General features: G+C 61.7%; 110 protein-coding genes, 2 rRNA genes, 2 other RNA genes and 1 riboswitch (1 of these 115 cut by a window edge). Of the genes, 82 read left to right on the forward strand and 32 right to left on the reverse strand.

The genetic code is table 11. The annotated features are described in order from the left end of the window. From DFP86_RS05385 to DFP86_RS05415, 7 genes are all read left to right on the forward strand, one after another. Positions 1 to 86 (forward strand): 23S ribosomal RNA (locus DFP86_RS05385); the annotation flags it as partial. A gap of 75 nt (positions 87 to 161) precedes the next feature. Then, positions 162 to 276: ribosomal RNA gene (gene rrf, locus DFP86_RS05390) — 5S ribosomal RNA — on the forward strand. A gap of 192 nt (positions 277 to 468) precedes the next feature. After that, positions 469 to 1,332, forward strand: a complete 864-nt coding sequence (locus DFP86_RS05395) for a ferritin family protein (protein WP_133678996.1) — start codon at positions 469 to 471, stop codon at positions 1,330 to 1,332. Next, a complete protein-coding gene (locus tag DFP86_RS05400) occupies positions 1,307 to 1,810 on the forward strand; it encodes an adenylyltransferase/cytidyltransferase family protein (RefSeq protein WP_133678997.1) in 504 nt (167 codons plus the stop codon). The genes DFP86_RS05395 and DFP86_RS05400 overlap by 26 nt, the downstream gene beginning before the upstream one ends. Continuing rightward, positions 1,803 to 2,768 carry a biotin--[acetyl-CoA-carboxylase] ligase gene (locus tag DFP86_RS05405; RefSeq protein ID WP_133678998.1) on the forward strand — a complete coding sequence of 322 codons (966 nt, stop codon included), beginning with the start codon at positions 1,803 to 1,805 and terminating at the stop codon, positions 2,766 to 2,768. The genes DFP86_RS05400 and DFP86_RS05405 overlap by 8 nt, the downstream gene beginning before the upstream one ends. Next, entirely contained in the window at positions 2,765 to 3,481 is a 717-nt protein-coding gene (locus DFP86_RS05410) for a type III pantothenate kinase (protein ID WP_133678999.1), read from the forward strand. The genes DFP86_RS05405 and DFP86_RS05410 overlap by 4 nt, the downstream gene beginning before the upstream one ends. Further along, positions 3,478 to 4,386, forward strand: coding sequence for a ribosomal eL19 family protein (locus DFP86_RS05415; RefSeq protein ID WP_133679000.1), 909 nt, complete (start codon positions 3,478 to 3,480; stop codon positions 4,384 to 4,386). Before DFP86_RS05410 ends, DFP86_RS05415 begins: the two co-directional genes overlap by 4 nt. Before the next feature lie 47 nt (positions 4,387 to 4,433). On the opposite strand, the gene DFP86_RS05420 is transcribed toward DFP86_RS05415, so the two are convergent. Next, on the reverse strand, positions 4,434 to 5,036 hold the full coding sequence (locus DFP86_RS05420; RefSeq protein WP_133679001.1) for a histidine phosphatase family protein: 603 nt from the start codon (positions 5,034 to 5,036) through the stop codon (positions 4,434 to 4,436). A gap of 72 nt (positions 5,037 to 5,108) precedes the next feature. Beyond that, positions 5,109 to 5,309: riboswitch (cobalamin riboswitch) on the forward strand. Positions 5,310 to 5,440: 131 nt separating this feature from the next. On the opposite strand from DFP86_RS05420, the gene DFP86_RS05425 reads away from it, so the two are divergent. From DFP86_RS05425 to DFP86_RS05475, 11 genes are all read left to right on the forward strand, one after another. After that, entirely contained in the window at positions 5,441 to 7,393 is a 1,953-nt protein-coding gene (locus DFP86_RS05425) for a TonB-dependent receptor (protein ID WP_166642163.1), read from the forward strand. Continuing rightward, complete coding sequence (locus DFP86_RS05430) at positions 7,393 to 8,292, forward strand: cobalamin-binding protein (protein WP_243729311.1); 900 nt, start codon at positions 7,393 to 7,395, stop codon at positions 8,290 to 8,292. Before DFP86_RS05425 ends, DFP86_RS05430 begins: the two co-directional genes overlap by 1 nt. A gap of 21 nt (positions 8,293 to 8,313) precedes the next feature. Then, positions 8,314 to 8,520: a hypothetical protein gene (locus DFP86_RS05435; protein WP_133679003.1), complete on the forward strand. Its 207-nt coding sequence runs from the start codon at positions 8,314 to 8,316 to the stop codon at positions 8,518 to 8,520. Next, on the forward strand, positions 8,517 to 8,831 hold the full coding sequence (locus DFP86_RS05440) for a cell division protein ZapA (RefSeq protein ID WP_133679004.1): 315 nt from the start codon (positions 8,517 to 8,519) through the stop codon (positions 8,829 to 8,831). Before DFP86_RS05435 ends, DFP86_RS05440 begins: the two co-directional genes overlap by 4 nt. A gap of 26 nt (positions 8,832 to 8,857) precedes the next feature. Then, a non-coding RNA gene (ssrS, locus tag DFP86_RS05445) (6S RNA) lies at positions 8,858 to 9,040 on the forward strand. A 46-nt stretch (positions 9,041 to 9,086) separates the two neighbouring features. Then, the gene (locus DFP86_RS05450) at positions 9,087 to 9,737 is read left to right on the forward strand and encodes a 5-formyltetrahydrofolate cyclo-ligase (protein WP_133679005.1); all 651 of its coding nucleotides are present in this window, start codon (positions 9,087 to 9,089) and stop codon (positions 9,735 to 9,737) included. A 29-nt stretch (positions 9,738 to 9,766) separates the two neighbouring features. Next, the gene (pip, locus tag DFP86_RS05455) at positions 9,767 to 10,720 is read left to right on the forward strand and encodes a prolyl aminopeptidase (protein WP_133679006.1); all 954 of its coding nucleotides are present in this window, start codon (positions 9,767 to 9,769) and stop codon (positions 10,718 to 10,720) included. Positions 10,721 to 10,851: 131 nt separating this feature from the next. Beyond that, the gene (leuS, locus tag DFP86_RS05460; protein WP_133679007.1) at positions 10,852 to 13,446 is read left to right on the forward strand and encodes a leucine--tRNA ligase; all 2,595 of its coding nucleotides are present in this window, start codon (positions 10,852 to 10,854) and stop codon (positions 13,444 to 13,446) included. A gap of 52 nt (positions 13,447 to 13,498) precedes the next feature. Continuing rightward, positions 13,499 to 14,071 carry an LPS-assembly lipoprotein LptE gene (locus DFP86_RS05465; RefSeq protein WP_133679008.1) on the forward strand — a complete coding sequence of 191 codons (573 nt, stop codon included), beginning with the start codon at positions 13,499 to 13,501 and terminating at the stop codon, positions 14,069 to 14,071. Further along, positions 14,052 to 15,056 (forward strand): DNA polymerase III subunit delta, encoded by a 1,005-nt coding sequence (gene holA / locus DFP86_RS05470; RefSeq protein ID WP_133679009.1) that lies wholly within the window; start codon positions 14,052 to 14,054, stop codon positions 15,054 to 15,056. The genes DFP86_RS05465 and holA overlap by 20 nt, the downstream gene beginning before the upstream one ends. 222 nt (positions 15,057 to 15,278) lie before the next feature. Further along, on the forward strand, positions 15,279 to 15,557 hold the full coding sequence (locus DFP86_RS05475; protein WP_243729312.1) for a hypothetical protein: 279 nt from the start codon (positions 15,279 to 15,281) through the stop codon (positions 15,555 to 15,557). A gap of 6 nt (positions 15,558 to 15,563) precedes the next feature. Here the strand turns inward: DFP86_RS05475 and DFP86_RS05480 are convergent, their stop codons facing one another. The 5 genes from DFP86_RS05480 to DFP86_RS05500 form a co-directional block, all read right to left on the reverse strand. Next, on the reverse strand, positions 15,564 to 16,199 hold the full coding sequence (locus DFP86_RS05480) for a lytic transglycosylase domain-containing protein (protein ID WP_133679010.1): 636 nt from the start codon (positions 16,197 to 16,199) through the stop codon (positions 15,564 to 15,566). 80 nt (positions 16,200 to 16,279) lie between these two features. After that, positions 16,280 to 16,750 carry a 23S rRNA (pseudouridine(1915)-N(3))-methyltransferase RlmH gene (gene rlmH, locus DFP86_RS05485; RefSeq protein ID WP_133679011.1) on the reverse strand — a complete coding sequence of 157 codons (471 nt, stop codon included), beginning with the start codon at positions 16,748 to 16,750 and terminating at the stop codon, positions 16,280 to 16,282. 27 nt (positions 16,751 to 16,777) lie between these two features. Continuing rightward, positions 16,778 to 17,146 (reverse strand): ribosome silencing factor, encoded by a 369-nt coding sequence (rsfS, locus tag DFP86_RS05490; protein ID WP_133679012.1) that lies wholly within the window; start codon positions 17,144 to 17,146, stop codon positions 16,778 to 16,780. A gap of 49 nt (positions 17,147 to 17,195) precedes the next feature. Continuing rightward, positions 17,196 to 17,870 carry a nicotinate-nucleotide adenylyltransferase gene (nadD, locus tag DFP86_RS05495; RefSeq protein ID WP_133679013.1) on the reverse strand — a complete coding sequence of 225 codons (675 nt, stop codon included), beginning with the start codon at positions 17,868 to 17,870 and terminating at the stop codon, positions 17,196 to 17,198. A 2-nt stretch (positions 17,871 to 17,872) separates the two neighbouring features. Further along, positions 17,873 to 18,445, reverse strand: coding sequence for a beta-class carbonic anhydrase (locus DFP86_RS05500; protein ID WP_133679471.1), 573 nt, complete (start codon positions 18,443 to 18,445; stop codon positions 17,873 to 17,875). Between the two features lie 315 nt (positions 18,446 to 18,760). On the opposite strand from DFP86_RS05500, the gene DFP86_RS05505 reads away from it, so the two are divergent. From DFP86_RS05505 to DFP86_RS05535, 7 genes are all read left to right on the forward strand, one after another. Beyond that, entirely contained in the window at positions 18,761 to 19,108 is a 348-nt protein-coding gene (locus DFP86_RS05505; RefSeq protein WP_133679014.1) for an ArsR/SmtB family transcription factor, read from the forward strand. A 75-nt stretch (positions 19,109 to 19,183) separates the two neighbouring features. After that, positions 19,184 to 20,641, forward strand: coding sequence for a M48 family metalloprotease (locus DFP86_RS05510; RefSeq protein ID WP_133679015.1), 1,458 nt, complete (start codon positions 19,184 to 19,186; stop codon positions 20,639 to 20,641). A gap of 263 nt (positions 20,642 to 20,904) precedes the next feature. After that, positions 20,905 to 23,568, forward strand: coding sequence for a pyruvate dehydrogenase (acetyl-transferring), homodimeric type (gene aceE / locus DFP86_RS05515; RefSeq protein ID WP_133679016.1), 2,664 nt, complete (start codon positions 20,905 to 20,907; stop codon positions 23,566 to 23,568). 61 nt (positions 23,569 to 23,629) lie between these two features. Next, on the forward strand, positions 23,630 to 24,937 hold the full coding sequence (gene aceF, locus DFP86_RS05520) for a dihydrolipoyllysine-residue acetyltransferase (RefSeq protein WP_133679017.1): 1,308 nt from the start codon (positions 23,630 to 23,632) through the stop codon (positions 24,935 to 24,937). A 14-nt stretch (positions 24,938 to 24,951) separates the two neighbouring features. Further along, a complete protein-coding gene (lpdA, locus tag DFP86_RS05525; protein ID WP_133679018.1) occupies positions 24,952 to 26,712 on the forward strand; it encodes a dihydrolipoyl dehydrogenase in 1,761 nt (586 codons plus the stop codon). A 97-nt stretch (positions 26,713 to 26,809) separates the two neighbouring features. Then, entirely contained in the window at positions 26,810 to 28,564 is a 1,755-nt protein-coding gene (locus tag DFP86_RS05530) for an autotransporter assembly complex protein TamA (RefSeq protein ID WP_133679019.1), read from the forward strand. Next, the gene (locus DFP86_RS05535; protein WP_133679020.1) at positions 28,564 to 32,358 is read left to right on the forward strand and encodes a translocation/assembly module TamB domain-containing protein; all 3,795 of its coding nucleotides are present in this window, start codon (positions 28,564 to 28,566) and stop codon (positions 32,356 to 32,358) included. The genes DFP86_RS05530 and DFP86_RS05535 overlap by 1 nt, the downstream gene beginning before the upstream one ends. A 45-nt stretch (positions 32,359 to 32,403) precedes the next feature. On the opposite strand, the gene DFP86_RS05540 is transcribed toward DFP86_RS05535, so the two are convergent. After that, positions 32,404 to 32,661, reverse strand: a complete 258-nt coding sequence (locus DFP86_RS05540) for a hypothetical protein (protein WP_133679021.1) — start codon at positions 32,659 to 32,661, stop codon at positions 32,404 to 32,406. Positions 32,662 to 32,817: 156 nt separating this feature from the next. Beyond that, positions 32,818 to 35,967, reverse strand: coding sequence for a bifunctional diguanylate cyclase/phosphodiesterase (locus DFP86_RS05545; RefSeq protein ID WP_133679022.1), 3,150 nt, complete (start codon positions 35,965 to 35,967; stop codon positions 32,818 to 32,820). A gap of 143 nt (positions 35,968 to 36,110) precedes the next feature. On the opposite strand from DFP86_RS05545, the gene rnpB reads away from it, so the two are divergent. The 14 genes from rnpB to nagE all read left to right on the forward strand — a co-directional run bounded on the left by rnpB (position 36,111) and on the right by nagE (position 51,770). Then, positions 36,111 to 36,477, forward strand: an RNA gene (rnpB, locus tag DFP86_RS05550) — RNase P RNA component class A. A 138-nt stretch (positions 36,478 to 36,615) separates the two neighbouring features. After that, positions 36,616 to 37,632: a tRNA dihydrouridine synthase DusB gene (gene dusB / locus DFP86_RS05555; RefSeq protein WP_133679023.1), complete on the forward strand. Its 1,017-nt coding sequence runs from the start codon at positions 36,616 to 36,618 to the stop codon at positions 37,630 to 37,632. Between the two features lie 22 nt (positions 37,633 to 37,654). Next, the gene (gene fis / locus DFP86_RS05560; RefSeq protein ID WP_279526890.1) at positions 37,655 to 37,906 is read left to right on the forward strand and encodes a DNA-binding transcriptional regulator Fis; all 252 of its coding nucleotides are present in this window, start codon (positions 37,655 to 37,657) and stop codon (positions 37,904 to 37,906) included. 69 nt (positions 37,907 to 37,975) lie between these two features. After that, complete coding sequence (purH, locus tag DFP86_RS05565) at positions 37,976 to 39,553, forward strand: bifunctional phosphoribosylaminoimidazolecarboxamide formyltransferase/IMP cyclohydrolase (RefSeq protein WP_133679024.1); 1,578 nt, start codon at positions 37,976 to 37,978, stop codon at positions 39,551 to 39,553. Between the two features lie 128 nt (positions 39,554 to 39,681). Next, on the forward strand, positions 39,682 to 40,959 hold the full coding sequence (purD, locus tag DFP86_RS05570) for a phosphoribosylamine--glycine ligase (RefSeq protein ID WP_133679025.1): 1,278 nt from the start codon (positions 39,682 to 39,684) through the stop codon (positions 40,957 to 40,959). A gap of 92 nt (positions 40,960 to 41,051) precedes the next feature. Continuing rightward, entirely contained in the window at positions 41,052 to 41,780 is a 729-nt protein-coding gene (locus DFP86_RS05575) for a substrate-binding periplasmic protein (RefSeq protein WP_133679026.1), read from the forward strand. Positions 41,781 to 41,849: 69 nt separating this feature from the next. Then, complete coding sequence (locus tag DFP86_RS05580) at positions 41,850 to 42,590, forward strand: substrate-binding periplasmic protein (RefSeq protein WP_133679027.1); 741 nt, start codon at positions 41,850 to 41,852, stop codon at positions 42,588 to 42,590. A 193-nt stretch (positions 42,591 to 42,783) separates the two neighbouring features. Then, positions 42,784 to 43,452 carry a protein TolQ gene (gene tolQ / locus DFP86_RS05585; RefSeq protein WP_243729313.1) on the forward strand — a complete coding sequence of 223 codons (669 nt, stop codon included), beginning with the start codon at positions 42,784 to 42,786 and terminating at the stop codon, positions 43,450 to 43,452. A gap of 120 nt (positions 43,453 to 43,572) precedes the next feature. Then, on the forward strand, positions 43,573 to 44,430 hold the full coding sequence (gene yedA / locus DFP86_RS05590; protein ID WP_133679028.1) for a drug/metabolite exporter YedA: 858 nt from the start codon (positions 43,573 to 43,575) through the stop codon (positions 44,428 to 44,430). 275 nt (positions 44,431 to 44,705) lie between these two features. After that, on the forward strand, positions 44,706 to 45,440 hold the full coding sequence (locus DFP86_RS05595) for a GntR family transcriptional regulator (RefSeq protein WP_133679029.1): 735 nt from the start codon (positions 44,706 to 44,708) through the stop codon (positions 45,438 to 45,440). Beyond that, the gene (gene nagA, locus DFP86_RS05600) at positions 45,437 to 46,546 is read left to right on the forward strand and encodes an N-acetylglucosamine-6-phosphate deacetylase (protein ID WP_133679030.1); all 1,110 of its coding nucleotides are present in this window, start codon (positions 45,437 to 45,439) and stop codon (positions 46,544 to 46,546) included. The genes DFP86_RS05595 and nagA overlap by 4 nt, the downstream gene beginning before the upstream one ends. Then, positions 46,527 to 47,549: an SIS domain-containing protein gene (locus tag DFP86_RS05605; RefSeq protein ID WP_243729314.1), complete on the forward strand. Its 1,023-nt coding sequence runs from the start codon at positions 46,527 to 46,529 to the stop codon at positions 47,547 to 47,549. Before nagA ends, DFP86_RS05605 begins: the two co-directional genes overlap by 20 nt. Positions 47,550 to 47,579: 30 nt before the next feature. Further along, positions 47,580 to 50,087, forward strand: a complete 2,508-nt coding sequence (gene ptsP, locus DFP86_RS05610) for a phosphoenolpyruvate--protein phosphotransferase (protein WP_133679031.1) — start codon at positions 47,580 to 47,582, stop codon at positions 50,085 to 50,087. 30 nt (positions 50,088 to 50,117) lie between these two features. Then, complete coding sequence (nagE, locus tag DFP86_RS05615) at positions 50,118 to 51,770, forward strand: N-acetylglucosamine-specific PTS transporter subunit IIBC (protein ID WP_133679032.1); 1,653 nt, start codon at positions 50,118 to 50,120, stop codon at positions 51,768 to 51,770. Positions 51,771 to 51,841: 71 nt separating this feature from the next. Here the strand turns inward: nagE and DFP86_RS05620 are convergent, their stop codons facing one another. The 4 genes from DFP86_RS05620 to DFP86_RS05635 form a co-directional block, all read right to left on the reverse strand. After that, positions 51,842 to 52,285, reverse strand: a complete 444-nt coding sequence (locus tag DFP86_RS05620; protein WP_133679033.1) for an Lrp/AsnC family transcriptional regulator — start codon at positions 52,283 to 52,285, stop codon at positions 51,842 to 51,844. 313 nt (positions 52,286 to 52,598) lie between these two features. Continuing rightward, positions 52,599 to 53,957 (reverse strand): hypothetical protein, encoded by a 1,359-nt coding sequence (locus tag DFP86_RS05625; RefSeq protein ID WP_133679034.1) that lies wholly within the window; start codon positions 53,955 to 53,957, stop codon positions 52,599 to 52,601. Beyond that, positions 53,944 to 55,818, reverse strand: coding sequence for an FAD/NAD(P)-binding protein (locus tag DFP86_RS05630; protein ID WP_133679035.1), 1,875 nt, complete (start codon positions 55,816 to 55,818; stop codon positions 53,944 to 53,946). Before DFP86_RS05630 ends, DFP86_RS05625 begins: the two co-directional genes overlap by 14 nt. Before the next feature lie 19 nt (positions 55,819 to 55,837). Then, positions 55,838 to 57,028 (reverse strand): YbfB/YjiJ family MFS transporter, encoded by a 1,191-nt coding sequence (locus DFP86_RS05635; RefSeq protein ID WP_133679036.1) that lies wholly within the window; start codon positions 57,026 to 57,028, stop codon positions 55,838 to 55,840. Between the two features lie 121 nt (positions 57,029 to 57,149). Between DFP86_RS05635 and DFP86_RS05640 the strand changes: the two genes are divergently transcribed. From DFP86_RS05640 to tal, 5 genes are all read left to right on the forward strand, one after another. Further along, entirely contained in the window at positions 57,150 to 58,067 is a 918-nt protein-coding gene (locus DFP86_RS05640) for a LysR family transcriptional regulator (RefSeq protein ID WP_133679037.1), read from the forward strand. Next, complete coding sequence (locus tag DFP86_RS05645; protein WP_133679038.1) at positions 58,064 to 59,128, forward strand: NAD(P)H-dependent flavin oxidoreductase; 1,065 nt, start codon at positions 58,064 to 58,066, stop codon at positions 59,126 to 59,128. Before DFP86_RS05640 ends, DFP86_RS05645 begins: the two co-directional genes overlap by 4 nt. A gap of 133 nt (positions 59,129 to 59,261) precedes the next feature. Next, positions 59,262 to 59,951 carry a phosphate regulon transcriptional regulator PhoB gene (gene phoB, locus DFP86_RS05650; protein WP_133679039.1) on the forward strand — a complete coding sequence of 230 codons (690 nt, stop codon included), beginning with the start codon at positions 59,262 to 59,264 and terminating at the stop codon, positions 59,949 to 59,951. A gap of 70 nt (positions 59,952 to 60,021) precedes the next feature. After that, positions 60,022 to 61,344 carry a phosphate regulon sensor histidine kinase PhoR gene (gene phoR, locus DFP86_RS05655; protein WP_133679040.1) on the forward strand — a complete coding sequence of 441 codons (1,323 nt, stop codon included), beginning with the start codon at positions 60,022 to 60,024 and terminating at the stop codon, positions 61,342 to 61,344. A gap of 93 nt (positions 61,345 to 61,437) precedes the next feature. Further along, positions 61,438 to 62,496, forward strand: a complete 1,059-nt coding sequence (tal, locus tag DFP86_RS05660) for a transaldolase (RefSeq protein ID WP_133679041.1) — start codon at positions 61,438 to 61,440, stop codon at positions 62,494 to 62,496. 135 nt (positions 62,497 to 62,631) lie between these two features. Here the strand turns inward: tal and DFP86_RS05665 are convergent, their stop codons facing one another. Next, positions 62,632 to 63,639 carry a sodium:calcium antiporter gene (locus DFP86_RS05665; RefSeq protein WP_133679042.1) on the reverse strand — a complete coding sequence of 336 codons (1,008 nt, stop codon included), beginning with the start codon at positions 63,637 to 63,639 and terminating at the stop codon, positions 62,632 to 62,634. Between the two features lie 62 nt (positions 63,640 to 63,701). Then, entirely contained in the window at positions 63,702 to 64,229 is a 528-nt protein-coding gene (locus DFP86_RS05670) for a hemerythrin domain-containing protein (protein WP_133679043.1), read from the reverse strand. 195 nt (positions 64,230 to 64,424) lie between these two features. Between DFP86_RS05670 and ampD the strand changes: the two genes are divergently transcribed. Next, positions 64,425 to 65,000, forward strand: a complete 576-nt coding sequence (ampD, locus tag DFP86_RS05675) for a 1,6-anhydro-N-acetylmuramyl-L-alanine amidase AmpD (protein ID WP_166642165.1) — start codon at positions 64,425 to 64,427, stop codon at positions 64,998 to 65,000. Positions 65,001 to 65,023: 23 nt separating this feature from the next. Here the strand turns inward: ampD and kup are convergent, their stop codons facing one another. Then, positions 65,024 to 66,883: a low affinity potassium transporter Kup gene (gene kup / locus DFP86_RS05680; RefSeq protein WP_133679044.1), complete on the reverse strand. Its 1,860-nt coding sequence runs from the start codon at positions 66,881 to 66,883 to the stop codon at positions 65,024 to 65,026. Positions 66,884 to 67,158: 275 nt separating this feature from the next. Here kup and DFP86_RS05685 point away from each other — a divergent pair, with 275 nt between their 5' ends. Continuing rightward, positions 67,159 to 68,868: a proline--tRNA ligase gene (locus tag DFP86_RS05685; protein WP_133679046.1), complete on the forward strand. Its 1,710-nt coding sequence runs from the start codon at positions 67,159 to 67,161 to the stop codon at positions 68,866 to 68,868. 95 nt (positions 68,869 to 68,963) lie between these two features. On the opposite strand, the gene DFP86_RS05690 is transcribed toward DFP86_RS05685, so the two are convergent. Beyond that, the gene (locus tag DFP86_RS05690) at positions 68,964 to 69,461 is read right to left on the reverse strand and encodes a MarR family winged helix-turn-helix transcriptional regulator (protein WP_133679048.1); all 498 of its coding nucleotides are present in this window, start codon (positions 69,459 to 69,461) and stop codon (positions 68,964 to 68,966) included. Positions 69,462 to 69,580: 119 nt separating this feature from the next. Here DFP86_RS05690 and guaD point away from each other — a divergent pair, with 119 nt between their 5' ends. Continuing rightward, the gene (gene guaD, locus DFP86_RS05695; RefSeq protein ID WP_133679050.1) at positions 69,581 to 70,888 is read left to right on the forward strand and encodes a guanine deaminase; all 1,308 of its coding nucleotides are present in this window, start codon (positions 69,581 to 69,583) and stop codon (positions 70,886 to 70,888) included. Here guaD and DFP86_RS05700 read toward each other — a convergent pair. From DFP86_RS05700 to DFP86_RS05710, 3 genes are read right to left on the reverse strand one after another with little or no spacing between them, the layout of a single operon-like run. Beyond that, positions 70,885 to 71,397, reverse strand: coding sequence for an RDD family protein (locus tag DFP86_RS05700; RefSeq protein WP_166642166.1), 513 nt, complete (start codon positions 71,395 to 71,397; stop codon positions 70,885 to 70,887). The genes guaD and DFP86_RS05700 overlap by 4 nt on opposite strands. A 14-nt stretch (positions 71,398 to 71,411) precedes the next feature. Further along, positions 71,412 to 71,780, reverse strand: coding sequence for a DUF3106 domain-containing protein (locus tag DFP86_RS05705; protein ID WP_166642167.1), 369 nt, complete (start codon positions 71,778 to 71,780; stop codon positions 71,412 to 71,414). After that, positions 71,770 to 72,681 carry a hypothetical protein gene (locus DFP86_RS05710; protein ID WP_133679056.1) on the reverse strand — a complete coding sequence of 304 codons (912 nt, stop codon included), beginning with the start codon at positions 72,679 to 72,681 and terminating at the stop codon, positions 71,770 to 71,772. The genes DFP86_RS05705 and DFP86_RS05710 overlap by 11 nt, the downstream gene beginning before the upstream one ends. A gap of 232 nt (positions 72,682 to 72,913) precedes the next feature. Here DFP86_RS05710 and ilvB point away from each other — a divergent pair, with 232 nt between their 5' ends. The 5 genes from ilvB (at position 72,914) to pssA (ending at position 77,845) form a co-directional block, all read left to right on the forward strand. Beyond that, complete coding sequence (gene ilvB / locus DFP86_RS05715; RefSeq protein ID WP_133679058.1) at positions 72,914 to 74,674, forward strand: biosynthetic-type acetolactate synthase large subunit; 1,761 nt, start codon at positions 72,914 to 72,916, stop codon at positions 74,672 to 74,674. A gap of 9 nt (positions 74,675 to 74,683) precedes the next feature. Further along, entirely contained in the window at positions 74,684 to 75,175 is a 492-nt protein-coding gene (gene ilvN / locus DFP86_RS05720; protein ID WP_133679060.1) for an acetolactate synthase small subunit, read from the forward strand. A gap of 46 nt (positions 75,176 to 75,221) precedes the next feature. Then, the gene (ilvC, locus tag DFP86_RS05725) at positions 75,222 to 76,238 is read left to right on the forward strand and encodes a ketol-acid reductoisomerase (RefSeq protein ID WP_133679062.1); all 1,017 of its coding nucleotides are present in this window, start codon (positions 75,222 to 75,224) and stop codon (positions 76,236 to 76,238) included. Between the two features lie 181 nt (positions 76,239 to 76,419). Further along, positions 76,420 to 77,064 carry a phosphatidylserine decarboxylase gene (locus tag DFP86_RS05730; RefSeq protein ID WP_133679064.1) on the forward strand — a complete coding sequence of 215 codons (645 nt, stop codon included), beginning with the start codon at positions 76,420 to 76,422 and terminating at the stop codon, positions 77,062 to 77,064. Between the two features lie 13 nt (positions 77,065 to 77,077). After that, positions 77,078 to 77,845, forward strand: coding sequence for a CDP-diacylglycerol--serine O-phosphatidyltransferase (gene pssA / locus DFP86_RS05735; RefSeq protein ID WP_208108242.1), 768 nt, complete (start codon positions 77,078 to 77,080; stop codon positions 77,843 to 77,845). A 77-nt stretch (positions 77,846 to 77,922) separates the two neighbouring features. On the opposite strand, the gene DFP86_RS05740 is transcribed toward pssA, so the two are convergent. Beyond that, a complete protein-coding gene (locus DFP86_RS05740; protein WP_133679066.1) occupies positions 77,923 to 78,354 on the reverse strand; it encodes a hypothetical protein in 432 nt (143 codons plus the stop codon). 183 nt (positions 78,355 to 78,537) lie between these two features. Then, a complete protein-coding gene (locus DFP86_RS05745; RefSeq protein WP_166642168.1) occupies positions 78,538 to 80,052 on the reverse strand; it encodes an MFS transporter in 1,515 nt (504 codons plus the stop codon). 78 nt (positions 80,053 to 80,130) lie between these two features. Between DFP86_RS05745 and DFP86_RS05750 the strand changes: the two genes are divergently transcribed. The 3 genes from DFP86_RS05750 (at position 80,131) to DFP86_RS05760 (ending at position 84,325) form a co-directional block, all read left to right on the forward strand. Further along, positions 80,131 to 81,078: a LysR family transcriptional regulator gene (locus DFP86_RS05750; protein ID WP_133679070.1), complete on the forward strand. Its 948-nt coding sequence runs from the start codon at positions 80,131 to 80,133 to the stop codon at positions 81,076 to 81,078. Between the two features lie 130 nt (positions 81,079 to 81,208). Continuing rightward, positions 81,209 to 82,996 carry a 2-isopropylmalate synthase gene (locus DFP86_RS05755; RefSeq protein ID WP_133679072.1) on the forward strand — a complete coding sequence of 596 codons (1,788 nt, stop codon included), beginning with the start codon at positions 81,209 to 81,211 and terminating at the stop codon, positions 82,994 to 82,996. 240 nt (positions 82,997 to 83,236) lie between these two features. Next, positions 83,237 to 84,325 carry an FUSC family protein gene (locus tag DFP86_RS05760; protein ID WP_133679074.1) on the forward strand — a complete coding sequence of 363 codons (1,089 nt, stop codon included), beginning with the start codon at positions 83,237 to 83,239 and terminating at the stop codon, positions 84,323 to 84,325. 50 nt (positions 84,326 to 84,375) lie between these two features. On the opposite strand, the gene DFP86_RS05765 is transcribed toward DFP86_RS05760, so the two are convergent. Further along, a complete protein-coding gene (locus DFP86_RS05765) occupies positions 84,376 to 85,584 on the reverse strand; it encodes an MFS transporter (protein ID WP_133679076.1) in 1,209 nt (402 codons plus the stop codon). Continuing rightward, positions 85,581 to 86,780 (reverse strand): ATP-grasp domain-containing protein, encoded by a 1,200-nt coding sequence (locus DFP86_RS05770; RefSeq protein WP_133679078.1) that lies wholly within the window; start codon positions 86,778 to 86,780, stop codon positions 85,581 to 85,583. Before DFP86_RS05770 ends, DFP86_RS05765 begins: the two co-directional genes overlap by 4 nt. Positions 86,781 to 86,890: 110 nt before the next feature. Here DFP86_RS05770 and DFP86_RS05775 point away from each other — a divergent pair, with 110 nt between their 5' ends. After that, positions 86,891 to 87,883: a LysR family transcriptional regulator gene (locus DFP86_RS05775; RefSeq protein WP_166642169.1), complete on the forward strand. Its 993-nt coding sequence runs from the start codon at positions 86,891 to 86,893 to the stop codon at positions 87,881 to 87,883. Positions 87,884 to 87,887: 4 nt separating this feature from the next. Here DFP86_RS05775 and DFP86_RS05780 read toward each other — a convergent pair whose 3' ends face one another. Further along, complete coding sequence (locus DFP86_RS05780; RefSeq protein WP_133679082.1) at positions 87,888 to 88,340, reverse strand: hypothetical protein; 453 nt, start codon at positions 88,338 to 88,340, stop codon at positions 87,888 to 87,890. Positions 88,341 to 88,431: 91 nt separating this feature from the next. Between DFP86_RS05780 and bioD the strand changes: the two genes are divergently transcribed. Then, the gene (gene bioD, locus DFP86_RS05785; RefSeq protein WP_133679084.1) at positions 88,432 to 89,058 is read left to right on the forward strand and encodes a dethiobiotin synthase; all 627 of its coding nucleotides are present in this window, start codon (positions 88,432 to 88,434) and stop codon (positions 89,056 to 89,058) included. 8 nt (positions 89,059 to 89,066) lie between these two features. Here the strand turns inward: bioD and DFP86_RS19715 are convergent, their stop codons facing one another. The 5 genes from DFP86_RS19715 to DFP86_RS19735 all read right to left on the reverse strand — a co-directional run bounded on the left by DFP86_RS19715 (position 89,067) and on the right by DFP86_RS19735 (position 93,774). Further along, positions 89,067 to 90,101 (reverse strand): calcium-binding protein, encoded by a 1,035-nt coding sequence (locus DFP86_RS19715; protein WP_133679086.1) that lies wholly within the window; start codon positions 90,099 to 90,101, stop codon positions 89,067 to 89,069. Positions 90,102 to 90,281: 180 nt separating this feature from the next. Then, positions 90,282 to 91,283 carry a calcium-binding protein gene (locus DFP86_RS19720; RefSeq protein WP_133679088.1) on the reverse strand — a complete coding sequence of 334 codons (1,002 nt, stop codon included), beginning with the start codon at positions 91,281 to 91,283 and terminating at the stop codon, positions 90,282 to 90,284. 76 nt (positions 91,284 to 91,359) lie between these two features. Next, on the reverse strand, positions 91,360 to 92,169 hold the full coding sequence (locus tag DFP86_RS19725) for a calcium-binding protein (protein WP_133679090.1): 810 nt from the start codon (positions 92,167 to 92,169) through the stop codon (positions 91,360 to 91,362). 195 nt (positions 92,170 to 92,364) lie between these two features. Then, positions 92,365 to 92,964 (reverse strand): calcium-binding protein, encoded by a 600-nt coding sequence (locus DFP86_RS19730; RefSeq protein ID WP_133679092.1) that lies wholly within the window; start codon positions 92,962 to 92,964, stop codon positions 92,365 to 92,367. 174 nt (positions 92,965 to 93,138) lie between these two features. Next, the gene (locus tag DFP86_RS19735) at positions 93,139 to 93,774 is read right to left on the reverse strand and encodes a calcium-binding protein (protein WP_424991622.1); all 636 of its coding nucleotides are present in this window, start codon (positions 93,772 to 93,774) and stop codon (positions 93,139 to 93,141) included. A gap of 254 nt (positions 93,775 to 94,028) precedes the next feature. Here DFP86_RS19735 and coxB point away from each other — a divergent pair, with 254 nt between their 5' ends. The 5 genes from coxB to DFP86_RS05835 are packed head-to-tail and all read left to right on the forward strand — an operon-like array spanning position 94,029 to position 98,378. Then, positions 94,029 to 95,147, forward strand: a complete 1,119-nt coding sequence (gene coxB, locus DFP86_RS05815; RefSeq protein WP_133679096.1) for a cytochrome c oxidase subunit II — start codon at positions 94,029 to 94,031, stop codon at positions 95,145 to 95,147. Positions 95,148 to 95,171: 24 nt separating this feature from the next. After that, positions 95,172 to 96,800, forward strand: a complete 1,629-nt coding sequence (gene ctaD / locus DFP86_RS05820) for a cytochrome c oxidase subunit I (protein ID WP_133679098.1) — start codon at positions 95,172 to 95,174, stop codon at positions 96,798 to 96,800. A 4-nt stretch (positions 96,801 to 96,804) separates the two neighbouring features. Then, positions 96,805 to 97,323: a cytochrome c oxidase assembly protein gene (locus tag DFP86_RS05825; protein WP_133679100.1), complete on the forward strand. Its 519-nt coding sequence runs from the start codon at positions 96,805 to 96,807 to the stop codon at positions 97,321 to 97,323. A gap of 2 nt (positions 97,324 to 97,325) precedes the next feature. Further along, positions 97,326 to 97,502, forward strand: coding sequence for a DUF2970 domain-containing protein (locus tag DFP86_RS05830; RefSeq protein WP_133679102.1), 177 nt, complete (start codon positions 97,326 to 97,328; stop codon positions 97,500 to 97,502). Between the two features lie 15 nt (positions 97,503 to 97,517). Further along, entirely contained in the window at positions 97,518 to 98,378 is an 861-nt protein-coding gene (locus DFP86_RS05835; protein ID WP_133679104.1) for a cytochrome c oxidase subunit 3, read from the forward strand. Here the strand turns inward: DFP86_RS05835 and DFP86_RS05840 are convergent. Then, positions 98,375 to 98,572, reverse strand: coding sequence for a DUF2909 domain-containing protein (locus tag DFP86_RS05840; RefSeq protein WP_133679107.1), 198 nt, complete (start codon positions 98,570 to 98,572; stop codon positions 98,375 to 98,377). The genes DFP86_RS05835 and DFP86_RS05840 overlap by 4 nt on opposite strands. A 16-nt stretch (positions 98,573 to 98,588) precedes the next feature. Here DFP86_RS05840 and DFP86_RS05845 point away from each other — a divergent pair, with 16 nt between their 5' ends. The 20 genes from DFP86_RS05845 to DFP86_RS05940 all read left to right on the forward strand — a co-directional run bounded on the left by DFP86_RS05845 (position 98,589) and on the right by DFP86_RS05940 (position 111,995). After that, positions 98,589 to 99,254, forward strand: coding sequence for an SURF1 family protein (locus tag DFP86_RS05845; RefSeq protein WP_243729316.1), 666 nt, complete (start codon positions 98,589 to 98,591; stop codon positions 99,252 to 99,254). Positions 99,255 to 99,277: 23 nt separating this feature from the next. Next, on the forward strand, positions 99,278 to 99,754 hold the full coding sequence (locus tag DFP86_RS05850; protein WP_133679111.1) for a hypothetical protein: 477 nt from the start codon (positions 99,278 to 99,280) through the stop codon (positions 99,752 to 99,754). Between the two features lie 14 nt (positions 99,755 to 99,768). Then, on the forward strand, positions 99,769 to 100,725 hold the full coding sequence (locus DFP86_RS05855) for a COX15/CtaA family protein (protein WP_133679113.1): 957 nt from the start codon (positions 99,769 to 99,771) through the stop codon (positions 100,723 to 100,725). Continuing rightward, entirely contained in the window at positions 100,722 to 101,618 is an 897-nt protein-coding gene (locus DFP86_RS05860) for a heme o synthase (RefSeq protein ID WP_133679115.1), read from the forward strand. The genes DFP86_RS05855 and DFP86_RS05860 overlap by 4 nt, the downstream gene beginning before the upstream one ends. A gap of 13 nt (positions 101,619 to 101,631) precedes the next feature. Continuing rightward, positions 101,632 to 102,219 (forward strand): SCO family protein, encoded by a 588-nt coding sequence (locus tag DFP86_RS05865; protein WP_133679117.1) that lies wholly within the window; start codon positions 101,632 to 101,634, stop codon positions 102,217 to 102,219. Positions 102,220 to 102,263: 44 nt separating this feature from the next. Continuing rightward, a complete protein-coding gene (locus DFP86_RS05870; protein WP_243729317.1) occupies positions 102,264 to 103,025 on the forward strand; it encodes a flagellar brake protein in 762 nt (253 codons plus the stop codon). A 146-nt stretch (positions 103,026 to 103,171) separates the two neighbouring features. Next, positions 103,172 to 103,822, forward strand: coding sequence for an ATP phosphoribosyltransferase (hisG, locus tag DFP86_RS05875; protein WP_133679121.1), 651 nt, complete (start codon positions 103,172 to 103,174; stop codon positions 103,820 to 103,822). A gap of 5 nt (positions 103,823 to 103,827) precedes the next feature. After that, a complete protein-coding gene (hisD, locus tag DFP86_RS05880) occupies positions 103,828 to 105,147 on the forward strand; it encodes a histidinol dehydrogenase (protein WP_133679123.1) in 1,320 nt (439 codons plus the stop codon). Positions 105,148 to 105,189: 42 nt separating this feature from the next. Next, positions 105,190 to 106,260, forward strand: coding sequence for a histidinol-phosphate transaminase (hisC, locus tag DFP86_RS05885; protein WP_133679125.1), 1,071 nt, complete (start codon positions 105,190 to 105,192; stop codon positions 106,258 to 106,260). A gap of 3 nt (positions 106,261 to 106,263) precedes the next feature. Then, positions 106,264 to 106,857 (forward strand): imidazoleglycerol-phosphate dehydratase HisB, encoded by a 594-nt coding sequence (gene hisB / locus DFP86_RS05890; protein WP_133679127.1) that lies wholly within the window; start codon positions 106,264 to 106,266, stop codon positions 106,855 to 106,857. Beyond that, positions 106,857 to 107,501 carry an imidazole glycerol phosphate synthase subunit HisH gene (gene hisH, locus DFP86_RS05895; protein ID WP_133679481.1) on the forward strand — a complete coding sequence of 215 codons (645 nt, stop codon included), beginning with the start codon at positions 106,857 to 106,859 and terminating at the stop codon, positions 107,499 to 107,501. The genes hisB and hisH overlap by 1 nt, the downstream gene beginning before the upstream one ends. A gap of 17 nt (positions 107,502 to 107,518) precedes the next feature. Continuing rightward, the gene (gene hisA / locus DFP86_RS05900) at positions 107,519 to 108,268 is read left to right on the forward strand and encodes a 1-(5-phosphoribosyl)-5-[(5-phosphoribosylamino)methylideneamino]imidazole-4-carboxamide isomerase (protein WP_133679129.1); all 750 of its coding nucleotides are present in this window, start codon (positions 107,519 to 107,521) and stop codon (positions 108,266 to 108,268) included. A gap of 1 nt (position 108,269) precedes the next feature. Further along, entirely contained in the window at positions 108,270 to 109,037 is a 768-nt protein-coding gene (hisF, locus tag DFP86_RS05905) for an imidazole glycerol phosphate synthase subunit HisF (RefSeq protein WP_133679131.1), read from the forward strand. A gap of 12 nt (positions 109,038 to 109,049) precedes the next feature. After that, positions 109,050 to 109,436, forward strand: coding sequence for a phosphoribosyl-AMP cyclohydrolase (gene hisI / locus DFP86_RS05910; RefSeq protein ID WP_133679483.1), 387 nt, complete (start codon positions 109,050 to 109,052; stop codon positions 109,434 to 109,436). Positions 109,437 to 109,516: 80 nt separating this feature from the next. Beyond that, the gene (locus DFP86_RS05915) at positions 109,517 to 109,846 is read left to right on the forward strand and encodes a phosphoribosyl-ATP diphosphatase (protein WP_133679133.1); all 330 of its coding nucleotides are present in this window, start codon (positions 109,517 to 109,519) and stop codon (positions 109,844 to 109,846) included. Between the two features lie 32 nt (positions 109,847 to 109,878). Then, entirely contained in the window at positions 109,879 to 110,211 is a 333-nt protein-coding gene (locus DFP86_RS05920; RefSeq protein ID WP_133679135.1) for a histidine triad nucleotide-binding protein, read from the forward strand. Between the two features lies 1 nt (position 110,212). After that, the gene (tatA, locus tag DFP86_RS05925) at positions 110,213 to 110,422 is read left to right on the forward strand and encodes a Sec-independent protein translocase subunit TatA (RefSeq protein WP_133679137.1); all 210 of its coding nucleotides are present in this window, start codon (positions 110,213 to 110,215) and stop codon (positions 110,420 to 110,422) included. A 15-nt stretch (positions 110,423 to 110,437) separates the two neighbouring features. Then, on the forward strand, positions 110,438 to 110,932 hold the full coding sequence (gene tatB, locus DFP86_RS05930) for a Sec-independent protein translocase protein TatB (protein WP_133679139.1): 495 nt from the start codon (positions 110,438 to 110,440) through the stop codon (positions 110,930 to 110,932). Then, positions 110,929 to 111,657, forward strand: coding sequence for a twin-arginine translocase subunit TatC (gene tatC / locus DFP86_RS05935; protein WP_133679141.1), 729 nt, complete (start codon positions 110,929 to 110,931; stop codon positions 111,655 to 111,657). Before tatB ends, tatC begins: the two co-directional genes overlap by 4 nt. Continuing rightward, positions 111,657 to 111,995: a DUF2069 domain-containing protein gene (locus DFP86_RS05940; RefSeq protein ID WP_133679143.1), complete on the forward strand. Its 339-nt coding sequence runs from the start codon at positions 111,657 to 111,659 to the stop codon at positions 111,993 to 111,995. The genes tatC and DFP86_RS05940 overlap by 1 nt, the downstream gene beginning before the upstream one ends. Here the strand turns inward: DFP86_RS05940 and DFP86_RS05945 are convergent. Both DFP86_RS05945 and DFP86_RS05950 read right to left on the reverse strand, forming a co-directional pair. Further along, positions 111,992 to 112,492, reverse strand: a complete 501-nt coding sequence (locus DFP86_RS05945; RefSeq protein ID WP_133679145.1) for a hypothetical protein — start codon at positions 112,490 to 112,492, stop codon at positions 111,992 to 111,994. The genes DFP86_RS05940 and DFP86_RS05945 overlap by 4 nt on opposite strands. Before the next feature lie 64 nt (positions 112,493 to 112,556). Then, a protein-coding gene (locus tag DFP86_RS05950; protein ID WP_133679147.1) for a TatD family hydrolase crosses the window boundary here: on the reverse strand, positions 112,557 to 112,753 show its 3' end. Its footprint extends 616 nt past the window's final position; 197 of the gene's 813 nt are visible here — the last part of the coding sequence; the start codon falls outside the window, past its right edge; it ends in the stop codon at positions 112,557 to 112,559.

Here is a 112,753-nt window from a genome sequence, read left to right on the forward strand (position 1 = left end):
CGAGACCAGGACGTTGATAGGTCGGGTGTGGAAGCGCTGTGAGGCGTGAAGCTAACCGATACTAATGGCTCGTGAGGCTTGATCCTATCATTTGAGAGACTTTGCGCTCGATACAAGAAATACTACCGAATTCGGCTTCTACAGTTTGTAAACAGTTTATGTCTGGCGGCCATAGCGAGGTGGTCCCACGCCTTCCCATCCCGAACAGGACCGTGAAACGCCTTAGCGCCGATGATAGTGCGGCATTCGCCGTGTGAAAGTAGGACACTGCCAGACGCCTCTTGAGAAAAGCCCAGACCATTAGGTCTGGGCTTTTTGCTTTTACGGGCTCAGCACGCTTGGCTTTCCTCTAGGCTGGTCTTGATGGCAATTTCAGCAAAAAAACTTTGATTAAAGTCAAAAGAACGCTTTCACTCCTTGACGTCCTGTCCTACAATCGACCCCTCAGAGATCCTCAGAGGAGAGGCCATGTTGTACCCCGAACTGTTTGCGCAGCTGGAAAAAGCGCGCTGGAATATGGCGCAGGACATCCCTTGGAGTCAATTCGACGCTGACAAACTGTCCGAAGAGCAGGCCAAGACCATCAAGATGAACGCCATTACCGAGTGGGCGGCGTTACCTGCGACCGAGATGTTTTTGCGCGATAACCGCGACGACTCCGATTTTTCGGCCTTCATGTCGATCTGGTTCTACGAGGAGCAGAAGCACGCGTTGGTTTTGATGGAGTATCTGCGTCGATTCCGCCCCGAATTGTTGCCCAGCGAGGAAGAGCTACACGCCGTGCGCTTCGAGTTCGATCCCGCGCCTCAGCTGGAAACGTTGATGTTGCATTTTTGCGGTGAAGTTCGCCTGACCCAATGGTACCGTTGTGCCGCCGATTGGCACCAAGAACCGGTCATCAAGCATATCTACAAGACCTTGTCGCAGGACGAAGCCCGCCATGGCGGTGCTTACCTCAAGTACATGAAAAGGGCGATCGAACGCTGTGGCAACGAGGCCCGCGCTGCTTTTGCCAAGATCGGTTTGCTGATGGCGTCGTCCGCGCGTGCCAACAAACCGCTGCATCCGACCAATCTGCACGTCAATGAAAGCCTGTTCCCCAACGATACGGTGCAGTCGCGTTTACCCGACCCTGCCTGGCTGGAAGAATGGCTTTCGCGCCAAATCCACTTTGATGATACTTGGGAGGCGCGTGTGGTGGGTGGTATCCTTCGCAACTTGTCCAATCTATTTGAGCGGCCGATTGAAACGATTCAGGTGCTGAATCGTTACCGCAAAGAATTGACGGCGAGTCTGAAGGAGCCCAATGTCGTACCCAACCCCGCTGTTTGAGCAAAAACTGTGTCCCCCGGACGAACTGATCGCACGTTTGTCCGGCCTTTCCCGCCCTCTGGTATTTACCAACGGCGCCTTCGATATTATTCACCGCGGGCATGTCACCTATCTGGCTCAGGCACGTAGTCTGGGTCAGAGTCTGGTGGTGGCGCTTAACACGGACAATTCCGTTCGCCGCCTCGGCAAGGGGACGGATCGCCCGATCAACCCGTTGCAGAACCGTGCCGCTGTCATTGCCGCTCTGGAGTGTGTCTCGCTGGTGACTTGGTTCGATGCCGATACGCCCGCTGAGCTGATCGAGTTGGTTAAACCGGAAGTATTGGTAAAGGGTGGCGACTGGCAGATCGAACAGATTGTCGGCTCGAACGAAACCCTGGCGCGCGGCGGTGCGGTGCACTCGATTCCCTTCCTGTTCGATACCTCAACGACCGCTACGCTGAAGAAAATTCGTGCATCGGAGCCGGGGCATGGCTGATTGGCCCTTTGCAGTCCTGCGTGCATTGTCCGACGGTAAATTTCACTCCGGCGAGGCAATCGCCCACGAGCTGGGGTGCTCGCGCACACTGATTTGGCAGGCGGTGCATGCGATTCAAACCGAGTTCGCCCTGCCTGTCTTTAGCGTGCGCGGCCAAGGGTATCGGCTTTCGCAGCCATTCGACTGGCTGGATGTGACATCGATTCGAAGTGGATTGACGGCGGCTTGCAGCGATGTGTGGACAATTGCCGTCGCCGATCAGGTCGACTCGACCAATACCCAATTGCTGAGCCGCGCCAACAGCGATGGTCTACATGGCCTCGTGCTGGCGGCCGAACTGCAAAGCGCCGGCCGTGGCCGGCTTGGCCGCCGTTGGCAAGCCCGTTTGGGCGATTGCCTGATGTTTTCCCTGCTATGGCGCTTCGACCGCGGCCTGGCGGAACTCGCCGGCTTGTCGCTGGCTGTGGGCTTGGCGCTGGCACGCGTTTTGCGCCAATTAGGCGCCCCGGTAGAGCTCAAGTGGCCCAACGATGTGTTGCTCGATGGCCGGAAGATGGCCGGCATTTTGATCGAGCTGTCCGGCGATGCGCTCGGGCCTGCCGCGGTGGTCATCGGTATCGGTATCAATTTGCATGAGCCGCAAGGTGTGGATCAGGCGGTTGCCGCGCTGCAATCTTGCGGCGTAGCGGTCAGCCGTAACCGATTGTTGGCACTGTTGCTCAATGAGCTGCACGTTGTGCTGACGACGTTCGAAGCCCAAGGTTTTGCACCGTTTGCCGATGAATGGATGGCGATGTCGGCGCACCAGGATCAACCGGTGCGACTGAGTTTCTCGCATGGCGGGCCGATCGAGGGAGTCGCTCGCGGAGTGGCGGAGAACGGTGCCTTGTTGGTGGATACCGCAGGCGGTCGGAAAATCTTTCATGTCGGAGAAGTCAGCCTGCGGAGCATGGCATGATCCTAGTGATTGATGCAGGCAATTCCCGCATCAAGTGGGCCGTTTTTCACGGCACCGCCAAGTGTGGCGAAGGCGCTGTCGACCATGCCGATATAGCCGCACTGGCCGCCGCCTGGTCGGGCTTTACATTGAGCCGGGCCGTCGGTGCATCGGTCGTGCAGCCGGCCTTGCGCAGGCGCATCGATGAGCAGGCGCCGTGTCCGATCGTTTGGATTCAGACCACGGATTCGGCCGCTGGCGTGCGCAATCATTACGTCGAACCGGCGCAGATGGGGGTGGATCGTTGGTTGGCCGTGCTGGCGGCGCGTCGCTTGGTAGCGGGCGACGTGATTGTGGCCAGTGCCGGCACTGCACTGACCATCGAATCGTTGACTGCCGAGGGCGACTATCTGGGCGGACTGATCATGCCGGGTTATCGGGTGATGCTTGCCGGCTTGGCCGGTAATACCGCGCGTCTCGATCAGCCTGTCGGCGAGTGGTCTGCATTTCCGACTTGTACAGGGGATGCGCTGGAAACGGGCGTGTTGGAAGCCATGGCCGGCGCCATCGAGCGCGCCCGCCAACGTCTGGCTGCGCGCACGGGCCGTCCGTTGCCGCCGGTACTTCTGAGTGGCGGCGATGCATCCAGAGTTGTCGACCTGCTCGCAAGCCCCTGTCAGATCGTGGATAATCTGGTGCTTACCGGTTTATTAGAAGTGGCGGACAAGACATGAAGTGGTTTCTGGGCCTGGTCGTGGCATTGAACCTTTTTGTCGGCGCGGTGCTAATGCTGCGTCAGCACGATCCCGTGGATATTCATAGCCATGAAGTTTCGCCGGAGCAGCTCAAGGTGTTGCCGGCTGACTGGCGGCCGGATGCAGCCTCCTCGGCGCCGTTGGCCGCCTCCGAGCCTGTCTCGGCTTCTGCGCCGATGGCGCTGGCGCAAACCACGTCCTCACCGTTAGGCAAGGCCGCCTCGGCGCCGGCCGGTGTCGGTAAGACGGTCAAACCCCAGCCCGCCAAGGCGAGCGAGAAGCCCAATAAGGCCGACTCGGCGCCAGTCAAGGCTATCGACAAGCCCAAGAAGGCGGCCTCCGCACCGGCCAAGGTTGTCGATAAGCCGCAAAAAACCGCCTCCGCGCCGGCCCATCGCGCCGACAAGGACGAGGCCGTGCAATGCGCCCAATGGGGCGGACTGAACGACGCGCTGCTTGCGCGCGTCAAGGGCGGTCTGTACAGCGTGCACTTGGCGTCCGATCAGATCAGCAGCCAGTCGCTCGAAGGCAAGGCGGCCGGGAACCTGCGTTATTGGGTCTACATTCCGACCAAGGCTGTCACCGCGTCGCTGTCCGCCGAACTTGCGGACAAGGGGTTCGACAACTATGCCGTGCAGAACGAGGGCGAATATAAGGGCGCATTGTCGTTGGGACTGTTTGGTAAGCAGGATGGGGCCCAGGCGTTGATCGATCGTTTGAAGAAGGCCGGCTACGACAAGGGTGCGATATTGGCTCGTGGCAAGGCCTCGGCGACACGGCTCGATTTCAAGCGGCTGAACGATACCCAGCTGCATGCGCTCTCTGCGTTGCAAAAGCGCCTGACGCCGGGGATCGCCCTGCAGACGGTCGCTTGTTCCCGTTGAGGCATGCATCACTCGTAAAGGGGCGGCGTATCCGCCCCTGTTCGTTTTTAGCCGGGTAGCGGCGCATCCAGGCGCATCAGATAGGCCGGGTGAGCCTGTAGAATCGACAACTGCACGAAGCCACCTGGCTGTACGGTAATCAGCCGTGCCACGGCCAACTCCATATCGAGCAGTTCCGCCAAAAGTGTGGTGATCACCGCGCCGTGCGTCACCAGCACGCGATGACAACCGCGAGATGCGGCAATCCATTCTGAAAATCCGCTCAGTACCCGAGTGTGGAAGCGCTCGGGCGACTCTCCGCCCGGCAACGCCAGTTTCCCCGTTTGCCAAGCTTGTTCCCAGTGCGGTTCGGCCGTTGCCAACTCGGACTGCGCGCGGCCGTCCCAGTCGCCGAAATCGAATTCGGCGAAACGCTCGTCGACCTTGAGCGGCACCGAGGCCGCCAGTGCGCGGCGCACAGCGAACTCCCGGCAGCGTGCCAAGGGCGAGGTGGCCATGCTGGACACCGGCGCCAGTGCAGCGATCTGTTGCCAACTACGATCCATCGCGGCGCCACCCTCGGTGGTTAGCGGCACGTCGCGTTGCCCCGTCAGCAGGCCTTGGTGATCGATTTCGCCGTGACGCAATAGCGTCAGGGTATACGGGTTCATGATGAGTTCTGTCATTTGCGACAAAGGCTTATGACCTTATTCCAAGTCAAGTAGTCTGGCAACTACCGCGAGGTATAATGCCACGCGTTAGGTGCTTGCCCTGCCATCCGGCCGGGCGAGTGAAACGGGAAGCCGGTGCGAGACCGGCGCTGCCCCCGCAACGGTAAGGTCCGGCGCGATGCGCCAGGGCTTCGCAACCAGCCACTGCCCTCGGGTGGGAAGGCGCGAAGCCAGAGACCGAGCCCGGAGACCGGCCTGACACGGACGCGAGTGGATGCGCGTACCGACCCAATACCTGGAGTGTCGCGGGGAAGCGATGACACGGTCTGCATGTCTGTCGGCATGAAGTTTGTGGTTTTGCCCGTCCTTTGCGCTCCGTCATTACAAAGCTACGGATGCAGATAATGTTTCAACTCAAACACGGCGCGGCCCTGATCGCGCTTTGCTTCGCCGGCGCGGCGCTGGCGGAAGACCTTCCCGAATTCGACGGCGGCGATGTGGTGGTGACCGCCAGCGGCGTGCCGCAAGCGCGCGGCGTGGCGCCGGTCAGCGTCAGCGTCATTACGGCCCAGGATATTGCGAATAGTAGTGCGCGCACGGTGCAGGAGGTGATGTCGCAAAGCAGCGGTGTCAATGTGTTCAATATGGGTGGGGCCAATCCTTCATTCGACTTACACGGCTTCGGCATCACTGGCATCAGCAATACCTTGGTGCTGGTGGATGGTGTTCGTCAGAGTAGCAATGACCTGTCTGCTCCCGATTTGAGCTTTATTCCTTTGGCCAGCATCGATCGGATCGAAATCGTGCGCGGTAGCGGGGCTGTTCAGTATGGTAGTGGCGCCACCGGTGGTGTGATCAACATCATTACCAAGGCCGGTTATCGTGCGCAGAACAGTGCACAAATTACCCAGACAGTGGGTAGTTTCAATCTGCGTCAGACCGATGCCAGTTTCAACCTGGCGGGGGATCGTGTGAGCTTGGATGGCTATGTCCAGTCGATGGATACCCACCACTATCGCCAGAACAATGCCGAGAGGCGGGATGGCGGCGGCCTTGGTCTGAATTTGAAGCTGGACGATGGCCAAGTACGGATTTATGCGCGCTCCAGCAGTGACAGTCTGCGGTTGGCGGGTGACCGTCTGGTAGATCCGGCCAGTGCGACTAACGAGTTTGACTCCAACCCTACCGGCACATCAACGCCTAATGATTACTCCTTCGTCAAGACAGACCAGGTTGGTCTCCAGGGGGATCAAGGCTTTGGTGTCGGCCGGCTGTATTTTCAGGCCTCGACACTGAGTAAGCGTCTGGATGGCTGGGGCGGTACTGCTGCAAATCATCAGGTGAGCAGTTCGGATGAAGGCAGTCTGCGTTATGTTCTGCCATTACCGGCTGAGAACAAGCTGACCGTCGGCACGGATTGGCTGTATGGCAATGCCACCAATGCCTGGAGCGGAGGGGTGCCAACATCGGTCAAGGTGCGCCGCCAATCGCTATTTGCCGAGGCCGAGCTGGGCCTGTGGCAGGGCGCTCGTGTTACGGTCGGAGGACGGTCCCAGCGTGTGGATGACCTTTCAAAAGTAGCTGGTGTCAGCTATGCCACGCAGGGAGAATTGCATGCCTGGCAACTGGGCTTGCGCCAACGGCTGGGTAGCAATTGGAGCCTGTTTGCCAACCAAGCTCAAAGTTTCCGCCTGGGCAAGGCGGATGAAATGAGTTGGTCGTATGGACCCTTGCTGCCGCAGCTTTCGCATGACCAGCAGATGGGTATTGAATGGCAGCTCGGACTATCCTCAGCCCGGGCCAATGTGTTCCGTTCGGATCTGACCAACGAGATTGTGTATCTGCCAACGCCATATCTGGGCTACAACGTCAACCTGCCTAAGACCCGTCATGAGGGGATTGAGCTGGAGGGGCGTACCCGCTTGGCGCAGACCGTGGGTCTGCATGGCAGCTTGACTTGGCAGAAGTCGAAGTTCATGGAGGGTGTTTACAACGGAACCAGTCTGGTCGGTAAGCAGATCCCCATGGTGCCGCAGTGGATGGCGAATGCTGGCGTGTCTTGGGATGTGCGTGAAAGTACAAGCCTGAGTCTGGATGCCCAATATGTTGGCACACAATATATGGACAACGACTGGGGTAATCAGTACACCTCCAAGTTGTCGGCTTATACCGTGGTCAACACCAAGCTGACACAGCAGTTTACCCGCCAGTTGTCCGGCTCGTTTAGCGTCAATAACCTGTTGAATCGCCATTATGCAAACTACGGTGTCACATCTTGGAAAGGGTCAGGAACCGGATATGCAGTCTATCCGGCCGACCCACGCAACTTCCAGGCATCACTCACTCTGAAGTTCTGATGAGCATAACCACCATGCAAATTGTGCTGCAGCGGCTGGCCGTGTTGTTGTTCCTGTGCGTGGGGCTGGCTGCCCACGCCCAAGTCACCGCCCGCGACGGCACCGGTGCGCCGGTGACGTTGGCGCAGCCGGCGCAGCGCATCATCACCCTGGCTCCCTCCGCCACCGAGTTGGCGTATGCCGCCGGCGCGGGGGCGCGCATGGTGGGTACGGTCGCGTTCAGCGACTACCCGCCTGCGGCCAAGCGCTTGCCTCGGGTGGGCGATCTGATGGGGGTAAGCCTGGAGGCGATTCTGCGTCTGCGGCCGGATCTGGTGGTGGTGTGGAAGGACGGCACGGCGCCGCAGTTGTTGCAGCGCCTGCGCGATGCCCAGGTGGCGGTGTTCGTCAGCCATCCGCTGGCGTTGGACGATGTGGCCGGCGAGTTGCTGGCGTTGGGTAAACTCAGCGGGACGGAGCCGGTAGCCAGTCGTGCGGCGGCGGCGTATCGGCAGAAGATCGCCGATTTGCGCACCCGCTACCACGGCCGGCCACAGGTGTCGGTGTTTTATCAGATGAGTCAGGCGCCGCTGTTTACCGTCAGCGACGCCAGTTACATCGGTGCGGTATTGCAACTGTGCGGCGGCCGTAATCTGTTCGGTGCGCTGGCGGCGCCTGCGCCACAGGTCGGTCGCGAGGCGGTTGTCGCCGGCAAGCCTCAGGTGATGTTGGCGGCTTCGACACAGGAGCTGGCGATTTGGGACAGCTGGAAGGCTATTCCCGCCGTGGCGCATGGCACGCGCTACGCGATCGATGTCGACCTGGCCAGCCGCCCCGGGCCGAGGTTGGCAGAGGGGGCTGAGGCCATTTGCGCCACGCTGGACCGTGCGCGCCGGGTGCTTGGTTTGACGCCTCGCTGAGCGTTGGCTATGCTCGCCGCCATGGACAAAGAACTTGAATCGTTAGAAACCCGGGTGTCGGGACTGATCACGCGCATCGGCGAGATGGGTGGGCAAAACACCCGTCTGGCGGAAGCGTTGGCGCAGGCCCTGAAGGAAAATGCGGATCTGCATTTCCGCCTGGAGGAAACCCGCCAGCGCGTGGCCTCGCTGATAGAGCGCCTGCCCGGCGCCGAGGAGGACGCATGAGCGAAATCGTGCAAGTAGATGTGTCGCTCCTGGGGCGGCATTTCACCATCGGTACTTCGAGCGACGAGCGCGACACGTTGCTTGAGGCGGTGCATTTGTTGGAAGAGAAGATCGAAGCCATTCGCGGCCAGGGCAAGATTGTCGATGCCGACAAGATCGCCATCATGGCGGCGTTGAATATCGCCCACGACTTGCTAAAAACAAAAGTGGGAGAAGGCTTGGAGATGGCGGCCTTTCAACGTAGAATACGCAATATGAGCGAGGCGGCCGAAGCGGCCTTGCAAGAAAGCCAGCAGTCGCTGTTCGAGTGATTGCCGCTTTCGACAGATTTACCGGTTACCCCCTGCGGTGTTCGTGACGGCTCAAAAATTCCTTTGAACCAATGCGTTCGCTTGGTTGCTGGCATTGAGTAGCACTGGCGCGCCGCGTCCTTTTAGGATGCGCCCGATGTGTGAGGCAGGCGACCCCCTGGAGACAGGGTTCAAGCGAATTTAGCCCGAACGGCACTCGCGGGGGCCTCCTTTCCGATCGTCCCACCCCTCTGGCGGATGATGGTTTCCCCTGATATGACAATTCCGATCCCGTCCCCGGCGCCCGATGACAAGCTTGCGCTACGCCGTGCTGTGCGCCGTGCGCGTTTGTCGCTCTCGCCCCGTGACCGGCGCTGCGCAGAAGAGAAAATCGCGCGCATGGCCGCGCGTTTCGTGCGGCGCGGCAAGCGTATCGGCGGTTATCTGGCCGCCGGCTCCGAACTGGACATCGAATCGCTGATGAGCAGCGCGTTGCGTCGCGGTGCCGAGATCTACCTGCCGGTGATTCCCGAGCGTGGGCGTCGGTTATGGTTTTCCCGTCTGGGGCCGGAGGATCGCTGGTATCGCCACCCACGCTACTCGATGATCGAATATGCCGGCCCGGTACTGCGCGTCGAGCGGCTGGATGTATTGTTCGTGCCGCTCTTGGCGGTGGATGCCGAAGGTTTTCGGCTTGGGCAGGGCGGCGGATTTTACGATACGTCGCTGCATGCCGCCGGTCGGCGGCGGCCACTGCTGGTTGGGGTCGCTTTCGATTGCCAGCGTGTGGCCCGGGTGCCGCGCGAGGCTTGGGATATTCGGCTCGACTGGCTGGTGACCGAGTCCGGGCTGTTCCGCTTCCCGACGCGCGTGCCGACAAACGTTTGCGTTGGCGACGATGCGTCGCGCACAATGCGATCAGATTAATTTTCCGACGATCCGGGAGCGTTGTCGCCATGCTCTATCCTGCCATTTCCCCTTACGCCAGCGGCATGTTGTGCCTCGACGAGGCGCATCAGATGTACTGGGAAACGTGCGGTCGCCCAGATGGCTTTCCGGTGCTGTATTTACATGGCGGGCCGGGCGATGGTTGCGCGCCGATGTGCCGCCAGTTGTTCGACCCGGGGTTTTACCGCGCGGTGCTGTTCGATCAACGGGGCAGTGGCCGTTCGGTGCCGCGCGGTGCGCTCGACGCGAATCGCACCGATCTGCTGATACAGGATATCGAGCGCCTGCGCGAAATGCTGGGTATCGAGCGTTGGCTGGTGTTCGGCGGTTCATGGGGCAGTACGCTGGCGCTGGCTTATGCCCAAGCCTATCCGGCCAGGGTCTGCGGTTTGATTTTGCGCGGCATTTTTCTTGGCCGGCCAAGTGATGTCGATTGGTTTTTGCACGGCATGGGGCGTTTCTTTCCCGATGCCTGGGCACGGTTTGTCGCACCGATTCCCCAGGACGAGCGCCACGATCTGCTGGCTGCGTATTACCGGCGTCTAACGTCGTCCGACCCGGCGGTTTATTTGCCGGCGTGCCAGGCCTGGGCCGCATGGGAAACCCATTGCGTGTCGCTGCAGCCGCGCGCCGAGGCCATCGAGCGCGCCGCCAGCGCCTACCTCGCATTACCGCTTGCTCGTATCGAGGCGCACTATTTCGTCAATCGGCTATTCCTGCAACCTGACCAATTATTGCGAGACATCGGGCGTATCGCCCATCTGCCGGCCTGCATCGTTCAGGGGCGGTACGATGTGATTTGCCCGCCGGATGGCGCCTTTGCGCTGGCCGGTGCCTGGCCGAAGGCTGAGTTGTGTCTGGTGGAGGCTGCCGGGCATTCGATGTGGGAGCCCGCCATCTTGGCTGCGTTGATGGATCGGCTTGAGCGCTTCAAGCTGTTTCTGGCACACGGTTCGATCTGAATCGGATGGGTTTTTTCGCGAATTGACGTCGTTCGCGCGACAAATCCTCGCGGCCCGCTTCTGCGCTTCGCGCTTGCCCGGCTATAATCGTCGGATTGACTTTCAGGCAAAGATTATTTCCCGGGACCAGCATGCAAGAACATTACACTTCGCACGAGGTTGAAACCTCGGCACAGCAGTATTGGGCAAAGAACAAGGTTTTCCAGGCAGTCGAAGACAGCACGCGCGAGAAATACTACTGCCTGTCGATGTTCCCCTACCCGTCGGGCAAGTTGCACATGGGCCATGTGCGCAACTACACCATTGGCGACGTCTTGTCGCGTTTCAAGCGCATGAATGGTTTCAACGTCCTGCAGCCGATGGGCTGGGATGCCTTCGGCTTGCCGGCGGAAAACGCCGCAATGAAGAATAACGTGGCGCCGGCCGGTTGGACCTATTCCAATATCGATTACATGAAGAACCAGCTCAAGAGCCTGGGGCTGGCCATCGACTGGGACCGCGAACTGGCGACCTGCAAGCCGGACTACTACCGCTGGGAGCAGTGGCTGTTCACGCGGCTGTTCGAGAAGGGCGTGATCTACAAGAAGGCCGGGGTGGTCAACTGGGATCCGGTCGATCAGACGGTGTTGGCCAACGAGCAGGTCATCGACGGTCGCGGCTGGCGCTCCGGTGCTTTGGTGGAAAAGCGCGAAATCCCGATGTATTACTTCAAGATTACCCAGTACGCCGATGAGCTGCTGAATGATCTCGATAAGCTGGACGGTTGGCCGGAACAAGTTAAAACCATGCAGCGCAACTGGATCGGCAAGAGCCGTGGCATGGAAGTCGCCTTCCCCTACGGCGACGGTTCCGCCGAGGTGCTCAAGGTCTACACGACGCGCCCCGATACCCTGTTGGGCGTGACCTATGTGGCGGTTGCCGCCGAGCATCCGCTGGCTACCCGTGCAGCCGAAGGCAATGCCGAACTGGCTGCCTTCATTGCCGAGTGTAAGAAAGGTGGCGTGTCCGAGGCCGATCTGGCCACCCAGGAGAAGAAGGGGATGCCGACCGGGCTGACGGTCAAGAATCCACTGTCCGGCGCCGATGTGCCGGTCTGGGTCGGCAACTACGTGCTGTGGGGTTATGGCGAAGGTGCTGTGATGGCTGTGCCTGCCCACGATGAGCGCGATTTCGAATTCGCCCACAAATACAACCTGCCGATGAAGACGGTGATCCGTCCGGCCGATGGCGCCGATTTGGCCGAGCCGTTGGCGAGTGCCTTTACCGAGTACGGTATCTTGTGCAACTCCGGCGAGTTCGACGGTCTGGATTACCAGGGGGCGTTCGATCGCATGGCCCAGGTGCTCAAGGCCAAGGGGCTGGGCGAACCGCGTACCCAGTACCGTCTGCGCGATTGGGGCATCAGCCGTCAGCGTTACTGGGGCTGCCCGATTCCGATCGTTCACTGCGCGCATTGCGGCGATGTGCCGGTACCGGAGGCGCAACTCCCGGTTGTGTTGCCGGAGAACGTGGTGCCGGACGGCGCCGGTTCGCCGTTGGCCAAGATGCCCGAATTCTATGACACGACCTGCCCGAGCTGCGGCGGCGCGGCCCGACGCGAAACCGATACCATGGATACTTTCGTCGAGTCTAGTTGGTATTACGCGCGCTATGCCTCGCCCAACTGCACCGATGCCATGGTGGACAAAAAGGCCGCCGACTACTGGCTGTCGGTCGACCAATATATCGGCGGCATCGAACATGCCATCTTGCATCTGCTGTACGCCCGCTTCTTCCATAAGCTGATGCGCGACGAGGGACTAGTGTCGAGCGACGAGCCGTTCGCCAGCTTGTTGACCCAGGGCATGGTGGTGTGCGAAACCTTCTATCGCGATGTCGAGGGCGGACACAAGGATTGGATCGCACCGGTCGATGTGGTGATCGAACGCGACGCCAAGGGCAAGATCGTCAAGGCGACCCATCGTGTCGATGGCTTGCCGGTACAGATCGGCGGCATCGAAAAGATGTCCAAGTCGAAGAACAACGGCGTCGATCCGCAGGACCTGATCGAGAAGTTCGGCGCCGATACCGCTCGTCTGTTCATGATGTTCGCCGCGCCGCCGGATCAGTCGCTGGAGTGGTCCGATGCCGGCGTGGAGGGTGCATACCGCTTCTTGCGCCGTCTGTGGAAAACCGTGTACGAGCACGTAAACCTTGGTGCCGCGTCGCGTTACCGCGATGGCGAGTTGTCCGATAGCCTGAAGGCCTTGCGCTTCAAGTTGCACACCACGATTCAGAAAGTGTCCGACGACTATGGCCGCCGCCAGCAGTTCAACACGGCGATCGCCGCCGTCATGGAATTGCTCAACGCCTACGACAAGACCGATACCACGGGCGACGTCGGCCGTACCGTGGCACAGGAGGTGTTGGAGTCTGCCGTGATCCTGCTGTCGCCGATCGTGCCGCACATCGCCGAGTCGCTGTGGATCGAATTGGTGCCGGGTACCCGTCTGCTGGAGCAGACCTGGGTCAAGGCGGATGAGGCCGCGTTGATCAAGAGCCAGGTCGAGCTGATGGTGCAGGTCAATGGCAAGCTGCGCGGCAGCGTGGTGGTGGCTGCCGATGCCGGTCAGGCCGTCATCGAACAGTCCGCACTGGCGAATGCCAATGTGCAGAAGTTCATGGAAGGCAAAGCACCGAAGAAAGTGATTGTGGTGCCCGGCCGTTTGGTGAATATCGTCGTGTAAATCCATCTGAAGGTGGGCGCTTTGCCCACCTTCGCTTTGCAAAGGTTTACCCATGACCCGATTGTTTACGTTGCTGTCCGCCTTGGCGTTCGCCGTGGTGCTGGCCGCTTGTGGTTTCCACCTGCGTGGCCTGGGCGATTCGACTCAGCGCACGTTCCCCTTTACGCGGCTGTATATCGATTCGACATTGCCGGTTGCGCAGCAGGTGACGACGGCCCTGAAGTCCTACCCGAACGTGACCGTGGTCGATTCGGTCAAAGGAGCGGATGGCGTGCTGCGCATTATCGATGAGAAGCGCGACAAGGACCTGTCGGCTATCGATCGGAGCGGCAAGGCCAATGAATACCGGCTGAATTACCGTGTCACTGCGCAGTTGTGGATCAACGGCATGCAGGCGGGGCGCGATATCGTGCTGAACCAGTCCCGTACCATGACTTACAACGATGCAGCGGTGCTGGGCAAGGATCAGGAAGAGGCGCTGCTGTGGAGCGATATGGCGCGCAATGTGGCACAGTTGATGATCTATCGGCTATCGAATAACCAGATGCTGCGCGACGCCGCTTCGGCCGCTGCCGGTGTGGCACCGCCTGACGCCAAGACCAACAATGCCGTCTCTCAGCCCTGAGGCGCTGTCGGCCGCTCTGACGCGCGGCTTGGCGCCGCTGTACCTGATCCACGGCGAAGAAGCTCTGGTGGCGTTGGAGGCTGCCGATCAGATTCGCGATGCTGCTCGACGGCAGGGTTACCTGGAGCGCGAGGTGCTGGCGGTCGAGGCGGGTTTCGATTGGTCGTCGCTTCGGGACGCCATGAGCAGCGTTTCGCTGTTCGCTTCTCTCAAGGTTTTGGAGATCCGCATTCCGAGCGGCAAGCCGGGCACCGAGGGTGCGGAGGCGCTGATCAACCTGGCGGATCGGCCACCCGAGGACACGATCACGCTGGTGCTGTTGCCCAAGATGGATCGTCAGCAGCAGCAAAGCAAATGGTTCCAGGCGCTGGAAAAGTCGGCAGTGGTTCTGCAGGCGGGGTTGGTAGACCGGCAGAGCTTGCCTGGTTGGATTGGCCGCCGCCTGCAGGCGCAGGGGCAGACGTTGTCTGCGGAGGCGCTGGCTTTCTTCGTCGATCGTGTGGAAGGCAACCTGCTGGCGGCTCGTCAAGAAGTCGACAAGCTGGGGCTGCTTTATCCGCGGGGAGAACTGACGCTCGATATGTTGCGCGAAGCGGTCGCCAATGTTGCCCGCTTCGATGTGTTCCATCTGTCCGAGTCCTGGCTCGAAGGCGATGCGGCGCGGGCGCTGCGTATGCTGGAGGGGTTGGAAGCCGAGGGAGAGGCGCCGGTGCTGGTGTTGTGGTCGTTCAGCGAGGATGTGCGCATGTTGCTGCGGCTGCGTCAGGGGCTCAAGGATGGCCGCAATGCGCGCGATCTGTCGCGCGAGCTGCGGCTATGGGGCAATAAGCAGAAACTGGCTGAGCCGGCCCTGAGGCGTATCGGTGCGCGTCGGTTGATGCAGGCGCTTGAAACCTGTGCACAGGTCGACCGGCAGATCAAAGGGGTGGAGCAAGGAGAGCCCTGGCGTACACTCCGGGTGTTGGCTCACCAGCTCGCGCACTGATCCGTACCCGTCGATCATTCCTACCTAGAAGTAGGGGAAAGTACCATCCAAACCCGATGACATCGGGTTTTTTTTATTTTTATTTACTTTAATGACGTTGTCCTAATTAAGCTTGCGATAAATTCAGACTCTCCCTAGACTGTGTAGCGTTTAATTTAAAAACATATAAGTAATATTTATATATTGTTGGACGCAGCATCTACCCAGATCAGGAGACTGACGATGTCGACATTCGTTTGTGGCGAAAACCGGGTACGCAGCAAGGTGGTATTGATGGAGAGCATCCATCAAGTGCTGGATGTATTGCTGGATGCGGAGGAACCGCGCGTGGTGCATTGGGATGGTCGCATACTGCGCATGCATAAACTGACTTCGCGCAAGGCGCGGCAGATCTTCCATTCACCCCAGTCGTTTCCAGGGCTATTGGGCGTATACGATCATAAGGCGCATTACCGCGACCTGGCCGATCCGCTAGGCGAGATGCTGGGCATTCATCTCTAGCGCATGTCACCAGCGCTCGGTGACCGAAAGTGCGTCATCGTTGAGAATCGTCACTTCGCGCACGGCGGCCGAGGCGAGGGCCGCTTGGCCCGATCGGGCTCGATACTGCCGAAGTACCTTGGCGACGTAACCGGCGGTCTCCGGATATGGGGGGATCCGGTTGCCGAAACGGGCCACCGCGCCTTCACCGGCGTTGTATGCGGCCAAGGTCAAAGGAAGATCGCCATCAAAGCGTCGATACAGCCACGAGAGGTAACGGCTGCCCGCCTGCAGATTGTCCGCGGGATCGTAGAGCGCGGTAGCGCCGAAACGTCGCCCGGTCTCGGGCATGAGTTGCATCAGCCCGACGGCGCCTTTCGCGGAACGTGCGTGCGCATCATAGCCAGACTCAACCTGGATCAGCGCATGCAGTAGATGAGGATCTATGCCGAAGCGGTACGCCGTCTTACCGATCAGCTCATCCAGTGTCGGCGGCGGATCGGCTGCGTGGACTGGCACGAGCGGCCGATAGGCCGGGCTCTGCGGCTGATTCGACAAGTGCAACACGCCATTGGCATCGGTATAACCCAGCAATGTGTCGCCAAGCGCAGCGGAAGGCGCAATCGGCAGGAGCACAACGACGAGTAACAGCGGTAGACGCATGGACGGATTCCAGTCGAAGAATACGGCATGCTAATCATCGCCTGGATGGAAGGCCAGCGCAGCCGGCCATATGGGCAGGACTACTCGCGGTGGTAAGGGTGGTTGTTGAGAATGCTGACGGCTCGGTATAGCTGTTCGACCAGCAAGACCCGCACCATGCCGTGCGGCATGGTCATGGCCGACAATTGCAACAGGGTGTCGGCCTTTTGCTTGAGTTCGGCCGCTAACCCATCTGCCCCACCAATGACGAAGCAGAGGTCGCAGCCATCTTGCAACCAGTGTTGCATCTGCTGGGCGAGCTGTACCGTGGTCCAGTTCTTGCCGCGCTCATCCAGCACGATCAGCGTCGCCCGCGGTGGAATGGCTGCCAGCAGGCGGGCGTGCTCCGCGGCAATACCTTTTTCCGCCGTGACGCCGCCACCGCGTTTTTCCGGTTTGATTTCTTTCAGTTCCAGGCTGATGTCGCGTCCGAAACGCTTGGCGTAGTCGGAGAAGGCGTCATCGACCCACCGCGGCATTTTAGTGCCGACGGCCAGAATGGTGATCCGCATGCAGTTCCCGTTAGCGGGCAAGTGCCGTTAGAGCACTTTCCAGGGCTTTGCGCCGGCCGGAACGAACGAAGGCTTCTCTCCACCCCACAGGGCTTCGATATCGTAATAATCGCGCACGGCGGGCAGCATGACGTGGACGACGACATCACCGGCATCTACCAATACCCATTCGCCGAACTCCTCGCCTTCGCTGCCGATGATCTCGACGCCGGCTTCCTTGAGCTTGACACTGACATTGTTGGCCAAAGCCTTGACTTGTCGGTTCGAGTCGCCGGTACAAACGATCAGGTGCTGGAACAGCGAGGTCAGATCGCGTGTGTCCAATTCGATGATGTCTTTGCCCTTGACGTCTTCGAGGGCATCGACCGCCACTTTCACGATTTCCGAGATTTCCATGAGTCCCTTCCAGAGAAACTGGATGCATCGTCCTGCGATGCATCTATCGTTATGAGTTACATCCCGTGCCCTGACTGGGTGTGTGCAGGTAGAGCCCGTGATTTTGAATATAGGAGGCGATGGGCGGTGGTACCAGATGCGAGATCGGCTGGCGACTTCCCACCGCGTCGCGTACGGCGCTGGCCGACAAGTCCAGCGGCGGCAGCGTAAGGCGCAGAATTGTACCAGAGGCGACATCGTTTTGGGCCCGTGGTTTTAATCTGGTGCGCCATTCGGTCTCGACGGCGGGCGGCAATGGCAACGTATCGCTGCCGGGGCGCACCGCCACGGCCAGGTGCGCAAGCGAAAACAACTGCCGCCAATGGTGCCAATGATCGAGCTGCAGCAGCGAATCGCCACCGATAAGAAACCAGAGCGGTACCGTCGGGCCGATTTCAGCGCGAATTTCGGCCAGGGTATCGACAGTGAAGGTGGCGCCTCGACGGTGTAACTCACGATCGTCCACTGTCATGCCGGGCACATCGGCGACACCGAGCCGAACCATGGCAAGCCGATCTTCGGGACTGGCCACCGCGCCGCCGCGATGATACGGAGCGCCCGCAGGTACCAGTCGAAGCTCGGTTAGACAGGCTTCGGACTGATAAGCCTGCGCCATGCGCAAGTGTGCCATGTGAAATGGGTCGAACGTGCCGCCAAAAATACCGACAACACGGTGGAACGGCATGGTCAGGACTCCGCTCCGGCTCTGCCGTCCACGACCAGCTTGAGTTCGCCGGTACCGGGATGAATGACCAACCCATGTACCGGGATATCGCGCGGTACCAGCGGATGTTGGCGGATGACGCCTACGGTGTGGCGAACGCTGTCCTCGACGTTGTTGAAGCCGAGCAGCCAGTTATCCAGATCGATACCCGCGGCACGCAAGGTGTCGATGGTTTGGGGGCTGACGCCGCGAGCCTGCGCCGATTCGATAACCTGGGCAGGGTTGATGGCGTTCATGCCGCAATCCATATGCGCAACGACGCAGACTTCGTCGACGCGCAATTGGTAGATGGCGACCACGATGCTGCGCATCACCGATCCCCAAGGGTGGGTGACCAGCGCTCCGGCATTCTTGATCAGCTTGGCATCGCCGTTTTTCAGCCCCATGGCTTTAGGCAGGAGCTCGACCAGCCTGGCATCCATGCAGGCGAGAACCAGCAGGTTCTTGTCGGGGAATTTATCCGTTTTGAACTGTTCGTATTCGTGATTGTCTACGAATGTCCGATTGTGTTCGAGCATGGCGCCCAGCACGCTCATCATCTGTCTCCTTACAGGCCGCTGCATCGGTAGCTGTCCATTAGGACAGGTGTCGAAGTGGCGGGTTTCGATTACGCAGATAGTAACGCGAGAATTGGCACAAGGCCACGCATCAATTTTCAAGGCATGTGGCGAGGGAAGCCACTAGGCCGTTTGGCCAGTGGCGAACCACAGGGGTGAACTCATTCACTAGGATGGTGTCATTGTATTGAACCGGTAAATGATTGCACAAGCGTTTTTCTCCGGTTTGCTCACCCTGGCAGTTAAACCAATAACACACCCTCATACCACGCACTGGCGCGAAGGAAATATGTCATGGATTTGTCTGAACTAAAGAAAAATGCTGCCAAGGCGGCGTCTCTACTGAAGAGCCTGGCGAATGAAGATCGCTTGTTGCTGTTGTGCCAACTGGTTTCGGGTGAAAAGGCCGTTTCTGAGTTGGAACGGCTGACCGGTATCAGGCAGCCGACCCTTTCGCAGCAGTTGGGCGTACTGCGAAACGAGGGGCTGGTGGCTACGCGCCGTGATGGCAAATGGATTTTCTACAGTGTGGCGAGTCGGGAAGCGATGTCCATGCTGTCGACACTGCAATCGCTGTATGGCAACGAAAGTCTTCGTCGCCACGAGACGGCGGAGCGGAAGGAATTGGCCAGGACGATGTAAACGATGTGTGAAGATGCAAGATTTTCTTAATCGTTTTGCGTGCAAGGTGTCGAATATGCGGAATATCATGTCCGCATGAAAAAAACCTTCCTGCTCACGACGATCTCCATCGGTTTGCTGTTGATCGCTGGCGGTGTTCGCGCCGAGTTGCCTGATTTGGGCGATGTCTCCCAGGCGTCCATGTCTTTGGCTGACGAAGCGCGCATCGGGCGCAACGCTATGCGCGAACTCCGGCAGCAGGACGCCATCAGCGACGACCCCGAATTGGCCATGTACATCAACAGCCTGGGCGCCCGTTTGGCTGCGGGCGCGGTCGGGTCGGGCATCCGTTTTACCTTCTTTGTCGTGAACGATGGTTCGATCAACGCCTTTGCCATGCCGGGCGGGTACATTGGCGTCAACAAGGGGCTGATCATGGCCTCCCAGAGCGAAGGCGAGCTCGCTTCGGTGCTCGGTCATGAAATGGCGCACGTCACCCAGCACCATATGGCGCGCATGCAAGCCAATACCTTGCCCAACCAGCTGACCCTGCTTGCTACCCTGGTGGCCGCCGCGCTGGCCTCGCGCGCCCATAATTCGGACGCCGTCATGGGGACGATCAACGCTGGCATCGGGCTGACGCTGGCCAACCAGCTCTCTTTCTCACGGGATTTCGAGCGCGAGGCGGATCGTGTCGGCATGCAATACCTAGCCGCTGCTGGTTTCGATGTGCGCGACATGCCTGGATTCTTCTCGCGTATGCAGCAGTCGGAGCATCTCAACGGCGGCGACGCCTACGCCTTCCTGCGCACGCACCCCGTGACCGTCGAGCGAATCAGCGAAGCCCAGAACCGTTCTCTGAATGCCCCGGTACGCATGCGGGTCAGCGGTACCGATTACCTGCTGGTACGGGAAAAAATCCGCAACCAGCTACTAGCGCCGACCGAGGCCTCCAAGTATTACCAGACCGCGCTCGCCAACCGGCAATATTTGAACGAAGGCGCGCAATGGTATGGCCTGGCGATGGCACGCGAGCGCCTGCACGATCAGGCTGGGGCCGCGAAGGCGCTGGGCAAGGCACGACAAATATTGCCTGCCAGTCCAATGCTCTACACTCTTGAGGCCGCCATCGACCGCTCCGGCAAGAACTGGGACGGCGCGCTGGCGGCGTATAAGACCGGATTGGCGCGCTACCCAGGATTCCGCCCGCTGTCCGACGACGAAGTCGATCTACTGATCCAACTGGGGCAGCGCGAACAGGCCCTGCAGAAGATTCGCCATCTGCAGCAGACGTGGCCTGCGGATCCCGCCTTGTATCGGCTGCAGTCGCGGCTATACGCCGATAGCGACATGCTGCGCTACCACGCGGCGCTGGGCAATGCACTGTACTTCGAGTTGCAATATGAGCCGGCACTGGAACAATTCCGGCTGGCGAGCCAGGCGCCAGGCGATGATTTCTACCTGCGCTCTTCGATCGAGGCTCGCTCACGGGAATTGGAAAAACTGGTGGCCGACAGCAAGCGCGATGGCACCGATCAGGGCGACGGGCAATAGCAAAAATGCAACATGTTGCGGCGCGGCAATTGCAAAAATGCTATTGGGTTGGAGCGAAAACCCTAAAAAGCTATTCCAAAACGAACATCATTCGTTTTAAACTCATCTGCGCATACCCACTTTTTTTCTAAAACGAAAAATACAAACAAAAACGAACAATTATTTACTGCAAACTGCGCAAAATGTTCATAAGTGAATATTTATGGTGCAAAGAACCAGGTCGGCAGCCGGCCGGCCGCACATGATGATGAGGATGTATGAAAATGGCTGAGAGCATGCCGCAAGACATTGATCCGTTGGAAACCCAGGAGTGGTTGCAGGCGTTGGAGTCCGTTCTGAATGCCGAAGGCGCCGACCGAGCGCATTTCCTTCTGGAGAGCATGGTCGAGCGGACCCGCGAACGAGGCGGCCACTTGCCGTTCCATCTGACCACCGGTTATCAGAACAGCATCCCGGTCGGACGCGAGGCCAAGTCGCCGGGCAATCATGAGCTGGAGAATCGCATCTGCTCGATCAACCGCTGGAACGCCATGGCGATGATCCTGCGCGCCGGCAAGAAAGAGCTCGAATTGGGCGGGCATATTGCCAGCTTCCAGTCCTCCGCCACCCTGTACGATGTCGGTTTGAACCATTTCTGGCATGCTCCCAACGACGATCAAGACGGCGACCTGGTGTACTTCCAGGGCCATATCGCCCCCGGCATCTATGCGCGCGCCTTCATGGAAGGCCGTCTTAGCGAAGCCGACCTGGACAACTTCCGCCAAGAGGTGGATGGCAATGGTCTGTCCTCCTATCCCCATCCCTGGCTGCAGCCGGACTTCTGGCAATTCCCGACCGTTTCCATGGGCCTCGGGCCGTTGACGGCCATTTACCAGGCCCGCTTCCTCAAATATCTGGAAAGCCGTGGCCTCGCCCGCACGCCGGGGCGCAAGGTCTGGTGCTTCTGCGGCGATGGCGAAATGGACGAGCCGGAGTCGCTCGGCGCCATCAGCCTGGCCTCGCGCGAAGGCCTGGACAATCTGATTTTCGTGGTCAACTGCAACCTGCAGCGCTTGGATGGCCCTGTGCGCGGCAACGGCAAGATCATCCAGGAACTCGAGGGCGAATTCCGTGGTGCGGGTTGGAACGTACTCAAGGTCATCTGGGGCAGCCGCTGGGATCCTCTGTTGGCCATGGACTCCAAGGGTCTGCTCAAGAAGCGCATGGACGAATGTGTCGATGGCGACTACCAGACCTTCAAATCCCGCGACGGGGCCTATGTACGCGAACACTTCTTCGGCCAGTACCCGGAGCTACGCGCCATGGTCGCCAACATGTCCGACGATGAAATCTGGGGGCTGAACCGCGGCGGCCACGATCCGCACAAGGTCTACGCGGCTTACCACGAGGCCACCACCAACGCCGGCGGACGGCCGACGGTCATTTTGGCCAAGACCATCAAGGGCTACGGCATGGGGGCCGCCGGCGAAGCGCAGAATATCGCGCATCAGGCGAAGAAGATGGACACCGACTCCATCCGCCGCCTGCGCGACCGTTTGGGTATCCCGATCTCCGACGAACAATTGGCGGAAGTGCCGTATTACAAGCCGGCCGACGACAGCCCTGAAATGCGTTATCTGCAAGAGCGCCGCACGGCGCTTGGCGGCTATCTGCCGAGTCGCAAGCCGGTGACTGCGCCGCTGACCGTTCCGGGCCTGCACCTGTTCGATGCTCAACTCAAGGACTCCGGCGAGCGCGAATTCTCCACCACCATGGCTTTCGTGCGCATGTTGGGTTCGCTGCTCAAGGACAAGAACATCGGCAAGCAGATCGTACCGATCGTGCCGGACGAATCGCGCACCTTCGGTATGGAGGGCATGTTCCGCCAATACGGCATCTGGTCATCCGTCGGTCAAAACTACGTGCCGCAAGACCACGATCAACTGATGTTCTACAAGGAATCCAAGGACGGCCAGATCCTGCAGGAAGGCATTAACGAACCGGGAGCCATGTCGTCCTGGATCGCCGCGGCGACTAGCTACGCCAACAACGGCATCCCGATGATTCCGTTCTACATCTACTATTCGATGTTCGGTTTCCAACGCATTGGCGACCTGGCCTGGGCCGCCGGCGATATGCGTGCGCGCGGCTTCCTGCTCGGCGGGACTGCCGGCCGCACCACGCTCAACGGCGAAGGCCTGCAACACGAAGACGGCCATAGCCACATCCAGGCTGGCCTGATTCCCAACTGCATCAGCTATGACCCGACCTTCGCCTTCGAGCTGGCGGTGATTCTGCAAGACGGCTTGCGCCGCATGTACATCGATCAGGAAGACGTTTTCTACTACATCACCCTGATGAACGAGAACTATGCGCACCCGGAAATGCCGGCCGGCGCGGAAGCGGGCATCCTCAAGGGCATGTATCTGCTGCGCGACGGCGGCGATGCCGGCGTCAAGGTGCAACTGATGGGTTCCGGCACGATCCTGCGCGAGGTCATTGCCGCGGCCGATCTGCTGAAAAACGACTTCGGCGTCAATGCCGATATCTGGAGCGCCACCTCGTTCAACCTGTTGCGTCGCGACGGCATGGCCGCCGAACGCTGGAACCTGCTGCACCCGACCGCGGAGGCGCGCGTGCCCTATGTGACCGCCCAGTTGGCCGGCCACGACGGCCCGGTCATCGCTGCCACCGACTACATTCGCAACTATGCAGAGCAGATTCGCGGCTACGTGCCGGGGCGCTACACCGTCCTGGGCACCGATGGCTTCGGTCGGTCGGATTCGCGCAAGCAATTACGTAAATTCTTCGAAGTGGATCGCTACCACGTGGCTGTGGCCGCGCTGAATGCCCTGGCGCAAGAGGGCAAGATCGAGCGCGCCCGCGTGGCCGAGGCCCTGGCCCGCTACGGCATCGACGCCGACAAGCCGGCGCCGTGGACCGTATAAGCCTCCCTTGAAGACATTTGGTGCCGGGTGCGACCCGGCACCCTAGGTGGAACCAGACAATATGAGCAATCTGATCGATCTGAAAGTACCGGATATCGGCGGCCATAACGGCGTCGACGTCATCGAAGTATTCATCCAGCCAGGCCAGCGCATCGAAATCGACGATTCCCTGCTGACGCTGGAAACCGATAAGGCGACGATGGAAGTGCCGGCGAGCCATGCCGGCGTGGTCAAGGAGGTGCTGATCCAAGTTGGTGGCAAGGTGTCCGAAGGCGACGTGATCGCCCGCATCGAAGCGGTCGCCACGAGTGCCGCATCCGTCGAACCGCCTGCGCCCGCCTCGACGCCTGCCGCGCCGGCGCCCAGTGCGCCCGTGCCCAGTGCGCCGGCCGCGGCGATTGCCGCGGTACCCGCAGCCGCCGTTGCCGTCGCCTTGCCCGACGACAGCGGTCTGACCCAGGCGCATGCCGGTCCGTCGGCGCGTCGTTTGGCGCGCCAGCTCGGGGTCGACCTGTCCAAGGTGAAAGGCTCGGGTCGCAAGGGCCGCATCGTCGAAGAAGACATCAAAGCCTACGTCAAGAGCATCATGGCAGGCGGTAGTGTCGCCGCCGCCCCGGCATCGGGCAGCGGCGTCGGCCTGGATCTGCTGCCGTGGCCCAAGGTCGATTTCGCCAAATTCGGCCCGATCGATCCCCAGCCGTTGGCGCGTATCAAAAAGCTCTCCGGCGCCAACCTGGCGCGCAACTGGGTGATGATTCCGCACGTCACGCAGTTCGACGAAGCCGACATCACCGAAATGGAAGCCTTCCGCAAGGGCATGGGCGAAGAGCTCAAGACCGATGGCGTCAAGCTGACGCCGCTGGCTTTCCTGATCAAGGCTTGCGTCGCCGCATTGAAGAAATTCCCCGAGTTCAACGCCTCGCTGGACGGCGACAACCTGGTGCTCAAGCAGTATTACCATATCGGCTTTGCCGCCGACACGCCGAACGGTCTGGTCGTGCCGGTGATCCGCGACGCCGATAAGAAGAGCTTGATCGAATTGGCGCAGGAATCGGCCCTGCTTGCCAAGAAGGCCCGCGACGGCAAGCTTCTGCCTACCGACATGCAAGGCGGTTGCTTCAGCATTTCCAGCCTGGGCGGTATCGGCGGCACGGCCTTCACCCCGATCATCAATGCGCCGGAGGTGGCGATCCTCGGCGTCTCCAAATCGGCGATCAAGCCTGTCTACGACGGTAAGGAATTCCAGCCGCGGCTGATGCTGCCGTTGTCGCTGTCCTACGATCACCGTGTGATCGACGGTGCCTCCGCCGCGCGTTTTACCAGCTTCTTGGCGCAGGCGCTGGCGGACATTCGCCGCTTGATGCTGTAAGTGGAAAAAGAAAAATGAGCAAAATCGTCGAACTCAAAATCCCCGACATCGGCGGCCACAGCGGCGTCGACGTCATCGAAATCTTTATCAAGCCCGGCGACGCGATTGCCGTCGAAGACGCGTTGCTGACGCTGGAAACCGATAAGGCCACCATGGATGTACCGGCGGCCGAAGCCGGTGTGATCAAGGAAGTACTGGTGCAGGTCGGCGGCAAGGTCTCCGAGGGCGACGTCATTGCCCGACTGGAAGTGACCGAAACCGGCGGCGTCGCCTCGGCGCATACCCAGACCGGCGACACGCCCGCCGCGGCGCCTGCCGCGCAGACCCATAGCGGCGGCGCAGACGTCGAATGCGATGTGCTGGTGTTGGGCGGTGGCCCGGGCGGCTATTCCGCCGCCTTCCGCGCGGCGGATCTGGGACTGAAGACCGTGGTTGTCGAACGGTTCTCGACCCTTGGCGGCGTCTGCCTCAATGTCGGCTGCATTCCGTCCAAGGCGTTGTTGCACAATGCCGAGCTGATGGATGAAGTCATGGAGTTGGCAGCCAACGGCATCAAGTTCGCCAAGCCGGAAATCGATATCGACGCGTTGCGCGGCTTCAAGCAAAAAGTGGTCGGCAAGCTGACCGGCGGCCTGGCCGGCATGGCCAAGGCTCGCAAGGTCGAGGTCGTGCGCGGCGTCGGCACCTTCGTCGATCCGCACCACCTTGCGGTCGAGCTGACCGATGGTCCCGGCAAGGCGACGACCGGCGAGAAGAAGATCGTTCGCTTCAAGCAGGCCATTATCGCCGCCGGTTCGCGCGTGGCGAAATTGCCGTTCATCCCCAGCGACCCGCGCATCATCGACTCCACCGGCGCGCTCGAATTGACCGACGTACCGCAAAAGATGCTGATCATCGGCGGCGGTATCATCGGCCTGGAAATGGGCACCGTCTATTCGTCGCTCGGCACTCGACTCGACGTGGTCGAAATGATGGATGGTCTGATGCAAGGCGCCGACCGAGACCTGGTGCGCGTCTGGCAGAAGATGAACACCCACCGCTTCGACAACATCATGCTCAAGACCAAGACCGTGGCGGTGGAAGCGCGCGAGGACGGTATCTGGGTGACCTTCGAGGGTGAAAGCGCGCCAAGTGGTCCGCAGCGCTACGACAAAGTGCTGGTGGCCGCGGGCCGCGCCCCCAACGGCAAGCTGATTGGTGCCGAAAACGCCGGTGTGATCGTTACCGATCGCGGCTTTATCCCGGTCGATAAGCAGATGCGCACCAACGTACCGCACATCTTCGCCATCGGCGATTTGGTCGGCCAGCCCATGCTGGCGCACAAAGCGGTGCACGAGGCGCACGTGGCGGCCGAAGTGATCGCCGGCCACAAAGCCTTTTTCGATGCTCGCGTGATTCCGGGCGTGGCCTACACCAACCCCGAGGTCGCCTGGGTCGGCATGACCGAGGAAGAGGCTGGCAAGGAAGGGATCAAACTCGGCAAGTCGGTCTTCCCGTGGGCCGCTTCCGGCCGCGCCATCGCCAACGGCCAGGAGGAAGGCTTCACCAAGCTGCTGTTCGACGCCGACACGCACCGGATCATCGGCGGCGGTATCGTCGGGGCTCATGCCGGCGACATGATCGGCGAGATCTGTCTGGCCATTGAGATGGGATGCGACCCGGAAGACATCGGCAAGACCATCCACCCGCACCCGACGTTGGGCGAATCGATCGGCATGTCGGCCGAAGTATTCGGCGGGGTGTGTACCGATCTACCGCCGCAGCGCAAGAAATAGCGACAGCGCCCGGCGAGGCTTACGCCGACGCCGGGCCGGCCTTTTTCCTGAAAGGCCGGACTCGCCACCAACGCCTGCTTTGGCTACCATGTGGCCCATGACTTGCCCCTCCCCCTTCGCGCGCCATGTGCTACTCGCGCTGCTGTGCCTGCCATTGTGCAGTCAAGCGGCGGGGTATGTTGTCCGTATCGACGCGCCGTCGGCGTTGGTCACGTTGCTGAACGACAACTTGCCGTTGGCGACCGAACGCCAGGAGGCGCCAGTCGCCGACGGCGACCTGGATGTGCTGGTGCGTACCACACCGGAAAGTGCGCGTAAGTTACTGGAAACCGAAGGCTACTTCGATGCCCGCGTTCAAGTACGGGACGAAGGGGGCTCGCCGCGTACTTTCCGTGTTCTGGTCGAACCGGGTAAGCCGGTGCAAATCGGTACTGTGGATGTGCAATTGAAGGGGGCATTGGCCAAGGAACCCGACGTCGAAACACGGCGTCAGGCCATTTTGACCCAGTGGCCGCTGCAGGTTGGCGCGGTGTTCCGCGAAGCCGATTGGGATGCCGCCAAGCGCTTGGCGCTACAGTCGGTGACGGCGGATCGCTTCCCGCTGGCTCAGATCGAAAGCAGCCAGGCCGAGATCGACCCGGTTGCGCATCGTGCGCGTATGACCGTGATTATCGACAGCGGCCCGCTCATCCGCTTCGGCGAATTGCAGATCCACGGGCTGAACCGTTATCCCGCCACGCTGGTGAAGAAGCTGGCCGATTTTCGGGTGGGAGACCCCTATCAGCTACAAGTGTTGCAAGACTATCAAGCGGCGCTGGAACACAGCAGCCAGTTCTCCGGCGCCGTGGTCAGCGCCGATTTGCAGCATGTTTCCGCCGATGGCGTGGCGCCGGTGCTTATCGAAGTTAGCGAATTCCCGCTGAAGAAATTGGAGCTTGGTCTGACCTACAGCTCCGACGTCGGCCCCGGGGGACGGATCGGCTTCGATCACAACAATCTGTTCGGCAGCGGATTGACGGGCTCGTCGGTGTTGCGCTGGGATCGTATGCAGCAGACGCTCAACCTCGGTATCGCCATGCCGCGCACCGCCGATGGCTATGTGCACACCATCAACGCCGCCGTTAAACAGACCAATATCCAGAGCCTGATCACCCAGTCGGAAGAGCTGGGCGTTTGGCGTATCCACAGAAATGCCGGCGATGAATGGCGGGTCGGATTGAATTTCCTACGCGACGCGCAACACGCCATCAACGAAGACACCCAAGTCAACACCGCGTTATTGCCGACCATCGGCATGACCCGGCGCGCAGTCGACAACCCGCTGCGCCCCCGGGCGGGCTATCTGCTCGATGGCACGCTATCCGGCACGATCGGCAACTGGCTGTCCTCGACCAACTACGTGCGGCTGTATGCGCGGGGCGTCCAGTATTGGACGCCGTTTTCCTCGGCGCTCGGATCGCTGATGGCCAGATTGGAGGGCGGCCGGGTTTGGGCCAGCAACGTCAACGACGTCCCGAGCACGGAGTTGTTCCGTGCCGGCGGCAGCAATAGCGTGCGCGGTTACGACTACCAGAGCCTTGGCTTGCCGGGTCAGAACAATTCGGTGATCGGCGGCGCTGTGATGGTAACCGGCACCCTCGAGTACCAGATCCCGGTCTACAAAGACTGGGCGCTGGCGCTGTTCAGCGATGCCGGTAACGTATCGGAAGACTGGAAAAGCTTCAGTTTCAAGCGTAGCTACGGTATCGGGGCGCGCTGGTTCAGTCCGGTGGCCCCGTTGTCGTTTGACGTGGCCAAACCGCAGGGGGGAAAGAGCCTCGCCTGGACCATGAGCCTTGGATTGGCCTTCTGATGACAGCGCCGAGTCCCTCGCCATCGCCACCACCGATTCGCCGTACCGGCCGCCGCCGGTTGCTCTGGCTGCTGCCGGCGTTGCCTGTGCTGCTGTTTGCCGCCCTGGCGTGGCTGACGGCCACCGACCGTGGTTTTGTCTACCTGTGGCAAGGTATCGACTGGCTATCCGGCGGGCAACTGCGAGTCGCCCAAGTCAGCGGCACGCTGTGGCGGGGCTTCCATCTGGGCGACATCGAACTGCGCAATGCCGATCTGCAGTTGACGATCGACCGTCTCGATGTCGATTGGCAGCCATCGCGGCTTTGGCATCGGCAACTCGCGATCCGCCGCCTGGACATCGGGCTGGTGAATTACACGCCCAACCCGTCCGCACCGCCATCGCCTTGGCCGACCCTGCCGTCGAGCCTGTCGCTGCCGACCGATGTCTATATCGCCTCGCTGCAGCTGGCCGGCTTGACTATCGGACAGAGCGACATGCATCTCTACGACCTGCAGGGGGATTACCGTTATGCACAGGGTCGGCATCGTTTGGTTTTGCGGCAACTGAGGCTGCCGCAGGCCAGCCTGGCCGGACAGCTCACGCTGGCCGACCAAGCACCGTTTGCGCTGACCGGCCAACTGCACGGCACGGCGGATGCCGGCAGCAGCGATCTGGCGCTCGACGGTAATCTGCGCGAGTTCTCCGTGCACGGCAAAGTGCGCGCCAATCCCGTTGAAGTCGACTTATCCGGCCGATTCTCGCCGTTTGCCGCCGAGCCCTTTGCGCGCGTTCGGCAACTCGACCTACGAACCCAGCGCGTCGATCCGCAAGCCGTGAGCACCCATTGGCCTCGCGCCGCGCTCGATTTGGCGGCGCACATCGAACCCGATGCCGCCGGCATCGTTCGTGGCCGGCTCGACCTGACCAACCACCTTCCCGGTCCGATCAGCGGCGGCCGTCTGCCGCTGTCCAGCTTGCAGTCGACCTTCCTGCTCGACCAGGACACGTTGCGTATCGACCGGCTCGACGCCGAATTGGCCGGCGGCCACTTGCTGATCGATGGCCATGTGCGCAAGGCCGCGTTGATGCTCAATCTACGCCTGCAGAATATCGATCCGCGGCAATTGTATGCGGCGGCACCGCAAGACGCCGTCAACGGCGCCGCCAGCCTCGGCGGCAGCCTCGAGCGCCTGCAGTTGCGCGCCGGCCTAAAAGGGCGGCTCTTGGCGTTGCAGGCCGATGGCATCTGGCGCCGGCCGGCCGGTAAGCCGTGGTCGCTCAGTTTGAACAAAGGGCTCATCAGCGCTGCCGACGGCGAACTGCAGCTGCAGGGCGAGATGGCCGCCAACCGCCGTTTTGTGCTCGACGGCACCTTGCGGCATGGCAACCCGCGCGCGCTGGCCGCCCAGTGGCCCCAGGGCGACCTCAATGCCAACTTGCATATCGGCGGGCAGGCAAGCCAGCCGTTAGCGGCCGAACTGCAGCTCGATCTGGCGCCCAGCCGCCTCAACGGCGCCGCCGTGGGCGGACAGGCCCGTGTTTCGTTGGCGGGGGCTCGTCTACGGCATGTCGCGGTCGATCTGAATCTCGCCGGCAATAGCATCAAGGCCCAAGGAGCCTGGGGCAGCGCGGGGGATCGTTTGCTGGCACACCTCGACGCGCCGGCATTGGCGCGCATCGGCTTCGGCCTGACGGGCAGCGCACAAGGCCAGATCGCCCTGTCCGGCACGCCTGCCGTGCCACAGGTCGCACTCAAGTTGGAGGCACGGCAACTGCGCCTGCCCGGCCTGCTGCAAGCGCAGTCGTTGACGCTTAACGGCAATCTGCAGGCGGGCGGTGCCGGCGTATTCAACTTGACGGGCGATGCGCAACGGATCAGCGGCGCCGATTGGCGCATCGACAGCCTGCATTTGGCGACCGAGGGCAATCGGACCCGGCATCGGCTGAGTGCCGACGCCCATCTCGCCGTATCGGGACACCCCTTTCAAGCCGTACTGCAAGCGGAAGGCGGTTGGCCGGCCGGTCTGTTGGATTGGCGCGGCAGCGTGCAGACACTGCGGGTGACCGGTACGCCGGACATGACATTGCTGGCGCCTCTGGCCGTCCAGTTCGGTTCCAATGGCGTCACGCTCGGGAGCGGGCGCCTACAGTTGGCCGGCGCCACCGTGGTTTTCGATGGGCTGACACGACGCCCGGATGGGCGCCTGGTCAGCCGCGGTCGGCTTGACGGGTTAGCGTTGGCCGCATTGCGGCCTTGGCTGGATCTGCCGGCCATACACTCTCTGGTGGTCGGTGGCAGTTGGGCGCTCAGCGCCGATGGCACGGGGCAACTGACGGTGGAGCGCCAGGGGGGCGATCTTGCGCTCGACGGCGGCGCTCGGGGGCTGCCGCTCGCGTTGAGTCAGGCACGCCTCCAGATGGGCTGGAATGGCGCGCGCACCACATTCGAAGCGCTGCTCGCCGCCGCCGTCGGTCATTTGCAGGCGCAAGGGACGCTGGCATTGCCGCCGTGGCGGCTGTCCGCCAATGCCCCGCTATCCGCCAGGGTACAGCTCGATCTACCGAAATTGTCTGCTTTGGCCGCCCTGTCCGATCTGGCGGAAACGGGCGGTGCGCTCAATGCCGATCTGACGCTGAGCGGTCCGCTGGCTAATCTGCAGGCGAGCGGGCGCATTCAGGGGCACGACCTGCTGTTGCGCGACCGCCGAACCGGCTTGCGCTTGGCCGGCGGTACGCTGGCGGCCAGACTGGACGGCAAGACGCTGTGGCTCGATCAATTGCATTTCGTCTCCGGCAAGGGCGAAGCATCGGCCAGCGGCCAACTGCGCCTTGCCGGCGGTGCTGGCGATGCCTTGCGGCCGGAAGCGGCGGTCCGGGTGGATATCCGTCAATTCAGCGTGTTCGACCGTCCGGATCGGCTCTTGGTGGTCAGCGGGCAGGCGGCGCTCAACGTCAGCGACAAGCTGATCGCCCTGACCGGGCGCGTGCGCGCCGACCAAGGGCGGCTGGCGCTGCCCAAGTCGGGTACGCCGAGCTTGTCGGACGATGTCGTGGTGCTGGGACGGCCGGTGCCGCAGTCGGCATTGGCGCAGTTGCCTGTGTCCGTCGACCTGATGCTGGATCTCGGCGACCGCTTCGCCTTCACCGGACCGGGGCTCAACGTCGAGCTGTCCGGTCAGGTCCAGGTTAGCGCGCACCAGGGCATGGCGCCCTCGGCACGCGGGCGGGTCAACGTGGTCAAGGGCAGTTACAAGGCCTATGGCCAGGAATTGGAAATCGATACCGGCACCATCACCTTCGTTGGCCCATTGGATAACCCCAATCTGAACGTGCGCGCCCGCCGCCACCTGTCCCCGGTCGGCGCCGGTGTCGAAGTGCTCGGCTCGGTGTCCCAGCCGCGACTGCGCCTGATCGCCGACGAGGACCTGGGCCTGAGCGAACGCGACAAACTGTCCTGGTTGCTGTTGGGACATGCGGCCGACGACAGCGCCCAGGACAGCAACTTCCTGGCGCTGGCGGCCAGCCAATTCGCTGCCGGCAGCTTGAACGACAAGGTGGGGCTGTTCGACGATCTGGGACTGACGCGCAAGGAAAGCAAGACGCTACTCAACGGCACCGTGAGCCCGGCCGAGCAGGTGCTGACTGTCGGCAAGCAACTGACCCGCACCTTCTACCTCGGCTACGAATACGGGCTGACGAGCTCGCAGCAGGCGGTCAAGCTGATGTATCAGCTCAGCGGGAAATGGTCGTTGCTGCTACGCGTCGGCAACAATGCCTCGGCAGAGTCGCGCTATACCTTACGCTTCGATTGACCGCTCCAGCCGGGGGGCTTTGCCCCCCGCCTCCGGCTGAAGGCCTTAGTCGGCCGTTAGAACCAAGCAACCTGCCAGTGTCCGCACATGTGCGGCCTTGGGCAGATACATCCAGGAAGTGCTGGCATCGATCGGCTCGAAAGCCCACGGCAGGCGGCTATCGACGATCAGGCGGCATTCGTCGGAATTTGGACGACTGCCGCGCGGCAGGCACAACACGGAAATCAGGGAAAGTAACTGCTGTTGGCGGGAATCCGGGTTTGGAAAAGAAACGAGGGTTGCATTACCATCTTGAGTAGCCATACTGAACTCCGCTAAGTTTGGTCTGGTTAGCGGGTCCGGCGGTGTGTCACCACCCCGGGCCCGCGCCTCTTGCGGCAAACGCCGCACCGCTACCTTACCCAGCTGGACATACACTGACAACCAAGCGCGGCCGTCAGAAAATGCTGAAAATTCCCCCTACGAGCCTGATGTGAGCCACAGCCGGCCCATGCTGTCGGCCGATTGCGGCGCGCCGGCGAGGAAACCCTGGAAGCCGTCACAGCCCATGCGTAGCAAGAAGAGTCGCTGTGCTTCGGTTTCGACGCCCTGGGCCAGGGTGGGAATCTCCAGCGCGCGCGCCAAATGGACGATGGCCGATACGATGGACACCTGCTCCAGATCGTCCGGCAGGCCGGCGACGAAAGTGCGGTCGATCTTGATCATCGCCGGCGCGAAGCGTTTCAAATGCGCCGGGCTGGAATAGCCGACACCGAAATTGTCGATCGCCAGCCCCACGCCCAGTGCGCGAATCCGGTCGAGTACGCTCATGGCGCGGGCTGGGTTGCTCATCAGCGCGTCTTCGTTCATATCGAGCAGTAGCCGGTCGCCCGACAGCCGGTATTTCGCCAGCGTGGCACGCAGCGTTTCCACCAGGTTCGGTCGCGACAGTTCGCCGGCGGAGATATTGACCGTGACGGGCAGTACCGCGGCGCCTTGCTGCTGCCACTGTGCGATGCGGGCACAGACGCGGTCGAGCACCATCGCGCCGAGCGGCTCGATCAGGCCGGTTTCTTCCGCCACCGGGATGAAACGCTCCGGCGCGATAAAGCCGATTTCAGGGTGATGCCAACGCAGCAGCGCCTCGCAGCCGATCAGCGTGTGGCCGTCCATCGCGAACAGCGGCTGATACACCAGGTCGAGCTGGTTCTGCGCCAGCGCCTCGCGTAAGCGCGACTCCAGCATCAGCCGCTCGTTGAACTGGTTGTTCATCTGGCTCGAATAGAAACGGAACAGATCGCGGCCGCTGGCCTTGGCGTGGTAGAGCGCCAGATCCGCACTCATCATCAGTCCCTGGATGTCGCGGCCGTCCTTGGGATACAGGCTGATGCCGATACTGGCCGAGATGTGTACCGTATTGCCGGCTAACTCGAAAGGTTCTCTCAGCGTGGCGAGAATGCGTTCCGCCACTTGTGCCGCCTCTTCGTGGCGGCGCAGATCGGGCAGAATCAGCACGAATTCGTCGCCGCCGCTGCGGCCGAGGTCGTCGATGTCGCGCAGCGTCTGCGAGAGTCGTCGAGCCGTCTCCTTGAGTAGCGCATCGCCGATTTCATGGCCCAGCGAGTCGTTGACGTGCTTGAAATGATCCAGGTCGATGAACAGCACCGCCAGCTCGCCGCCGGTGGTCTCGGCGATGCCGATGGCCGCCTGCATACGGTCGTTGATGCGCGCGCGGTTGGGCAGGTCGGTCAGCGGGTCGTACTCCGCCATGTAGCGCATTTGCGCTTCCTGGCGTTTGCTTTCCGACATGTCGGTGAACAGCGCCACATAGTGGCTGATCTTGCCGCGCTCGTCGGTCAGCACGCTGATGGTCAGCCACTCTGGGAAGACTTCGCCGTTTTTGCGCCGATTCCAGATTTCGCCGGACCACTTGCCGTGCTCGCGTAGGATTTGCCACATTTCGTCGTAGAACTGCCGCGAATGGCGGCCCGAGGCCAGGATCGACGGTGTCTGGCCGATGACCTCCGCCTCGCTGTAGCCGGTGCTCTCCAGAAAGGTGTTGTTGACCTTGAGAATGCGATTCTGGCTATTGGCGATCAGGATCGCCTCGGCGCTGGTTTCGAACACCCGGGCGGCCAGGCGCAGGGCGTCTTCGGCCTGCATGCGCTCGGTGATGTCGTGGGCGGTGACGGAACGGTAGCGTTCGCCTTCGTAGAGGATCTCGTTGAGCGTGACTTCGAAGATACGCGCCGATTTGTCTTCCGGCAGCGCCACCGCGTAGGTTCGCGGCAACGGGCCTTCCGGTGGGCGGAACAACGCCGCTAGCCGCTGATCGCGAATGTGCGGGTCGCTGCCGAGTATTAGGCGCGCCATCTCGTTTTGATAGGCAAGACGGGCATGTTGATCCATCAGGCAGACGATCTGGGACGCGTTATCCATCATGAACCGCGATAGCAGCAACTCGCGCGAACGCTCTTTCAATTCGTGGTGGCTGGCCCACAAGTCGCGCCGATAGCGTGCGAACAACGCGTTCATCCAACGGGCGAACATCCAGGAAAACAGTCCTGCCAGCCCCATCGCCAGCAGCGTCATCAGCAAGGTGGCGTTGACGCGCCGATGCAGTGCCTCGCGCAAATCTTGGTCTGCCGCCTGGTCGCGGTCGATCAGCATCTGCGTCGGCAACACCGACACCAGCGTCCAGCCCCAACCCGGCAGCTTGCGCGCATAAGCCAGCGCGTGCTCGCCCTTGAAGACGCAAGAAAGGAAACCGCCGCTCGGACTCAAGCCCATCAACGACACCAGCAGCGCTCGGTCCGATGGCGGCAGCGCCAGGAAGTGCCGGCCGACCTGGGCGGGATCGGGCGGGAACATGCGCAGGATGCCGTTGCTATCGAACACGATGAAGCTATCGCGCCGGGCCGACTGTAACTGCTGGAGTAGATCCAGTCCCTGCTGTTGCAGCTTGGTGTCGGCGCTCGCGACGAACTCCCCGGTGCCGATGATCCAGTTGAGTGGCGCAAAACGCCGCACATAGGCAATTTTGTCGCGCATGAGCGTCTGACCCGGTTCCGGCCAGCGGTAATAGCGGAAACCCGCGCCATCCGGGCTCTGTGTCGTGGCGATCAAGTCGCGCAACACGTAATGTCCGGTATCGTCCGTCAGCGATAACGGCGCGGGCGCATTCTGCACCCTGCGATCCGGATGGAGCAGAACCCGGCCGTCCTGGCCGAGCACAAAGAAATAGTCGTCGCCATCGTGGAAACGCAACGGACGCAAAGTATCGAGAATCTGGCGCCCGATCTCGGCGTCGGTTTTCTTGCCGTGCTCGCGCTGCCAGGTGGATTGAGCGATGAGCCAGGCTTGGTTGGCTTGTTCGCGGATGCGGCTCTTCAGCGTCTGGCTGGCTTGTTCGCGCAACGCGCCCAGCATCAAGACGGTCTGCTCGCTAGTGGCTTTCAGGTGCTCGCGGGCGCGTTCGGAGGATTGTGCGGAAATCGCGGCTTGGCGGTTGGAAAAATCGTGCCAGTGGGAAAATAGGAAATAGGCGGACATGCTGACCGCCAGCAGGAACACGATCAGCAAGGAGCCGATGAGCTGCAAATGCGATAATCTGGACTGAGTGTGCTCCATGCCCTCCCTCCGAGGCGAGCGCACAGTATAGCCGTAGGCGTAGCAAATCGCGAAATTCGCCGCCGTCTTTATGAGCCCTTTTCGCGGGGCCTTACCCGAATCCACCCCCCCGGCCCGCGGTTTTCGGGTAGAATCCGCCCCGGGAAGTCAGACAGACAGTCGTCGCGTCCGGTGTTCGCACCAGACGGGGAGGAAAGTCCGGGCTCCATAGAGCAGGATGCCGGCTAACGGCCGGACGCCGTGAGGCGATGGAAAGTGGAACAGAGAGCTGAACCGCCGATGGCCACGCGCAAGCGTGGATCAGGCAAGGGTGAAAAGGTGCGGTAAGAGCGCACCGCGGACGTGGCAACACGGACGGCAGGCTAAACCCCATCCGGAGCAAGACCAAATAGGGGCGCGCCAACGTGGCTCGCGTTGCGCCCGGGTAGGTTGCTTGAGCCTGTTGGCAACGGCAGGCCTAGATGAATGACTGTCCAACGACAGAACCCGGCTTATCGGCTGACTTCCCACCCCCCATCCCCCTAAGTTTTTCCACGTGCGATTTCTTTCCGCTATCGCGGTTGCCCAAAAAATAAGCAAAATGTTTTTTACCGGAATGTGAAAAAGCATTACAATGGCCGCCCTCCGCTCGTAATACCTTTGTAAAACATGCGTATAGGATCCTACCGGCTCAAGAACCGCCTGATTGTCGCGCCCATGGCTGGCGTGACCGATCGTCCTTTCCGCATGTTGTGCAAGAAGATGGGCGCGGCCCTGGCGGTGTCGGAGATGATCACCGCCAACAAGGCGCTGTGGACGCGGGAAAAAACGCTGCGACGCGCCGACCATGTCGGCGAGACGGCGCCGATCTCGGTGCAGATCGCCGGCGCCGATCCTGTGCAGATGGCCGAGGCGGCCCGCTTGAATGTCGAGCGCGGAGCGCAGATCATCGACATCAACATGGGTTGCCCGGCGAAGAAGGTGTGTAATGTGGCGGCGGGTTCGGCGCTGCTGCGCGACGAGGCGTTGATCGGACGCATCCTGGATAGCGTGGTGCGGGCCGTCGACGTGCCGGTGACGCTGAAGACCCGGACCGGCTGGTGCCGCGAAACGCGTAACGCGCTCAGGATCGCGCGCTTGGCAGAGGACTGCGGCATTGCCGCCCTGGCGTTGCACGGCCGCACTCGGGAGGACATGTACAACGGCGAGGCCGAGTACGAGACCATCCGACAGGTCAAGGCCGCGGTGTCGATTCCGGTGATCGCCAATGGCGACATCGATTCGCCGCAAAAAGCCGGCCTGGTGCTGGCGCAAACCGGCGCCGACGCCATCATGATCGGCCGAGCCGCGCAGGGGCGCCCGTGGATATTCCGCGAAATCCTGCATTACCTGGAGCATGGCGAGTTGCTGCCAGCGCCCAGGGTCGAGGAAATTCGCGATATCCTGCTGACGCATCTGGACGATCTGTATGCGTTCTACGGCGAGTACTCGGGGTGTCGCATCGCGCGTAAGCACATCGCCTGGACCACGCGCGGCCTGAAGGGCGCCAACGCATTTCGCGAGGCGATGTATCAACTGGAAAGCACGGCAGAGCAGCATGCCCTTGTCGCGGCGTTTTTCGCCGGACTGGCGGCCGACTCGGACCGGCTGGTGTACGAAATGCAAAGCCTGCCCGCGCAGGCTTGACCTCACAAGAGCAAAAAATGCGATGAAGACGCAAGCCATGCAGGACAACGACCATATCTCGCAATCGGTCAGACAGGCGATGGAACGCTACTTCCAGGACCTGGATGGCGAGACACCCTCCGCCATCTACGACATGGTGCTGGCCTGTGTGGAAAAACCCTTGTTGGAAGTCGTACTGATACATACGCAGGGGAATCAGACAAAGGCAGCGGAGTTGCTGGGATTAAACCGCAACACGCTGCGCAAGAAGATGAAATCCTATGATTTGATTTGAAGATAAAAAGGCCGCCCAGAGGGCGGCCTTTTGTTTGTCCTGTCATTCTTAAATCTGGCGCAAAACATCATGACCAAAATCGAACGTGCATTGATCAGTGTTTCCGATAAGAGCGGCGTGCTCGAGTTTGCCCGCGCACTCGGCGCAATGGGGGTCAAAATCCTCTCGACCGGCGGCACCGCCAAACTGCTGGCCGAGGCCGGCATCGAGGTGACCGAAGTCTCCGACTACACCGGCTTCCCCGAAATGCTCGACGGCCGGGTCAAGACGCTGCATCCCAAGGTGCACGGCGGCATTCTCGGCCGTCGCGACCTGCCGGAGCATGTCGCCAAGATGAGCGAGCACGGCATCGAGAATATCGACCTGGTGTGCGTGAACCTGTATCCGTTCGAGGCCACCATCGCCAATGGCGAGTGCAGTCTCGAGGACGCCATCGAGAATATCGACATCGGCGGGCCGACCATGGTGCGTTCCGCCGCCAAGAACTGGGCCCATGTCGCCGTGGTCACCGACGTGGCCGATTATTCGGCGCTGATCGACGAAATGCAGGCAGAACAGGGCCAATTGTCGCGCCATACCCGTTTCGCGTTGGCCAAGAAAGCCTTCACTCACACGGCGGCCTACGATGGCGCCATCTCCAACTATCTGACCGCCCTGGTGGACGCCGAGCCCAGCGGCGTGTTGGAGCGCTCGCTGTTCCCCAACCGCTTGAATATGCAGTTCGTCAAGGTGCAGGACATGCGCTATGGCGAAAACCCGCATCAATCGGCGGCCTTCTATCGCGACCTCGATCCGGCGGCGGGTTCGATCGCCCATTATCGGCAGTTGCAAGGCAAGGAGCTGTCGTACAACAACATCGGCGACGCCGATGCCGCCTGGGAGGCGGTCAAGACCTTCGATCAGCCTGCCTGCGTCATCGTCAAGCACGCCAACCCTTGCGGCGTCGCCGTCGCCGGCCGTGCACTCGATGCTTATCGGCTGGCTTTTGCCACCGACACCACCTCGGCCTTTGGCGGCATCATCGCCTTCAACTGCCCGGTGGATGCCGAGACCATCGAAGCCGTGACCGGCCAGTTCCTCGAAGTGCTGATCGCACCGTCGTTCACCGAAGAGGCAAAGGCGCTGATCGCCGCCAAGAAGAACGTGCGCGTGCTGGAAGTGCCGCTCGACGCCGGTGCCAACCGCTTCGAACTCAAGCGCGTCGGCGGCGGACTGTTGGTGCAGACGCCGGACACCCGCAACATCCAGCTCGACGAGCTGCGCGTCGTCACGCAGCGCGCGCCCGAAGCACAGGAAATGGCCGATTTGCTGTTCGCCTGGCGCGTGGCGAAGTTCGTCAAATCCAATGCCATCGTCTTTGCCCGACAGCAACAGACCGCCGGCATCGGTGCCGGCCAGATGAGCCGGGTCGATTCCACCCGCATCGCGGCACGCAAGGCACATGACGCCGGTTTGTCGTTGTTAGGCGCCGCCGCAGCCTCCGATGCCTTCTTCCCGTTCCGCGACGGGGTGGACGTCATCGCCGCTCAGGGCATCAAGGCCATCATTCAGCCGGGCGGTTCGATGCGCGACGAAGAAGTCATCGCCGCCGCCGACGAGCAGGGCATTGCCATGGTGTTCACCGGATGTCGTCACTTCCGGCATTAAGACCGACGAAAAGCACAGGCGTCGCCCTGCCCATCGGGTCGGGTGGCGCGCTATCATATGACAACCGGGCTGACGGAAGTGGTCTGTCGGTTTACGGGAACACACTTCATTCGAAGCAAGGAAACAGCATGAAAGTGATGGTTATCGGCAACGGCGGTCGTGAACATGCCCTGGCTTGGTGTATCGCCAAGTCCCGTCGCATTTCGAAGGTCTTTGTCGCGCCGGGCAACGCCGGCACCGCACTCGACCCCAACCTTACCAATGTGCCGATTACCGCTACGGCCGAGCTGATCGACTTCGCCAAGCGCGAAAAGATCGAACTGACGGTGGTCGGTCCCGAGGCGCCGTTGGCCGCTGGCGTGGTCGATGCCTTCCGCGACGCCGGCCTCAAGATCTTCGGACCGACGCGCTACGCCGCTCAGTTGGAAAGCTCCAAGGATTTCGCCAAGGCCTTCATGCAGCGGCACGGCATTCCCACGGCCGGCTATCAAACGTTCTCCGACGCCGCCGCGGCGCACGGCTATATCGATTCGCGCGGCGCGCCCATCGTCATCAAGGCCGACGGCCTGGCGGCCGGCAAAGGCGTGGTGGTCGCCATGTCGCTGGAGGAGGCTCATCGGGCCATCGACATGATGCTGCTCGACAACCGCATGGGCGACGCCGGTGCTCGGGTGGTGATCGAAGATTTTCTGCAGGGCGAAGAGGCCAGCTTTATCGTCATGGTCGATGGCGAGCACGTACTGCCGTTGGCCACCAGCCAAGACCACAAACGCTTGCTCGACAACGATCAAGGCCCCAACACCGGGGGCATGGGCGCTTACAGCCCGGCGCCGGTGGTCACGCCGGAAGTGCACGCGCGCGTCATGCGCGAAATCATCATGCCGACCGTGCGCGGCATGAAAGCCGACGGTCATCCCTATACCGGCTTTCTCTATGCTGGTTTGATGATCGACGCCAAGGGCAATCCGTTCACGATTGAATTCAATTGCCGCTTGGGCGACCCGGAAACCCAGCCGATCATGGCCCGTCTCAAGAGCGATTTGACTGTGCTGCTGGAGCATGGCGTGCGCGGTACGCTGGACAAGGTGGAGGCCGAGTGGGACCGGCGCGTGGCACTGGGGGTGGTGTTGGCGGCCGAGGGCTATCCCGACGCGCCGAAGAAGGGCGATCCGATCAGCGGTATCCCTCCCGAAGCCGAGGACGGTGTGGTGTTCCATGCCGGCAGCACGCAGGACGAGGCGGGGCAGGTGAGAACCAACGGCGGACGGGTGTTGTGCGCCGTCGGTCTGGGCGACAGCGTGCGCATGGCGCAATCGCGTGCCTACGCCTTGGCCGACCAGATCCACTTCGCCGGCATGCAGTTGCGGCGCGACATCGGCGCGCGCGCCTTGCATCGTCGGCATTGAGGGACAGTGCGTTGCCGTAGGGTGTTCGCCGAAGGCAACGCACGATCCTGTTGCTATATTGAATACAAGATCCCTGGAGAAGGCGGGCCCCCATGGGTGCTTTTTTGTGCAGAACGGTGCTTTGCGCCGGATTGATGGCGGTATCGGCGGCATGGGGGCAACCCACCATGCACCTGCTGACCGAACAATATCCGCCGTTCAACATGACCATGCCGAACGGGCAAGTGGGCGGGATGGCCACCGAGATGGTGCGAGAACTGTTCCGGCGCACCAAGCTGCCCTATCAAATCGAATTGCAGCCCTGGATTCGCGCATTCAATACCGCAGTGCTGGAAAATAACACCTGCGTCTACTCGACCACCCGCACTGACAATCGCGAACGCCAATTCAAGTGGGTGGGCCCCTTGGTGGAGAACACCTGGGCGTTATACGGTGTGCAGGCCGACCCTAAAAGCATTCTTGCGCTGGACGACGCGCGCCCGTTTACCATCGGCGGTTATATCGGCGATGCCGAGTCGCAATATCTGATCGGCCTGGGCTTTAACGTTCAGTTGACGCCGACCGACGACCTCAATCTGCGTAAGCTGGAGGCGGGGCGCATCGATTTCTGGGCAACCAGCAAGCTGCGCGGCGCCTATCTGATCAAGCAGCAGAAAGCCGAACAGGTCAAGCTGCTGCTGACCTTCAACAATGTGTTCATGTACTTGGCCTGCAATACCAAGGTTCCGGACGCCACCATCCGGCGCTTGAACGACACGCTGTCGATCATGCAGCACGACGGGTTCTACGATCAGCTGCACAAACGTTATCTCAATGAATGATGGAACCCTCTGAACAAGTTATTTGCCGGGGAAAATAACTTGTTCAGAGGGTCCCTTAGGAGATGCGGTATGAAGATCGCCGTGCTGCGCAATCGCCTGCTCGTCCTGTTGCTGGCCTTGTTCGCCGGAACGGTCGAAGCAGCCGGACTACGCCTGCTGACCGAGTCGTACCCGCCGTTCAACATGATGCTGGATAATGGCCAAGTCGGCGGCATGTCCACCGATATCGTGCACGAGCTGTTCCGACGCGCCCAGATGGAGCACACCATCGAGCTCATGCCCTGGATCCGCGCATTCAATACCGCCGTGCTGGAAAATAACACCTGCGTCTACTCGACCACCCGGACCGACAATCGCGAACATCAGTTCAAGTGGGTCGGTCCGTTATTGGAAAATCCCTGGGTACTGTATGCCCGCCCGTCCAATCGTCCCGGCCCCAAGGTCGGTCTGGATCTGGAGTCGGTGCGTCGCTATCGAATCGGCGGCTACAATGGCGATGCCGTGGCGCAGTATCTGATTGCGCGCGGTTTCAATGTCGAGCTGACGCCCGCGGACGAGCTCAATCCGCACAAGTTGCTGGCCGGCCGGATCGACTTCTGGGCCACCGGCAAATACCTGGGCGATTATCTGCTCCGAAAAGAAAAGCTGCCGCCGCTCAAACCGGTGCTGGTGTTCAATACGGCCTTCATGTACTTGGCCTGTAATCCGCGTATCGACAACCGGATCATTTACCAGCTCAACGACGTGATGCAGGGCATGCAGCGAGACGGCACCATCGCGCGCATCACCAAGCAGTACCTGGCGCAATGAGTGTCGATGCGGTTTTTCCGATACTTCGAGTTACAATATCGACATTGCCATAGACGATGATTGGCCAATGTCATGTCGGCCGCCGATGAGCGGCGATTATGGAACTCGGGTGGCATTGAGCGAGTCATTATAGATTTTTCATGGAATGATGCCGGGCCGCCATGTCGGCCCACCCTTCGTTCAAGGAACCCCCGTGCAACCGATTTCGTTTGTTTCCCTGATTCTCAACGCCAGCCTGGTCGTACAGCTGGTGATGGCCGGCCTGGTGCTGACCTCCATCCTGTCTTGGGCGCTGATCTTCAATAAAACTTTTGTACTGAAAAGCGCGCGTCGCGACAGCGATGAATTCGAGCGTCAGTTCTGGAGCGGTACCGACCTGAACCGTCTGTACGAAGATGCTTCGCGCCGGCAACAGCGCAGCGGCATGGAGCGCATCTTCCAATCCGGCTTCGCCGAGTTTCTGAAATTGCGCGGCCGTAACGGCACAGAGTTGTCCGACATCATGGACGGCGCTCGCCGCGCCATGCGTGCCGCCGCACAACGCGAGCTGGATACGCTGGATCGTCATAACGCTTTTCTGGCCACCGTCGGCTCGGTCAGCCCTTATGTCGGCCTGTTCGGCACCGTCTGGGGCATCATGCATGCCTTCATCGGCTTGGGTAATGCCGGGCAGGCCACACTGGCCACCGTCGCACCGGGCATTGCCGAAGCGTTGGTCGCGACCGCCATCGGCCTGTTCGCCGCCATTCCCGCCGTGGTGGCCTACAACCGATTCGCGACCGACGTCGACCGTCTGGCCACGCGTTTCGATGCCTACATGGAAGAGTTTTCCAACATTCTGCAGCGCTTGGCGACACGCTGAAATGCGCCGGGGTGCGAACGCCGTGCCCCGGGAATGGTTCTGTCGCTGCTTTGGATAATGGTTCTGTGCGGTTTGAATACAAACAAATAGAATGAACGGCCAATCTTATCGACCGATCCCATGACCCAGAACCGCGCGCCTATTCTGTTCTCCCTGTTTGCCCTCTATATCATCTGGGGCTCGACCTATTTCGCGATTCGTATCGGCGTCGAGTATTGGCCGCCCTTCATGATGGCCGGTGTGCGTTTTCTGCTGGCCGGCGCGCTGATGTTCGGTTGGTTGAAATGGCGCAAAGAGCCTAATCCGGATCGCCGACAGATTGCCGGCGCGGCGTTGCTGGGGTTTCTGATGCCCGCGGTGGGCAATGGCTTGGTCACCATGGCCGAAACCCGCGTTTCCTCCGGCGTCGCCGCCTTGGTGGTCGCCACGGTACCGCTGTTCACGACATTGTTCTCGCGTATGCTCGGTTTCCCGACCCGGTTGAGAGAGTGGTCGGCGCTGGCGCTCGGCTTTTGCGGCATCGTGCTGCTCAACTTCGGCGCGAACCTGGGGGCGAGCCCGCTTGGCGCCCTGTTGTTGATCCTCGCTTGCGCCGGTTGGGCGCTCGGCTCGGCGCTCAGCAAGAGAGTGCCGCAGCCCAAGGGCATGATGTCCAGCGCGGTGATGATGATGTGCGCCGGCGTCGAATTGCTGTGCGGCAGCGCGCTGATGGGCGAGCGTCTAGTCGCCATCCCGCCGCTGGCGGGTTGGTTGGCCATGCTCTATCTGGCGATGTTCGGTTCGATCATTGCTTATACCGCCTACCTGTACCTGCTGGCTCATGTCCGTCCGTCGCTGGCCACCAGCTATGCCTACGTCAATCCGGTGATCGCCGTGCTGCTCGGGATGTCCTTGTTGGGCGAACATGTCGGTACGGTCGAATGGGCCGGCATGGGCGTCATCGTCTCGGCCGTGGTATTGCTCGCCTGGCGGCGCTAAGCGTTCGTTTCCGTGGCGGCTTTGCCGCCACTTCCTCTCCCGCTGTTTTCTCCGTTCAGTTTGTCGCGCTGTCTTCCCGTTTTTTCGTCTATTTGTCACCTGGTAATACCACTTTGCAGTAATAAATCCTACCCTTTCGGCATAAATGTGTGCTAAGCCACTATAAATACTGCCGTGCAGCATATTGAGCTGGCGCAAACTTACAAAAAATTGGTATTGACGTGGTATTGAAGTGGTATTAATTTTCGGTTTATGCAAACTGACGGAAGCTGGAAATGGATAGTCGCTGGACTGCCTTGCAGTTGGATGAGTCGGTCAATACACCGTTGTACCTGCAGTTGGCGCGGAAGCTGGCCGAGGCGATCAATGCCGGCTGGTGGCAAGCCGACGAGGCGCTGCCGTCCGAGCGCTCGCTGTGCGACGCCCTGGCGATTTCCCGTGTCACCGCGCGCAAAGCACTCGACATCCTGCTGGAGCAAGGGCTGATCAGCCGCCGTCATGGTTCCGGCACCTTCATTACCCCAAAACTCGAACAACCGCTGTCCCGCCTCAACGGCTTCAGCGAAGTGCTCAAGGCCAAGGGGTTCAAACCCGAATCGCAGTGGCTGAGCCGCGTGCGCACCACCCCGACCACCGAAGAGATCATCAAGCTCGGCTTGTCTCCCAATGCCGAAGTCTGCCGCCTCAAGCGCAAACGCTTGGCCGACGGCGTGGTGATGGCGATCGAAATCAGCACGTTGCCGGCATCTTGCCTGCCCGATCCGTTGCGGGTGGATAGCTCGCTGTATGCCCACCTGGACAGCACCGGTCATTCCGTGGTCCGCGCCTTGCAACATGTGCGGGCGATCAACGCCACCCCTGAGCTTGCCGAACTTGCCGGTATCCCGGTTGGCGAAGCCATGTTGATGATGTCGCGTATCGGTTTCGATGCCGCCAACAATGCGATCGAACTGACCGATACCTACTGTCGAAACGATTACTACGACTTTGTCGCGGAGCTGAAACGATGAGTCATTTGCAACAGATCAGTGGCCGCATTCTAACGCCCGAGGGTTGGGTCGAAGGCACGCTGTCCTTCGACGCCAAAATCCGCCGCATCGAGGCGCACACCCTGAGCGGTCCGCTGCCGACGATTTTGCCCGGCTTCATCGATACGCATGTGCATGGCGGCGGCGGCGCCGACACCATGCAAGGCGGCGACGCCGTGGTGACGCTGTCTCGCTTGCATGCCCGGCATGGCACCACCTCGCTGTTGGCGACCACCATGACGGCGCCCGAGGCCGATATCGTCGCCGCGTTGACAGCGCTCGCCGGCGTGTGCGAGACCCGTCCGTCCGGTGCGGCGCGCGTACTGGGCGTTCACCTGGAAGGGCCGTACATCAATCGCGGGAAGCTTGGTGCGCAACCGGACAATACCTGTCACGCCGCGCTGTCCCAGTTCGATACCTTCAACCGCATTGCGCCGATAAAACTGGTGACCATCGCGCCGGAAATCCCGGGGCATCTGGACATCATCGCCGCCCTCAAGGCGCGCGGTGTGCGCGTACAACTGGGCCATACGCTCGGCAGCTACGAAGACGGCGTGGCGGCGCTCAAACACGGTGCCAGCGGGTTCACCCACCTATTCAACGCCATGACCGGGCTGCACCACCGCGAACCCGGCATGGTCGGCGCGGCGCTGGCGCATGCCGAGTTCGCCGAACTGATCCCCGATTTGCTGCACATCCATCCCGGTGCCATGCATGCCGCCATCCGGGCGATTCCGCACCTGTTCTGCGTCACCGACTCGACCGCCGCCGCCGGTATGCCGGACGGCCAATACAGGCTGGGTTCGCACACGGTGACCAAATGCCTGGGCGGCGTGCGCCTGGCCGACGGCACCCTGGCCGGCAGTACGCTGACCATGGATCAAGCCCTGCGCAATCTGGTGTCCATCGGCCTGGATCTGGCCGACGCTTCGCACCGCCTGTCGCGCAATCCGGCCGACTATCTCGGCGTGCATGACCGAGGCCGTCTGGCCGAGGCGTGCTGGGCCGACCTGACTGTTTTCGATGCCGATCTCAATCTGACCCAGGTTTACGTTGAAGGAGAGTCCCTTGTCCTCGCTGATGCTTGAAGAAGCGCAAAGTGCCGCCGAAGTGGTCGCTGCGCAGCATATGTATGCCGATGAACGCCTGGCGATGCTGGGCCGCTTGCTGGTTCAGCATCCGCCCCGCTTGGCGCTGACGGTGGCGCGCGGCAGTTCGGATCATGCCGCCAACTATTTCGCCTACCTGGCCATGCAGCGCCAGGGGGTGCCGGTGGTGTCGCTGCCGATGTCGCTGGTGACCTTGCACCACGCGCCGCTGAATGTCAGCGGCCAACTGGCCGTAGCCTTGTCCCAGTCCGGCCAGAGCCCGGACCTGGTGGAGACGATGAGCATGCTCGGCCGCGCCGGCGCGGTGACGGTCGCCATGGTCAATCAGCACGAATCGCCGCTGGCCGATTGTTGCGAATGGGTCGTGCCGTTGTGCGCCGGCCCGGAAAAGAGCGTGGCCGCGACCAAGAGTTATATCGCCTCGCTGTCCGCCGTCGCACGGCTGGTGGCGCATTGGCAGGGTGACGAAGCGCTGCTGTCGGCGCTGGAAACTTTGCCGGAGCGCTTGGGCGACGCAGTCAAACAAGACTGGTCGCGCGCCATTGACGTGCTGGCGCCGGCCGACCGGATCATGGTGGTCGGGCGTGGCCTCGGTTTCGCCGTGGCGCTGGAATCGGCGCTCAAGTTCAAGGAAACCTGTGCCCTGCAGGCCGAGGCCTTCAGCAGCGCCGAAATCAAACATGGCCCGATGGCGTTGATCGACGAAGGCTACCCGCTGTTGATCTACGCACCGCGTAGCCCGGAGCAGGCCGGCCTGATCGCGCTGGCGCGCGAAATGCGCGAGCGCGGTGCCCGTGTCCTGTTGGCCGCACCGGCCGACGTGGCCGAACGCGAGCTGACGCTCTCGATCGCCGATGACGAAGTGCTCGATCCGCTGTTGGCGATCCAAAGCTTCTATTTGATGGCGGCCCACCTGTCGGAAGCCCGTGGCATGAACCCCGACCAGCCGCGCCATCTTTCGAAAGTGACGCGCACCGTCTGACGACCGGTGTCTTAGGAACAGGAAAACATCATGACCCAAGCGCTCGAACTCAAAGCCCCGCTCTCAGGCAAGGCGCTGCCATTGTCCCAGGTGCCCGATCCGGTTTTCGCCGGACTGATGATGGGTGACGGCCTGGCCATCGACCCAACCAGCGGCACGCTGCTCGCGCCGTGCGATGGGGTGATCGCGCAGGTCGCGCGCACCGGTCATGCCCTGACCCTGACCGCAGCCAATGGCGCCGAGATCCTGATGCATGTCGGCATCGATACCGTCAGCCTGAAAGGCGAGGGATTTCGGCCGCTGGTAGCGCAAGGGGCCTCGGTGACGTGCGGTCAGCCGCTGATCGAAGCCGATTTGGGTTTTATCGCCGGCAAAGTGCCGTCGCTGATCACCGTGGTGGTGATCGCCAATAGCGATGCCTATGTGCCGCAGTCCCGCGCCGAAGGCGCGCTGACGGCCGGCCAGTCGGCATTCATGAGTGTGCATGCCAAGGGTGAGGCTAAGCCTGTCGAGACGGTCGCGGCGGATGCCGGTACGTCGGCCTGGGCGGTGGTCGGCCATGGCGACGGCGTGCATGCGCGGCCGGCTGCGATGATCCAGGCGGCCGCCAAGGGTTTCAACGCGCGCGTGGTGTTGCGATTCGCCGGCCAGGAGGCGAGTGCGCGCAGCGTGGTGGCCTTGATGGGGCTGGGCATCGGTCATGGCGACCGGGTGGAAGTGCTGGCCAGCGGCGCCGAGGCCGAGCAGGCATTGGCGGCCGTCGTCGAAGCATTGCAAGCGCAAAGCCCGAGTGCCCACACCGAACTCGGAGCGGAATCTGCCGGTGCGCCGATAGCATTGGGCGCCGGTAAGATCGGCGGCGTGTTGGCGGCGCCGGGGCTGGCGATTGGGCCGGTGGCGCAATTTACCGCCGCCGATCCGCGCGTGATGGAGACGGCTGGCGAGCTGGGCGCGGAGTACAACGCGTTGGCGCAGGCGCTGGCCACGGTGCGTAGCGAGATCATGACGCAGGTGCATGCCGCGCTCAAGCGGGGCGACAAGGCGCTGCAGGCCATTTTCGATGCCCATCTGGCTCTGTTGGACGATCCGGAATTGATCGGCGGCGCCGAACGAGCGATCGGGCAGGGCTCTAGCGCCGGATGCGCTTTCCGCGACGCTTCGCAAGCTCAGCGCCGCATTCTGCTGGCCATGAACAATCCCTTATTGGCGGAGCGCGCAGGCGATCTGAAGGATCTGGAGCGCCGAGTGCTGTTGGCGATCAGTGGCGATGTGGATGAAAAGCCGGTGGTGCCGCCGCGCTCGATTCTGATCGCCGACGATCTGACGCCGTCCGATCTGGCGGCGCTGCCGGCGGATGCGCTGGCCGGTGTCGTGTTGGCGCGCGGCGGTGCGACTTCGCATGTGGCGATCCTGGTGCGCGCACGCGGTATTCCGGCCATCGTGGCCGCGGGCCCGGCCGCGCTACAGATCGAAAACGGTCGTCAAGTGTTGCTCGACGCCACGACCGGCGTGCTGGACACCTGCCCGGCGGCCGAGGCGCTGCAGGACGCAGAGCGACAGATCGACCAACGCCACGCCATGCTGGAGCAGGTGAAGCGCAAAGCCGCAGAGCCGGCGCAGACCCTCGATGGCCATGCGATCGAAGTGGCGGCCAATATCGCCAACGAGCGCGATGCGCGCGAAGCCGTGCGTTGCGGCGCCGATAGCGTCGGCCTGCTGCGCAGCGAATTCTTGTTTATCGATCGCGAATCGGCGCCGACCCGCGCCGAGCAGCAGGTTGCCTACCAAGCAGTGTTGGATGCCATGGCCGGCCGTAGCGCCATCATGCGCACGCTGGACGTCGGCGGCGACAAGGATGTGCCCTACCTGACGCTGCCGCCGGAAGACAATCCGGCACTGGGCCTGCGCGGCGTGCGCAGCGGTTTTGCCCGGCCGGCGCTGTTGGACGATCAACTGGCGGCCCTCTTGGCCACCCGTCCGGCCAGCAAGCTGCGCATCCTGCTGCCGATGGTGGCCGACGTGGCGGATCTGCTGCGGGTCAAGACCCGGCTCACCGAACTGGCCGCCGAAATGGGGGTCGACGAACTACCGCAACTGGGGGTGATGATCGAGGTGCCCTCGGCCGCCATGCTGGCCGATCAGTTGGCCGAGCACGCCGATTTCCTGTCTATCGGCACCAACGACCTGACGCAATACACCCTGGCGCGCGATCGCTGCAATCCCGAACTGGCGGCCGGTCTCGACCATATGCACCCCGCACTGCTGCGCCTGATCGCCCAAACCACCGCCGGTGCGGCCAAGCACGGCCGCTGGGTCGGCGTCTGCGGTGCCATGGCCTCGGATCTGGAGGCCGCGCCGGTACTGATCGGCTTGGGTGTGACCGAATTGTCGGTCAGCCCTGGGCTGGTGCCCGAACTCAAGGCCAGGGTACGTGCCCTGGATCTGGCCATGTGTCGACGAGAAGTGCAGCCGTTGCTGCAGTTGGCGTCGGCCGCGGAAGTCCGCGCGCGTGCGCGCGAAATTTGGCCGCAAGCGTAGGCGGCTTTTTTCAACACAGGGAGATGTGTGATGTCGATGAATAAATTCGCCGGCATTCAGCAGTTGGGGCGTGCCCTCATGCTGCCGATTGCCGTGCTGCCGGTCGCGGGTTTACTCCTGCGTCTCGGTCAGCCGGACTTGTTGAACATCGCTTGGTTGGCACAAGCCGGCGGGGCGATCTTCGATAATCTGGCGCTGATCTTCGCCATAGGCGTCGCGGTGGGCTTTGCCAAGGAAAACAACGGCACCGCCGGCCTGGCTGGCGTGGTCGGTTATTTGATCCTGACCTCCGTGCTCAAGGCGCTCGACGACAAAATCAACATGGGGGTGCTCTCGGGCATCATCATGGGTCTGGTCGCCGGCGGCTTGTACAACCGTTACAAGGACATCAAGCTGCCGCCGTATCTGGCCTTCTTCGGCGGCAAGCGTTTCGTGCCCATTGCGACCGGTTTGAGTAGCGTGGTATTGGGCTTGGTGTTCAGCGTGGTTTGGCCACCGATCCAAAACGGCATCGACGCCATCGGTCACTGGCTGATCAACGCCGGCAGCATCGGCCTGTTCGTCTATGGCGTGCTCAACCGCCTGCTGATCGTGACCGGTCTGCACCACATCCTCAATTCGCTGGTGTGGTTCGTGTTCGGCAGCTTCCCGGGCGCGGCCGGCAAGATCGCCACCGGCGACCTGAATCGCTTCTTTGCCGGCGACCCGACAGCCGGCGCCTTCATGGCCGGTTTCTTCCCGATCATGATGTTCGGCCTGCCGGCAGCTTGCCTGGCCATGTATCGTTGCGCCAAGACCGAAAACAAGAAGGCCGTGGCCGGCCTGCTGTTGTCGATGGCGTTGACCGCCTTCCTGACCGGCGTCACTGAGCCGGTCGAGTTCGGCTTCATGTTCCTGGCGCCGGTGTTGTATGCCATCCACGCCGTGCTGACTGGTTTGTCGATGGTCATTGCCCACCTGCTGCATATCCGGCTGGGCTTTACCTTCTCGGCCGGTTTGTTCGACTACCTGCTCTCCAGCGGCAAGGGTGAAAACCCGCTGCTGATGCTGCCGGTCGGCTTGGTGTACTTCGTGGTGTACTACGTGGTGTTCAGCTTCGCGATCCGCAAGTTCAACCTGATGACGCCGGGTCGCGAAGACAACGCGCCTGTGGTGGTCGATCAGTCGATCACCGCCAGCGACCGCGCCCGTGGTTTCATCACTGCCCTGGGCGGTGCCGCCAATCTGAAGTCGGTCGATGCCTGCACCACCCGTCTGCGTCTCGAAGTGGTCGATGGTCAAGCGTTGGACGAAGCGGCGCTCAAGGCGCTGGGTTCGCGCGGCATGATTCGCCCGGCAGCGGGTAGCGTGCAAGTGGTGATCGGCCCGGAAGCCGACTTGGTGGCCGATGAAATCCGTCAGGCGTTGCATCAAATGCAAGGTGCGCAGGCCGCACCGTCGAGCACGCCAAATTTTGACCGCGCCCGCTGGACGGCAGCATTGGGCGGCGAAAGCAATATTTTCAATGTCGAGCAGGTGGCCGGTACCCGCCTGCGCGTCGAAGTGGCGGACAGCGGCCGCGTCGACGAAACGGCGCTGAAGTCGCTGGGCGCGGTGGAAGTTGTGCCGTTCTCCAGCACGCTGTTGCATGTGGTTCTAGCGGGCGACGCCGATCAGGCAGTGTCTGCGCTGAGCCAAAAATGATCGACTGACGTCGATCGACTCCCCCGCAACCGGACGCCTTGTGCGTCCGGTTTTTTTCGTGGACCGGGGATTTATTCGGTCTCGACGACTTCCGGCATGCGCAATGGCACCGGCACATCGATGACGATGGATGTCTTGGTGTCGCCGTATTGCATCAGCCGGGCGATCAACGCCTGCAGGTCGGGCATGGAGTGTACCGCCACCTTCAGCAGCAGGCCGCTGGTGCCGGTCACCGAGAAGCACTCCAGAATTTCCGGCATCGTGCCCAACTGTTCCATCACGATGTAATAGTCCTGGTGCTTGACGGTCAGCTCGATCAGACCTTGAATCGGATAGCCGATCTTGGCGGGATTGATGCGCGCGTGATAGCCGGTGATCACCCCGGCGTGCTCCAGTTTTTCCACCCGATCCGCCACCGCGGGCGCCGACAGATTGACCCGCCGCGCCAGTTCGGCATAGCTGATTCGTGCGTTTTCGTGCAGCGCAGTGAGTATTTTCTTATCGAACTTATCCATGACTTCGAATCGAAGGTAAAACCTCATTATAAACGAGCATTCGTAGCTATCGAGCGATTATTATCAGGGGAACTCCATTAATCAATGTATGGGTCGTCCGTACAATACGAGCCTTCAGCGGTGCTTTGCTCCGCTACCGGATCTGTTGCGGAAAACTGTCCTGTCCCGTTGTGACATTTCCCTCCGCGACTGTCCTGGTGATCTCTTTGTCCCTGGTCATAAGTCATTGTCTTGCAATGTTGACGGCGACCCTTTATCCGAGCCTGTTTTTTGACAGGCTCGTTTTTTTTGCCTATTGCGCGCGCCGCGCCGACTAGCCGATCCCCATATAACGCAGGCCGTTCAGATAACCGAACACCAGGATCCCCATCGCCAGCGAAAAGCGCAGATGCAGTCCGAAGCTCACGCGGTTTGGCGAGGTGGATAAGCTGGCGGCTGCCAGGAGCGCGCTGATCGACACCGGAGACAGTAGCTGAGCGGCCAGGAACATGGTGCTCCAGGCCAAGTACTGCAGCGTCAGGCTGCCCAGCACCGCATTGTTGACCAGCGGGAACAGCAGGTTGAACAAGATCAGCGGGTGGACGCCTAGCGCGGCGATGAGCGGCAAGGCGAATACCAAGAGCGCCGAGGCGATCCACGGCGACTGCCAGGCCGCGGCCAGCCACGGTCCGATACCCGGCAGCATCGGTGCGTGCGCCAGTGTTTGCGCCAAGAGGCCGCAGGTCAACAGCAGAACCACTTCGGCACTGCCTGTCTGTAGCGCGCCGCCGACTTCCGCCATGGCCGACTCGATGCTGCGTCGAGTGAACAGCGTGTCGGCAAGATAGAGCACCGCGCCGGCCAAGGCGATGCAAGAGGGGATGGCCAGCCCGAGAGCCAAACCCGCGAGGAAACACCCCCAGAAGCCCAATACGTACCAGACCAGGCCAGGTGCCGGCGTGGTCGGCGTCTCCGATGGCATCAGCGTCAACGAGGTGGTCAACAGCGAAGCCAGCCCCAGCACAAAGAGCGGTGCGCCCAGGAGGGCGACTTTCAGTGCGTCGAGTCCGGGCAGCGATGCGCTGACCGCTGCCGATGCGACCGTTGTCGGCACGATCAGCATCGTCAGGCTGACCGCCCGCATCGGAATCTTGGCCGCCGCCATGCGCGGCCGGGCGATCGGGCCCAGTACGGTGGCGAATAGCGGAATCGTTGCCATGCTCAAGGGCAGCGCCAATAGCGAGGCCAGCGCGCCAAACGACACGGCGCGCCAACGCGTGGCCAGCCGGTCGCCCTGGCGCATGATCAGCGCTTGCAGCCCAAGCCGGCCCACCAGCCGTTGCAGCATGGCGATCCCGAACATCAGTTCGACCACCGTCCGATAACGCATGAGGCCCGCGGCCAGATCGAGGTGGCGTCCGGCGCCGAGCGTCAGCGCGAGCGTGACGGCCAGCATCAACAGCGCCAGCTGGCCGGAGAGTTTTTTGAGCCAGAATGGGGCCGTCGGTAGCGCAAAGGCCAAGCAGGCCGCGATAAGCAGCGGGCTTTGCCAAGGCGATGCCGAAGGAATCAGAAACGCCAGCACGATGGCCAGCGCTGCCAGCATCGGACCGGCCGGCGCCATATACAGGCCGCCCGGCAGGTCAATGCCGGCGCGCCGGGTACGACGCGCCGCCAGATCAAACCGACTCATCGGCCACCTGGGATTGCTGGGTCTGCAGCCGGATACCGGTCAGGATCTGTGTGGCGCAGCGACCGGCATCCTGGATGGAACGCGAGTTCACCATCGGCCGGGGCAGGATGAAGGTGTAGAAGTTGGGACCTTCCGCCGGATTGCCCAACGCCCACAAGCGGCTGTGCACCGTGCCGCCGGTGTCGATCAGGCGGTTGAAGGGGTCGATATCCAGGCCGCCTGGATGAAAGTCGCCATGCAGGTAGGGCCGGATAGTCCCGCTGGCCAGCATATTGCGCATCAGCAAGGAACGATCCTGGCGCGGATAGAACATATCGATGCGCGCATTGATCAGCACGTCGAACGTCGTTTGTTGCGGTTGCTCAAGCTGAGTCGAGCTCAACACGAAACGCGCTTGCTGCTCGTCGAGCCGCAGCGTGGGCATGGGGCCCGGGCCGAACGACACGATGCCTGCTTCGATCAGGCACAGCAGTTCGCGGTTACGCGATAGCGGCGGTCCGACGGCGATGCGGTTCATGACCGGGCAAAATTGCTCCAGAAAGTCGCGATGGCTGGCCGGCGACAAGCCGCCGAAGTCGACCGCGTAGCGCAGATTGTCGCGGACGTCGCGCAAGATGTCGGTCGCGGCCTTGATCGGGTCGTCGACATTCCCTTGCTCGGCATGGGCCAGATCAGTGCGCAAATAATCCATGACCGCCGCGTGATAGTCGGCCTGGCCATCGAAGCGGGTGTCGTCCAATGGCTCCATGAGCCGATCGACGGCGGCAAAATCCTCCTCCGCCACCTCGACAGTCGGCGCATCGGCCAGCGGCGGGTGTCCCAATCGAGTCAGCGCGTGCATATGCGCCATCTCCAACCGAATCCGCGGCCAGAGCACGCTGGCGAAATCCAGCTGACGGCAGCCGGTGGTTGCCAGTTGCCGATCGCGCTGTTGGTCGATCCACATACGGGTGAAGAAGCGGGCCTGCCATTGACCGCTGACGCCCTTTTGGTTGCTGCCCCGGGCGCAATAAGGCAGCCCCTGACGGGAAAACAGCACGATCTTCGGCTCGCGGCCGCTGGGCTGATAGTGCAATTGCCCGTCGGTCTCGATGAAACGGCCGCCACGGCCTTCCGTCAGCTCCGAGATGACGTCATGGGCGGTCAAGCCCATGCCGCGCACGCCGACAACGGCATCGGCGTCGATGGAAGGCAGGCCGGCCAGAGGGTAGGGCGTGGCGATATGTTGCAGCTTATGGTTGCGCGCACGCAGCGCATTCAGTTGATGTTCGAGTTGTTGCTGCGTTTCGTCGGGGAGGTTGGTCCCGTGACCGGTGGCTAGGATGACATAGTCCGCCAGCAGGGTGTAGCCGCCCTCCATGCTGATGGCGTAGCGATCGTTTTCCAGCCGCCGGATGTTTTCGACTTTGCGGCGCGGGTGCAGCAGTTTCATGTTTTCCGGCAGGCGCTGGCTCAACAAGTCGTAGACGTGACTGAGATACAAGCCCAGCAGATTGCGCGGGAGATAGTCGTTTTCGTCGATGATTTCGCCTTCGTTGCCGCTTTGGACAAAGCGGCGACCAATGCGGCGATAGCCACTGTCGCGTGCCCAATCCAACAACGACGGGCCCGGTACGACCGGGCCGGCATCCTGCACGCTGCTGTCGCTGAACAATGTGATTTGGCCTGCGACGGTATTGGTCAGCAGCGTATCGGATTGTTGTACCGGATGGGCGCCCCGGCCGGCTTCGGACGGGTCGATCATGTGGATCTCGACCGGATGGTCGATCCCTGCCTCGGGATAAATGGCGATGAAGCGCTCCAACAAACCGAGTGCGCGCGGCCCGCCGCCGACGATAACGATACGGAATGGATCGTTCATGAATTTGGTACTCCTGACATCAATAGGGAGGATCGGGCTGAAGCCGCGACGGAGAGCCGCGACGCCAGACCAGCGAGCCGGCGGCCAAAAATAGGATGGCAGCCGAGGTTCCCAGTGCCGCCGCCAGTGTGCCGAAGCGGGCGATGGTCAACTGAGCGAAGAAAGGACCGGCGACTTGGCCAAGTCCGTAACCGAAAGTCATGATGCCCAGCAAGTTGGCGCGCATGCCGGCTTGGAGTTGGCGCGCCGCCGGCATGACGATCACCACGGTGCCCATGAAGGTGCCGCCCAGGCAGGCTGCGGCGCACAGATTGGCCCACAGCTGCGGCACTATAGCCGGCAGGCCGACGCCCACCGCCTGTATGCACAGGTTGAACAACAAGGCGCGGCGGACATTGACGCGGGTCAGAATCCAATGCCAGAGATGGCAGGAGAGCATCGCCGCGACCCCGACCATGCCCCATACCAGCGCGACGCCAGACTGCAGTCGGGACGATTGGCTCAGCATGAGAGGCAGATACGTGGCGCTGATGATGTAGCCGAAACCGGCCAGTGTGTAGACCAATGCCAAGTGTCGGCGCGATAGTCCGGCCAGATCGAGATGCGAGGGCGCCGCTTGTGGCGCGGGTGTGGGGTGAGGTCTGGGCAACAGGGCCAGCGGTAACAGCGACAACAATAATGCCGCGACGGCGCAGTACTCCCAGATCGCCCCGACCTGGATCGCATGGGCGACGGCGCTGTCGATCAGCCACGTGGACAATACGATGCCCAGCCCGACGCCGGCATACAGCATCGGCGCCATGGCCGGCGGATAATCGGCGCGCAAGCAGCGGGTGGAGACGGTCACCATGGCCCCGGCACTGAGAAAACCCGCCAACAGGCGCAAGGCCAGTATGGCGGGGTACCAGCGCGTGAGCGCCATCAGCAGTAAGCAGATCGCGGTGGCCAACAGGCAGAGCGCCGCGTATCGCCCCGCCCTTTCCCGCGGCCAGCGCGCGGCGGCCAGGCTCCCGGTCAAATAACCGGCATAATTCATCGCCGCCAACCAGGAGCCCTGCTGCAGGGTGATCACGCCGTCTTTCAGCATCAGCGGATACAACGGGGTATAGGCGAAGCGGCCGAAGCCCATGGCGACCGCCATGGCCAACATGCCGGCCCATGCCACCAGCCAGTGGTGGCGAGCCATATACATCCGGGCGTTGTGTTGCATATATATCTCTCATGCTGAACGATATGACAGCTTGATTTACTGGAAGTGATGCTTAAGATATGCTGAAGGCGAGGATTGTGAAAATAAAAAATACAGATTACATATTCACTATGGGTGATACATGAATCTTGCCGAGTTGCGTGTTTTTAGGGCCGTGCATGAGTGCGGAGGCGTGTCCCAGGCCGCTCAGCGCTTGCACTGTGTTCAATCCAACGTTACGGCGCGTCTGAAGCAGTTGGAGATGCGTCTTGGCGTGCAGTTGTTCATCCGCAAAAATCGTCGCATGGAAATCACTGCGCGCGGCCGGGTACTGCTGGCCTATGCCGAGCGGTTGATCGGTTTGGCCGACGAAGCCGAGCAGGTGATGACGGGCGGCGCCGGACAACAAGGACTGTTGCGGCTGGGGTCGATGGAGACCACCGCGGCGGTACGCTTGCCGGCGATATTGAGCGGCTTTCACCAACAGTACCCGAAGATTGCCATGCAGCTCACGACTGGACCGACGCGGGAGACTGTCGAGCGGGTGCGCGAATATGACCTGGACATTGGCTTCGTCTCCGGACCGGTCGGCGCGCTCGACTTGCAGGAGCACCTGTTGTGGCAGGAGAAGCTGGTGCTGATCACCGAGCGTAACCATCCACCGGTCAAACGCGCCAGCCAGTTGGTCAACCGGTCGATTCTGGCTTTCCGCAACGGTTGCGCCTATCGCCAACGTGTGGAGAATTGGTTCTCCGCCGAGGGCGTGACACCGGATGCGCTGCTGGAGTTCGGTTCGACCCAGGCTATCCTCGGTTGCGTCAGCGCCGGCATGGGGGTGGCGGTGCTACCGCAATCCATCCTCGACCAGCAGTCCAATCAGTTCTCGGTCGCCACCCACGCATTGCCGTCCTGGTGCGCAACCGCGGTCACCGCCATGATTTGGCGGCCCAGCAACATCGATATCCAGGCCGTGCGCCTGTTCATCGAGCATGTGACCACCCAGTTTCTATCGGAACCGGCACTGGCCATCGATTTTCAATCGTTGCGGAGGCCCGCATGAAACATCTCGATTTCTGCCGGCAATGGCAGCTATCCACGCCGTTGATCCAGGCGCCGATGGCCGGCGGCGCCACCACCCCCGAATTGGTCGCCGCCGTTTGCGAAGCGGGGGCGCTTGGCGCCTTCGCCGCCGCCATGCTGTCCCCGGCCCAGATCACCGCGGGCATCGCGGCGATCCGAGCGCTGACCGACCGGCCTTTCCTGGTTAATCTGTTCGTGCTGGAGACGCCCACGCCGACAGAGGATACGCTGGCGCACGCGCAATCGATGCTGGCCGACTCGTATCGGGCAATCGGCATCGACCAAACCACGCCAAGCAAGTGGTGCGAGGATTTTTCCGCGCAGCTGGATGCGGTGTTGGCCGCCAAGCCGGCGGCGATCAGCTTCGCCTTCGGTCTGGCCGGGGCGGCGGTGATCGAGCGCTGCCACTTGGCGGGTATCCAGGTGATCGGTACGGCCACGACGGTGTCGGAAGGGCTTGCCTGGCAGGCGGATGGCGCCGATGCGGTCTGCGCCCAGGGCGTGGAAGCCGGCGGACATCGCGGCGGGCTGCAGACGGAGGAGGGCGGCGGCATGATCGGTACCTTGGCATTGGTGCCGCAAATGGTGGATGCCCTGTCGATTCCGGTGATTGCGGCAGGGGGCGTGATGGATGGGCGCGGCATCGCCGCCTGCCTGGTCTTGGGCGCTGCCGGGGTACAAATGGGCACGGCGTTCCTCTGCTGTCCGGAGTCGGGAATCTCCACGACCTGGAAACAGGCCTTGCTGGCGGCGGGGGACGATGCCACGCGCATCACGCGCGTATTCTCCGGGCGGCCGGCGCGCGGCCTTTACAACGATTTCATGGCCAGCATGGCGCGCTACGAGCGCCATGTGCCGCCGTATCCGGTACAAAATGCCCTGACTGGCCCCATGCGTCAGGCGGCTCAGCGCGCCGGTCGTGCCGATTACCTGTCCTTATGGGCAGGTCAGGGGGTTCGGCTTGCCCGCGGCGTGCCGGCCAGCGAATTGGTCGAGGTGCTGGACCGCGAGTGGCGGGCGTTGCTGCCGTCGTGGGGCTGATCAGACGATCCGTCGCGTTTTCGGTCTTCTTTTCGGTTTAGTTCTGCATATATGACAGTAGACACAATAAATGTCATATTTCTGCAATTTTTGGTTTTTATCCTTGCCACAATTGGTTAACAAGGGTGAACTTATGGCGGCAAATATTCTCCTGGTCGAAGACGAACCGGCAATCCAGGAGCTGATCGCATTCAATCTCACGCAGGCCGGCCATCATGTGTTGCGCGCCAGCACGGCGGAAGCGGCGATTACTTTGGTGAAGAACGCACTGCCGGATCTGGTGTTGCTCGACTGGATGCTGCCTGGCGCGTCGGGGATCGAGGTGGCCAAGAAGCTGCGCAGCGACGAGCGCACCCGCAGTGTGCCGATCATCATGTTGACCGCCCGCTCGGACGAGCAGGATAAGATTTCCGGGCTGGATGCCGGCGCCGACGATTACATCACCAAACCGTTCTCGCCGCGCGAATTGCTGGCCCGCATCAAGGCCGTGCTGCGTCGCCGCGCGCCGCAGATGACCGACGACGCCGTCGAAGTGCAAGGGTTGCGACTCGATCCGATCACGCACCGCGTGACCGGTAACGGCCAGGCCATCGATTTGGGCCCGACCGAGTTCCGTCTGCTGCACTTTTTCATGACCCATGCCGAGCGTGTGCATTCGCGCGCGCAACTATTGGATCACGTTTGGGGCGACCATGTGTTTGTCGAAGAGCGCACGGTCGATGTGCATATCCGCCGGTTGCGCAGTGCGCTCGAACAGTCGGCACACGATAATCTGATTCAAACCGTGCGCGGTACGGGCTATCGTTTTTCCACCCAGCGGTAAGTGCCTGTCGATGTTCTTCATGTAGTGGAAAGAGATCATCGACAGGATTTAAGGTATCAGTGAGGCGGTTTTGCGCGAATTTCTGCAGCGGGTGTTGGGTTGGTTGGCTTCGACCGTGTTGGTCAGTGCCGGATTCTGGTTGTTTTCCAGTGCGCAGGACGGCTTGATCGCCTTGGCCATCTGCTTGGGGGGCATGCTGGCGTTCCACCTGTTCCATGTCGCGCTACTGTTGCGCTGGTTGAAGAACCCCACCGCCGAGCGCGTGCCGGATGGGTTCGGCGCATGGCATACGGTGTTCATGACGCTGTATCGGCAGGTTCGCAGCCAGAACCAGAGCAAACGCAAGCTCACCCATGTGCTGGAACGCTTCATCAACGCCGGCGAGGCCATGCCGGACGGCGTGATCGTGCTGGACGAACACGATCGTATCGAATGGCTCAATCCGATGGCGGTCGAACACTTCGGTCTGGACCGTCAACGCGACATCGGCAATCTGCTGCTCAACCTGATCCGTCAACCCTCCTTCCATGCCTACATGAAGGCCGACAACTTCAGCCAGCCGCTGGTGTTGAAATACTCGCAGCCACGCGAAATCGTGCTGGCGATCCAGTTGGTGCCGTTCGATTCCACGCGCAAGTTGATGCTGTCGCGCGACATTACCCAGCTGGAAATGGTGCAGACCGTGCACCGCGACTTTGTCGCCAACGTCTCGCACGAACTGCGCACGCCGTTGACGGTGATCGGCGGTTTCCTGGAAACCCTGAACGACATGGAGAATGACGACCCGGCCCTGTTGCGCCAGTTCCTGCCGATGATGATGGAACAGTCGCGTCGTATGCAGACGCTGGTCGAAGATCTGCTGACGCTGTCGCGGCTGGAAAATAGCCCCGCGCCGCTGACTTCGGAAAAGGTCAACATGCATGAAATGCTGGAGACGCTGATGGTGGAGGCCGAGGGGCTGTCGCAGGGCCGCCATCGGGTGACGCTTACGCAGCAAACCGGGCAATGGCTGTGGGGTAGCGCGCGCGAGTTGCACTCCGCATTCAGCAATCTGGTGTCGAACGCTATCCGTTATACGCCGGAAGGCGGCCGTATTTCGCTTTCCTGGCGCGAGGAGCCCGAGCGCGTGGTATTCAGTGTGTCCGATACCGGCATCGGCATTCCGCGCGAGCACATTCCACGCCTGACGGAACGGTTCTATCGCGTAGACCGCGGCCGCTCGCGCGGCAACGGCGGTACCGGCTTGGGTCTGGCCATCGTCAAGCATGTGGTGGCGCGTCATCACGCGCGGCTGGAGATCCATAGCGAACCGGATCAGGGCAGCACGTTCTGCGTGGTGTTCGGCCGCGAGCGCATGGCCGATCCGGTGATGGTCGAGAGCCCCGGGAAATAAGCCTCTCGCCCGCATCGCTCTACATATAAATACTTGGCTTAAGTGTCGTCTGGCGCTACGATGCAGTTTTCCCTTCGCCTTACGGACCTCACCATGAATCGTTTGCAAGCCATCCGCCCTTTTGGCCAGCGCATCTGGCTGGACAATCTTTCCCGCGAACTGCTTTTTTCCGGTGAGCTGGCGCGTTTGATCAAACAGGACGGCATTGCGGGGGTGACGTCCAATCCGACGATTTTCCATAAGGCCATCAGCACCGATCCGCGCTATCGCGACGATCTGGCGGCGCTCAGGGCGCGAGGCATGGGCGCGGAAAAGACCTACGAGGAACTGGTGATTCCCGATGTACGCACCGCCTGCGATATGATGCTGCCGGTGTATCAGCAAAGCGAACGCGACGACGGCTACGTCAGCCTGGAAGTGTCGCCGCTGTTGGCCAACGATGCCGAGGGCACGCTGCAGTCGGCGCGCGACCTGTGGCAATCGGTCGGCAGACCCAACCTGATGATCAAGATTCCGGCCACACAGGCGGGGATCCAGGCTTTCGGCGTACTGACGCGCGAAGGCATCAACGTCAACATCACCCTGCTGTTTAGCCTGAAGCAGGTCGAAGCCGTGTGGGATGCCTACATCGGCGCGCTGTCCGCTCGCCTGGCCGACGGCAATACGCTTGGCCACGTCAAGGCCGTCGCCAGCTTCTTCCTGTCGCGCGTCGATTCCTTGCTCGATCCGCAATTGCCGGAAGCGCTGCGCGGTCAAGGGGCGATTTCGCTGTCCAAGGCGGCTTACGCACGCTACATGGCGCGCTTCCACGGCGACGAATTCGCCGAACTCGCCCGTGCCGGCGCACATCCGCAATACCTGCTGTGGGCCTCGACCGGCACCAAGAACCCGGCTTATTCCGATGTGCTGTATGTCGAGAGCCTGATCGGCGCGGAAACCATCAATACGGTGCCGGATGCGACACTGGCCAAGTTCCGCGACCATGGCGAGTCCGCAGCGACACTACGTCAGGATCTGGATGGCGCGCAGGACATCTTGGCTCGGATCGCCGCCGCCGGCGTCGATCTGGACGCTACCGGGGAGAAGCTGCAGCAAGACGGTCTGAAGCTGTTTGTCGACTCGTTCAACGCGCTGATGGAACTGACGGCCTAAGCGGTTTGCCAACGCAGCAAAAAAGCGCCACATGGCGCTTTTTTGCGTTGTAGGGCGGGTTCGCCGAAGGCAACCCGCCATCACCCGTTGCCGGCGGGATGGTGCGTTGCTTCGCGAACGCACCCTACGACGTTTCTATAGACTGACGGTCAGGTAGAGCAGGTAGGCGGCCCCGTTGAGCGCCAAGTGGCCGACGCGCAGCCCGCGTTGCGCCGCCAGGCGCAACCAAGTGCTGGCGGCTAGCGTAAATAACAGGGGGATGAAGACGTCCGTGCGCGGCGTCCACGGCGTGAGCGCGATCCCCATGGCGGGCAATAGGGTGCCTTGGAACACCATGGCACCGGTGATGTTGCCCAAGGCCAACGTATCCTTGCCCTTGCGGATCCAGAGGATGGAGTTGATCTTTTCCGGCAACTCGGTCGCGATAGGAATCACCATCAACGACAGCAGCAACGGGCTGATACCCAGCAGATGCGATGCCGCTTCGACGCCCGCGATGAAGCCCTCGGCGCCCCCCACCAGCAAAGCCAAACCCAAGGCCAGTTGCAGCGCGATGGTGGCGGCATTCACCGGCAAGCCGATCCGGCTGAGAAACAGCGGCGTCTCCGCTTCGGTTCCGTGGCCTTGCTCGACCAGCGCGCTGGAGGCGCGCAGGGTGATCAGCACATACAGCAGATACAGCATGATCAGCACCAGGCAGATCACCGAGCGCGACCAGGCCCAGGCGCCCTGTTGCGGCAGGAACATCGCCAGCGCCGATAGCGTATAGGCACCGAGGAAGAAGTGCAGATCGCGCATCAGGCCGCTGCGTTCGGCCGCGATGGCGCCGGCCGGCCCGCGCGCGCGCCAGACCGACAGTCCCATCAGCGAGATCGACAGGGTAGACAGCATCAACGGTGCGCCCAGAATGGCGCCGACACCGATCTCCTGGTTGACCTCGCGGCCGCCGCCGCCCCCCAGGATCGCCAACAGCGGCACCATCGTCTCCGGCATGGCGGTGCCGACCGCGGCGAATAACGAACCGGTCACTCCTTCGGAAATACCCAGGCGGTGGCCTAGGTGCTCCAAGGCGTTGGTAAAGACCTCGGCTGCGATCAAGATGACCAGCAGCATCAGCAACAGCGTAGAAAAAGTGATCAACATTTGGCTATGCAAAACAAAACCGGCGACATAGGGGCCGCCGGCGTGGTCTGGAAAGTGGGGGATTATAGCTCGGGCATGCGCTTGGCCGCCATGTGCTGCCCGGCCACGCGTTTCTCGGCTTCGGTCATGATCTTGTCGGCGGTCGGAATCAACCAGGCCTCTTCAATCGCGGCATGCATGCGGTACTGGCGGACGAACTCCTCGATTTCGATCCGGCTGATGACCGAGATGTCGCCATTTTTCAGCGCCAGCAGATCGTCGCGAATGGCATTCCAACAGGAGTGCAAGTAACCGTGTTCGGCGCTCAGTTGCTCGAGTTTCGGCGCGGCCGACGGCACGCGGGCTTCGAGGATCGGAAACAGTTCGTCTTCTTCGTCCGAGTGGTGCGAGGGGCCGGCGATATCGAAGTAGCGCACGATGGATTCGATGGAGGACTTCGCTTGCGCATCGACGCCATGCTCGGTGATGTACGGTGCCAATTTGTCCAGCTGATCGCAGAAGCGTCGGATCTGGTCGTGACAAGCCATCAGCATGTCGAGCGGTTGGTCGAAAGAAGGAGCGGGGTTGGTCAGGCTTTCAAACGTCGGCATGATGACTTTCTCCGGCATGGCGCTGGTTGAGAACCTGGATGCGCCAAGCGTAATGACGGGTATGCGATCTCGTTTAATACAGGCCCTAATGCGGCATGAATATATCTATATGGTATGGCCAGCATACCACGGACTCATGCAGCGCAACATGGGTGATCTGGCCTAAAATGGGCGCATTACCCGCGAGAGCGTGCCATGACCGAATCGAATACTCCGCTGTGCCTCAATGCCGAGGGCTGGGTCGAGCCTGCCCGCCACATTGTCTCGCCCAATTGCAACGATCGCCCGGAAGGCGTGGCGATCGAGCTATTGGTGATCCACAACATCAGCCTGCCGCCCCGGCAGTATGGCGGCCCGGGCGTCGAGCAACTGTTTACCAACGTGCTCGATGCGAACGCGCATCCCTACTATGCCGGCATTGCTCACTTGAAGGTGTCGGCGCATTTCTTCATTCGTCGCGATGGCCAATTGATTCAGTTCGTGCCGGTAGCGCGGCGCGCCTGGCACGCCGGGGTATCCAGCTGGCAGGAGCGGGAGGGATGCAACGATTTTTCGGTGGGTATCGAGCTGGAAGGTTGCGACGACGAGCCGTTCACCGACGCGCAATATACGCGACTGATCGCGCTGACCCGGTTGCTGTTCGATCGGTTGCCGCTGCGGGCCATTGCCGGTCATTCGGATATTGCGCCCGGGCGTAAAACCGACCCGGGGCCGTATTTCGACTGGACTCGCTATCGGGCGGCGCTCGGTGCCGACATGACTCGGCAATAAGCGCCGCCAGCTGCGCGCCTGCGTTACAGCTCGATCTGTGCGCCCAGTTCCACCACGCGGTTGGTGGGAATCTGGAAGAAATCGGTGGCGCGTAGCGCGTTCTTGCTCATCCACAGGAACAGCTTTTCACGCCAACGCGCCATGCCCGGCCGATCGGTCGAAATCAGCGTCTCGCGCGACAGGAAGAACGACGTGTCCATCAGGTCGAATTCCAACCCGCAAGTCTTGCCGGCCTCGACGATGTCGTCGATATCCGGCGTTTCCATGAAGCCGTAGTGTGCCACCACGCGCCAGAAGCTGTTGGACAGTTGTTTGATCTCCACCCGCTCGCTAACGTAGGGCACGTCCCCGGTGCTGATGGTCATCAGCACCACGCGCTCGTGCAACACCTTGTTGTGCTTGAGGTTGTGCAGCATGGCGTGCGGCACGCCGTGGGTGGTGCCGGTCAGGAACACGGCCGTGCCCTGGACGCGGGTCGGCGGGTAGTGCTCGATGTTCTCGATGAAACTATCCAGCGGCAGCGCGTGCTCGTGGATACGCTCGAACAGCAGTTCGCGGCCGAGTTTCCAGGTGTTCATCACCAAGAACACGATCAGGCCGATGGTGAGCGGCAGCCAGCCGCCGTGTAGTAACTTGAGCAGGTTGGCGCAGAAGAAGGTGCTGTCGATCACCAGGAACACCGCGGTGATGGCGGCGGCCAGCGGTAGCGGCCAGCGCCAGTTGATGCGCGCCACCACGAAGAACAGCAGCGTGGTGATCACCATGGTGCCGGTCACGGCGATCCCATAGGCGGCGGCCAGGCTGTCGCTCGACCCGAACGACACGGTGACCACCAAGACCGCCACCAGCAGCGCCCAGTTGACGAACGGCAGGTAGATCTGGCCGATTTCGCGTGCCGAGGTGTGCAGGATGCTCATGCGTGGGCAATAGCCGAGTTGGATCGCTTGGCGGGTCAGCGAGAATGCGCCGGAAATCACCGCCTGAGAGGCGATCACCGTGGCCATGGTGGCCAGCACGATCAACGGCAGTAGCGCCCACTTGGGCGCCAGCATGAAGAATGGGTTGGAAATGGCCGACGGCTGGCGGAACAGCAGGGCGCCTTGGCCGAAATAGTTCAGCAGCAACGCCGGCAGCACCAGGCAGAACCAAGCGCGTTGAATCGGCTTACGGCCGAAATGGCCCATGTCGGCGTACAACGCCTCGCCGCCAGTCAGCGCCAATACGACCGCGCCCAGGGTCAGGAAGGCGCCGTAGCCGTGTGCGGCGATGAACCGCAAGCCATACCAGGGGTTGAGGGCGGCCAGCACCTGCGGCGCCTGCATGATGCTGTGCAGGCCCAAGAGGCCGATCACGATGAACCAGACCACCATCACCGGGCCGAACAGGCGGCCGACGCTGGCGGTGCCGAAGCGCTGCAGCAGGAACAGCCCGACCAGCACCGCCACCGCCATCGGCAGCACGAACTCGGCCATGGCCGGGCTCAGTACCTTCAGGCCCTCGGCGGCGGACAGCACCGACACGGCGGGCGTGATGATGGCGTCGCCGTAGAACAACGCCGAGCCGAACAGGCCGAGAATCACAATGCGTTTCTTGGCGCTGCCGTTAAGGTAACGCCGCGCCAGCGCCATCAGCACCATGATGCCGCCTTCGCCGTTATTGTCGGCGCGCAGGATGAAAGCCACGTATTTGATGGTGACCACCAACAGGATGGCCCAGAAGATGAGCGAGAGGATGCCCAGGATGTTGGCGGCCGTCGTCGCCAGATTGGTAATGGAGAAGCAGACGCTCAACGTATAAAGCGGGCTGGTACCGATATCGCCGTATACCACCCCGATGGCGCCCAATGTAATGGCCGCCATACTATGTTTTTGATGTTCCTGCATGTTTTATGGTGAGTTTGTTTTATCGGTTATTGACTGGTTTTGAGCGCGCCGGAGGCGGCGCCTGTCAGGACTGCGGAAGCATTTGGCATGCGCGCAGCTTACCTGAGCAACGGATAATGGGCAAAGCGAAACAGCCATTTCTGCCAAAGGTATAGCTCATTCTGTCAACCAATGGCGACAGACGATACACCGCCTCACCTGGCGGCTAGGTTCCAACCGGCGCGGCAAAACGCTACAATCACTGATATTTCGCCGAAATTTCAAGGAAGTTGTCCATGCGTGCTGCGCAGTTTTTCATTTCCACCCTCAAGGAAGCTCCCGCCGAAGCCGAGCTTCCCAGTCACAAACTCATGCTGCGCGCCGGTTTGATCAAGCGCCTGGCTTCCGGTCTGTATTCGTGGATGCCGATGGGGCTTCGGGTGCTGCGCAAGGTCGAGGCGGTGGTGCGTGAGGAAATGAACCGCGCAGGCTCGGTCGAGCTTTTGATGCCGTCGGTACAGCCGGCCGAATTGTGGCAGGAGTCGGGCCGTTGGGAGTTCTACGGCAAGGAGCTGCTGCGTATGAAGGATCGCCACGATCGCGATTTCTGCTATGGGCCGACCCACGAAGAAGTCGTGACCGACATCGTGCGCAAGGAAATCAACAGCTACAAGCAGCTGCCGAAGAACTTCTTCCAGGTTCAGACCAAGTTCCGCGACGAAGTGCGTCCGCGCTTCGGCGTGATGCGCGCGCGCGAATTCGTCATGAAGGACGCTTACTCCTTCCATACCGACTTCGACAGCTTGGTGGAAACCTATAACGGCATGTACCAGGCCTATTGCAACGTCTTCAACCGCCTGGGGCTGAAGTTCCGCGCCGTCGCCGCCGACACCGGCTCGATCGGCGGTACCGGTTCGCATGAATTCCAGGTGTTGGCCGATTCCGGCGAAGACCTGATCGCCTATTGCCCGGATTCCGACTACGCCGCCAACATCGAGTTGGCCGAAGCGCTGGCGCCGGCCGCGCCGCGCGCCGCCGCCACGGCCGCCATGCAGACGGTGGTGACGCCGAACGTGAAAACCATCGCCCAATTGGTCGATTTCCTCAAGGTCGACATCCGCCAGACCGTCAAGGCGGTCGTGGTCGAGAGCGATACCGACGAGCCGGTGCTGATGATGGTGCGCGGCGATCATGAACTCAACGAGGTCAAGGCCGAGAAGATCGCCGGTATCAAGAAGCCGCTGACCATGGCCACGCCCGCCGCCATCCGCGACGCCTTCGGCGCCCAGCCGGGTTCGCTCGGCCCGGTCGGCTTCAAGGGTCGGGTGATCGCCGACCGTACCGTGGCCGCCATGGCCGATATGGTGGTCGGCGCCAACCGCGACGACGAGCACCTGACCGGCGTCAATTTCGGCCGCGATTGCGCCGAAGCGGAAGTGGCCGACATCCGTAACGTGGTGGCCGGCGATCCGTCGCCGTGCGGCAAGGGCACGCTCGCTCTGTGCCGGGGTATCGAAGTCGGTCATGTCTTCCAGCTGCGTACCAAGTATGCCGAACCGCTTAGCTGCAACTATCTCGACCGCGACGGCAAGCTCAAGCCGATGGAAATGGGCTGCTACGGCATTGGCGTGTCGCGCATCGTCGGCGCCGCCATCGAGCAGGGCCACGACGAACGCGGCATCGTCTTCACCGACGCCATGGCGCCGTTCACCGTGGTGATCGTGCCGATGGGCTATGGTCGTAGCGAGCTGGTGCGCGCCGCCGCCGACAAACTGCACGACGAACTGGCGGCGCTGGGCATCGATGTGCTGCTGGACGACCGCGACGAACGTCCTGGCGTGCTGCTGGCCGATTCCGAGTTGCTGGGCATTCCGCACCGCGTGGTGATCGGCGAGCGCGGCTTGGCGGATGGCAAGGTCGAATACCAAGGCCGCCGCGATGCGAGTGCCACGGCGATCGATGTGGCACAGATCGCCGCGCATCTGCGTGCCAGCATTGCTTGCTGATCAGGATCAAATGACAGTGTTGTGAAAATAATACGATATGAAGAAAAAACCCCCAACGGCGACGTTGGGGGTTTTTGTTGTGCGCCTGTCGCGGCTTAATCTTCCTGGGTCGACAGCAGCTTCTTGAGCAAATCCGCCAGCGTCTTGCGTTCTTCCGGCGTCAGGATTTCGACCAGCTCGGCCTCGGCGGCCAAATGGTGGCCGGCGGCCTCTTCGATGATCCTGAATCCCTTTTCCGTCAGCGACACGTTCACGCCGCGGCGGTCGTCCTGATCCGGCGTGCGCTTGACCAGACCGGCGCTCTCCAGTCGGTTGATGCGGTTGGTCAGGGCGCCGGAGGAAATCAGCACCATCTCCTGCATCTGGTTTGGCGATAGTTGATACGGTTCGCCTTGGCGCCGCAACGCGGCGAGCACATCAAACTCGCCGACGTTGATCGAATAGCGGGCTAGATCCTGCAAGACCCGGCGCGTAATGAAGTATTCCATCCGCACGATGCGGCCGATAACCTCGGTCGAGGCGGGGTCGAGATCCGGGCGGACGCTGCGCCACAGGGCTACGATACGGTCGATTTGATCTGCGTGGTCGAGCATGGCAGTGAATTTCACAAGTTGTTTGGAAGCGGTGTGATAAGGGTATCACGCAAGGTTAATGAAATATCTTCACATAAAGATATATAATGGGCGTATCGCAGTCAGCTTTGGGGAGTTAGATGAAGACGGCAATCCGTGGCGCCACCTTGACCTTTGTCGCCGACCCGTTCCTGCATGATGCCGAACAGGCCATGCGTTATTGCCAGGACGGCATGGTGGTGATGGAGGACGGGCTGATCGTGGCCCATGACCAGGCCGACCGGTTGTTACCGACACTCGGGCCGGATACCGTGGTGACGCATTATCCGGATGCTTTGATCCTGCCTGGGTTTGTGGATACGCACGTCCACTATGCCCAGATCGAGATGGTGGCCGCCTTCGGCGAGCAATTGATCGACTGGCTGCATCGCTATACCTACACCACCGAGCAGCGTTTCAGCGATCCGGCGTACGCCAGCGCGGTGGCCGAACTGTTCCTGGACGAGCAACTGAGAAACGGTGTAACCAGTGCCAGCGTGTTCTGCACGGTCTATCCGCAATCGGTAGATGCCTTGTTTGAAGCGGCGGCACGCCGCAACATGCGCATCTTGGCCGGCAAGGTGTGCATGGATCGCAATGCGCCGCCGGAATTGCTCGACACGCCGACGCGTGCCTACGACCAGTCGCAAGCGCTGATCGAACGCTGGCATGGCCGCGGCCGAGCGGAATACGTCATTACCCCGCGATTCGCGCCGACCTCCACGCCGGCACAGTTGGAAGCATTGGGTGCGCTGGCGGCCGCCTATCCGCAAGTCGCCATCCAATCGCATCTATCGGAAAACCGCGACGAGGTCGCCTGGATACGCGAGCTGTTCCCCGACTGCGCCAGTTACACCGATGTTTATCATCGCTATGGTCTGCTGCGGCCGCGCGCAATCTACGGCCATGGCATTCACCTGACGGAAGACGAGTATGCCCTGCTCGCCGAAAGCGGCAGCGCGCTGGCGCATTGTCCAACGTCCAATTTCTTCCTCGGTTCGGGCTGCTTCAATGTGCGCCTGGCGAAGCGAGCCGATCGGCCTGTACGCGTCGGTCTGGCCAGCGACCTGGGCGCCGGCACCAGCTTCTCGATGCTGCGCACGATGGGTGCGGCCTATCAGGCGGCCCAACTGAGCGGTTATCCGCTGACGGCACCGCAAGCCTGGTACCTGGCGACGCGCGGCGGCGCCGAGGCGCTGGGTCTGGCGCACCGCATCGGCTCGTTGGAGGTGGGTATGGAAGCCGACCTGGTGGTGCTCAACCAGCATCCGACGCCCTTTGTCGCTTATCGCATGAGCCATGCGCGCGACTTGCAGGAAGCGCTGTTTATTCTGATGACGCTGGGCGACGACCGGGCGGTCAGTGCGACCTGGGTGGCCGGCCGCCCGGTTTGGCAAGCGGGCGTTTAGCGCGGTGGACGCGGAGCGCGCGGCCGCAGGAAGAGCCGCGTGCCGCACAGTCGATCATGCAAGGTTTGGTGGCGCGGATCGAAGTAGCGCCAGGCAAAGGGCACCGCACACCACAGCAATGCCAGGCGCGCCGCGTGCGGGTTGCCGGCGCCCATGCCCAAGTAGGCGGCGATCGGGACGCCGATGATCAGCACCAGTGCGACCGTGAAACGGAATGCCGCCAGCCCCCAGCCGATCGGCGCGCCGTCCGCGCGCGCAAGCTGCAGTCGCCAGGCTTTCATCGCCACCGTTTGGCCGCCGCGCACCCAGGACAGACCAAAATAGGCGAATAGTGCGGCCAACAGCGCCAACTGCTCCAGGTAGCGCAACCAAGATGGGTTGCCCAGTTTGACCATGGGGACGGTGAACAGCGCCGAGGTCGTCAGCAGCAAAGCCAACATCAGCAGGCATTCGTACAGCAGACAAGCCAACAGGCGTTTGATGCCGGGCGGATTCGGTTGGTCGGTCATAGGTCGTTCCTGTGTCATGGGGCGGTCGCCGCCGGCCCCTGCAATTTAGCCAGTACTTCCGCGCGTTGCGCCGGATTCATCGCTTGCAGTGCTTGCCAATGTAGGCGCGCCAGCGCCTGTTGTTCTTCGGATAGATCGGCCCAGGCCTTGAGCCGAGCATCGACCCGCCTTTGCTGAAGGGGCGATAAGCAATCGTAAGCCGTTGCCAGTGCCAGCAGCTTTTGCTTGTGCTCCGGCGCGAATCGGTTCCACTCTGCGCTGACCGGCGCCAGGATGGCTTGCTGATGCGCGTTCAGCTCCCCCCAGTTCGGTCCCGCCGGTTGTGCCGTCGCAGTGACGGCGATCGATAGCATGACCGCCGCCAACAAGCCGCTAGTCTTCATCGGCGGCCTCCACGAAGCGTGAATCCAGTAGCACGTCGAGGGGAACATCGCTCGATAGCAGTTGGATCTCCGTCCGCGCTTGATCCTCGTTGCGGCCGGGTTGGGTCAGCCATAGGCCGGCCGCAACGGCGGCAATCAGCGCGCCTAGTATGGCCAGTCGCGTACCGAGCGGGTGCCGCAACATCAGTAGGCGACCGCGGTCGGTCAGGCGGCTGCGGCGCAGCGGCCGATCGACGGCCTGGAATAGCTGCCGCAGCGCGTCACCGTGCGCGATGGCCAACGTTGCCCGAGGCAATGCCAAGGCCTTGGCTGCGCAGAGTGCAATATCCGATTTGGTCGCCATCTCCACCGCGCAGCCCTTGAGCGCCAGAATGGCCTTCAACATGGCGGTGGCGCGGCTTGCGTCGCGGCGGACGCAGCGTTGGGTGAGCGCCAGTACCCGGGCCGCCTGCTGCAATGGCAGGCATTCGACATGGAGCTGCCAGAAGGCATCGCGTTGACGCGTCGGCAGTAGACGCAAAATCTCCGTGACCAGCAGACCGCCTTGCGGTTGTTCATGCCAAGCAGGTCGATGCTCGCCCAAGTCGATCTGCAACATTTCGAGCGTGCCGGGCGCCAAGGTTTCACTCTGGGGCGGAATCAGGTGGGATAGCAAATCCGGCAGCAGTTGACCGAGGCGTTGCCGCCAGCGTGCGCGGCGCAGGTGTTGCCGCAAAAGGCGCTGAAATAGCGGGTCTCGCGCATCTTTCATGGCGTAGGCATATCGCTTGGACATGGCCCGCAAGGTATCGCGCACAACCGCCAAGGCGGTTTGTTCGTCGCCAACGATCAGCAGCGCCTGCTGCATGGCGCGTAAACCGGCCGATTCGGTGCTCGAAAGCAGGGGCGGGGCAGATGCCATGCAATCACGCATAAATGATGCCAACACAGCATCTTATCAGAGGTGAATACGCAAAAATAGTACGAAAAAAATGCTTGAATTTACCGGGGCTTAGCGTTTTTTGCGACTGCACAAAATCGCTTGCCGAGGCCTGGCAGATAAGATAAGGTCTTATGACGACTCAGGAAAATTCTTCTACAGAATGACCTTGGTTCGATAACAACGGGACAAAAAATCATAGACAGAGGCGAAAATGCAGATCACGGGCGCGGAGATTGTAGTCCGATGCCTGCAGGAGGAAGGAGTCGAGTTTGTTTTCGGCTACCCCGGCGGCGCGGTAATTGAAATATATGATGCCATCTTCAAGCAGAGCCAGTTTCGACATGTGTTGGTCAGACATGAACAAGCAGCGGTGCATGCGGCGGATGCTTATTCTCGGTCCAGCGACAAGGTAGGCGTGGCCCTGGTGACCTCGGGCCCCGGGGCGACCAATGCCGTCACCGGTATCGCCACGGCTTACCTGGACTCTATCCCACTGGTGGTGCTGTCCGGCCAGGTGGGCACGCCGGCCATCGGGCTGGATGCTTTCCAGGAAGTCGACATGGTCGGCATTACCCGGCCGTGCGTGAAGCACAACTTTCTGGTCAAGGACATCGCCGAGTTGGCCACGACCATTAAAAAGGCCTTTTACCTAGCCAAGTCCGGTCGGCCCGGACCGGTGGTGGTGGACATTCCCAAGGACATCACGCAGCAGTTGCATGCGTTCAGCTATCCGCAAAGCATGAGCGTGCGGTCCTATGTGCCGGTGACGCGCGGCCACAGCGGCCAGATCAAGAAAGCCGTCAATCTGCTGGCCGGCGCGCAGCGTCCGTTGATCTATATCGGCGGCGGCGCGGTGCAAGGCAATGCGGCGGACGAGGTGCGCGAGCTGGTGCAGTCGCTCGGCCTGCCGTGTACCAACACCCTGATGGGACTCGGCGCTTATCCGGGCAGCGATCGCCAGTGCCTGGGCATGCTCGGCATGCACGGCACCTATGAAGCCAATATGGCCATGCATTACTGCGACGTGCTGGTCGCGGTCGGTGCGCGCTTCGACGATCGCGTGATCAGCGTGCCGTCGCATTTCCTGTCGCAGCCGAAAAAAATCATCCATATCGACGTCGATCCGTCGTCGATCGCCAAGCGCGTCAAAGTGGACATCCCGATCGTCGGCGACGTCAAACTGGTGCTGCGCGATATGCTGGAACAATGGCGGCAGGCGCAACTATCGCTGGATGCCGGCGCGCTCGCCGGCTGGTGGAAGCAGCTCGAGGTCTGGCGTTCGCACGATTGCCTGCGATTCGCCCCGTCGGAGACACTGATCAAGCCGCAGTTCGTCATGCAGAAGTTGTACGAGGTGACCGGCGGCGAGGCCATCATCACCTCCGACGTCGGGCAGCATCAGATGTGGGCCGCGCAATATTACCGCTTCGACCAGCCGCGGCGCTGGATCAATTCCGGCGGTCTCGGCACCATGGGCTTCGGTCTACCGGCCGCGATGGGGGCGCAATTGGCCAATCCGTACGCAACGGTAGCCTGCGTGACCGGCGATGCATCGATCCAAATGAACATCCAGGAGCTGTCCACCTGCAAGCAGTATCACATCCCGGTCAAGGTGGTGAACCTGAACAACCGTTACCTGGGCATGGTGCGTCAGTGGCAGGAAATGTTCTACGGCAACCGTTATTCGGAAACCTATATGGACGCCTTGCCGGACTTCGTCAAACTGGCCGAGGCCTACGGACACGTCGGCATGCGCATCGAGCACCCGGGGGACGTGGAACCGGCGCTGCGCGAAGCGTTCGCCATGAAAGAACGTCTGGTTTTCCTCGACGTCATCACCGATCAGTCGGAAAACGTGTTCCCGATGGTGCAAAACGGCAAGGGCTTGAACCAGATGGACTTGCCGCCGCACATGGGCGACGTGCAGGACGTCCCGTTCGAGAACAACCGCGATTACGGCAATATGTGTTGAGGCGGCACCATGCGACATATTCTTTCCATTTTGCTAGAAAATGAAGCGGGCGCGTTGTCCCGCGTGGTCGGGCTGTTTTCCGCCCGGGCCTATAACATCGACTCGCTGACGGTCGCGACCACCGAAGACCCGACCCTGTCGCGCATGACCATCGTGACCCATGGCTCGGAAGATGTGATCGAACAGATCACCAAGCAGCTCAACAAGCTGATCGAGGTGGTCAAGGTGATCGACCTGAACGAGTCGGAGCATATCGAGCGTGAAATGATGCTCATCAAAGTGCGCTCCACCGGCAAGGAGCGCGAAGAGATGAAGCGCATGGCGGACATCTTCCGCGGTCGCATCATCGACGTGACCGACAAGACCTACACCATCGAGCTAACCGGTACCAGCGAAAAACTCAACGCTTTTATCGAGGCGGTAGACCGCACAGCGATCCTGGAAACGGTCCGCACTGGCGCTTCCGGTATCGGCCGTGGTGAACGTATCTTGAAAATCTAGGGCGCCGGCCATCGAGACGCCCTTATAAAAACCAAGGACATTGAATATGAAAGTTTTTTACGATAAAGACGCAGATCTCTCGATCATCAAGGGTAAAAAAGTCGCCATCATCGGTTATGGTTCGCAAGGCCATGCCCATGCGCAGAATTTGAAGGACTCCGGTGTGGACGTGGTGGTCGGTCTGCGTAAGGATGGCGCTTCGTGGAAGAAGGCGGAATCGGCTGGCCATAAGGTCAAGGAAGTGGCCGAGGCGGTCAAGAAGGCCGACGTGGTGATGATCCTGCTGCCGGACGAATCGCAGCCGGACGTGTACTACAAGGACGTGGAGCCCAATCTGAAGAAGGGCGCGGCGCTGGCCTTCGCCCACGGTTTCAACGTGCACTACAACCAGATCGTGCCGCGCGCCGATCTGGACGTGATCATGGTGGCCCCGAAGGGGCCCGGCCATACCGTGCGCTCCGAGTACGTCAAGGGCGGCGGCGTGCCGAGCCTGATCGCCGTCTATCAAGATCAGTCCGGCAAGGCGCGCGACGTGGCGCTGTCCTATGCGGCGGCCAACGGCGGCACCAAGGGCGGGGTGATCGAGACGTCGTTCCGTGAAGAAACCGAGACCGATTTGTTCGGCGAACAGGCCGTGTTGTGCGGCGGTGCGGTCGAACTGGTCAAGGCCGGTTTCGAAACGCTGACCGAAGCCGGCTACGCGCCGGAAATGGCTTACTTCGAGTGCCTGCACGAACTCAAGCTGATCGTCGACCTGATGTACGAAGGCGGCATCGCCAATATGAACTACTCGGTCTCCAACAATGCCGAGTATGGCGAGTACGTCACCGGGCCGGAGGTGATCACCGAGGCGACCAAGGACGCGATGCGTCACGCGCTCAAGCGCATCCAGACCGGCGAATACGCCAAGATGTTCATCCTGGAAGGCAAGACCAACTATCCGTCGATGACCGCGCGCCGTCGTCTGAACGCCGCCCACCCGATCGAGCAGGTCGGAGCCAAGCTGCGCGAAATGATGCCTTGGATTGCCAAGAACAAGCTGGTCGATCAAAGCAAGAACTGATCGCCCCGCCGCGTACGACCCGCCCTCTCTCCGCCCGGAGGGAGGGATTTTTCATTTTGAATCCCAAAGGTTTATGCCTTTGGTGAATCAAGTGGATGCTCGGGTTTCACCCGACGCCGTCGCGGAGGGTTATAATCCCGCATTGTTTTGGGGCTCGCCCCCGCAGATAACTGGAGACTCGATGTCCGCGCACTATCCCCACCCACTGATCGCCCGTGAAGGCTGGCCGTTCCTGTTCATCTCGGTCGCGGTCTCCCTGGCCCTGACGCCCGCCATCGGCTGGTGGTCGGCCCCGCTGTGGCTGGTGGCCCTGTTCGTCCTGCAGTTTTTCCGCGACCCGCCGCGCGCGGTGCCCGCCGACGCGAATGCCGTGCTGTCGCCGGCCGACGGCCGCATCGTCGTGGTGGAAAAGGCGCTGGATCCGTATCGCAATCAGGAAGCGTTGAAGATCAGTGTGTTCATGAACGTGTTCAACGTCCATTCCAACCGCAGCCCGGTGGACGGGACGGTGGAAAAGGTCGAGTACCATGCCGGCTCCTTCCTGAACGCCGCATTGGCCAAGGCCTCGCTGGAAAACGAACGCAATGCCGTGTTGCTCGCGACGCCCGACGGCACGCAAATCACTTTCGTACAGATCGCCGGCTTGGTTGCACGCCGCATTCTGTGTTACACCCGCGCCGGCGATCGGCTCGCGCGTGGCCAACGTTACGGTTTCATTCGCTTCGGTTCGCGGGTCGACGTTTATCTACCGCTCACCGCCACCCCGTGCGTGGCCATCGGCGACAAGGTATCGGCGACTTGCACTATCCTGGCGAAACTCGCTTGATCGGATACCGACCATGACCATCCCGGACATGCTGCCAGGCGGACGCGAAAAGCGTTCGCTACGTCGCCAAGGCATTTATCTGCTGCCCAACTCCTTTACGCTCGCCGCATTGTTCGCCGGCTTCTATGCCGTGGTACAGGCGATGAACCACAACTTCGAGTATGGCGCCATGGCGATCTTCATCGCCATGATCCTCGACGGCATGGATGGCCGCGTGGCGCGGCTGACGCATAGCCAGAGCGCCTTCGGCGCCGAGTTCGATAGCCTGTCCGACATGGTCAGCTTCGGCGTGGCGCCGGCACTGGTGATCTACGAGTGGCAGCTACGCGGTCTGGGCAAGCTGGGCTGGATGGTCGCCTTCATCTACTGCGCCTCGGCGGCGCTGCGGCTGGCGCGCTTCAATACCATGATCGGGGTGGTCGACAAGCGCTGGTTCATCGGACTGCCGAGCCCCGCCGCCGCCGCGCTGGTGGCCGGTCTGGTGTGGATTTGCCTCGAATACGGTTACGATACCCTGCCGCATATGAATTGGCTGGCGCTGGCCTTTACCGCCTTCGCCGGCCTGTCGATGGTGACCAATGTGCGCTTCTGGAGCTTCAAGGAGATCCACCTGCGCCGCAAAGTGCCGTTCTTCGTCCTGATGCTGCTGGTGTTGGGCTTTCTGCTGCTGGTGGCCTCGCCGCCGCTGGTTCTGTTCGGGTTCTTTGTCTGCTACGGGCTATCGGGCTATGTCGGCGCTTTGTGGCGCCGTCACAAGCGGCCTCGCGCTGTGCAATCCTAGTTTGGCGACGCTGTCCGTGCGTTGCCTACCTCGAAAAAACGCGCCGGTATGAACCGGCGCGTTTTGCTACCTAGTCATTAGTACGAAAACGTCAGCGTATTTTGCTCGATCAGGTGCAGCAGCGCTGCCGCCTCGGAGCGCTCCCCTACCAAATTGACGTTCTCGATCTGGATGATTTGCTGCGTTTCGTCGCCCTGGCCGATGCGCAAGATGGTGTGCATACCATTGAACGACAGCGACACTTGATCTTGCGAGACACCATGCAACTGCACTCGGTCGCATTCGCTCGGGTCGAAGTTCCGCACGTAATCGGTGCCGCCATCCATATTCTGTTGCCGCCAGACGAAGGTATCTTGCACATCTTCGCTGCCGAACAATCGGTCTGTGCCCGCGAAAGTATTGTGCTGAGCTGCCGTCATCCAGCCCCTGTTCGCGAATTGTTCGAGCCGGTTGGTTTGGCAATCGGGTGCGTTGTCTACAGTGTCGGTGCTAGCTAGTTTGTCAGTCATGCTTTCAGTTCCTCTCAGTGAGTGCGCTTCAAAAAGGATGTTTCATGCCCGTGCGTGGTGGGCACAGGTGAAGGACGTTGCGAGAGGTGTGACGGTTCTGGATTGACGGTCGTGTCTTTGCGGAAAGCGAACAATCGCCGTGCAGAGCTTGTTGTTGTCTGTCGGCCATCTCGTCATCGATGCCTATCCGATGGATTTTTCGGTCTTGGTCTGCAATAACAGCAAGCCCAATAGCGCCAGCGCGCCGAGGCCGACGAAATAATCCTGGCAAGCCAGTAGCGTCGATTGTCGCCCGATTTCGCCCGCCAGCTGCGCCAAGGCCGGCATGTCGGGGTGGGCGAGGCCCAAGGGGTCTGCCGGGCCGTTCGCCATGCCATACCAGGGAGACAGATTGGTCGTCCCCTCCGCCAACCGGCTGTAGTGCAAGGTGGTCCGCATCTGTACCACGATGGTGGCGACGGAAATACCGAGTGCGTTGGCGATTTCGCGCATCGAATTCTTGACTTGGTAGGCGTGGCTGAAGGCCGAGTCCGGAATGCCGCGGAAGGTGCTGGCCGCCGCTGTGCCGAGCATGAAGGGCATGAATAGCGCATTGAGGACGATCAGTGCCAGCGCGATATGCCATAGCGTGGCCTCGGGGCTCAGGCGCTCGGCGAGCCAGGCGAAGCCGGCCAGGCCGAGCATACTGGCGCGCAGAAAGCCGCGCATGTTCGGCCAACGTTGCAGCAGGCGGAAATGCAAGAAGACGATGGGCAGGCCCAGGAGCGAACTCAAGCCCATCACCCAACCGGTACTTTGCAAGGCGAAACCGAGCCCCTGCACCATGAAAATCGGCAGGATGACGTTGCAACCGGACACCACCAGGTAGCCGGTGCCGTAGATCGTCATGCCGAGCCAATAGCGCAAGCTGGAGAAACGCGAGTAGGGAATCAGCGGACGCGGCTGGCGCCATTCGTGCCACAGGTATCCCAGCAGCAGCAACGCGGCTAGCCCCGCACCGGCCAGAATCGTTTCGGCATGGTCGAACAGATCGTAGCGGGCACGTTCCAGGAAAAATTGCAGACTGAAGACGCCGACGGTCAGCAGTGTGACCGCCAACGGGTGCAGTTTGTCCGCTTGGGGCGGTGGAACCGGCTCGCGCTGCGGCACGGTGACGGCCACCAGGCGTTCAACCAGCACTGTCAGCGGCAGCATGATCCAGAACAGCGCGCGCCAGCTCGTCTCGGTGACCAATATGCTGGCCAGCCAAGGCGCCGCCGCCGATGCCAGTGTGATGCCGACCGGCACGGCCAGCAATGCCGGCACGCGTGCCGGGCCGCGGTGGTGCAACACCTGAACCCGTGCCGCGGTGAAGAAAGCGCTGCCGCCGGTCGCGCTCAACATGCGCCCGACGATAAAGACGCCGACCGAATCGGCGTTGGCGCAGACCAACGCGCCCAGTGCGAACGTGAACAGGGACAGTCGCAACAGGCGGCGGTAACCGACGCGCTGAACCAACCAGCGGTGTGCCAGGATCATCAACACGGCCACGGTGGCATAGGCGGCCGCGGCTAGGCTGAACTCCTCCGGCGCGGCGTCGATGCCGCCGGAAATATAGCTGGAGGCAAACGACACCATGATGGTTTGCAGATATTCCAGCGCCACAAGCGCTGCGATGGTCAGTGAATGTCGGGATGCAAAGGCGGGGTGGGCAGGCATAAAGCAATTCGGAAACATGACACCGCTATTGTCGCAATCCGCCAACTATGATGGAAATCGATTGTTATAATTACAGTCATGCACAACGTCGATTTTACTCACGGCGATCTGCGCCGCGTGGATTTGAATCTGTTGGTGGCGTTCGATGCCTTGCTCGAGACGCGCCACGTCAGCCGTGCCGCCGAGCGGCTGTATCTGGGGCAGCCGGCCATGAGCCATGCTCTGGCGCGTCTGCGCGAGGTTTTTCACGATCCGCTGTTCATCCGTAGCGGTAGCCGTATGGAGCCGACCGCGCGTGCATTGGAATTAGCCGAGCCGATTCGTGCTTGGCTGGTGCTGGCCAATCGTATTCTGTTCAGTGTCGACAGCTTCGATCCGGCGCGGGTCAAGGCCACTTACGCCGTGGCGGCGCCGGATGGCCTGGAGGCGATGCTCTATCCCTCACTGATTGCCGATTTGCGCCAACGCGCCCCGGGCGTGCAATTGCGCGCTCACTTGCTGGAGATCGACCAGCAGCTTGGCGCGCTGGATCGCGACGAAGTGGACCTGCTGATCAGTGGGTCGCCGCTCTTGGCGCGCGATTGGCATGGTCAGCGGTTATTGGGCGAGAGCGGTTTCGTCGCCCTGTACTCGCGCCGTCAACTGTCGTTGCCGCCAATGCCCAGCCTGGCCGAACTGGCCGCCTGCGAACAGGTGGCCAGTAGCTATCGTGGCAGTAGCGCCGGGGTGGTCGACCACTTGTTCGCCGAACACGGGCTGCAGCGCCGCATTGTCGCCACCTCTGCCAGCCTGATGACGACCGGCCTGATTTTGCAGCGCGCCCCGCTGATCTCGATTCAGCCCTCCCTCTACCTGCCGCTATTCGCTTCGCTGCCCGATATCGAGCACGTGGTGCTCGCCCCCGCCTTGCACATCCCGATCAACCTGATCTGGCATCGCCGCAATGACAATCACCCCTTGCATGTCTTCTTGCGCGATCAGGTCTGCCTTCACCTGAGTCGTCTGCCCGGTATTACGACTGTATAAAACGGACAATATGTCTAATTTCTTGTGATTTGTATAATCCGCAACAAATAATTCTCGGAATTTCACTCGGTTGTTTGACATGTTGTCTTAGTTTCGGCACTGTAAATGAACATAAGCGGTGGAGCGAAACATGCAATTGGACATCGAACGACTAATCGAAGATTTTGGCGGACCCGGGCGACTGGCAGAAGCGTTGACCCGAATTTTTCCCGATGAGCCGGTTTCGCGCGCCGCAATCTACAAATGGAGAGAGCGTGGCAGCCTGCCGCTGACCCAGCTCAACAAGCTGGCGCAATTGGCGGCCAACCAAGGCAGAACCTTCAATTACAACGACTATCTGGCCATGGCGCCGATGTCGGCTGCAACAGGGAGAAACCACAAGATGGGCGATCGTTTGTTTATTTTCGACACCACCTTGCGCGATGGCGAGCAAAGTCCGGGCGCCTCGATGACGCGCGAGGAGAAAGTCCGCATCGCGCGCCAGTTGGAGCGCTTGGGTGTGGATATCATCGAGGCCGGCTTCGCGGCGGCGAGCCCGGGCGATGCACAGGCGATTCACGCCATTGCCGAACAGGTGAAAGACTCGACGGTCTGTTCGCTGGCGCGCGCCAACGATAATGACGTGCGCGCTGCCGGCGAGGCGATCAAACCGGCCAACCGAGGCCGCATCCATACCTTCATCGCCACCAGCCCCATCCACATGGAGAAGAAGCTGCGCATGACGCCGGACCAAGTGGTCGAGGCGGCCGTGCGTGCGGTTAGGCAAGCGCGCAACTTCACCGACGATGTCGAATTTTCGGCCGAAGACGCCGTGCGCTCGGACATGGATTTCCTGGTTCGCATCTTCGACGCGGTCATTCAGGCGGGGGCGCGCACCATCAATGTGCCGGATACCGTGGGTTACTCGATTCCCTCTCTGTGGTACCAGCGCATCCATACCCTGATCGAACGCGTGCCAGGCTCGGATCTGGTGGTCTGGTCGACGCACTGCCACAACGACTTGGGCATGGCGGTCGCCAATTCGCTGGCGGCCGTCGAGGCCGGCGCGCGCCAAGTGGAGTGCACCATCAACGGTTTGGGAGAACGAGCCGGCAACGCCAGCCTGGAAGAAGTGGTGATGGCGGTCAAAACCCGCAGCGATCTGTTCGGGCTTACGACCGGCATCGATAGCACCCAGATCGTGCCGACCTCCAAACTGGTGTCGACTATCACCGGTTATCCGGTGCAACCCAACAAGGCGATCGTGGGCGCCAACGCCTTCGCCCATGAGTCCGGCATCCACCAGGATGGCGTGCTCAAGCATCGCGAAACCTACGAAATCATGTCGGCCGAAAGTGTCGGCTGGAGTGCCAATCGTCTGACGCTTGGTAAGCTCTCCGGCCGCAATGCCTTCAAGACCAAGCTGACCGAGCTGGGCATCGAGTTGGCCAGCGAGGAAGCGCTCAATGCCGCTTTTGCCCGCTTCAAGGAGCTGGCCGACAAGAAGCGCGAAGTATTCGACGAGGACTTGTATGCGCTGCTGTCCGATGGCGTCGGCGCCGTCGAGCTCGAAGACTTCAAGTTCGTCTCGCTCAAGGTGAATACCGAAACCGGCGAGGAGCCGCGCGCCGAGATCGTGTTTGCCGACGAAGGGCACGAAAAGCGCGCCGCCAGCAGCGGCTCCGGCCCGGTCGATGCTGCCTTCAAGGCCATCGAATCGGTCGTGCATAGCGGCGCCGAACTGCAGCTCTACTCGGTCAATGCGATCACCAAGGGCACCGAATCGCAAGGCGAGGTCACCGTGCGCCTGGCGCGCGACGGCACCATCGTCAATGGCCAGGGCGCCGACACCGACATCATCGTCGCCTCGGCCAAGGCCTACCTGTCGGCCCTCAATAAGTTTCACGGCAAGGAGAACTGGCTCAACCCTCAGTTGTAATTGCCGCTCGTCACGCGCCCTGTCGCTCCCGTCCCGTTGTCGGCGGGGTGCCGCGAAATCAAAGGCCCACAAGGCCGCCTGTTCGATTCCCGCGCGTTATCGCGCTGCGGGAAAAGCCGCCGACCCACAAGGTTGGCGGCTTAGTTTTTTAGCCACTCTTGCGTTGTATCAGAGCGTGGGGCCTGTCTTTCTATGTATATTAGAATTTACTTTAATATAGATTTTTAGATAGGGTAAGCAGTGCAGCAGTCGATCCAGCCAGTGGCTACGCGCCTGCGCCGCGTGTTCCGTGGCACATCTATTTTGGCGGCGGTGTTGTGCCTACTGCCGTTTTTCTTGCTGGCCGAATGGCGGCATGACGCGAACTGGCAGAAAGCCACGGTCGTGACCATCTCCGCGTTGATCGTCTATCGCGAGACGAAATCGGGCCCGCTGCTCGTGCTGGTGCACGGTCTGGCGATGGTGCTGGGCTTCATGGCGTTGTTTCTCGCCATTCCCCATCCCTGGTTGTTCGTTGCGCTGTGTGCGGGCCTGGGGATTTCCCTACTGGGTTTGACGGGTTGGGACAGGACTTTGCGCAGTTTCGGCACCTGGACCTTCATTCCGGTTTTGTATGCCGCCATCGAGAACGGCGGCGATTGGCATGGCGGCCGCCTGGATGGCGCGCTGCAACTGATGCCTTACCTGGCCTGGGGTGTGCTGCCGGTGCTGCTGTTGAACGTGCTGCATCGTTGCGCCGCCGCGCCGCGCGCGGGCGTGTTGCCGATGCTGCGGCATCTGTCGCGCTGGCATCACCTGGAACGTCGGCTTGGTAACGGCATCGATGCCGTCTTGCCGGCACTGGCCGCCGCGCTGGCGGTCGGGCTGTGTGCCTGGCTATTCGAGCGGCACGCCATTCCGGAAGGCCAGTGGTTCATCTGGTCGGCGGCCAGCGTGATCACCGGCGAATTGCAGAGCACTTCGAAGAAAATCCGCGACCGGGTGTTCGGCGCGCTGGTCGGTGTGCCGAGCGGCATCGCACTCGGCCTGTTCATCGTGCCGCACAGCGATTTCTGGATCAATGTGGCCGGTTTGCTCACCCTGGTCACCATCGTCGCTTTTCGCGAGTACCGGCCGGCCTTTGCCGCCCGCTGTGCCGGCCATGCGCTGATCATTACCTTGCTAGGCGGCAGCCTGCTGCAGGAAGGCTCGCGCTTGGTCAACGTGGTCGGCGGCGGGGTGATCGGCATCGCCATTTTCTATGCGATGCATCTGATCCGACGTCACCCCTCGTTCCTCCTTGCTCGCGGCCGTATGAACGGCCGTAGAAGCGGTTTCAGCCGCGATTAACCTCCGGCGAACCGGCCCTAGTCCACCAGCGGATGCGATCGAATGGCGGTTTACTCCGCCATCACTCGCGCTGTCCCCGCCTGCCGATGCAAACCCGGATGTAACGCCAGAATCAACAGGCAAGCCAGTAGGCTGGCCGGATAGAACAGCCATTGCGGGCCATGCCGCGTATCCGCCAGGCTGATCAACAAACCGGCAAGCGGCAGACTCAACTGGTTGAACAGCACAATCAGGCTGATCAGGCTGCCTCGCTCCGCTTCTGCGATCCATAGCAGACGTTCGCTACGGATGAATACGTTGAAGCTGCCGCAGGCAGCGAAGCAGATGGCATAGCCGAGTACAAATAGTGGGTAGTTGGCTGCCGAGGCCATCAACAGCCCCCCGAGTGCGATGGCCGTGTAGCTCGCTATCCCCAGCCGGTATACGCTGAGCCAACGCAGCAAAATCGGCACGGCCAGTAGCACGCAGACCGCCAAAATACCTACCGACCCCTGCAATGAGCCAAAGTGCCGCGGGTCGAGGCCGAAGCGCCCCAGCGTGATCGCGGCGCCACTGGCCAACGCCAATCCGGCAATCAAATTGACGCTGACGCTCAGGATGACCAGCGCGCGCAGCACGGGATGACCCAGTACCTTGGCGCCGCTGGCGCGCCAGTGGTGCCACAAGGCGGGGCGTTTGATCTTCGCATCAGGCCGCGCCAACGCCGGGCAGAAGCATTGCGCACCGATCGCACTGAGCGCGAAAGCGCTGCCGGTCAGCCAAAGCAGCTGTTCCGGTGTCAGCCACAACATCAGCAAGCTGGCCGCTGCGGGGCCGGCAATGGCCGAGGTCTGATCGATCGCCTGCAACGCGCTTTGCGCAGTGGGCATCTGCGCCGGGCTCACCAACTGAGGCAACGAAGTCTCCAGGGCGATGAAGGCCTGGGCATAGGCAAAGGCGCAGCCGCCCATCATCAACATGACCGCCATGATCGGCACCTGATGCTGGTCGGCCACCCAGAGCGCCACGGTCAGGCAAGCGAGTGCGCGCAACGCGTCGGCGCCGATGTATAGTCGCTTGCCGCCGAAACGGTCGCTGATTTGGCCGGCGATCGGCAAGGACAGCACCCGGGGCAGCCACTCGATGAAGAACGCCAAGCCCGACATGCGAATGCTGCCCGTACTGCGGTAGACAATCAGTGGCACGGCGAATAGCAATAGCTGGTCGCCGAGTGCCGAGAGGAAACGCGAAAGCAATAGGCCATAGATACGCGGGCTCATGCGGGTACCTCCGTCATCGGCTCGACATGCACTTCGCTCAGAATGCGATGCATCAACTCGGCTAATTGCCCGGGGTTTGCGCCGCGGATGATACCGGCCGCCGGTACCTCATGCCCTTGATAGGTAATGTGGCGCGGCAGTGGTTGATCGGCCGCCAGTTGTTGCCAGCGCAATACCTGTGGATGGTTGGCGAAAGGTTGCTGTCCCCGCAGCCGGCAAGGCCCTGGCGGCAAGTGATGCCCAGGGAGCACGAACCAGCCGTAGTACCAGGGGGCTCGCGGCGGAATGGCGGGCCGCACCCCCTCCGTCAGCCAGTGGAGCCACGCCTGGTGCAGATCGATCCCCGTGTGTAGCCGCACGGTTTCGGCCACTTCCGCACCGCCGACCCGATGGCCGATTTCCAGGAAGATCGGCTGCACTTCGCCGGCGAAGGCTTCCAGATGAAATGCCCCATGCTCGATGGCCAGTGCGCGGATCACGGCCGCGACCCAGCCGGCCTCACCAGGTGCCGTCGGCCGTTGGATCGACCCCAGCGCGTGACCGCGGGCGTAGCCCAGGCAACTGCCGATATATTGACTGGCGACCAGCAAGACCACCTCGCCGTCCACCACCAGGCCATCGAAGTGCAGGATGCCCGCATCGATGAATTGTTCGATTTCGAATTGGCCATGCGGCAGCGGGTGTCGTACCAGATAGGCCCGCATCGACTGCTCGTCGTCAAAGATCAGCACGTTCTCGCTCGACGCACCGTCTACCGGCTTGAGGACGATACGCCCGTGCCAGCTCAAGGCGCAGCCGGCCTGCCAATCTTCCAGCGACATGGCGAGGGGTACCGGCAGCCCCGCTGCGGCGACGCGCGCTTTCATTTGCAGTTTGTCGCGTACGGTCAGCACCTGTTGCGGGCTGTCGCCGGGCACGCCCAGTACCTGCCTGACATGGGCGGCATCCAGCAACTCGTACTCGGATAGCGAGATGACCGAGTCGAAATGTGCGGGCGCCGAATCCAGGCATTGCAGTACCTCCCGGTAAACCGGCCCGAGGCCGGGGCGGGCGATGCGACGGCATGGCAGTTCGCCCGGTAGGGAGGCCAGGGCCGCCTCGGTGCCGATATAGGTCACCGTATGTCGCCGATGATCGATGCCTAGATGGTAGTTGATCTTGTGGTAGGGAATTCTATGTAAAATGAGTATGTTCATGACGTTCTCCGTAGTCGTTCCGGGCCAGTACGCGAGCAGGCTAGCGTCATGGCGCTGGAAAGGGCGAACGAAACTCTTTCAATATGGCGTTGAAGCCAGAATGGTTTTTGATGATTGCTTTGCCCTTGCTGCGATCTTTTGTGCAGACCGTCGAGTCCGGCAGCTTTTCCCAGGCCGCCCGCGTGCTCGGCATTTCACCGGCCGCGGTCAGCAAACACGTTGGTCAACTGGAAGACTCGCTCGGTCTCAGGCTGTTCTATCGCAACACCCGCGCGCTGAGCCCGACCGAGGCCGGACGGCAGTATTTCCGCGAAGTGAGTCAGGGGTTGGCGCAGTTGTCGCATGCCGAAGAGGCGATCCGTTCGCAGCATACTCGACCCAGCGGGACGGTTCGGCTCAATCTGCCGCTCGGGTTTGGCCGCCAGGTCATCATGCCTTGGCTCCATGATTTTTCTCGCTTGTATCCGCAAGTACAGCTCGACCTGACGTTCGAAAACCGTACCGTGGATCTGATTGGCGAGGGCTACGACCTGGCGATGGGAAATACGCTGGATGAAGATCGTCGTCTGGTAGCGCGGGCGTTTTACCCGATGCAGCGTATTGCGGTGGCCGCACCGGATTACCTGGCGCGGCAAGGCGAGCCGCAGCGGCCCGACGATTTGGCCGAGCACGCCTGTATTCGCATGAGAGGCTCGGATGACGGCCGGCTGATCGATTGGCAGTTGGTCGAGAATGGCGAGACGCGCCGGCTGGCCCCGCCATGCGCGCTGATCGTCAACGACCCGTCGGCGGCGGTGCAGGCGGCGGGACTAGGGTGGGGGGTGGCCATGGTGGCGACGTTCCAGGTGGCCTATCATTTGGCGGAGGGGCGGCTGCAGGCGATTTTGACCGATTTTGTCGCGCCGCCGATACCGATGTATCTCTATTATCCCGACCGCAATCATCTGTCGCCGGCAGTGCACGCGCTGGTGGGGTTTCTGGTCGATCGGGCGGAGCGGCAACCGCCGCCGCTGTTCCAGCCTGCGCAACCGTCGCCGTCATTGTCCCGGGATAACGAGGCGAGCGTGTTGTTGCAACAGCGCTGGCGGATGGCGGCGTCTTAAGGCTCTAGTCCACCAGCAAATAGACCCGCTCGGCCAGCAGCTTGCGGTATCTGGCCATACGGTGCCAATGCATCCCCCAGAACAGCATGGCCGGCAGCACGACATACAGCCGGTAGCCCGGTACCAGAAACAACGCGAACAGCGTCACGGTACCGAGCGTAATGCCGAGTGCGCCGTTGCCGGGCAACTGGCGCGCGCGCAGCTCTCTTTGCAGCCCGATCGACAACAGCACGATATAGACCATGAACCACAGGATGCCGATGAGCGGCAGCAACGAGGCCCAGACCAGAATCGGAGGGCACGGGCGGCGTTCGGGCGCAATCGTCTGCATGGTGCGCGCGAGCGTGCGGTAGTACAGCAGATTGGTCAGCAATGCCGCCAGTAGGATGGCCAGAGTGCTCCAGAATATCGGACCGCTCAGGTTTTTCAGATTGTCGAGTAGTTCTTCCGGTTTCATCGATCCAGTCTTTTAATAGGGCGAATGCTTGCGCCGAGGGCGAGTTTGCGTCATAACAGCGCACTTCTGTCAGCGTGCGAGGAGCGACACCATGACCCAGGGGTATTTCATTACCGGTACGGATACCGAGGTCGGTAAAACGTATTCTACCGTCAAATTGATTCGCCAATGGCAAAGTGAGGGTTTGCGCGTCGCCGCGATGAAGCCGGTGGCCTCGGGCTGCGAGGTCGACGCGGCCGGTCGCTGGATCAACGACGATGTTCGCCGCCTGACCGACGCCACCGGGCAAACGGATCTCGATCTGATGAACCCGTATCGCTTCTTGCCGCCGATTGCACCGCACATCGCTGCGCAACAGGCCGGCGTCGAGATTTGTCTCGACACCATTGTCGAGCATTACCAGCGGCTGGCGCCGCAATACGACCGTGTCGCGGTGGAGGGGGCGGGGGGGTGGTATGCGCCGTTGTCCGGCCAGTCGTTCATGGCCGATCTGGCGCAAGCGCTCGGTTTGCCGGTGATTCTGGTGGTCGGGATGCGCCTGGGCTGTATCAATCATGCGCTGCTGACCGCAGAGGCGATTCGCGCTGCCGGCTGCGAGTTCGCCGGCTGGGTGGCCAACCAAGTGGTGCCGCAGATGCCGGCCTATGAGGACAATCTGGCCACGCTCGACCGGCATCTCGGCGCACCGCGACTGCTGACGCTGCCTTACGCGCTCTGATGATGGGGTTAGGCAACCTGTATCGTGCCGTTGTCGAGCAGCTGCTTCAGGATTTCCGCGTCCGATCCCAGCTCGTAGGCGTTGCCGAAGACGTTGGGGGTGTCGAATGTCACGCTCTGCAGCCGCTCGCCCGTCGTCTGATCATGGATGTGCAATGTGGAGAAGCCTCGGGGCCTGTCGGGCAGGCGCTCCTCGGTGACGAGGTCGAACACAGGGATCGGATCCCGGTCGATGGTCAACGATAACTGGCTCGCGCGAATGCCTTCGAATTTCAATACATCGTCGCCGAGATGGAAGTCCATCACGCGGTCGGTGCCGCCCAAATCGTCGTTGGTCCATAGGAAGACGTCGCGGCCACGGCCGCCACTGAGCAGGTCATTGCCCGTGCCGCCCTGAAGCAGGTCGTCGCCGTCGCCGCCGCTGAGCGTGTCGTTGCCGGCGCCGCCGAAGAGCCGGTCGTTGCCCTCGCCGCCATCGAGCTCGTCGTTGCCTTCGCCGCCGACGAGCAGGTCGTTGCCTTGACCGCCGGCGAGGATATCGTTGCCGTCGCCGCCGAAGAGCATATCGTCGCCGTCGCCGCCATCGAGCGTGTCGTCGCCCCGGTCGCCGAAGAGGCGATCGTTGCCGCCTTCGCCGTAGAGCCGGTCGTTGCCGTCGTCGCCGGTGAGCCGATCGTTGCCGTCGCCGCCGAACAGGATGTCGTTGCCGTTATTGCCGGCGAGTTGATCGTCCCCCGCGTCGCCGAGCAGGACATCGTCGCCGTCGCCACCGCTGATTCGATCGTTGCCGGCCCCGCCGTACAGCTCGTCGTTGCCGCCGAGGCCTCGGATGCGGTCGTTTCCCCTGCCGCCAAAGATTTTATCGACGCCGTCGGTGCCTTCAAGATCGTCATCGCCGTCATCGCCGGAGATATAGTTGTAGTCGTAGAGATCGTCGTCATCGCCGAATGGGGATGCATGATCCAGGCTGCCGATTTGGCGGCGTTGTTTGGGGGCGGTGATGACCACCTCTCGCCGAGACGTATGAGAGATACGTGTTGTCATCGTGAACTCCTTATCACTGAATGGAATATGAGTGAGGCCACTTGGCCTGGGTGAGAGAGTTTGGGATGCCGTGGAAAGTTGCAGTGCTAGAGGACGTTTGGTGCTTTGTCGGCTGTCGCCGACGCATCGTTGCCGACAAGACGACAGCCGGATTTACGCGCGAGCGCTGATGCTCTCGGGCTAACATTGGATCGTGCCCGCGTCGAGTAGCCGGCCCAGCCCCTCGGCCTCGGATTGGCCGGCCAGCAGATCGACGTTCTCGATCTGGATGGTTTGCATCGTTTCGCCTGCCAGATTGCGAATGCACAGCAGCGAGTGCTTGCCGTCGAAGGACAGGGTCAGTTGGCTCTTATCGATATCCTGCAATTGCAGTGTGTCCTCTTCGCGATCGAAGTCCGTCACGCGATCGATGCCGCCAAGATCCTGTCCCGCCCAGATGAAGGTGTCGCGGCCGCGCCCGCCACTGAGGATGTCGTCGCCGCTGCCGCCTTGAAGGATGTCGTTGCCGTCGCCGCCCGCGAGCGTGTCGTTACCTGCGCTGCCGTGGAGGATGTCGTCGCCGTCGCCGCCATCGAGCGTGTCGTCGCCTATATCGCCGAAGAGTCGATCGTTGCCGTTATCGCCGTGGAGAATGTCGTTGCCTTGACCGCCGATGAGTTGATCGTTGCCGTCACCCCCGAACAGTTTGTCGTCGCCGTCGCCGCCACCGAGCGTGTCGTCGCCTGAGTCGCCGAAGAGTCGATCGTTGCCGCCATCGCCGTGGAGTATGTCGTTGCCTTGACCGCCGGTGAGTAGATCGTTGCCGTCGCCCCCGAACAGCTTGTCGTCGCCGTCGCCGCCATCGAGCGTGTCGTCGCCCTTGTCGCCTAGCAATATGTCGTCGCCTGTGCCGCCGAAGAGTTGATCGTTACCGTCTTCGCCGTGCAACTCGTCATCGCCGTCGCCACCCACCAGCTGGTCATTGCCGTCGCCACCGAAGATCTTGTCGTCCCCTTCCTCGCCATAGAGGCGGTCATCCCCCTCCAGGCCATAGATATAGTCATCTCCGCCTTTGCCGAAAATCAGATCCGCTGCCGGGGTGCCATACAAGTCTTCACTATCCACCCTGTCGGTTTGGCGGCGCTGTCTGGCGAGGGGAATGACCACATTCTGATGAGCGGCATGAGATGCGCGTATTGTCATTGTGAGCTCCTTTCATGCAATGCGAAAAATGACCGGGGTCAAGTGGCCGGGACGAGAACGCGTAAGCGCACTCGGGCTAATATTGGAGTTGGATCGTGCCCTCATCGAGCAGCCGGCGCAGCCCCTCGGCCTCGGATTGGTAGGCCAGCAGATCGGTGTTCTCGAGCAGGATGGTTTGCATCGTTTCGCCGGCGTGGTTGCGAATGCGCAGCAGCGAATGTGTGCCGTCGAATGACAGCGATAGCTGGCTCCGATCGACGCCATGCAATTGCAAGGTGTCCTCTTCGCGATGGAAGTCCGTCACGCGGTCGATGCCGCCCAGATCCTGTGCCAGCCAGAGGAAGGTGTCGCGGCCGCTGCCGCCAGTGAGAAGGTCGTCGCCGGTGCCGCCGCGCAGCACGTCGTTGCCGGCGCCACCATTGAGCTGGTCGTTGCCATCGTCGTCATCGACGATGGAAGAGGTGCCTTGTTCGTCGAACGAGTAACCGCCGCACAAGATGTCGTTGCCATCGCCGCCGTCCAGGATGTCGTCGTCCTTGCCGCCCAAGAGTAGGTCGTCGCCGTCGCCGCCTTGGAGGGTGTCGTCGTCGATGCCGCCAGCCAGTAAATCATTGCCCTTGTTGCCGAGCAGCCAGTCTTTACCGCCCCCGCCATAGCATTCGTCGTCGCCGTCGCCCCCTTCTATGGTGTCGTCGCCATCTTGACCGATGATCCAGTCATTGCCGGCAAAGCCGAAAATATCGTCGTTGCCCTTGCCGGCCAAAATCCGGTCGTCGCCATCGCTGCCGTAGATGATGTCGTCGCCTTCGGTACCAAGCAGCACGACGTGCTTGTCGAGCGCGTTGAGTCGTCGTGTATGACGACTGGTCGATAGATGTGTGCTCATCGAGAACTCCTGTCAGTGAAGAGAGATAGAGAAGCATCTAGAGCGCTGACGAAAGCATGTCAGCGTTAACAAGTTGAGTTCGGAGAGTCCTGACAGTTTCCCGAAAGACTGTGTTATTTACATAGGAAAATGGCGCAAGTGCCGATGGGATGTGCCGGCCCGCACGATCGTGGCTGGCGTGCGGGCGGCGACGTTTTACGCCACGTCCAGCGCGCCCTGCATGATCAGCCGGTCTAGCGCTACGGCTTCGGATTGGCCGGCCAGTAGATCGACGTGCTCGATCTGGATGATTTGCATCGTTTCGCCGGCCGGGTTGCGAATGCGCAGCAGCGAGTGCGTGCCGTCGAATGACAGCGAGAGCTGCTCCTTATCGATGCGATGCAATAGCAAGGTGTCCTCTTCGTGATTGAAGTCCGTGATGCGGTCTATGCCGCCCAGATCGTCTTTGCCCCATACGAAGATGTCGCGACCGTTGCCGCCGGTGAGCTCGTCGTCGCCAGTGCCGCCAAAGAGGGTATCGTCGCCGTCGCCGCCCAGGAGGGTATCGTTGCCGGCTCCTCCGTAGAGGGTATCGTTGCCTTCGTCGCCGTCGAGGGTATCGTTGCCGGTACCGCCGTAGAGGGTGTCATCGCCCCACAAACCAAAGAGATAGTCGTCGCCGCCGACGCCGAAAAGCCAATCGGCGCGTTGAGTGCCATATAAGTGATCCGAGCCTGGTGTGCCGATTTGGTGGCTTTGCCTGAAGGCGGTGGTGGCCATCTCCAGTTGCGGCGGATTGAGCGTAGATGTTGTCATGGTGTGCGTCCTTCGCGAAGGTTGTCGGGTGGATTACCGAGTGTTGCTTAGGATTGAGCACGGCAAGATCTGACAGTTTCCCGAAAAACTGTGTGATTTACATAGGAAAATGGCTCAAGTGCCGATGGGATGTGCCTGCCCGCACGATCGTGCTGGTGTGCGGGCGGTTAGGTTTTACACGTCCAGCGCGCCCTGCATGATCAGCCGGCGCAACGCTTCCGCCTCGGACTGGCCATCCAGGAGATCGACGTGCTCGATCACGATGCTTTGCACGGCTTCGCCCGATGGCGCGAGGATGGCCAAGGTCGTGTGCCTGCCGTCAAAAGACAAGGACAGTTGCTTGGCGCACTTGATGCCCTGCAGCGCCAGTTTGTCCTCGCCTGGTCGGAAGTCCGTGATGTGGTCGGTGCCACCCCATTCGTCTACTCGCCAGGCAAAAATGTCGCATCCCGCGCCGCCGGTCAGCGTATCGGCGCCCCGCCCCCCTCGCAGCAAGTCGTTGCCGGCGCCGCCAGAGAGCACATCGTTGCCGTCTTCGCCGAACAGCTGGTCGTCGCCATTCCGGCCGAAAAGCCGGTCATTGCCGTCGCCGCCGTATAACTCGTCGTTGCGCTTTCCGCCGATCAGCGTGTCGTTGCCGCCCATGCCGAATAGCAGGGTATCGATCGGTTTGAAGGCATCGGCGTGGTACGGCGTGGAGATGTGGGCGGCGTAGACCAGGTCGTCCTTGGACGAACCGACGAAAACATCGGGCCCAAGTATCGGGCCTGGGGGGTAACCTGGTTTGGTACGGTTGGTGACTAATGTCATCGTCATCTCCTTGATGTCGAGAAATAAAATGCCGGCGTGTCGTGTCCTACATGCGCTATGAGTGCGCAGATTTATCCAGGTTTCGATGTCTGTCTGACGTTCAACGAAAAGCGTGATATCTGTCGCGGAGAGGGGGTATTGCGCCTGTCCGCTTTTGCGCTGCATCAAGGCGGCTTCTTGTTTTTCTTGACTTGCTTTCTAAAATTCGAATCTACCGGGTTCCGGATTCTTGTCTTTGGCAAGGGGGAAAAACGATGGCTCGTGCGCGCATGATGCCGCTATTGCTGTGCTGTTCGGTCGCCGCGCGTGCCGAACAACTCAACTTGCAAGCGCCGGTCACGCCGATGGCCGCGCAGGAATACGAGCTGCACACCCTCTTGCTGATCATTACCGGGCTGATTTTCGTCGGTGTGCTGGCGGTGATGCTGTACGCCATCGTTCGACACCGTAAAGCGGCCGGCCACACCGCGCGGCAGTTCCACGAGAACACCACGGTCGAGATTCTCTGGACGCTGATTCCCTTCCTGATCCTGGTGGCGATCGCACTACCGGCGACACGCTCGGTTTTGGCGCAAAAACGCGTGGCGAATGAAGACATGACGATCAAGGTCACCGGTTTTCAATGGAAATGGCGTTACGACTACCTCGATCAAGGCTTTGGCTTCATGAGCCATTTAGCGACGCCGCGCGATGACCCGGCGGCGACGCAGCGCCCGGAATATCTACTGGAAGTCGACCAGCCGCTGGTGGTGCCGACCGGCAAAAAGGTCAGGTTGCTGTTGACCGCCAACGACGTGATCCATTCTTGGTATGTACCGCAGCTCGGGGTCAAGCAGGATGCTATTCCGGGCTATTACCGCGATACCTGGTTCCAGGTGGATCGCCCCGGCACCTACCGCGGCCAGTGCACCGAGCTGTGCGGCAAGGATCACGGTTTCATGCCTATCGTGGTGGAGGCCAAGACGCCCGCCGAATACGACCAGTGGGTGGCGGCACAGAAGAAGGCGGCGTTGGCCACGGCCGACGACCCGAATAAAGTCTGGACGCTGGAGGACCTCAAGGCGCGTGGCCAGCAGGTTTACAGCCAGAATTGCGTGCCCTGCCACCAGGCCAACGGCCGCGGTATTCCCGGCACCTTCCCCGCGCTCGATGGTTCGACGATCGTCACCAAGGATCGGGCGGCACACATCGACATCGTGCTCAACGGCAGCAAGCGCAATACCGCCATGCCTGCCTGGGGCAAGCAGTTGTCCGATACCGAAATCGCCGCGGTGATCAGCTATGAGCGCAATGCGTGGGGCAATCACACCGGCGAATCGGTACAGCCTTCGGCAATCCGCGCGGCACGTGCCGGCGCGGCGGCCAAGAGCTGATTTATGGAGCCTTAGGAGCGAAAGATGGCTATCGATGCGATTCACGATCCCGACGCCCTGCATCACGGTCCGCCGCGCGGACTGACGCGTTGGCTTACCGCGACCAATCATAAGGACATCGGTACGCTCTACCTGTGGTTTTCCTTATGCATGTTCTTTACCGGCGGCGTGATGGCGCTGTGCATCCGTGCCGAGTTGTTCCGGCCCGGACTCAAGTTGTTCCATCCGGAGGTGTTCAATCAACTGTCCACGTCGCATGGGCTGATCATGGTATTCGGCGCCATCATGCCGGCCTTCACCGGGATGGCCAACTGGATGCTGCCCTTGTTGATCGGTGCGCCTGACATGGCGTTCGCCCGTATGAACAACTGGAGCTTCTGGCTGCTGCCGCCGGCGGCGGCGCTCTTGCTGTTGGCATTCTTTGTGCCCGGCGGTGCGGCTGCGGCCGGTTGGACGCTGTACGCGCCGCTCTCGACGCAGCTCGGGATGGGCATGGATCTGACGATTTTCGCCATCCATCTCATGGGCATCAGCTCGATCATGGGGTCGATCAACATCATCGTCACGGTGCTCAACCTGCGCGCGCCGGGCATGACGTTGATGAAAATGCCGATGTTCGCCTGGACCTCGCTGGTGACGGCCTTCCTGATCATCGCCGTGATGCCGGTGTTGGCCGGCGCGGTCACCATGATTTTGACCGACCGCCATTTCGGCACGCATTTCTTCAACGCAGCCGGCGGCGGCGACCCGATCCTATACCAACATGTGTTCTGGTTCTTCGGCCACCCCGAGGTCTACATCATGGCGTTGCCGGCTTTCGGGATCGTCAGCCAGGTGATCCCGAGCTTCAGCCGTAAGCCGCTGTTCGGCTACACCTCGATGGTGTACGCCACGGCCTCCATCGGCGTGCTGTCCTTCATGGTCTGGGCGCACCACATGTTCGTCACCGGCCTGCCGGCCACGGTGCAGTTATTCTTCATGTACGCCACCATGCTGATCGCCGTGCCGACCGGCGTGAAGGTGTTCAACTGGATCGCCACGATGTGGCAAGGCGCGATGACCTTCGAGACGCCGATGCTGTTCGCGGTCGGCTTCATCTTGCTGTTCACCATCGGCGGATTGTCCGGCGTGACGTTGTCGGTGGCGGCGCTGGATATCCAATTGCACGGCACCTATTACGTGGTGGCGCACTTCCACTATGTGCTGGTGGCCGGCGCGCTGTTCTCGCTGTTCGCGGCGATCTACTACTGGTTTCCCAAGATGACCGGCAGGATGTACGACGAACGCCTGGGCAAGATTCACTTCTGGTGGTCGATGATCTGGTTCAACGTCACCTTCTTCCCGATGCATTTCCTGGGGTTGGCCGGCATGCCGCGCCGCATCCCCGACTATGCGTTGCAATTCACCACTTTCAACAGTGTCGCCACGGTGGGCGCGTTCTGCTTCGGGCTCGGACAGCTGCTGTTTCTCTACAACCTGTTCAAGAGCTTGCGTCATGGCGAGCCGGCCGCCCAACTGCCGTGGGAAGGCGCCAATACCTTGGAGTGGCGGATCCCCACGCCGGCTCCCTACCACTCGTTCGTCGAAGCGCCCGAACTCGAAGTGATCGAGAACGGGGTGGTGGTGAAGATGCAGGGCGGGCGTCACGAGTAGCGCCATGGATGCCGCGCAACGGATCGCCAACCGCCGGCTGTCGATCAAGCTCACGCTGGTCGCACTGGCGATGTTCGGCTTTGCCTGGGCGCTGATTCCACTGTACCGAGTGGTGTGCGAGCTGACGGGCATCAGCGATATGAAGCGCGACGCCGGCCTGGCGGCAGAGGCCGTGCTGCCGGTCAGCATGCGGTTCGATGCCACGGTACAGCCCGGCCTGCCATGGCAGATCGTGCCGATGACCGGCTCGCTTGCGGTGCGTCCCGGGCAGTTCGTGACGGTGATGTACGCCATCACCAATGCAAGCCGACGCCAGGTGGTCGGCCAGGCTGTGCCGCGTTACCTGCCGGCCGCGGCCGCCGGCTACATCAAGAAGATCGACTGTTTCTGCTTTCGCCGGCAGACATTCGCGCCGGGCGAGACGCGGCGCTTGCCGGTGGTGTTCGTGATCGATCGGTCGATTCCGCCGGAGATTCGCTCGATTACGCTGGCCTACAGCCTGTTCGATGTCGGAGGAGGCTAGCGATGCCGATGTGGCGGGCGCTGGGTGCGGTACTGAGTGCGTTTGCCGGCATCCGTAAGGGCCGGGCTGCGGCGCACGACATCAGGTTGCATTGGTGGCAGGTGGGGCTGGCGGTATTGCTGGCGCTCGCCGGGCTGATTGGCGGCTTGTTGTTGCTGGTGTCCTGGGTGACCTCGTGACTGGGAGGAACTGTCATGGAAGTGCATGCTGAATCGCAAACGCATTATTTTGTTCCGCCGCCTTCCTACTGGCCGCTATTGGGCGCGGTGGCGCTGTTCTGCATCGCCCTGGGGGCCGCGCTGACCGTCAATGCGCTCGCGGCCGGGCCCTGGGCTTTGGGCGTGGGCGCCTTGTTGTTGGTCTGGATGCTGTTCGGCTGGTTCGGCGATGTGATTCGCGAGAATCTGCTCGGACGCTACCAGGGCCGCGAGGATCTCTCCTTCCGCTGGGGTATGGGCTGGTTCATCTTCTCCGAAGTGATGTTTTTCGGCGCGTTCTTCGGCGCGCTGTTCTATGTGCGGGTGATTGCGCTGCCGACGCTGGGCGATTTCGAGCACAAGAGCCTGTATCCGGATTTCGTCCCCGCTTGGCCGCTGTCGACCGGGCCGGGCATCACGCAGGTCTACCAGGCGATGGAAGCCTGGGGGCTGCCGGCCATCAATACGCTGATCCTGTTGTCCTCCGCCGTGGCGGTGACCTGGGCGCACTGGGCGATGGTGCTGGGCCGCCGCACACAATTGATACTCGGCTTGGCGCTGACGGTATTGCTGGGCTGGCTGTTTCTGGCGCTGCAGGCGAGCGAGTACCGTCATGCCATCGACAGCATGCACCTCACCCTGTCTGCCGGCGCCTACGGTATGACTTTCTTCATGTTGACCGGCTTTCACGGGCTGCACGTCCTGCTGGGCACCATCATCCTGGCGGTCGTGTGGTTGCGCGTGGTTCGCGGGCACTTCGACCAACGTCATCACTTCGCTTTCGAAGCGGCCTCGTGGTACTGGCACTTCGTCGACGTGGTGTGGCTGTTCTTGTTTGTGTTCGTGTATTGGCTCTAGAGATGATGCGGACGCCACCAACCGCATAAGGCGCCGAGGATCAGCAACATGAATAGCCCGATGGAAAGGCCGATGCGCAGTGTGAGCGAACGCACCAGCCGGGTATCGGCCGGCCCGCCGCGCAACAGGGCGACGCCTCCCCAGGCGAGGGACAGAACGATGCCGACCAGCAAGACAATCAGTAGCAGTTTCACGGTCCGTCTCCCGAGAGTGGCTTGGTATTTTTACTCTAGTACGCTCTGGGCGCTACTGCTCGCCGCAGGGCTGACCTTTGGCCTGGCCCTGTGGCAGTGGCAGAGAGGTGCGGATAAGGCCCGGCTGATCGCGCGTTTCGCCGCGCATGCCGACCGTGTGCAGAGGCTACCGGCTGTGCTCGGCGCCGACCCGGATATGCGCCGGGTGCGGCTCAGCGGCCAGCCGTTGGGCGCGGCATTACTGCTGGAAAACTCGCTACTCGACGATGGCCGCCCCGGGGTGCGCGTATTGCAGCCGTACCGGTTGGCCGATGGCCGTGCCGTTCTGGCGGATCGCGGCTGGTTGGCCGATGGCGGCGCGACGCCCGGCGCGCCGGTGTTGTCGGGTGCCGACGGGCGCTGGATGCCGGCGCCGAGGCGTTTCACGCTGCCCGGTGCGCTGGTGGCGGCGGTGGGACGGGTCGATGCCATCGACTGGCCGGGGCTGCGCAGCCGGCTAGGCCTGCCGCTCTATGCCGGGGTGGTGGTGCTGGGCCAAGCGCCGGCGCCGCTCGTGCCTTGGCCGGCTCGACCCGATGTCGATCCGGCGCGTCACGATGCCTACGCATTGCAATGGTTGTTGCTCAGCCTGGGCTTGTTGGCGGCGGCCGTGCGCCATGTGCGCCGACGGAGGCCAGCGTGACCGGCCGGACGCGGGGGCGGCGCATGCTGTTGACCATGGCGGGTCTCTGTTTGTTACCGGTGTTGGCGGCCTGGGGCGTGTTTCGATTGAGCCCGACTTTCGAGCGGCACAGTTACGGGCAGCTGTTGCCGACCGGCGCCTTTGCCGCTGCGACGTTGCCGGGCTGGCCATTGGGAAGCTGGAGCTTGGTGAGTATCGAGCCGGGAGCTTGCGATGCCGCGTGTGCCGAGCGGCGATTTCTGCTGCGTCAGATCCGACTGGCACAGGGGGAAGCCGCGACGCGAATGGTGGCCGTGCGGTTGATTGGCCGGGCCGACGAGGCGGTGCCGCAAGACGGTAGGGCGCTGGTGGCGCCGGCGCTGGCTCGGCAATTGGCCCGGCGCGGTTTTTTTCTGGTCGATCCGCGCGGCAATCAGGTGCTGTTTTACCCGGATGGCAGCGATCCGTTGCGCGTTATCGATGAAATCAATCGAGTCATGCGAGTCAATAACGCTTTGTGATCGGGGAGGGCGGGATGAAACTGGTCTGGATGGCGTGGTTGCTGGCTTGCCTGGTGGTGCCGCTCGGCGCCTATGTCCGGCTATCGCAGGCCGGGCTCGGCTGTCCCGACTGGCCGGGGTGCTACGGCCAGCTCAGTCCGCATCATGCCGCGACGCAGATTGCGCGCGCCGAAGCCGCCGATCCGGCAGGGCCGGTGTCTCCCGGCAAGGCCTGGCGCGAAATGATCCACCGCTATCTGGCATCCGGGTTGGGGGCGTTGATTCTCATCATGTCGGCGAACAACGCGCGGCAGGGCGAACTACGTCGCGCCAGCCGCCTTTTGTTGGCCGCCGTGGTATTGCAGGGCCTGCTCGGCATGTGGACCGTGACGCAATTGCTCAAGCCGGTGGTGGTGTCGGCGCACTTGGTTCTGGGCATGGCCTTGGCGGCCGGTTTGGCCTCGTTGGTTTGGCGTGCGCGGCTACCGGTGCTGCGCGTGGCGCAGTCGCTTAGGGGGCTGGGGGTGTTGCTGGTGGCGTTGCTGCTGGTGCAGGTCGTGTTGGGTGGCTGGGTGTCGGCCAGTCATGCCGCCTTGGCTTGCCAGGGCTTCCCTGCCTGCAACGGCGCTTGGTGGCCGCCGCTACGCTTCGATTTGGCGCTGAGGTTGATGGGGGCGCCGGCGGCAACGGCCGGCGACATCGACCCGCAGGGTCTGGCCTTGATCACCATCCACTGGTTGCACCGTCTGGGCGCGCTCCTGGTGTCGCTGACCGTGCTGGCGCTGTTGTGGCGCGGTAGGCGGCTACCGGCGTTGCGGCCGGCGCTCTCGATGCTGGCGCTGGCGTGGGCGGTGCAGGTTGGATTGGGCGTCCTGAACGTGCTGCTGCGGTTGCCGCTGCCGTTGGCGGTAGCGCATAACCTTGGCGCCCTGGCGCTGTTGACGGTGGCCGTGGTGCTGCTGACCCATCTGTCCTCGGAGGCGGCGGCATGAACGCGCTGACCCATGCCCAGGCCGCTACGCATGCGCGCGCGCTATGGCAGCTATGCAAGCCGCGCGTGTTGTTGCTGATTCTGTTTTGCGCTGTGATCGGTATGTTGTTGGCAAGCCCGGGGTGGCCGGATTTGGCGCGGGTGTTGCCGGCAACCGTCGGCATCGCCATGGTGGCGGCCGCGGCGGCCATGATGAATTGCCTGGTCGAACGCTCGGTCGACGCGCGCATGCGCCGCACCGCGCACCGGGCCACGGCGCGTGGCGAGGTCGGGGTGCCGGAAACCGTGCTGGCCGCCCTGTCGCTCGGCTCGGTCGGCATGGTGGTGCTGTTGCTGTGGGTCAATGCGTTGACCGCGTGGCTGACCTTGGCCACCTTTGTCGGTTATGCGGTGGTGTATACGCTGTTACTCAAGCCCGCCACGCCGCAGAACATCGTGATCGGCGGCGCCAGCGGCGCCATGCCGCCCGTGCTGGGCTGGGTGGCGGTGACGCAGCACCTCGATCCGATGGCGTTGGCGCTGTTCTTGATCATCTATGCTTGGACGCCGCCGCATTTCTGGGCGCTGGCCTTGTACCGGCGCGACGACTATGCCCGCGCCGGACTGCCCATGCTGCCGGTCACGCACGGCGAGCGCTTCACCACGCTGTCGATCTTGCTGTATTCGCTGCTGCTGGCCGGGTTGACGCTGTTGCCCGTGGCGCTGGGTGGGAGCGGACTCGTTTATCTGCTGTGCGTTATGGCACTGAATGCGCGCTTTGTTTTTATTGCTGTGGCATTGCATCGCCAGTATGCTGACGGCCTGGCGCGCCGCTTGTTCGCCTGGTCGATCTGGTATCTGACCGCGTTGTTTGCGGCGCTTCTGTTGGATCATTACTGGTTCATAGGGCCCTGAAGGCTGTTCAACGATGCGCGTTTTTCGTCGAATACTGCTGTTGGCGCTGTTATTGGCGCTGACGGCCTGTCAACGTGTCGATCTGCTCAAGCTCGACTTCAAAGGCACCGACCTGACCGGCACAGAGGTCGGCGGCGACTTTACCCTGACCGACCAGACCGGCAAGCCGCGGCAATTGTCCGACTTCAGGGGCAAGGTGGTGGCGCTGTTCTTCGGCTACACACATTGCCCGGATGTCTGTCCGACAACACTGTTAGAATATGCCAACATTTATAAGAAGCTCGAGCCGGATAGTCAAAATCTACAGGTGATCTTCGTGTCGGTCGATCCAGAGCGGGATACGCAGACAGTCCTGGCCGGCTACGTGCCGCATTTCAATCCGACCTTCGTCGGATTGACCGGGAGCCCGAGCGAGGTTGCCGCTGTCATGAAAGCCTACAAGGTGGTGGCGCAGAAAGTGCCGACGCCGGGAGGCGGGTATTCGGTGGATCACAGCGCCGGCTCCTATCTGCTGGATAGCGCGGGTCGCGTACGCGTCTACGAACCGTATAACACGCCTGTCGCCGACGTGGTGCATGATATTCGCCAACTGTTACGCTAGAATCGTCATATAGCCGTATCCAATATTTATTGAAAGTTTGCATTGTGAGTCAAGAAAACCAATCCAGCGCGCTAGGTGCCAGCCAGACGCTCGACCTGACCAAGTACACACTTGCCTCGCCGGTTGAGATCGTCCATCACCTGAAAGCGATAGCCAAGAGCGGCTATATGGTTACGGTTTTCTCCAACAAGGGCAAAACGTTCATCCTCACCCGGCTGTTGGAAGTCGATGCCAAGAAACAGAGCATGATCTTCGACTGGGGCAGCGACGAAGCGACCAATCAGCAATTGCTGGCCAGCGAGCGCAATGTCTTCGTCTGTTCGCCCGAGGGCGTCAAGACCCAGTTCATCACCGGCCAAGTCCGTCAAGTCGACTTCGAGGGCAAACCGGCTTTCGAAGTCGATCTTCCGGTGCAGATCATCAAGCTGCAGCGGCGCGAGTTCTTCCGCATCCGAACACCGGTGGGCAATCCGCTACTTTGCACCTTCACCGATTACCCCGGCGCGCCGATCGACTTGGCGGTATTCGACATCAGCCTGGGCGGGCTGGCGTTATGGCTGCCCGATCTGGCCATGGCCGGCTTCGACATCGGCACCCAATACCTGGATTGCCACGTCGATCTCAAGCCCTTCGGCCATCTGCAATGCATGCTCGAAGTACGACACCGTTTGCCCTTGCAAATGCGCAACGGCCAGGATGCGGTGCGCATCGGTTGTACCTTCATCAAGTTGCCGACGCAGATGGAAAATCTGATTCAACGTTACGTTGGTCAGCTCGAGCGCGAGCGTCGCGCCATGATGCGCTGATTCCTTTCTTTTTCGGACGGATGATCATGGCCTGAGCGGGAATTTCCCCCTGAGGGCTTTTCGGTTATCCTGTCATGACTGCCCCATTCACGTGCTTGTTTTCGCAAGCACTTGAATTTGAATTAATCTTTAAAATATCGCCTACCATGACGCTGACCATTGCCCTGTCCAAAGGGCGGATTTTCGAAGAGACCCTGCCGCTGTTGGCGGCCGCCGGCATTACCCCCGCCGAAGACCCCGAATCGTCGCGCAAATTGATCATCGGCACCAATCATCCGGATGTCCGTCTGGTGATCGTGCGCGCGTCCGACGTGCCGACCTATGTGCAATACGGCGCCGCCGACTTGGGTATTGCCGGTCGGGACGTGTTGATAGAACACGGCGGAGCCGGGCTATACCAGCCGCTGGATCTGAATATTGCACGCTGTCGTATGATGGTGGCGGTGCAAAACGGATTTGATTATGACGAAGCGGTGAAACATGGCGCGCGCCTCAAAGTGGCGACCAAATATCCGAAAATCGCACGCGAGCATTTTGCCCGCAAAGGCGTTCACGTCGACATCATCAAGTTGTACGGCTCGATGGAGCTGGCGCCGCTGGTCGGGCTGGCCGACGCCATCGTCGACCTGGTCTCGACCGGCAACACGCTCAAGGCCAATCATTTGTCCGCGGTCGAACACATCCTGGACATCAGTTCGCGGCTGGTGGTGAACCAAGCCGCGCTCAAGCTCAAGTACGCGACGATCCAGCCCGTGCTGGACGCTTTTGCCGCGGCGTCGGCCGACAATCGGGAATGACCAATATGTTGCATCTGGACACCACTCAGGATGACTTCACCGCGCGGCTAGATGCGCTACTGGCTTTCGAAACCGCCCAGGATCCGGCTGTCGACCAAGGCGTGGCCGCCATCTGCGCCGATGTGGCGCGTCGCGGCGACGCCGCCGTGGTCGAATACAGCAATCGCTTCGACCGGCTGTCGGCGCAGTCGATGGCCGACCTGACCCTGGATCGAGATCAACTGTCGGCGGCCTACCACCGGCTGCCGGAAGCACAGCGCCAGGCGCTGGATGCGGCGGCGGCCCGGGTGCGCCGCTACCACGAACATCAGCGCATGCAATCCTGGTCCTATACCGACGAGGATGGCACCTTGCTCGGCCAGCAGGTGACGGCGCTCGACCGCGTCGGCATCTACGTGCCGGGCGGGAAGGCGGCTTATCCGAGTTCGGTGTTGATGAATGCCGTGCCGGCCAAGGTGGCCGGGGTGGGCGAAATCATCATGGTGGTGCCGACGCCGGGCGGCGAGCGCAACGATCTGGTGCTGGCGGCGGCGTACATCGCCGGCGTGAACCGGGTGTTCACCGTGGGCGGCGCCCAGGCGGTGGCGGCCCTGGCCTATGGCACCGAGACCATCCCGCAAGTGGACAAGATCACCGGCCCGGGCAATGCCTGGGTGGCGGCGGCCAAGCGGCGCGTGTTCGGCGTGGTGGGTATCGACATGGTGGCGGGACCGTCCGAGATTCTGGTGATCTGCGATGGCGAAACCGATCCGGACTGGATTGCCATGGATCTGTTCAGCCAGGCCGAGCACGACGAAATCGCCCAGGCGATCCTGCTCTCGCCCTCGCAGGATTTCATTCGGCAAGTGGAAGCCAGCATGGCGCGCCTGATGACGGACATGCCGCGCCGCGACATTATCGAGGCCTCGCTGTCCGGTCGCGGCGCACTGATCAAGGTGCGCGACTTGGCCGAGGCCTGCGAGATCGCCAACCGTATCGCGCCGGAGCACCTGGAACTGTCCGTGAGCGATCCGGACGCCTGGCTGCCGCAATTGCGCCACGCCGGCGCGATCTTTCTCGGCCGCTTCACCTCCGAAAGCCTGGGCGACTACTGCGCCGGGCCGAACCATGTGCTGCCGACCTCGCGTACCGCGCGGTTTGCCAGCCCGCTGGGCGTCTACGACTTCCAGAAGCGCACCAGCCTAATCCGCGTGTCGGCGGCCGGCGCGGCGGCGCTCGGACCGATCGCGTCGACCCTGGCACATGGCGAAGGGCTCACGGCGCATGCGCGCGCAGCCGAAATGCGCATGGCGCCGGCCGACAAAGAATATTTTAATGACATATAATCAGATGCAACAGTCCGACCCCTCGCGGGCAAGAGCCTAGACATGAAACGATCCGCTGCACATTTGATTCGACCTGAAATTCTGGATATGCCGGCCTACCCGGTCGCCGATGCGACCGGCTACATCAAGCTGGATGCCATGGAAAACCCGTTCCGCCTGCCGGCCGCATTGCGCAGCGAACTGGGCCGTCGCTTGTCCGATGTGCTGATCAATCGCTATCCCGATCCGTCCGGCGGCGGCCTCAAGGCGCAGTTGGCGGCATGTTTCGCCATCCCGCCCGAGGCGGAGGTGTTGCTCGGCAATGGCTCCGACGAGATCATCACCCTGATTACCCAGGCGCTGGCTCGTCCCGGCGCCAAGCTGATGGCGTTCGAACCGTCGTTCGTCATGTACCGCCTCAACGCACAATTTTCGCGTGTCGACTACGTCGGCATTCCGCTCAATGCCGACTTCAGCCTGGATCTGCCGCGCGTGTTGGCCGCTATCCGCGAGCACCAGCCGGCGGTCATCTTCATCGCCTACCCGAACAATCCGACCGGCAGTCGCTTCGAGCGTGCCGATGTCGAGGCCATCCTCGACGCGGCAACCGGCCTGGTGGTGGTTGATGAAGCCTATCAGGCTTTTGCAAGCGATAGCTTGATGGATCTGGCTGGCAAGGTCGAACATCTGCTGGTGATGCGCACGCTGTCGAAAATCGGCCTGGCCGGCATCCGGCTCGGCTACGCGGCCTCGACGCCCGCCTGGATCGAAGCGATCAACAAGGTTCGCCCGCCTTATAATGTCAACGTCCTGACTCAGGAGACCGCGCGCTTCGTGCTCGAACACCACGCGGTATTCGACGGTCAGGCGCAGGATCTGTGCCGCGAGCGCGCACGCGTGGCCGAACGGCTGGCGGGCTTTGCCGCACTGACGCAGTTCCCGAGCGAGGCCAACTTCATCACCGTGCGCGTGCCGGACGCGGATGCGTTGCATGCCTTCCTCAAGCAGGCGGGCATCCTGATCAAGAACCTGCACGGCAGTCATCCGCTGCTCGACAATTGTTTGCGCATCACCATCGGTGCGCCCGAGGAAAACGACGCGGTCCTGGCCGCCCTGACCGCTTATTTCGAATAAATCATGCGAACAGCCACCGTTACCCGTAACACCCTGGAAACCCGGATCACCGTCGCCGTCAACCTGGACGGCAGCGGGCAAGCGACACTTCAAACCGGCGTGCCGTTTCTCGACCACATGCTGGATCAGGTCGCCCGTCACGGCTTGATCGACCTCGATATCCGCGCCGAAGGCGACCTGCACATCGATGCCCACCACACCGTCGAGGATATCGGCATCACGCTGGGCCAGGCCTTTGCCCGCGCCATCGGCGACAAGAAGGGCATCCGCCGCTACGGCCACGCCTACGTCCCGCTGGACGAGGCGCTATCGCGCGTGGTGATCGACTTGTCGGGTCGCCCGGGGCTGACCTATCAAGTCGAGTACAGCCGCGCCAACATCGGCCAGTTCGACGTCGACCTGTTTTCCGAGTTTTTCCACGGCTTCGTCAACCATGCGATGGTCACCCTGCACATCGATAACTTGCGCGGCGTCAACGCGCATCACCAGGCTGAGACCATCTTCAAAGCCTTCGGCCGCGCCTTGCGCATGGCGTGCGAGGTCGACGAGCGCATGGCGGGCATCATGCCCTCCACCAAGGGGACCTTGTCGGCATGATCAACGTGGCTGTCATCGACTATGGCATGGGCAATCTGCACTCGGTGGTGAAGTCCATCGAGGCGGTGAACGACGGTCGGGCCAGCATCGTGTTGACCTCCGACCCGGAAGCGGTGCTGAAAGCGGATAAAGTCGTGTTCCCGGGGCAGGGCGCCATGCCGGACTGTATGCGCGAACTCTCCGAGCATGGCCTGGCCGAGGCCGTGATCGAAGCGACGCGCAACAAACCGTTCTTCGGCATCTGCGTCGGCGCGCAACTATTGTTCGATCGCAGCGAAGAGGGCGACACCCCGGGGCTCGGGCTGTTCGCGGGTGTTGTGCGCCGCTTCGCCGACGGCATGTCCGATGCGCACGGCCGCCTCAAAGTACCGCACATGGGCTGGAACCGGGTGTTCCAGACCCGGCCGCACCCGCTGTTCGCCGGCATCGCCGATGGCGAGCGTTTCTATTTTGTCCACAGCTATCATTTCGAGCCGCGCGACGCCTCGCTGACCTTGGCCGAAAGCGAGTATCCGGAACGCTTCTCCTGCATCGTCGGGCGCGACAATATTTTTGCCACGCAGTTTCACACCGAGAAAAGCCATGCGGCCGGTCTTCAGATGATGAAGAACTTCCTGGCCTGGGATGGCACTGTTCAACCCTAACGAAATCATGACTGACCATGTTGCTCATACCCGCAATTGACCTCAAGGATGGCCAGTGTGTCCGCCTCAGGCAGGGCCTGATGGACGAAGCCACGGTATTTTCAGACGATCCGGTCGAAGTTGCCGTCCATTGGCGCGACCAAGGTGCGCGGCGCCTGCATCTGGTGGATCTGAACGGCGCGTTCGCCGGCAAGCCGAAAAATCTGGCGGTGATTCGCGACATCCTGGCCGCGGTCGGCTCGGACATGCCGGTGCAATTGGGTGGTGGCATCCGCGACTTGGATACCATCGAAAAGTACCTGGACATGGGGCTGCAATACGTCATCATCGGCACGGCCGCGGTCAAGACGCCCGGCTTTTTGCACGATGCCTGCGACGCATTCCCCGACCAAGTGATCGTCGGCCTGGACGCCAAGGACGGCATGGTGGCCATCGACGGCTGGGCCAAGGTCACCAACCACCATGTGGTCGAGTTGGCCAAGCGCTTCGAAGATTATGGCGTGGTGTCGGTGATTTATACCGACATCGGTCGCGACGGGATGATGAATGGCGTCAATATCGATGCCACCGTCAAATTGGCCCAGTCGCTGCATGTGCCGGTGATCGCTTCCGGCGGCCTGACCAATCTCGACGACGTGCGGAACCTCGCGGCGGTCGAGCACGAGGGCATCGAAGGCGTGATCACTGGGCGCGCGATCTACGAGGGCAGCTTGCCGTTCGCCGAGGCGCAGACGCTGGCCGACCAGTTGGCCGAGCAGGACGCCTGAGATGGCGCTGGCGAAACGCATCATTCCCTGCCTGGACGTGACCGCCGGACGTGTGGTCAAGGGCGTCAATTTCGTCGGCTTGCGCGATGCCGGCGATCCGGTCGAGATCGCCCGGCGCTACAACGAGCAAGGTGCGGACGAACTGACCTTCCTCGACATCACCGCCAGCTCCGACCAGCGCGACCTGATTTTGCACGTGATCGAGGCCGTTGCGGACGAGGTGTTCATTCCTCTGACCGTCGGTGGCGGCGTGCGCCAAGTGGAAGACATCCGGCGCCTGCTCAACTGCGGCGCCGACAAGGTCAGCATCAATACCTCCGCCGTGACCAACCCGGCATTGGTCGAAGCGGCCGCCGGCCGCTTCGGTTCGCAGTGCATCGTGGTGGCCATCGACGCCAAGGCGGTTACGCCGGAAAACGACCGCTGGGAAGTGTTCACCCATGGCGGGCGCACCGCCACCGGTCTCGATGCCGTCGAGTGGGCGCTGAAGATGCAGCGGCTTGGCGCCGGAGAAATCTTGCTCACCAGCATGGATCGCGACGGCACGCGGGTCGGTTTCAACCTGCCGCTGACTCGCGCGGTGTCCGAGGCGGTTTCGATCCCTGTGATCGCCTCCGGCGGTGTCGGCAATCTGCAGCACTTGGTCGAAGGGGTGTCCGAGGGCCGCGCCGATGCGGTGCTGGCCGCCAGTATTTTCCATTTCGGCGAATACACGGTACGCGATGCAAAGCTGGCCATGCAGGCCGCCGGCATCGAAGTTCGACTATGAGAGATGGCTGCCATGTGGCTCGATGAAGTGAAATGGGACGCGGACGGCCTGGTGCCGGCCATCGCCCAAGACGAAAAGAGCGGGCGCATCCTGATGATGGCCTGGATGGATCGCGAAGCTCTGCGACTGACGGCCGAAACCGGCGTCGCGCATTATTTCAGCCGTTCGCGCCAGCGGCAGTGGAAAAAAGGCGAGGAATCCGGCCACCTGCAGCATGTCAGCGAACTGCGCCTGGATTGCGATGGCGACGTCATCGTGATGGCGATCCGCCAGGAAGGCGGCATTGCCTGCCATACCGGGCGCGAGAGCTGTTTCTACCGCCGCTTCGACAACGGCGACTGGCAGGTCGTCGACCCGGTGCTCAAGGACCCCGCCGACATCTATACCCGCAACACATAAATCCATTGGCGAGTTCGCCACCGACAGCGCTAGAATGGGCGCTGTCGCCCAAAATCGGGCCTCGCCGTTCAAGGAATGCCATGACCAGTTCCGATGTTCTGAAATCCATCGCCGATACGCTCGAAGCGCGACGCGAGGCCAGTTCGCAGACCTCTTATGTGGCTTCGCTGTTCCATAAGGGCGAGGACGCCATTCTGAAAAAAGTGGCGGAAGAGGCGGCCGAAACGCTCATGGCTTCGAAGGACGGCAACAAGCTGCAAATCGTGCGCGAAACCGCCGATCTGTGGTTCCACACCATGGTGTTGCTGGCGTGGCACGGCCTGCGTCCGGAAGACGTGCTGATGGAACTGCACCGCCGCGAAGGGATTTCCGGTCTGGACGAGAAGGCCTCGCGCCCGCCCAAACCCTGATTTGGTTTGCTCAATGCCCTCGGAGAAGGCTGATGACTGATTGCATCTTCTGCAAGATCGCCGCCGGCGAGATTCCGGCCAACAAAGTTTACGAAGACGACGACGTGGTGGCGTTTCACGATATTCGCCCCATCGCGCCGGTGCATTTCATGATCATACCGAAGACGCACGTCGATTCGCTGGCGCATTGCCAGGAAGAACATCGCTCTCTCTTGGGCAAGATCATGCTGCTGGCGCCCAAGCTCGCCGCCGAGCAGGGCCTCGCCGCCGGCTTCAAGACCGGCATCAATACCGGCCGGGGCGGCGGACAAGAGGTGTTCCACCTGCATGTCCACGTTTTCGGTCACAAGTCGCAAGGGAATTGACATGGGTTCGTTGAGTATTTTTCACTGGCTGATCGTTCTGTTGATTGTGGTGCTGGTCTTTGGCACCAAGAAGCTGCCGAATATCGGCAAGGATCTCGGCGGCGCCGTACGCGGCTTCAAGGATGGTTTGAAGAGCGAGTCGGAAAAACAGCCTGCCCAGGATGCCGAAAAGACCAGTCAGCCGGTCGAAGGCGAGTCCGACAAAAAATAAGCGACCGGGGACAACGTGTTCGACATCAGTTTTGGTGAAATCCTGCTGATCTGCGTGGTGGCGCTGGTGGTGCTCGGTCCCGAGCGACTACCGGCGGTGGCGCGCACGCTCGGCGCCCTGGTGGCGCGCGCCCAGCGCTTCGTCGCCAGCGTCAAGGCCGATATCGGCCAACATACCGACTTGGCCAACCTGGCTGCCTTGAAGCAAGAAGTGCAGCAGACGGCCGCGGCTTTCCATTCGCAATTGTCGGCCGACGTCGCCGAGGTGCAGCAGACCATCCACCAGGCCCGGGACGAAACGGTCGGGGCCATCGAAGCCACGGGTACGCCGGTCGAGGCCATCGAGGCGGCCAGTGCGCCGGTTGAGCCGGCCAATGCGCCGCTCGAACCGGGCGTCGAGCAACCGACTCCGCGCGAGACCCCGCCCGTCGTGCCGGTTGTCAATGAAAACCAGTTGGATCTGTTCGCCGACCCTCCTGCCGCTTCCACTTCGCACGAATCTTCTCGATGATCGAACAATCGCTGCTGGCCCACCTGATCGAGTTGCGCACCCGTCTGGTACGCGCCTTGGTCGGTTTTTTCCTGATATTCCTGGGACTGTTTCACTGGTCCGGTACCATCTACCACTTGCTGGCCAGGCCGTTGCTGCAGCATTTGCCTGCCGGCAGCAATATGATCGCCATCGAGGTGACGGCGCCGTTCTTCGTGCCGATGAAAGTCACCATGCTGGTGGCTTTGCTGATTTCCCTGCCCAACACGCTGTACCAGATCTGGGCCTTTGTCGCGCCGGGGCTCTACAGCCACGAGAAACGGTTGATCCTGCCGCTGGTGGTCTCCAGCGTGCTGCTGTTCTGCCTGGGCATGGCCTTCGCCTATTTCCTGGTGTTCCCGCTGGTATTCACTTTCATGGCCGCCGTCACGCCGAGCGGCGTGTCGATGATGACCGACATCGACAAGTACCTGTCGTTCGTGCTGGGGATGTTCGTGTCGTTCGGCGCGGCATTCGAGGTGCCGGTGGTGGTGGTGCTGTTGGTGCGCATCGGCATACTGACGGTGGCCAAGTTACGCGCCGGACGCCCGTATGTGATCGTCGGCGCCTTCGTGGTGGCCGCCATCGTCACCCCGCCTGACGTCCTGTCGCAGACCATGCTGGCCGTGCCGCTGTGGCTGTTGTATGAGGCCGGTATCCTGGCGGCGCTGTTCATGCAACGTCAGCAAGCCCGGAGCGCATCTTGATGCGCCAGGGCTGCCACTGGCTGGCGGCGGCCAGCCTGATCGGCCTGATTTTCCTGTCCCTGGCATGGGAGTTATGGCTGGCGCCGCTGCGGCCGGGTGGCTCGATGTTGGTGTTCAAGGCGGTATTGCTGCTCTGCCCGCTGTTCGGCATCCTGCGCGGGCGCCGCTACACTTTTCAGTGGTCCAGCATGTTCATTCTGTTATTTCTGACCGAGGGCGTGATGCGCGGTTGGGCCGACCGCGGCCTGTCGCAGCGACTGGCCTGGGCGGAAATTCTGCTGTCTTTGCTCTTCTTCGGCGCCGTGATCGGCTATATCCGCAGCCTGCGCACCGCCTAAACCTCATCCAAATCGTCCACCTTGTCCGATAGGTAGGCGCGCAGAGCCCGCCGAACCGACAACAAATGTTGGGCGCCCGGCGGCAAGTCGCTAAGCGTAATCACTTTGTGCGCGATCAGCACATCGATGATGTCTTCGATGATGCGTGCCGTGTTGCGATCGGAGTCCTTCAGCGTCAAGAGCGCCTCGTCCTCGCTGGTTTCCACCGTGTCGATCAGATCGTCCAGCTGTCGGTGCGGCAGATGCCGGTCGCGATCGGTGACCACCGACTTGCCGGCCAGTATCTTGTTGCGAACCAACAGGTCGATCAGGCTGGAAAGCAGCAGACGGTGCGCGTCGTCCGAGGCATTGAGCAGTGCCATGGTCAGCGCCGGGTCGGATGCCTGCAGGAAGTGCAAGACGCGGACGTCGCTCAGCGGGAAGTAGGCGCGGTCTTGGCCCGGTTTGAGGTATAGCGCTTCGACCTCGCCCGTGGGGGTGAATTGAACGAATGGCATCGCAGTCAATTCCGGTGAGATTATTTGTGCATCATATCTTGTAGCATAGCCGATGCAAGCCCCCTCAAGGAGAAACCTGCGCCGGGTGCAAGCGGCCGAGTGAATTTTCATCCAGCCGCAGTGCCTGCAGCGCATTGGCGCGGGTTTGGCGGGCGACCTCCTGGGCGGAGATGTGGCGCAGCTGCGCCAGTTCTTCTGCGAAACGCGACAGATTGGCCGGTTGGTTCGGTGCATCGGTGGCCCAGGCCGGTCGAATGTCGG

Origin of the sequence: Paludibacterium purpuratum, from assembly GCF_004363805.1 — a bacterium.
Taxonomy (GTDB): Bacteria; Pseudomonadota; Gammaproteobacteria; order Burkholderiales; family Chromobacteriaceae; genus Paludibacterium; species Paludibacterium purpuratum.

Bases quoted from the DNA above. Each gene is read 5' to 3' on its own strand.
- DFP86_RS19735 (WP_424991622.1), bottom strand. From the start codon at position 93,774: ATGACATTAGTCACCAACCGTACCAAACCAGGTTACCCCCCAGGCCCG.
- DFP86_RS05510 (WP_133679015.1), top strand. From the start codon at position 19,184: ATGAAAAAAACCTTCCTGCTCACGACGATCTCCATCGGTTTGCTGTTG.
- DFP86_RS05480 (WP_133679010.1), bottom strand. From the start codon at position 16,199: ATGCGTCTACCGCTGTTACTCGTCGTTGTGCTCCTGCCGATTGCGCCT.
- ctaD (WP_133679098.1), top strand. From the start codon at position 95,172: ATGGCTATCGATGCGATTCACGATCCCGACGCCCTGCATCACGGTCCG.
- DFP86_RS05860 (WP_133679115.1), top strand. From the start codon at position 100,722: ATGAACGCGCTGACCCATGCCCAGGCCGCTACGCATGCGCGCGCGCTA.
- ptsP (WP_133679031.1), top strand. From the start codon at position 47,580: ATGACCCAAGCGCTCGAACTCAAAGCCCCGCTCTCAGGCAAGGCGCTG.
- DFP86_RS05755 (WP_133679072.1), top strand. From the start codon at position 81,209: ATGCAATTGGACATCGAACGACTAATCGAAGATTTTGGCGGACCCGGG.
- DFP86_RS05430 (WP_243729311.1), top strand. From the start codon at position 7,393: ATGAGCATAACCACCATGCAAATTGTGCTGCAGCGGCTGGCCGTGTTG.
- DFP86_RS05425 (WP_166642163.1), top strand. From the start codon at position 5,441: ATGTTTCAACTCAAACACGGCGCGGCCCTGATCGCGCTTTGCTTCGCC.
- guaD (WP_133679050.1), top strand. From the start codon at position 69,581: ATGAAGACGGCAATCCGTGGCGCCACCTTGACCTTTGTCGCCGACCCG.
- DFP86_RS05415 (WP_133679000.1), top strand. From the start codon at position 3,478: ATGAAGTGGTTTCTGGGCCTGGTCGTGGCATTGAACCTTTTTGTCGGC.
- DFP86_RS05545 (WP_133679022.1), bottom strand. From the start codon at position 35,967: ATGGAGCACACTCAGTCCAGATTATCGCATTTGCAGCTCATCGGCTCC.
- hisI (WP_133679483.1), top strand. From the start codon at position 109,050: ATGTGGCTCGATGAAGTGAAATGGGACGCGGACGGCCTGGTGCCGGCC.
- aceF (WP_133679017.1), top strand. From the start codon at position 23,630: ATGAGCAATCTGATCGATCTGAAAGTACCGGATATCGGCGGCCATAAC.
- hisD (WP_133679123.1), top strand. From the start codon at position 103,828: ATGTTGCATCTGGACACCACTCAGGATGACTTCACCGCGCGGCTAGAT.
- DFP86_RS05505 (WP_133679014.1), top strand. From the start codon at position 18,761: ATGGATTTGTCTGAACTAAAGAAAAATGCTGCCAAGGCGGCGTCTCTA.
- tatA (WP_133679137.1), top strand. From the start codon at position 110,213: ATGGGTTCGTTGAGTATTTTTCACTGGCTGATCGTTCTGTTGATTGTG.
- DFP86_RS05940 (WP_133679143.1), top strand. From the start codon at position 111,657: ATGCGCCAGGGCTGCCACTGGCTGGCGGCGGCCAGCCTGATCGGCCTG.
- DFP86_RS05475 (WP_243729312.1), top strand. From the start codon at position 15,279: ATGTCGACATTCGTTTGTGGCGAAAACCGGGTACGCAGCAAGGTGGTA.
- DFP86_RS05775 (WP_166642169.1), top strand. From the start codon at position 86,891: ATGATTGCTTTGCCCTTGCTGCGATCTTTTGTGCAGACCGTCGAGTCC.
- DFP86_RS05635 (WP_133679036.1), bottom strand. From the start codon at position 57,028: ATGCAACACAACGCCCGGATGTATATGGCTCGCCACCACTGGCTGGTG.
- DFP86_RS05770 (WP_133679078.1), bottom strand. From the start codon at position 86,780: ATGAACATACTCATTTTACATAGAATTCCCTACCACAAGATCAACTAC.
- DFP86_RS05700 (WP_166642166.1), bottom strand. From the start codon at position 71,397: ATGACCGACCAACCGAATCCGCCCGGCATCAAACGCCTGTTGGCTTGT.
- hisG (WP_133679121.1), top strand. From the start codon at position 103,172: ATGACGCTGACCATTGCCCTGTCCAAAGGGCGGATTTTCGAAGAGACC.
- DFP86_RS05665 (WP_133679042.1), bottom strand. From the start codon at position 63,639: ATGTTGATCACTTTTTCTACGCTGTTGCTGATGCTGCTGGTCATCTTG.
- DFP86_RS05865 (WP_133679117.1), top strand. From the start codon at position 101,632: ATGCGCGTTTTTCGTCGAATACTGCTGTTGGCGCTGTTATTGGCGCTG.
- DFP86_RS05400 (WP_133678997.1), top strand. From the start codon at position 1,307: ATGTCGTACCCAACCCCGCTGTTTGAGCAAAAACTGTGTCCCCCGGAC.
- DFP86_RS05580 (WP_133679027.1), top strand. From the start codon at position 41,850: ATGAAGATCGCCGTGCTGCGCAATCGCCTGCTCGTCCTGTTGCTGGCC.
- DFP86_RS05625 (WP_133679034.1), bottom strand. From the start codon at position 53,957: ATGAGTCGGTTTGATCTGGCGGCGCGTCGTACCCGGCGCGCCGGCATT.
- yedA (WP_133679028.1), top strand. From the start codon at position 43,573: ATGACCCAGAACCGCGCGCCTATTCTGTTCTCCCTGTTTGCCCTCTAT.
- DFP86_RS05765 (WP_133679076.1), bottom strand. From the start codon at position 85,584: ATGAGCCCGCGTATCTATGGCCTATTGCTTTCGCGTTTCCTCTCGGCA.
- DFP86_RS05435 (WP_133679003.1), top strand. From the start codon at position 8,314: ATGGACAAAGAACTTGAATCGTTAGAAACCCGGGTGTCGGGACTGATC.
- pssA (WP_208108242.1), top strand. From the start codon at position 77,078: ATGACCATCCCGGACATGCTGCCAGGCGGACGCGAAAAGCGTTCGCTA.
- ampD (WP_166642165.1), top strand. From the start codon at position 64,425: ATGACCGAATCGAATACTCCGCTGTGCCTCAATGCCGAGGGCTGGGTC.
- DFP86_RS05750 (WP_133679070.1), top strand. From the start codon at position 80,131: ATGCACAACGTCGATTTTACTCACGGCGATCTGCGCCGCGTGGATTTG.
- DFP86_RS05530 (WP_133679019.1), top strand. From the start codon at position 26,810: ATGACTTGCCCCTCCCCCTTCGCGCGCCATGTGCTACTCGCGCTGCTG.
- DFP86_RS05630 (WP_133679035.1), bottom strand. From the start codon at position 55,818: ATGAACGATCCATTCCGTATCGTTATCGTCGGCGGCGGGCCGCGCGCA.
- DFP86_RS05500 (WP_133679471.1), bottom strand. From the start codon at position 18,445: ATGAGCGTGCTGGGCGCCATGCTCGAACACAATCGGACATTCGTAGAC.
- DFP86_RS05745 (WP_166642168.1), bottom strand. From the start codon at position 80,052: ATGCCTGCCCACCCCGCCTTTGCATCCCGACATTCACTGACCATCGCA.
- DFP86_RS05465 (WP_133679008.1), top strand. From the start codon at position 13,499: ATGACCCGATTGTTTACGTTGCTGTCCGCCTTGGCGTTCGCCGTGGTG.
- DFP86_RS05830 (WP_133679102.1), top strand. From the start codon at position 97,326: ATGCCGATGTGGCGGGCGCTGGGTGCGGTACTGAGTGCGTTTGCCGGC.
- DFP86_RS05420 (WP_133679001.1), bottom strand. From the start codon at position 5,036: ATGAACCCGTATACCCTGACGCTATTGCGTCACGGCGAAATCGATCAC.
- aceE (WP_133679016.1), top strand. From the start codon at position 20,905: ATGGCTGAGAGCATGCCGCAAGACATTGATCCGTTGGAAACCCAGGAG.
- hisF (WP_133679131.1), top strand. From the start codon at position 108,270: ATGGCGCTGGCGAAACGCATCATTCCCTGCCTGGACGTGACCGCCGGA.
- DFP86_RS05410 (WP_133678999.1), top strand. From the start codon at position 2,765: ATGATCCTAGTGATTGATGCAGGCAATTCCCGCATCAAGTGGGCCGTT.
- DFP86_RS05575 (WP_133679026.1), top strand. From the start codon at position 41,052: ATGGGTGCTTTTTTGTGCAGAACGGTGCTTTGCGCCGGATTGATGGCG.
- DFP86_RS05620 (WP_133679033.1), bottom strand. From the start codon at position 52,285: ATGGATAAGTTCGATAAGAAAATACTCACTGCGCTGCACGAAAACGCA.
- DFP86_RS05835 (WP_133679104.1), top strand. From the start codon at position 97,518: ATGGAAGTGCATGCTGAATCGCAAACGCATTATTTTGTTCCGCCGCCT.
- nagA (WP_133679030.1), top strand. From the start codon at position 45,437: ATGAGTCATTTGCAACAGATCAGTGGCCGCATTCTAACGCCCGAGGGT.
- DFP86_RS05685 (WP_133679046.1), top strand. From the start codon at position 67,159: ATGCGTGCTGCGCAGTTTTTCATTTCCACCCTCAAGGAAGCTCCCGCC.
- DFP86_RS05540 (WP_133679021.1), bottom strand. From the start codon at position 32,661: ATGGCTACTCAAGATGGTAATGCAACCCTCGTTTCTTTTCCAAACCCG.
- DFP86_RS05730 (WP_133679064.1), top strand. From the start codon at position 76,420: ATGTCCGCGCACTATCCCCACCCACTGATCGCCCGTGAAGGCTGGCCG.
- DFP86_RS05915 (WP_133679133.1), top strand. From the start codon at position 109,517: ATGACCAGTTCCGATGTTCTGAAATCCATCGCCGATACGCTCGAAGCG.
- DFP86_RS05740 (WP_133679066.1), bottom strand. From the start codon at position 78,354: ATGACTGACAAACTAGCTAGCACCGACACTGTAGACAACGCACCCGAT.
- DFP86_RS19715 (WP_133679086.1), bottom strand. From the start codon at position 90,101: ATGACAACACGTATCTCTCATACGTCTCGGCGAGAGGTGGTCATCACC.
- holA (WP_133679009.1), top strand. From the start codon at position 14,052: ATGCCGTCTCTCAGCCCTGAGGCGCTGTCGGCCGCTCTGACGCGCGGC.
- nadD (WP_133679013.1), bottom strand. From the start codon at position 17,870: ATGCCGTTCCACCGTGTTGTCGGTATTTTTGGCGGCACGTTCGACCCA.
- lpdA (WP_133679018.1), top strand. From the start codon at position 24,952: ATGAGCAAAATCGTCGAACTCAAAATCCCCGACATCGGCGGCCACAGC.
- DFP86_RS05670 (WP_133679043.1), bottom strand. From the start codon at position 64,229: ATGCCGACGTTTGAAAGCCTGACCAACCCCGCTCCTTCTTTCGACCAA.
- DFP86_RS05640 (WP_133679037.1), top strand. From the start codon at position 57,150: ATGAATCTTGCCGAGTTGCGTGTTTTTAGGGCCGTGCATGAGTGCGGA.
- DFP86_RS19720 (WP_133679088.1), bottom strand. From the start codon at position 91,283: ATGACAATACGCGCATCTCATGCCGCTCATCAGAATGTGGTCATTCCC.
- ilvN (WP_133679060.1), top strand. From the start codon at position 74,684: ATGCGACATATTCTTTCCATTTTGCTAGAAAATGAAGCGGGCGCGTTG.
- hisA (WP_133679129.1), top strand. From the start codon at position 107,519: ATGTTGCTCATACCCGCAATTGACCTCAAGGATGGCCAGTGTGTCCGC.
- ilvC (WP_133679062.1), top strand. From the start codon at position 75,222: ATGAAAGTTTTTTACGATAAAGACGCAGATCTCTCGATCATCAAGGGT.
- DFP86_RS05710 (WP_133679056.1), bottom strand. From the start codon at position 72,681: ATGGCATCTGCCCCGCCCCTGCTTTCGAGCACCGAATCGGCCGGTTTA.
- purH (WP_133679024.1), top strand. From the start codon at position 37,976: ATGACCAAAATCGAACGTGCATTGATCAGTGTTTCCGATAAGAGCGGC.
- DFP86_RS05850 (WP_133679111.1), top strand. From the start codon at position 99,278: ATGCTGTTGACCATGGCGGGTCTCTGTTTGTTACCGGTGTTGGCGGCC.
- rlmH (WP_133679011.1), bottom strand. From the start codon at position 16,750: ATGCGGATCACCATTCTGGCCGTCGGCACTAAAATGCCGCGGTGGGTC.
- DFP86_RS05855 (WP_133679113.1), top strand. From the start codon at position 99,769: ATGAAACTGGTCTGGATGGCGTGGTTGCTGGCTTGCCTGGTGGTGCCG.
- DFP86_RS05450 (WP_133679005.1), top strand. From the start codon at position 9,087: ATGACAATTCCGATCCCGTCCCCGGCGCCCGATGACAAGCTTGCGCTA.
- DFP86_RS19730 (WP_133679092.1), bottom strand. From the start codon at position 92,964: ATGACAACATCTACGCTCAATCCGCCGCAACTGGAGATGGCCACCACC.
- purD (WP_133679025.1), top strand. From the start codon at position 39,682: ATGAAAGTGATGGTTATCGGCAACGGCGGTCGTGAACATGCCCTGGCT.
- dusB (WP_133679023.1), top strand. From the start codon at position 36,616: ATGCGTATAGGATCCTACCGGCTCAAGAACCGCCTGATTGTCGCGCCC.
- hisB (WP_133679127.1), top strand. From the start codon at position 106,264: ATGCGAACAGCCACCGTTACCCGTAACACCCTGGAAACCCGGATCACC.
- DFP86_RS05595 (WP_133679029.1), top strand. From the start codon at position 44,706: ATGGATAGTCGCTGGACTGCCTTGCAGTTGGATGAGTCGGTCAATACA.
- DFP86_RS05395 (WP_133678996.1), top strand. From the start codon at position 469: ATGTTGTACCCCGAACTGTTTGCGCAGCTGGAAAAAGCGCGCTGGAAT.
- coxB (WP_133679096.1), top strand. From the start codon at position 94,029: ATGGCTCGTGCGCGCATGATGCCGCTATTGCTGTGCTGTTCGGTCGCC.
- fis (WP_279526890.1), top strand. From the start codon at position 37,655: ATGAAGACGCAAGCCATGCAGGACAACGACCATATCTCGCAATCGGTC.
- DFP86_RS05780 (WP_133679082.1), bottom strand. From the start codon at position 88,340: ATGAAACCGGAAGAACTACTCGACAATCTGAAAAACCTGAGCGGTCCG.
- DFP86_RS05645 (WP_133679038.1), top strand. From the start codon at position 58,064: ATGAAACATCTCGATTTCTGCCGGCAATGGCAGCTATCCACGCCGTTG.
- DFP86_RS05440 (WP_133679004.1), top strand. From the start codon at position 8,517: ATGAGCGAAATCGTGCAAGTAGATGTGTCGCTCCTGGGGCGGCATTTC.
- DFP86_RS05690 (WP_133679048.1), bottom strand. From the start codon at position 69,461: ATGCTCGACCACGCAGATCAAATCGACCGTATCGTAGCCCTGTGGCGC.
- leuS (WP_133679007.1), top strand. From the start codon at position 10,852: ATGCAAGAACATTACACTTCGCACGAGGTTGAAACCTCGGCACAGCAG.
- kup (WP_133679044.1), bottom strand. From the start codon at position 66,883: ATGCAGGAACATCAAAAACATAGTATGGCGGCCATTACATTGGGCGCC.
- tatC (WP_133679141.1), top strand. From the start codon at position 110,929: ATGATCGAACAATCGCTGCTGGCCCACCTGATCGAGTTGCGCACCCGT.
- DFP86_RS19725 (WP_133679090.1), bottom strand. From the start codon at position 92,169: ATGAGCACACATCTATCGACCAGTCGTCATACACGACGACTCAACGCG.
- DFP86_RS05920 (WP_133679135.1), top strand. From the start codon at position 109,879: ATGACTGATTGCATCTTCTGCAAGATCGCCGCCGGCGAGATTCCGGCC.
- DFP86_RS05405 (WP_133678998.1), top strand. From the start codon at position 1,803: ATGGCTGATTGGCCCTTTGCAGTCCTGCGTGCATTGTCCGACGGTAAA.
- ilvB (WP_133679058.1), top strand. From the start codon at position 72,914: ATGCAGATCACGGGCGCGGAGATTGTAGTCCGATGCCTGCAGGAGGAA.
- DFP86_RS05945 (WP_133679145.1), bottom strand. From the start codon at position 112,492: ATGCCATTCGTTCAATTCACCCCCACGGGCGAGGTCGAAGCGCTATAC.
- pip (WP_133679006.1), top strand. From the start codon at position 9,767: ATGCTCTATCCTGCCATTTCCCCTTACGCCAGCGGCATGTTGTGCCTC.
- DFP86_RS05705 (WP_166642167.1), bottom strand. From the start codon at position 71,780: ATGAAGACTAGCGGCTTGTTGGCGGCGGTCATGCTATCGATCGCCGTC.
- hisC (WP_133679125.1), top strand. From the start codon at position 105,190: ATGAAACGATCCGCTGCACATTTGATTCGACCTGAAATTCTGGATATG.
- DFP86_RS05825 (WP_133679100.1), top strand. From the start codon at position 96,805: ATGGATGCCGCGCAACGGATCGCCAACCGCCGGCTGTCGATCAAGCTC.
- nagE (WP_133679032.1), top strand. From the start codon at position 50,118: ATGTCGATGAATAAATTCGCCGGCATTCAGCAGTTGGGGCGTGCCCTC.
- phoB (WP_133679039.1), top strand. From the start codon at position 59,262: ATGGCGGCAAATATTCTCCTGGTCGAAGACGAACCGGCAATCCAGGAG.
- rsfS (WP_133679012.1), bottom strand. From the start codon at position 17,146: ATGGAAATCTCGGAAATCGTGAAAGTGGCGGTCGATGCCCTCGAAGAC.
- DFP86_RS05535 (WP_133679020.1), top strand. From the start codon at position 28,564: ATGACAGCGCCGAGTCCCTCGCCATCGCCACCACCGATTCGCCGTACC.
- bioD (WP_133679084.1), top strand. From the start codon at position 88,432: ATGACCCAGGGGTATTTCATTACCGGTACGGATACCGAGGTCGGTAAA.
- tal (WP_133679041.1), top strand. From the start codon at position 61,438: ATGAATCGTTTGCAAGCCATCCGCCCTTTTGGCCAGCGCATCTGGCTG.